Annotated in this window: 104 protein-coding genes and 3 tRNA genes (2 of these 107 only partly in view); 50 read left to right on the top strand and 57 right to left on the bottom strand. The window is 44.5% G+C overall.

What is annotated here, in order from left to right:
• The 9 genes from AM279_RS19860 to AM279_RS19820 all read right to left on the bottom strand — a co-directional run.
• Positions 1–4,897 carry the 5' portion of an Ig-like domain-containing protein gene (locus tag AM279_RS19860; RefSeq protein WP_054409835.1) on the bottom strand. The gene continues 380 nt to the left of window position 1, outside the view, so 4,897 of the gene's 5,277 nt are visible here — the first part of the coding sequence; its start codon is at positions 4,895–4,897; its stop codon lies off the left edge, out of view.
• Between the two features lie 268 nt (positions 4,898–5,165).
• A complete protein-coding gene (gene fabV / locus AM279_RS19855) occupies positions 5,166–6,362 on the bottom strand; it encodes an enoyl-ACP reductase FabV (RefSeq protein WP_054409834.1) in 1,197 nt (398 codons plus the stop codon).
• Between the two features lie 47 nt (positions 6,363–6,409).
• Positions 6,410–8,062 (bottom strand): DNA repair protein RecN, encoded by a 1,653-nt coding sequence (gene recN / locus AM279_RS19850; protein ID WP_054409832.1) that lies wholly within the window; start codon positions 8,060–8,062, stop codon positions 6,410–6,412.
• A gap of 110 nt (positions 8,063–8,172) precedes the next feature.
• Positions 8,173–9,054, bottom strand: a complete 882-nt coding sequence (gene porD / locus AM279_RS19845; RefSeq protein WP_054409830.1) for a type IX secretion system protein PorD — start codon at positions 9,052–9,054, stop codon at positions 8,173–8,175.
• Entirely contained in the window at positions 9,047–10,258 is a 1,212-nt protein-coding gene (gene coaBC, locus AM279_RS19840; RefSeq protein WP_054409829.1) for a bifunctional phosphopantothenoylcysteine decarboxylase/phosphopantothenate--cysteine ligase CoaBC, read from the bottom strand. The genes porD and coaBC overlap by 8 nt, the downstream gene beginning before the upstream one ends.
• A gap of 7 nt (positions 10,259–10,265) precedes the next feature.
• Entirely contained in the window at positions 10,266–10,583 is a 318-nt protein-coding gene (locus AM279_RS19835; protein ID WP_054409827.1) for a DNA-directed RNA polymerase subunit omega, read from the bottom strand.
• Between the two features lie 3 nt (positions 10,584–10,586).
• Complete coding sequence (locus AM279_RS19830; RefSeq protein WP_054409825.1) at positions 10,587–11,396, bottom strand: outer membrane protein assembly factor BamD; 810 nt, start codon at positions 11,394–11,396, stop codon at positions 10,587–10,589.
• A gap of 180 nt (positions 11,397–11,576) precedes the next feature.
• Positions 11,577–12,470, bottom strand: coding sequence for a 4-hydroxy-tetrahydrodipicolinate synthase (dapA, locus tag AM279_RS19825; RefSeq protein WP_054409823.1), 894 nt, complete (start codon positions 12,468–12,470; stop codon positions 11,577–11,579).
• A gap of 1 nt (position 12,471) precedes the next feature.
• Positions 12,472–12,990 (bottom strand): DUF6913 domain-containing protein, encoded by a 519-nt coding sequence (locus AM279_RS19820; RefSeq protein WP_054409821.1) that lies wholly within the window; start codon positions 12,988–12,990, stop codon positions 12,472–12,474.
• Between the two features lie 49 nt (positions 12,991–13,039).
• On the opposite strand from AM279_RS19820, the gene AM279_RS19815 reads away from it, so the two are divergent.
• From AM279_RS19815 to AM279_RS19805, 3 genes are all read left to right on the top strand, one after another.
• Positions 13,040–13,831: a 5'-nucleotidase C-terminal domain-containing protein gene (locus AM279_RS19815; protein ID WP_054409818.1), complete on the top strand. Its 792-nt coding sequence runs from the start codon at positions 13,040–13,042 to the stop codon at positions 13,829–13,831.
• On the top strand, positions 13,831–14,748 hold the full coding sequence (locus AM279_RS19810; protein WP_054409816.1) for a bifunctional metallophosphatase/5'-nucleotidase: 918 nt from the start codon (positions 13,831–13,833) through the stop codon (positions 14,746–14,748). Before AM279_RS19815 ends, AM279_RS19810 begins: the two co-directional genes overlap by 1 nt.
• Positions 14,749–14,923: 175 nt before the next feature.
• A complete protein-coding gene (locus tag AM279_RS19805) occupies positions 14,924–15,643 on the top strand; it encodes a hypothetical protein (protein WP_054409814.1) in 720 nt (239 codons plus the stop codon).
• On the opposite strand, the gene AM279_RS19800 is transcribed toward AM279_RS19805, so the two are convergent.
• The 6 genes from AM279_RS19800 to AM279_RS19770 form a co-directional block, all read right to left on the bottom strand.
• Positions 15,644–16,519, bottom strand: coding sequence for a toxin-antitoxin system YwqK family antitoxin (locus AM279_RS19800; protein ID WP_054409812.1), 876 nt, complete (start codon positions 16,517–16,519; stop codon positions 15,644–15,646).
• 1 nt (position 16,520) lies between these two features.
• A complete protein-coding gene (locus tag AM279_RS19795; protein ID WP_054409809.1) occupies positions 16,521–16,877 on the bottom strand; it encodes a hypothetical protein in 357 nt (118 codons plus the stop codon).
• 397 nt (positions 16,878–17,274) lie between these two features.
• The gene (locus tag AM279_RS19785) at positions 17,275–17,775 is read right to left on the bottom strand and encodes a hypothetical protein (RefSeq protein ID WP_054409805.1); all 501 of its coding nucleotides are present in this window, start codon (positions 17,773–17,775) and stop codon (positions 17,275–17,277) included.
• 35 nt (positions 17,776–17,810) lie between these two features.
• Positions 17,811–18,704, bottom strand: a complete 894-nt coding sequence (locus AM279_RS19780; RefSeq protein WP_082344269.1) for a DUF4421 family protein — start codon at positions 18,702–18,704, stop codon at positions 17,811–17,813.
• 71 nt (positions 18,705–18,775) lie between these two features.
• Positions 18,776–20,527 (bottom strand): TonB-dependent receptor, encoded by a 1,752-nt coding sequence (locus AM279_RS19775; RefSeq protein ID WP_054409800.1) that lies wholly within the window; start codon positions 20,525–20,527, stop codon positions 18,776–18,778.
• A gap of 16 nt (positions 20,528–20,543) precedes the next feature.
• Positions 20,544–23,567, bottom strand: coding sequence for a tetratricopeptide repeat protein (locus tag AM279_RS19770; protein WP_054409798.1), 3,024 nt, complete (start codon positions 23,565–23,567; stop codon positions 20,544–20,546).
• Between the two features lie 326 nt (positions 23,568–23,893).
• On the opposite strand from AM279_RS19770, the gene AM279_RS19765 reads away from it, so the two are divergent.
• From AM279_RS19765 to AM279_RS19755, 3 genes are read left to right on the top strand one after another with little or no spacing between them, the layout of a single operon-like run.
• The gene (locus AM279_RS19765) at positions 23,894–24,577 is read left to right on the top strand and encodes a cell division ATP-binding protein FtsE (protein ID WP_054409796.1); all 684 of its coding nucleotides are present in this window, start codon (positions 23,894–23,896) and stop codon (positions 24,575–24,577) included.
• Positions 24,578–25,465: a glycosyltransferase family 2 protein gene (locus AM279_RS19760; protein ID WP_054409793.1), complete on the top strand. Its 888-nt coding sequence runs from the start codon at positions 24,578–24,580 to the stop codon at positions 25,463–25,465.
• A gap of 4 nt (positions 25,466–25,469) precedes the next feature.
• Positions 25,470–26,390: a glycosyltransferase family 2 protein gene (locus tag AM279_RS19755; protein WP_054409790.1), complete on the top strand. Its 921-nt coding sequence runs from the start codon at positions 25,470–25,472 to the stop codon at positions 26,388–26,390.
• On the opposite strand, the gene AM279_RS19750 is transcribed toward AM279_RS19755, so the two are convergent.
• Together AM279_RS19750 and AM279_RS19745 are read right to left on the bottom strand one after the other, a co-directional pair.
• Positions 26,380–26,784 carry a sugar 3,4-ketoisomerase gene (locus tag AM279_RS19750; RefSeq protein WP_054409789.1) on the bottom strand — a complete coding sequence of 135 codons (405 nt, stop codon included), beginning with the start codon at positions 26,782–26,784 and terminating at the stop codon, positions 26,380–26,382. The two genes, AM279_RS19755 and AM279_RS19750, sit on opposite strands and share 11 nt — an antisense overlap.
• Positions 26,785–26,788: 4 nt before the next feature.
• The gene (locus tag AM279_RS19745) at positions 26,789–27,892 is read right to left on the bottom strand and encodes a glycosyltransferase (protein WP_160316466.1); all 1,104 of its coding nucleotides are present in this window, start codon (positions 27,890–27,892) and stop codon (positions 26,789–26,791) included.
• A 38-nt stretch (positions 27,893–27,930) separates the two neighbouring features.
• On the opposite strand from AM279_RS19745, the gene AM279_RS19740 reads away from it, so the two are divergent.
• The gene (locus tag AM279_RS19740) at positions 27,931–29,073 is read left to right on the top strand and encodes a glycosyltransferase (protein WP_054409785.1); all 1,143 of its coding nucleotides are present in this window, start codon (positions 27,931–27,933) and stop codon (positions 29,071–29,073) included.
• On the opposite strand, the gene AM279_RS19735 is transcribed toward AM279_RS19740, so the two are convergent.
• On the bottom strand, positions 29,074–30,348 hold the full coding sequence (locus AM279_RS19735) for an O-antigen translocase (RefSeq protein WP_082344268.1): 1,275 nt from the start codon (positions 30,346–30,348) through the stop codon (positions 29,074–29,076).
• Positions 30,349–30,372: 24 nt separating this feature from the next.
• Positions 30,373–31,344, bottom strand: coding sequence for a hypothetical protein (locus AM279_RS19730; protein ID WP_054410432.1), 972 nt, complete (start codon positions 31,342–31,344; stop codon positions 30,373–30,375).
• Positions 31,345–31,470: 126 nt separating this feature from the next.
• Here AM279_RS19730 and AM279_RS19725 point away from each other — a divergent pair, with 126 nt between their 5' ends.
• From AM279_RS19725 to AM279_RS20995, 8 genes are all read left to right on the top strand, one after another.
• On the top strand, positions 31,471–33,933 hold the full coding sequence (locus AM279_RS19725; protein ID WP_074961601.1) for a T9SS type B sorting domain-containing protein: 2,463 nt from the start codon (positions 31,471–31,473) through the stop codon (positions 33,931–33,933).
• 135 nt (positions 33,934–34,068) lie between these two features.
• The gene (locus AM279_RS19720) at positions 34,069–34,503 is read left to right on the top strand and encodes a hypothetical protein (RefSeq protein ID WP_054409779.1); all 435 of its coding nucleotides are present in this window, start codon (positions 34,069–34,071) and stop codon (positions 34,501–34,503) included.
• A gap of 126 nt (positions 34,504–34,629) precedes the next feature.
• Entirely contained in the window at positions 34,630–35,760 is a 1,131-nt protein-coding gene (tgt, locus tag AM279_RS19715; RefSeq protein WP_054409777.1) for a tRNA guanosine(34) transglycosylase Tgt, read from the top strand.
• Positions 35,761–35,839: 79 nt separating this feature from the next.
• Positions 35,840–36,934 carry an LptF/LptG family permease gene (locus AM279_RS19710; RefSeq protein WP_054409775.1) on the top strand — a complete coding sequence of 365 codons (1,095 nt, stop codon included), beginning with the start codon at positions 35,840–35,842 and terminating at the stop codon, positions 36,932–36,934.
• On the top strand, positions 36,921–37,805 hold the full coding sequence (locus AM279_RS19705; protein WP_054409772.1) for a DMT family transporter: 885 nt from the start codon (positions 36,921–36,923) through the stop codon (positions 37,803–37,805). Before AM279_RS19710 ends, AM279_RS19705 begins: the two co-directional genes overlap by 14 nt.
• A gap of 75 nt (positions 37,806–37,880) precedes the next feature.
• Positions 37,881–38,834, top strand: coding sequence for an acetyl-CoA carboxylase carboxyltransferase subunit alpha (locus tag AM279_RS19700; protein ID WP_054409770.1), 954 nt, complete (start codon positions 37,881–37,883; stop codon positions 38,832–38,834).
• 152 nt (positions 38,835–38,986) lie between these two features.
• Positions 38,987–40,531 (top strand): replicative DNA helicase, encoded by a 1,545-nt coding sequence (gene dnaB, locus AM279_RS19695; RefSeq protein WP_054409768.1) that lies wholly within the window; start codon positions 38,987–38,989, stop codon positions 40,529–40,531.
• A gap of 151 nt (positions 40,532–40,682) precedes the next feature.
• Positions 40,683–40,817, top strand: coding sequence for a hypothetical protein (locus AM279_RS20995; RefSeq protein ID WP_262494143.1), 135 nt, complete (start codon positions 40,683–40,685; stop codon positions 40,815–40,817).
• Positions 40,818–40,984: 167 nt separating this feature from the next.
• On the opposite strand, the gene bshC is transcribed toward AM279_RS20995, so the two are convergent.
• Complete coding sequence (gene bshC, locus AM279_RS19690; protein WP_054409766.1) at positions 40,985–42,574, bottom strand: bacillithiol biosynthesis cysteine-adding enzyme BshC; 1,590 nt, start codon at positions 42,572–42,574, stop codon at positions 40,985–40,987.
• Positions 42,575–42,630: 56 nt separating this feature from the next.
• Positions 42,631–43,308, bottom strand: coding sequence for a hypothetical protein (locus AM279_RS19685; RefSeq protein WP_054409764.1), 678 nt, complete (start codon positions 43,306–43,308; stop codon positions 42,631–42,633).
• Positions 43,309–43,434: 126 nt separating this feature from the next.
• On the opposite strand from AM279_RS19685, the gene AM279_RS19680 reads away from it, so the two are divergent.
• The gene (locus AM279_RS19680) at positions 43,435–45,636 is read left to right on the top strand and encodes a B12-binding domain-containing radical SAM protein (RefSeq protein WP_054409762.1); all 2,202 of its coding nucleotides are present in this window, start codon (positions 43,435–43,437) and stop codon (positions 45,634–45,636) included.
• Here AM279_RS19680 and AM279_RS19675 read toward each other — a convergent pair.
• From AM279_RS19675 to AM279_RS19660, 4 genes are all read right to left on the bottom strand, one after another.
• A complete protein-coding gene (locus AM279_RS19675) occupies positions 45,625–46,038 on the bottom strand; it encodes a hypothetical protein (RefSeq protein WP_054409760.1) in 414 nt (137 codons plus the stop codon). The two genes, AM279_RS19680 and AM279_RS19675, sit on opposite strands and share 12 nt — an antisense overlap.
• Positions 46,039–46,104: 66 nt before the next feature.
• On the bottom strand, positions 46,105–47,433 hold the full coding sequence (rimO, locus tag AM279_RS19670; protein WP_054409758.1) for a 30S ribosomal protein S12 methylthiotransferase RimO: 1,329 nt from the start codon (positions 47,431–47,433) through the stop codon (positions 46,105–46,107).
• Between the two features lie 203 nt (positions 47,434–47,636).
• Positions 47,637–49,154, bottom strand: coding sequence for a hypothetical protein (locus AM279_RS19665; RefSeq protein ID WP_054409757.1), 1,518 nt, complete (start codon positions 49,152–49,154; stop codon positions 47,637–47,639).
• Between the two features lie 88 nt (positions 49,155–49,242).
• Positions 49,243–50,412 (bottom strand): hypothetical protein, encoded by a 1,170-nt coding sequence (locus tag AM279_RS19660; protein WP_054409755.1) that lies wholly within the window; start codon positions 50,410–50,412, stop codon positions 49,243–49,245.
• A gap of 109 nt (positions 50,413–50,521) precedes the next feature.
• Between AM279_RS19660 and proS the strand changes: the two genes are divergently transcribed.
• The 4 genes from proS to rpsT all read left to right on the top strand — a co-directional run bounded on the left by proS (position 50,522) and on the right by rpsT (position 52,538).
• Positions 50,522–51,997, top strand: a complete 1,476-nt coding sequence (proS, locus tag AM279_RS19655; protein WP_054409753.1) for a proline--tRNA ligase — start codon at positions 50,522–50,524, stop codon at positions 51,995–51,997.
• An 83-nt stretch (positions 51,998–52,080) separates the two neighbouring features.
• Positions 52,081–52,152: transfer RNA gene (locus AM279_RS19650), tRNA-Glu, on the top strand.
• A 20-nt stretch (positions 52,153–52,172) separates the two neighbouring features.
• A tRNA-Glu gene (locus AM279_RS19645) sits at positions 52,173–52,244 on the top strand.
• 39 nt (positions 52,245–52,283) lie between these two features.
• Positions 52,284–52,538 (top strand): 30S ribosomal protein S20, encoded by a 255-nt coding sequence (gene rpsT, locus AM279_RS19640; RefSeq protein ID WP_054409751.1) that lies wholly within the window; start codon positions 52,284–52,286, stop codon positions 52,536–52,538.
• 435 nt (positions 52,539–52,973) lie between these two features.
• Here rpsT and AM279_RS19635 read toward each other — a convergent pair whose 3' ends face one another.
• From AM279_RS19635 to AM279_RS19590, 10 genes are all read right to left on the bottom strand, one after another.
• Positions 52,974–53,276, bottom strand: coding sequence for a hypothetical protein (locus tag AM279_RS19635; RefSeq protein WP_054409749.1), 303 nt, complete (start codon positions 53,274–53,276; stop codon positions 52,974–52,976).
• Positions 53,277–53,319: 43 nt separating this feature from the next.
• The gene (gene ftsY / locus AM279_RS19630) at positions 53,320–54,273 is read right to left on the bottom strand and encodes a signal recognition particle-docking protein FtsY (protein WP_054409747.1); all 954 of its coding nucleotides are present in this window, start codon (positions 54,271–54,273) and stop codon (positions 53,320–53,322) included.
• A 99-nt stretch (positions 54,274–54,372) separates the two neighbouring features.
• Positions 54,373–54,525 (bottom strand): DUF4295 domain-containing protein, encoded by a 153-nt coding sequence (locus AM279_RS19625; protein WP_074961599.1) that lies wholly within the window; start codon positions 54,523–54,525, stop codon positions 54,373–54,375.
• A gap of 7 nt (positions 54,526–54,532) precedes the next feature.
• Entirely contained in the window at positions 54,533–54,715 is a 183-nt protein-coding gene (rpmG, locus tag AM279_RS19620) for a 50S ribosomal protein L33 (protein WP_035640032.1), read from the bottom strand.
• A 32-nt stretch (positions 54,716–54,747) separates the two neighbouring features.
• On the bottom strand, positions 54,748–54,984 hold the full coding sequence (rpmB, locus tag AM279_RS19615; protein ID WP_054409746.1) for a 50S ribosomal protein L28: 237 nt from the start codon (positions 54,982–54,984) through the stop codon (positions 54,748–54,750).
• 91 nt (positions 54,985–55,075) lie between these two features.
• The gene (locus tag AM279_RS19610) at positions 55,076–56,323 is read right to left on the bottom strand and encodes a CinA family nicotinamide mononucleotide deamidase-related protein (protein WP_054409744.1); all 1,248 of its coding nucleotides are present in this window, start codon (positions 56,321–56,323) and stop codon (positions 55,076–55,078) included.
• 2 nt (positions 56,324–56,325) lie between these two features.
• Entirely contained in the window at positions 56,326–56,670 is a 345-nt protein-coding gene (locus AM279_RS19605; RefSeq protein WP_054409742.1) for an Hpt domain-containing protein, read from the bottom strand.
• A 1-nt stretch (position 56,671) separates the two neighbouring features.
• On the bottom strand, positions 56,672–57,283 hold the full coding sequence (locus AM279_RS19600; protein WP_054409741.1) for a fumarylacetoacetate hydrolase family protein: 612 nt from the start codon (positions 57,281–57,283) through the stop codon (positions 56,672–56,674).
• 10 nt (positions 57,284–57,293) lie between these two features.
• A complete protein-coding gene (locus AM279_RS19595) occupies positions 57,294–58,070 on the bottom strand; it encodes a 3'-5' exonuclease (protein WP_054409738.1) in 777 nt (258 codons plus the stop codon).
• A gap of 95 nt (positions 58,071–58,165) precedes the next feature.
• A complete protein-coding gene (locus AM279_RS19590; RefSeq protein ID WP_054409736.1) occupies positions 58,166–58,810 on the bottom strand; it encodes a M15 family metallopeptidase in 645 nt (214 codons plus the stop codon).
• A gap of 161 nt (positions 58,811–58,971) precedes the next feature.
• Between AM279_RS19590 and AM279_RS19585 the strand changes: the two genes are divergently transcribed.
• Positions 58,972–59,045, top strand: a tRNA-Pro gene (locus AM279_RS19585).
• A gap of 196 nt (positions 59,046–59,241) precedes the next feature.
• On the opposite strand, the gene AM279_RS19580 is transcribed toward AM279_RS19585, so the two are convergent.
• Entirely contained in the window at positions 59,242–61,692 is a 2,451-nt protein-coding gene (locus AM279_RS19580; RefSeq protein ID WP_236688533.1) for a DUF4982 domain-containing protein, read from the bottom strand.
• 279 nt (positions 61,693–61,971) lie between these two features.
• Here AM279_RS19580 and AM279_RS19575 point away from each other — a divergent pair, with 279 nt between their 5' ends.
• The 7 genes from AM279_RS19575 to trpA all read left to right on the top strand — a co-directional run bounded on the left by AM279_RS19575 (position 61,972) and on the right by trpA (position 68,341).
• Complete coding sequence (locus AM279_RS19575; protein WP_054409732.1) at positions 61,972–63,351, top strand: anthranilate synthase component I family protein; 1,380 nt, start codon at positions 61,972–61,974, stop codon at positions 63,349–63,351.
• A gap of 42 nt (positions 63,352–63,393) precedes the next feature.
• Entirely contained in the window at positions 63,394–63,996 is a 603-nt protein-coding gene (locus tag AM279_RS19570) for an anthranilate synthase component II (protein WP_054409730.1), read from the top strand.
• A 68-nt stretch (positions 63,997–64,064) separates the two neighbouring features.
• Entirely contained in the window at positions 64,065–65,048 is a 984-nt protein-coding gene (trpD, locus tag AM279_RS19565) for an anthranilate phosphoribosyltransferase (protein WP_054409728.1), read from the top strand.
• Positions 65,045–65,815 (top strand): indole-3-glycerol phosphate synthase TrpC, encoded by a 771-nt coding sequence (gene trpC / locus AM279_RS19560; RefSeq protein ID WP_054409726.1) that lies wholly within the window; start codon positions 65,045–65,047, stop codon positions 65,813–65,815. The genes trpD and trpC overlap by 4 nt, the downstream gene beginning before the upstream one ends.
• Positions 65,812–66,411, top strand: coding sequence for a phosphoribosylanthranilate isomerase (locus AM279_RS19555; RefSeq protein WP_054409724.1), 600 nt, complete (start codon positions 65,812–65,814; stop codon positions 66,409–66,411). Before trpC ends, AM279_RS19555 begins: the two co-directional genes overlap by 4 nt.
• Positions 66,408–67,598 carry a tryptophan synthase subunit beta gene (gene trpB, locus AM279_RS19550; protein WP_054409722.1) on the top strand — a complete coding sequence of 397 codons (1,191 nt, stop codon included), beginning with the start codon at positions 66,408–66,410 and terminating at the stop codon, positions 67,596–67,598. Before AM279_RS19555 ends, trpB begins: the two co-directional genes overlap by 4 nt.
• The gene (gene trpA, locus AM279_RS19545; RefSeq protein WP_054409720.1) at positions 67,595–68,341 is read left to right on the top strand and encodes a tryptophan synthase subunit alpha; all 747 of its coding nucleotides are present in this window, start codon (positions 67,595–67,597) and stop codon (positions 68,339–68,341) included. Before trpB ends, trpA begins: the two co-directional genes overlap by 4 nt.
• A 15-nt stretch (positions 68,342–68,356) precedes the next feature.
• Here the strand turns inward: trpA and ppk1 are convergent, their stop codons facing one another.
• Complete coding sequence (ppk1, locus tag AM279_RS19540) at positions 68,357–70,318, bottom strand: polyphosphate kinase 1 (RefSeq protein ID WP_054409719.1); 1,962 nt, start codon at positions 70,316–70,318, stop codon at positions 68,357–68,359.
• A gap of 260 nt (positions 70,319–70,578) precedes the next feature.
• Here ppk1 and AM279_RS19535 point away from each other — a divergent pair, with 260 nt between their 5' ends.
• From AM279_RS19535 to AM279_RS19520, 4 genes are all read left to right on the top strand, one after another.
• Positions 70,579–71,019: a hypothetical protein gene (locus AM279_RS19535; protein ID WP_054409717.1), complete on the top strand. Its 441-nt coding sequence runs from the start codon at positions 70,579–70,581 to the stop codon at positions 71,017–71,019.
• 162 nt (positions 71,020–71,181) lie between these two features.
• Positions 71,182–72,267: an efflux RND transporter periplasmic adaptor subunit gene (locus AM279_RS19530; protein WP_054409716.1), complete on the top strand. Its 1,086-nt coding sequence runs from the start codon at positions 71,182–71,184 to the stop codon at positions 72,265–72,267.
• 26 nt (positions 72,268–72,293) lie between these two features.
• On the top strand, positions 72,294–75,491 hold the full coding sequence (locus AM279_RS19525; protein ID WP_054409715.1) for an efflux RND transporter permease subunit: 3,198 nt from the start codon (positions 72,294–72,296) through the stop codon (positions 75,489–75,491).
• Position 75,492: 1 nt separating this feature from the next.
• The gene (locus AM279_RS19520) at positions 75,493–76,926 is read left to right on the top strand and encodes a TolC family protein (protein ID WP_054410429.1); all 1,434 of its coding nucleotides are present in this window, start codon (positions 75,493–75,495) and stop codon (positions 76,924–76,926) included.
• 127 nt (positions 76,927–77,053) lie between these two features.
• On the opposite strand, the gene ribH is transcribed toward AM279_RS19520, so the two are convergent.
• Positions 77,054–77,542, bottom strand: coding sequence for a 6,7-dimethyl-8-ribityllumazine synthase (ribH, locus tag AM279_RS19515; RefSeq protein WP_054409714.1), 489 nt, complete (start codon positions 77,540–77,542; stop codon positions 77,054–77,056).
• 1 nt (position 77,543) lies between these two features.
• Positions 77,544–78,344: a tetratricopeptide repeat protein gene (locus AM279_RS19510; protein WP_054409713.1), complete on the bottom strand. Its 801-nt coding sequence runs from the start codon at positions 78,342–78,344 to the stop codon at positions 77,544–77,546.
• Between the two features lie 141 nt (positions 78,345–78,485).
• On the opposite strand from AM279_RS19510, the gene recF reads away from it, so the two are divergent.
• The 8 genes from recF (at position 78,486) to AM279_RS19470 (ending at position 84,659) form a co-directional block, all read left to right on the top strand.
• Positions 78,486–79,565, top strand: a complete 1,080-nt coding sequence (gene recF / locus AM279_RS19505) for a DNA replication/repair protein RecF (protein WP_054409712.1) — start codon at positions 78,486–78,488, stop codon at positions 79,563–79,565.
• Between the two features lie 33 nt (positions 79,566–79,598).
• Complete coding sequence (locus tag AM279_RS19500) at positions 79,599–79,832, top strand: addiction module protein (RefSeq protein ID WP_054409711.1); 234 nt, start codon at positions 79,599–79,601, stop codon at positions 79,830–79,832.
• The gene (locus AM279_RS19495; RefSeq protein WP_054409710.1) at positions 79,829–80,116 is read left to right on the top strand and encodes a type II toxin-antitoxin system RelE/ParE family toxin; all 288 of its coding nucleotides are present in this window, start codon (positions 79,829–79,831) and stop codon (positions 80,114–80,116) included. The genes AM279_RS19500 and AM279_RS19495 overlap by 4 nt, the downstream gene beginning before the upstream one ends.
• A 3-nt stretch (positions 80,117–80,119) precedes the next feature.
• Positions 80,120–80,791: a DUF2461 domain-containing protein gene (locus tag AM279_RS19490; RefSeq protein WP_054409709.1), complete on the top strand. Its 672-nt coding sequence runs from the start codon at positions 80,120–80,122 to the stop codon at positions 80,789–80,791.
• 44 nt (positions 80,792–80,835) lie between these two features.
• Positions 80,836–81,849 (top strand): UDP-N-acetylmuramate dehydrogenase, encoded by a 1,014-nt coding sequence (murB, locus tag AM279_RS19485; protein ID WP_054409708.1) that lies wholly within the window; start codon positions 80,836–80,838, stop codon positions 81,847–81,849.
• A 91-nt stretch (positions 81,850–81,940) separates the two neighbouring features.
• Positions 81,941–83,047 (top strand): glycosyltransferase, encoded by a 1,107-nt coding sequence (locus AM279_RS19480; protein WP_054409707.1) that lies wholly within the window; start codon positions 81,941–81,943, stop codon positions 83,045–83,047.
• A complete protein-coding gene (locus AM279_RS19475; RefSeq protein ID WP_054409706.1) occupies positions 83,038–83,607 on the top strand; it encodes an RNA polymerase sigma factor in 570 nt (189 codons plus the stop codon). Before AM279_RS19480 ends, AM279_RS19475 begins: the two co-directional genes overlap by 10 nt.
• A 194-nt stretch (positions 83,608–83,801) precedes the next feature.
• On the top strand, positions 83,802–84,659 hold the full coding sequence (locus tag AM279_RS19470; RefSeq protein ID WP_054409705.1) for an energy transducer TonB: 858 nt from the start codon (positions 83,802–83,804) through the stop codon (positions 84,657–84,659).
• A gap of 33 nt (positions 84,660–84,692) precedes the next feature.
• Here the strand turns inward: AM279_RS19470 and AM279_RS19465 are convergent, their stop codons facing one another.
• Positions 84,693–85,157 (bottom strand): hypothetical protein, encoded by a 465-nt coding sequence (locus AM279_RS19465; RefSeq protein WP_054409704.1) that lies wholly within the window; start codon positions 85,155–85,157, stop codon positions 84,693–84,695.
• 65 nt (positions 85,158–85,222) lie between these two features.
• On the opposite strand from AM279_RS19465, the gene AM279_RS19460 reads away from it, so the two are divergent.
• Positions 85,223–86,215, top strand: coding sequence for an SMP-30/gluconolactonase/LRE family protein (locus tag AM279_RS19460; RefSeq protein WP_054409703.1), 993 nt, complete (start codon positions 85,223–85,225; stop codon positions 86,213–86,215).
• A 112-nt stretch (positions 86,216–86,327) separates the two neighbouring features.
• Here the strand turns inward: AM279_RS19460 and AM279_RS19455 are convergent, their stop codons facing one another.
• The 3 genes from AM279_RS19455 to AM279_RS19445 form a co-directional block, all read right to left on the bottom strand.
• On the bottom strand, positions 86,328–87,161 hold the full coding sequence (locus AM279_RS19455; RefSeq protein WP_054409702.1) for an SDR family oxidoreductase: 834 nt from the start codon (positions 87,159–87,161) through the stop codon (positions 86,328–86,330).
• A 24-nt stretch (positions 87,162–87,185) separates the two neighbouring features.
• Positions 87,186–88,022, bottom strand: coding sequence for an SDR family NAD(P)-dependent oxidoreductase (locus AM279_RS19450; protein ID WP_054409701.1), 837 nt, complete (start codon positions 88,020–88,022; stop codon positions 87,186–87,188).
• A gap of 82 nt (positions 88,023–88,104) precedes the next feature.
• Complete coding sequence (locus AM279_RS19445) at positions 88,105–88,998, bottom strand: helix-turn-helix domain-containing protein (RefSeq protein ID WP_054409700.1); 894 nt, start codon at positions 88,996–88,998, stop codon at positions 88,105–88,107.
• Between the two features lie 635 nt (positions 88,999–89,633).
• Here AM279_RS19445 and AM279_RS19440 point away from each other — a divergent pair.
• From AM279_RS19440 to AM279_RS19425, 4 genes are all read left to right on the top strand, one after another.
• Positions 89,634–90,704, top strand: a complete 1,071-nt coding sequence (locus tag AM279_RS19440; RefSeq protein ID WP_054409699.1) for a sensor histidine kinase — start codon at positions 89,634–89,636, stop codon at positions 90,702–90,704.
• Positions 90,701–91,450, top strand: coding sequence for a LytR/AlgR family response regulator transcription factor (locus AM279_RS19435; RefSeq protein WP_054409698.1), 750 nt, complete (start codon positions 90,701–90,703; stop codon positions 91,448–91,450). The genes AM279_RS19440 and AM279_RS19435 overlap by 4 nt, the downstream gene beginning before the upstream one ends.
• 69 nt (positions 91,451–91,519) lie before the next feature.
• On the top strand, positions 91,520–91,765 hold the full coding sequence (locus AM279_RS19430; RefSeq protein WP_054409697.1) for a hypothetical protein: 246 nt from the start codon (positions 91,520–91,522) through the stop codon (positions 91,763–91,765).
• Positions 91,766–92,167: a type II toxin-antitoxin system VapC family toxin gene (locus AM279_RS19425; RefSeq protein WP_054409696.1), complete on the top strand. Its 402-nt coding sequence runs from the start codon at positions 91,766–91,768 to the stop codon at positions 92,165–92,167.
• Here AM279_RS19425 and rluF read toward each other — a convergent pair.
• The 6 genes from rluF to rpsA all read right to left on the bottom strand — a co-directional run bounded on the left by rluF (position 92,164) and on the right by rpsA (position 98,509).
• On the bottom strand, positions 92,164–92,985 hold the full coding sequence (gene rluF, locus AM279_RS19420) for a 23S rRNA pseudouridine(2604) synthase RluF (protein WP_054409695.1): 822 nt from the start codon (positions 92,983–92,985) through the stop codon (positions 92,164–92,166). The two genes, AM279_RS19425 and rluF, sit on opposite strands and share 4 nt — an antisense overlap.
• A gap of 60 nt (positions 92,986–93,045) precedes the next feature.
• Positions 93,046–93,942, bottom strand: coding sequence for an alpha/beta hydrolase (locus AM279_RS19415; protein ID WP_054409694.1), 897 nt, complete (start codon positions 93,940–93,942; stop codon positions 93,046–93,048).
• Positions 93,943–93,984: 42 nt separating this feature from the next.
• Positions 93,985–94,761 carry a zinc ribbon domain-containing protein gene (locus AM279_RS19410; RefSeq protein WP_054409693.1) on the bottom strand — a complete coding sequence of 259 codons (777 nt, stop codon included), beginning with the start codon at positions 94,759–94,761 and terminating at the stop codon, positions 93,985–93,987.
• 109 nt (positions 94,762–94,870) lie between these two features.
• Entirely contained in the window at positions 94,871–95,965 is a 1,095-nt protein-coding gene (locus AM279_RS19405; RefSeq protein WP_054409692.1) for a Nif3-like dinuclear metal center hexameric protein, read from the bottom strand.
• A gap of 85 nt (positions 95,966–96,050) precedes the next feature.
• On the bottom strand, positions 96,051–96,512 hold the full coding sequence (locus AM279_RS19400) for a hypothetical protein (protein WP_054409691.1): 462 nt from the start codon (positions 96,510–96,512) through the stop codon (positions 96,051–96,053).
• Between the two features lie 215 nt (positions 96,513–96,727).
• Complete coding sequence (gene rpsA / locus AM279_RS19395) at positions 96,728–98,509, bottom strand: 30S ribosomal protein S1 (RefSeq protein WP_054409690.1); 1,782 nt, start codon at positions 98,507–98,509, stop codon at positions 96,728–96,730.
• Between the two features lie 327 nt (positions 98,510–98,836).
• Here rpsA and AM279_RS19390 point away from each other — a divergent pair, with 327 nt between their 5' ends.
• The 3 genes from AM279_RS19390 to AM279_RS19380 all read left to right on the top strand — a co-directional run bounded on the left by AM279_RS19390 (position 98,837) and on the right by AM279_RS19380 (position 103,789).
• Positions 98,837–102,118, top strand: coding sequence for a T9SS type B sorting domain-containing protein (locus AM279_RS19390; protein ID WP_054409689.1), 3,282 nt, complete (start codon positions 98,837–98,839; stop codon positions 102,116–102,118).
• A gap of 190 nt (positions 102,119–102,308) precedes the next feature.
• On the top strand, positions 102,309–103,562 hold the full coding sequence (locus tag AM279_RS19385; protein WP_054409688.1) for a peptidase U32 family protein: 1,254 nt from the start codon (positions 102,309–102,311) through the stop codon (positions 103,560–103,562).
• Positions 103,559–103,789, top strand: coding sequence for a ferredoxin (locus AM279_RS19380; protein WP_054409687.1), 231 nt, complete (start codon positions 103,559–103,561; stop codon positions 103,787–103,789). Before AM279_RS19385 ends, AM279_RS19380 begins: the two co-directional genes overlap by 4 nt.
• 78 nt (positions 103,790–103,867) lie before the next feature.
• Here the strand turns inward: AM279_RS19380 and AM279_RS19375 are convergent, their stop codons facing one another.
• The 8 genes from AM279_RS19375 to AM279_RS19340 form a co-directional block, all read right to left on the bottom strand.
• Complete coding sequence (locus AM279_RS19375; RefSeq protein WP_054409686.1) at positions 103,868–105,241, bottom strand: nucleoside permease; 1,374 nt, start codon at positions 105,239–105,241, stop codon at positions 103,868–103,870.
• 90 nt (positions 105,242–105,331) lie between these two features.
• The gene (cmk, locus tag AM279_RS19370) at positions 105,332–106,018 is read right to left on the bottom strand and encodes a (d)CMP kinase (RefSeq protein WP_054409685.1); all 687 of its coding nucleotides are present in this window, start codon (positions 106,016–106,018) and stop codon (positions 105,332–105,334) included.
• Between the two features lie 2 nt (positions 106,019–106,020).
• Entirely contained in the window at positions 106,021–107,040 is a 1,020-nt protein-coding gene (gene porQ / locus AM279_RS19365) for a type IX secretion system protein PorQ (RefSeq protein ID WP_054409684.1), read from the bottom strand.
• 113 nt (positions 107,041–107,153) lie between these two features.
• Positions 107,154–109,604, bottom strand: coding sequence for an endopeptidase La (gene lon, locus AM279_RS19360; RefSeq protein ID WP_054409683.1), 2,451 nt, complete (start codon positions 109,602–109,604; stop codon positions 107,154–107,156).
• Positions 109,605–109,795: 191 nt separating this feature from the next.
• Entirely contained in the window at positions 109,796–110,698 is a 903-nt protein-coding gene (locus tag AM279_RS19355) for a DUF6252 family protein (RefSeq protein WP_143090403.1), read from the bottom strand.
• A gap of 115 nt (positions 110,699–110,813) precedes the next feature.
• Positions 110,814–111,629 (bottom strand): hypothetical protein, encoded by an 816-nt coding sequence (locus tag AM279_RS19350; RefSeq protein WP_054409681.1) that lies wholly within the window; start codon positions 111,627–111,629, stop codon positions 110,814–110,816.
• Positions 111,630–111,684: 55 nt separating this feature from the next.
• Positions 111,685–112,977, bottom strand: coding sequence for an MFS transporter (locus AM279_RS19345; RefSeq protein WP_054409680.1), 1,293 nt, complete (start codon positions 112,975–112,977; stop codon positions 111,685–111,687).
• Between the two features lie 121 nt (positions 112,978–113,098).
• A complete protein-coding gene (locus AM279_RS19340) occupies positions 113,099–113,914 on the bottom strand; it encodes a M48 family metallopeptidase (RefSeq protein WP_054409679.1) in 816 nt (271 codons plus the stop codon).
• A 181-nt stretch (positions 113,915–114,095) separates the two neighbouring features.
• Here AM279_RS19340 and AM279_RS19335 point away from each other — a divergent pair, with 181 nt between their 5' ends.
• Entirely contained in the window at positions 114,096–114,953 is an 858-nt protein-coding gene (locus AM279_RS19335; protein ID WP_054409678.1) for an alpha/beta hydrolase, read from the top strand.
• Positions 114,950–115,343 carry the 5' portion of a peptide-methionine (R)-S-oxide reductase MsrB gene (msrB, locus tag AM279_RS19330; protein ID WP_082344267.1) on the top strand. It continues 131 nt past the right edge of the window, so only the first 394 of its 525 coding nucleotides appear in the window; the start codon lies at positions 114,950–114,952; its stop codon lies beyond the right edge, outside the window. Before AM279_RS19335 ends, msrB begins: the two co-directional genes overlap by 4 nt.

Below are 115,343 nucleotides of genomic sequence, written 5' to 3'. Positions count from 1 at the left end.
TAGCGTCGGCCTCAGTAGCATACCAGGTTACAGTGCCTGTAGCAGTAACCTCAATATCTTCAATGGTAGCAGTTTCACCCTGCTCAATAGTTACTTCCTGAGTTACCTCGCCTTCAACAGCCGGTGTTACATTAACCGTTACCGCTACCTCTACCCTTGCAGCACTTTCACAGCCGTCAACGGTTTGAGATGCATAGTAGTTACCGGTAGCAAGGGCAGCATCAGCAGCAAGGGCTGTACCGCCTGTAGCAGCAGCATACCACTTAATACCTGTACCTGTAGCATCAAGGTCAGCCACGGCAGCAGCATTACAGAATGTTTGTGCATCAGCCGTAGGAGCAGCTGTTACATTAATCACAACAGCAACCTCTGTCCTTGCAGTGCTTTCGCAGCCATCTACAGTTTGAGATGCATAGTAATTACCAGATGCAAGGGCAGCATCGGCAGCAAGGGCTGTACCGCCTGTAGCAGCAGCATACCATTGTATACCTGCACCTGTAGCATCAAGGTCAGCCACGGTAGCAGCATTACAGAATGTTTGTGCATCAGCCGTAGGAGCAGCCGTTACATTAACTACAACAGCAACTTCTGTCCTTACGCTTTCACAACCATCAATAGTTTGAGATGCATAGTAGTTGCCAGATGCAAGGGCAGCATCAGCAGCAAGGGCTGCACCACCTGTAGCAGCAGCATACCATTGTATACCTGCACCCGTAGCATCAAGGTCAGCCACAGTGGCAGCATTACAGAATGATTGTGCATCAGCCGTAGGAGCAGCCGTTATATTAACCACAACAGCAACAGGAGTCCTGGTAAAGCTTTGGCAACCGTTAAGGGTTTGCGTAGCATAATAGTTACCTGTAGCAAGAGTAGTAGTAGCCGTAAGCGCTGTACCACCTGTAGCAGCAGTATACCATTGTATAGTTGTACCTGTAGCATCAAGGTCGGCCACGGTAGCGCTACCGCAGAATGTTTGGGTAGCATCGGCAGTTGGGGCCGGAGTTACAGTAACGGCTACATTTACGGTAGCCGATACGTTACAGCCGGTTACACTGTTAGTAGCACTTGCAGTATAAGTTGCAGCAGCAGTTGGCGCAGCATAAACCGTTGGCGATACAGTACCGGCAACATAAGCCTGTGTACCGGCAGCATCTGTAAACAGGTTAGCAGCAGGAGACCATACTATTTGAGAAGACTGAGCTGTTACTTTAACATCGTCAATCATCCAGCCATAGTACCATACAGAACCATCTGTAGTATACCTGAACCTCACCCTGAACTGCGACGTTAATGCAGCAGCTGGTATGTTTATGGTTTCTGTTTTCCAAAGAGAAGCAGCAGGTGCTGTACCCGGGGTTGATGCCGCATCTGTAAACTGGGCATTCCAGTCAGTATAACTTTTGCTTGAGAAAGCAACACCTTCTACAGGAGAAGAAGTACCCGTGCCTATATATGAAACAAGTGTACCATTACCTGCATAAGCAGATGTAGGGAATGATGACCATGTAGTACCACCATTGGTAGAATATTCTACATAACCAAGATCATAAGAATACGTAACACCCTCCATTGCTGCAATGTGTGTAAAGGTTAACTGTGCAGATGTGTATCCTGAAAGGTTAATGTTTGAATTAACATTATAGTTCACATTAGCACCTGCGCTGGCAGTATTAAACCTTACAGAACCTGTACCTTCAGCAAAATAAGTAGTATTCAGGTCTGCAGTTGCAGTACCAGTAGTTGCAGCAACACTAAATTGTGTTGAAGCAGCATTAAAATTCTCAGCAAATACGGTAGATGTAACTACACCACCTGTAGCTGTAATCTGGCCAAGGCCGCCTTCACACACAGCAACGGTAGCAGGAGCCACAATTGGAGTAGGTAGTGGGTTAACCGTAATGGTTACAGATTGTGACGCATTTACACATCCAGAAACAGCATCAGTAGCTGTAACTGTATACACTGTAGTAGCTGTAGGCGACACCGTTTGGGTAGCACCGGTAAGGTTACCCGGCATCCATACATACGTATAATCATCATTATCACTGGTAACCGATATTTGCGTGCTCTCACCAGGACATAACTGTGCATCTGTAGCAGATACCGTTACAGCCGGCGCAGCAGTTACTGTAGCAACTACCTGCTGGCGGGCAGACATACAAAGACCGGCACCGTTAAATATAAACTGTGGCCTTACACTATATGAGGCAAGGTTTGTACCCGTAGTTGCACCGCACGCTACGTTAGCAGCAGTTGCATCACTGGTATGAAATTTAACCGTTGATACATAAGGTGTAGCATCTGTCTTAACCATCCTGTTCATAGTACTGCTTGAAGCACTGTTACCATGACAAAACTCAACAACTATATTACTGGTACCATCCCAGTTATACGGAGTGGTAAACACAAATGTGTTAACACCGGTAGTTGGCATATAAGATGCACCGGTATACACAGTCTGAAAAGCATCGTTTGCCACAAACGCCGTCATAGCCGTAGCATTACTGGTACCTATTTTTATTGTAAGGTCTATCATTGGCAAAGAACCCGCAGCAGTTACATCAAGCGCAACTGAGTTGATATTACCAGCCGTAAGACCTGCAGCCTGTAGTTCGGCAGCTGTAATAAGGTGCTGTGTATGGTTGTTACTCCAAAGTGAATAGAACGGATTGCTATAAGTATCTGAAGTTGATACACCTGCACCTACTGTACTATCTACACCTGTTGAAGCATTTCCTGCCGACACATAGTAGTTTGTAGTAGCTGTTATTACAGGTGTTGTAAATGATGCTCCTGTAGCAAGGGCAGTACCGCCTGCAGCAGCAGCATACCACTTAATAGTAGCACCGGTATTAGCCGTAGCCTCAAGTGTAGCAGCACCCTGGCCACAAACAGAATCAGGTGTAGTTGTAAGTACTTCTCCACTATCGCAAAGTGTACCAAACATTACAGGACCCACCCATTCGCTGGTAAGTGTAGCAGTACATTTACTCCTTACCCATACATAATAGGTAGTTATTGGAGTAAGGTTAGACAGGTTAGCAGTTGTAACACCCGCTCCTACGTTTCCTGTAGCTGTAGCCGTAGCCGCCGGTGCAGTATTTGTAGTACCCACATAATATTCATACCCCTGGGCAGGTGCAGTTGCAGGCGCTGTCCATGATATTACAGCGGCGTTATCTGTTGCCGAAACAAACACAGGGCTTACAGGCAAAGAACATTGAGGTATTGGGCTTACTTTAAAGTTATCTATATAAAACCTTAAGTCTTGCGCCGTAGTTGTACTGTAAGCATAAAAACCTATTTTAACAGTACCTGTATAGTTAGCAAGCGAAATAATTTCGTTTATACTTGTAGAAGGAATATTGCTATTATCATATGTTTTTATCACATTAGCTTCACTCCATGTAGCACCACCATCTGTAGATACTACAACTTTCACAAATTTTTCACCCATATTAGTTACAGGAGTTGTAGCACTCCACGGCACTACAGATGCCGAATATTCTAACTGGTAATCTACAGTAGTACCAAGATCTAATGGCGGAGAAACAAACCACTCATTATCGGCACCATACAGGTTTATTGTAACGGCAGTTCCGTTAGCATGGCCTGTTGTATTATTGTAAGTTCCGTTAGTCCATGTACTTGAAGACCCGGTAAGGGTAATTGGCGTAGCACCAAGTATACCTGTACCTTCCCTCCAGCATGAAGGGCCTGGCATTGCACCGGTATAGCTTGCAAATGTTTCCACAGTATCTACCGGCATACTTGCGGTACAGTCTGTCCTAAAGCTTATGCTCGATGTCCATACGCTGGTATCGCCGCCACCGCAATTACTCCTTACCCAAATATAATACTGGGTATCCGGCGTAAGGTTGTTAAGGGCTAATGTAGCACCTGATTCCTGGGTACCAGTTACTGTAACAGTAGCCGTGGGCGCAGTTGACGATGTAGAAAGATAATAATCATAGCCAGAACCCGGGTTAGCCACCGCAGGTGTCCAGCCAAATGAAGCCGTTGCAGAACCTAATCCAGTTAACGTAAACGCAGTTGGAGGAAGGCAGCTTGCAGGGGTTGAAAAAGTAGTAGCTGCACTCCACGCGCTTACGCTGTCAGCACCACAGATTGACCTTACAAACACATAATATGTAGTTAGCGGAGTTAAACCACTTATAGTAGCACCCGAAGTTATAGTGCCTGTAGCCGTTACTGATGCAGCAGGCACCGTAGCTGTAGTTGACCTATAATATTCATAACCACCGGAAGGTGCAGAGGCAGATGCCGTAAAGCTGATAACAGCAGAGTTAGCCGCAACCGAAGAAGAAGCTAATGCAGTAGGAGCCAAACAGCTTGGAACCGCACCCTGCGACACAGCAATATCATCTAAATAGTAATGGATATCGCTCTCCTCACCTACTGCCGTAAATATAAAGCGAACATACAAATCTCCTGTTGCAGGTGTAAATGTAACGCTTTGCGCAGAGCAGCTTGCTGATTCATTGTGGTTAGCACTGTTAATAACCTGTACTGTTGTCCATGGGCCGGTAGTAGAACTGGCGTACTGAACCTGAAGGCTAACTTCTGCAGCCGGTACAGCTTGCGTAGTAGAACCATACAGAAGCGCCTTATAGGCATAACCCAAAGTAACCGGACCTCCGTTTGAAGTACCAAGATTTGGCGAACGTAAGGTGCTGGTACCATTGTAATAGGTATTAGCCCTTACAGCTCCCGTACCCGTACAAGGCGCAGCTGTGTTCCTGGAAAACCAACCGGAACTTCCACCCTCAACCCAGCTGCCAAGCCCTGTAGGCTCCCAACCGTAGTTGTAGGATACTTGCCCAAAACCGGTCAGGCTGACCAATAATAAGGCAATAAGAAAAGTAAATTTTTTCATAAATAGTGATGATTAATTAAAAGTTAATAAATCTATAAAAAAGGTGGACTAATATCACCAGTTAGTGATTTTTTACATCAAAACCATTTTTTTTGTTAATTAATAACACATATTCAGTAATTAACAAAACATATTAAACATATTAGAAATATTTTTTGTTAAAACAATTAAAAATCACTTGTTATATTTTTCTTACTTTAGCACTATAACGTTATAAAAAAAGCCCCAAACGGGGCTTTAGTGTTAAAATTTTGTATTTAAAAAATGTTTATTCCTTAATACTGTCTATGTTAACTAATTCATTAGCATCTGCTTTATAGTCAACATCGGCAACATCAAAACCAAACAGGTTATAAAAGTCAAGGCGGTATCCTTCAAGGTCGCCTATTTCAGCAAGATTTTCAGTTGTGGCATCACCCCAAAGTTTTGCAACCTCTGCCTGAACGTCTTCACGCATTTCCCAGTCATCTATACGTATACGCCCTTTTTCATCAACAGGCACTTCGCCACCGGTGTAAAGCCTTTGGCGATACAGGCGGTCAATCTGCTCTATAGTACCTTCATGCAGGCCTTTAGCCTTCATTATTTTATACAGTAACGATATATATAAAGGTATAACCGGTATAGCAGAACTTGCCTGTGTAACCAGCGCTTTATTTACAGATACATACGCATGGCCGTTTATATCTTTAAGCTTATCAGCAATTTCAAATGCAGTAGCCTCAAGGTGGTCTTTTGCACGGCCTATAGTACCTTTACGGTACACCGCTTCAGTAACAGCAGGGCCAATATATGAATAAGCCACAGTAGTAGCGCCTTCTGCAAGAACACCCGCATCTTTAAGGGCATCAATCCACATAGCCCAGTCTTCGCCACCCATTACCACTACGGTATTTTCGATATCTTCTTCAACAGCCGGCTGAATGGTAACTTCAGAAACCTTACCTGTATGGAAATCTACTGTTTTATTACTAAACACGCCACCTATAGGCTTAAGCGTACTGCGGTGCAGCACACCTGTAACCGGATGCTGGCGCACCGGCGATGCAAGGCTGTACACCACAAGGTCCACCTGGCCAAGGTCGGCTTTAATAAGGTCTATGGTTTGTTGTTTTATCTCATTACTAAAGGCATCGCCATTAATGCTCTTGGCATAAAGGCCGGCAGCATGGGCTTCGGTTTCAAACGCTGCTGAATTGTACCAGCCCGGAGAAGCCGTTTTACCTTCGGCAGGACCTTTTTCAAAGAAAACACCTATAGTAGCGGCATCACTACCAAAAGCAGCGCTAATGCGCGAAGCAAGTCCAAAACCCGTTGAAGCGCCTATTACAAGCACTTTTTTAGGGCCATTGGCTATAGCGCCATTCGATTTTACATACTCAATCTGGTTCTTAACGTTTTGCGCAGCACCTACCGGGTGGGCCGTAAGGCATATAAAGCCACGCATCCTTGGTTCTATAATCATTGATGTGTATTTTCTGTTTGTTTATTCTGAAGCAAATATACTATTTTCTAATTAAGCAGCGCTTTAGCGTGTGTAAGTGCCGTTTCGCTTACATCTTTACCACTAATCATCTCGGCAATTTCGCGGATGCGTTCGTCTGTGGTAAGTAATTTTACCTCACTTACTGTATTGTTATCTGCCGTGGTTTTAAATACTTTGTACTGCCTGTCTCCTTTAGCTGCAATTTGCGGAAGGTGCGTTATGGCAAATACCTGCATTTCGGCACTCATGTCTTTCATAATAGTGGCCATCTTAACCGCTACTTCACCCGAAACACCGGTATCAATCTCATCAAATATAATCGACGGTAGTTTTGAGTAATTAGCCAGCACCGCCTTAACCGCAAGCATAATGCGCGACATCTCCCCGCCTGACGCTACTTTTTTCATCAGCCCAAAATCAGTCCCTTTATTAGCACTGAATTGCAGGTTTATAGCGTCTTTTCCGTTACCATAATAGGTGTCTCCCTGCGTAAGCAGAAACTTAAAGCGGGCGTTAGGCATGCCGAGCTGCGCCAGTATGGCTGTAATTTTATCGGTAAGTACCGGGATTGCCTTTTGGCGGGCTTCATGAAGTTTTACAGCAACAGCATCGGTTGCCGCTTTGGCTTTTTCAGCCTCGGCTTCTTTTTGGGCAATAGCATCATCAAGGCCTTCTACCAGTATTACCTTACTTTCCAGGTCTGCCTGAATAGCAAGCAACTCCTCTACTGTAGCCACCTGGTGTTTTTTTTGTAGCGAATAAATTAGCTGTAACTTCTGGTTAATACGTTCCAGTTCCTCCGGATCATCGCTAAGGCCTTCATAACTTTGCGAAAGGCTTTCAGCCACATCATCAAGTTCTATGAGCAGGCTTGAAACACGCTCATAAAACACACCATATTCTTCAGATATGCTGCTTATTTTTTGCAGTGCCGCCTTTATTTCCTTAAGGCTTTGCACAGTACCCAACTGCTCTTCATTAGCTACAGCCAATGCTTTACCTATACTCTCTTTTATAAACTCAACATTACTCAGTTTTTCAAGGCTGCCTTCAAGCTCAGCTTGCTCCCCTACCTGTAGCTTTGCATTAGTCAGTTCATTAAGCAGGTAGGTATTGTAGTCCTGTTCTTTATGCAGCGTGCCTTTTTGTTCGGTTAGCTTTTTAAGTTCGGCCTGTATGGTTTTGTAGGCAGATAGCTGTTTTTTATATTCTTCAAGCAGTTTTGAATTACCTGCAACAGCATCCAGTATTTGCAGTTGGTATTGTTCATCGCTAAGCTCACGGGTTTGCTGCTGGCTGTGAATATCAATCAGGTAAGTACCCAGTTCCTGAAGCTCGGCCAGGTTAACGGGGCTGTCATTTACAAATGCACGGCTTTTACCAGATGGAAGAATTTCCCTGCGGATGATGGTCACTTCCTCATAATCCAAATCATTATCCGTAAAAAAATCGCGGAGGTGGTAATTACCTATTTTAAAATAGGCTTCAATCACACATTTTTGCTCCTTATCTTTAAGCGAAGTAAGGTCGGCACGGTTGCCCAGCACCAGGCCAAGCGCCCCCAGCAATATGGATTTACCCGCCCCGGTTTCGCCGGTTATGGTGCTAAAATTGCCTGTAAAATCAATATTCAGGTGCTCTATAAGGGCAAAATTCTTGATGTGGAGTGTTTGCAGCATGGTTATAATATGTGCCTATGGCAATACAAATATAAGGTTTTGGCAAAAGCCTGAAAAACAAAATGCACTACCCTTTTACGATAGTGCATTTTTATATGATGATATTTTTATTACTTAATCTTAGCCCACTTTGTGGCATTTAGCGGCGAAATACGGTTTAGTGTGTCTACCAGTTTGCTTATATCTACCTGTGGGCCGCCACTAAAAATAGTAGCTATTTCATCGCTCTTGGCATCAAAAAATATACGGGTTATAAAGGCATTAGGTCGCACCTTGTAGAGTTCTGCCAATGTATTTATGGCAACAATGGTTTTCTCCTTACCTGTTTTTTGGTTTTCAGCCATTTTATCAAGCGCGCCTATATGGTATTCATACATAGCTTTACGGAAAGGTGCAAACGTATTACTCATTATGTCATTAACCAAAAAGTAACGGCTCTGGTTGCCGTCCTGCTGGCTCCACCCTATGTTACCCTGACCCTGAGCCACGTTTACAATACCCTGTGCTGCCTCATAATATGGCGTACCACCTTCAAGCGCAAAAGTATCGGCATCAAGGCCTATAATCATATTGGCATAAAACCCTACAAGCGACATAAGGTTAGAATCAAACGTATTGGGATTGTAGGTAAGGTTTTCACCCTCAATGTAGCGGAAGCTGACATCTTTATCATTAAAGTTAAAAATGGGCGAAAAATAAGTAGACCCATATACCGGCCTCCTGGCCTGAACCTGCAATGAAGCACTAAAATTATTGCTGTTATATGCCGAAAGGTTTATAAACATAGAGCACTCTATACGTTCATTACGGGCAAAATTACGGGTTGTAAACTTGGTATTGTTTACAAAATCCTGTAACGACTTTTCAAGTGTTTTAAATATCTGCGGGTTAGCATCTGTAATACGGTCATAGCTAACCTTAACGTTACAGTTAAGTTCCTGCGCGCTGGCAGTAAACCCCACAAACAACAGTAATAGTATATATTTATACATTATAATGCTTTTTAATCTTGTCTATAATATCAGCCGCTACATCTTCCTTGCTTTTCAGTTCCATGGGCTGCAGGTTAAACTCCCTATCAATAAAGGTTACCTTATTAGTAGCTTTACCAAAGCCCGCCCCTTCATCATTAAGCGAATTGAGTACTATCAAATCTAAGTTTTTTTTGGTAATCTTAGCCTTTGCATTCTCAATTTCGTTCTCGGTTTCAAGTGCAAAGCCTATCAGGTACTGACCATTTTTCTTTTCACCCAGCGATGCCAGTATGTCTTTCGTCTTTTCAAGTTCCAGCACCAGGGTACTTTCGCTTTTCTTAATTTTTTGCTCAGCAACCACTTTAGGCCTGTAATCGGCCACAGCAGCAGCTGCTACAGCAGCGTCTACCCCATCAAAATACTCATGACAGGCAGTATACATTTCCTGCGAAGACGTTACATGCACCACATTTACCCTGTTATGCAACAGCTTTAAATGCGTAGGCCCGCTTACCAAAACCACTTCGGCACCTTCATCTGCGGCAGCACGGGCTATATCATAACCCATTTTTCCAGTGCTGTGGTTACCTATAAAACGCACAGGGTCTATAGGTTCGTATGTGGGTCCGGCTGTAACCAGTATTTTTTTTCCAAGAAGCGGCAGTTTACCCGCAATATCCTGCTCTAAAAAAGCCAGGATATTCTCAGGTTCGGCCATACGGCCTTCGCCATACAGTCCACTGGCAAGCTCTCCGCTTTCGGCAGGGATTATAGTATTGCCAAACGACTCCAGCAGCCTGAATGTTTCTGTTGTAGAAGGGTGTTTGTACATATCCAGGTCCATAGCCGGGGCAACATACACCGGGCATTTGGCCGAAAGATAGGTAGCAATAAGAATGTTGTCTGAATTGCCCGAAACCATCTTAGCCATAGTATTGGCAGTGGCAGGTGCAATTATAAAGTAATCGGCCCAAAGGCCCAGTTCTACGTGGTTATTCCACACGGCATTCTCGTCTTCTTCATGATAAAACGAAGAATACACCGGGTTTTTACTTAATGTAGAGAGTGTTAGAGGGGTAACAAAATCTTTAGAGGCAGGCGTCATGACTACTTTTACATGCGCGCCTGCCTTTATAAAAAGCCTTACCAGCCCTGCTGTTTTATATGCGGCTATGCCCCCGGATATACCGAGTAATATATTCTTTCCGCTTAAAACAGACATGGTTATATTATTGTTGTGGGTTTCTGTAAGATACTTTGTCTTCAAGCCACTCCTGTACAGCAAGTGCGTGTGGCTTAGGCAGTTTTTCATAAAATTTAGAAACTTCTATCTGCTCCTTGTTTTCAAAGATTTCCTCAAGGCTGTCGTTATAAGTAGCAAACTCCTCAAGTTTTTCTATAAGCTCTTTCTTTATTTCAGTATTAATCTGGCTAGCCCTCTTAGCAATAATAGTAATTGCCTCATACACATTGCCTGTTGGCTCCTCAATCTTGCTCTTGTTGTAAGTAATAGTGTTTACGGGAGCAGTGGTCTTCTTTAAATCCATGATTTACTTTTTTGAAAAATTTTGTAATTCGGTATCAATTTTTGCAAGCATTTTATCGGCCTGCCCTCTGTATTTTGTTTCTGAGCTGAATTTAATCAGGTCATAATAATCTTCTTTGGCATTTTTAAGCCTTTCTTCCATACGGTAAGAAACACTGTTTACAGCAAGCTGATAGGCCGCATCAAACTTAAGCCAAAGCGCTTCTTCGCGGTATATAGAACCCGGAAAATCAATAAGGAAGTTATCAAATGATTTTATAGCCGCATTATAATCACCAAAATATTCGGCTGTCATGCGGTACTGTTTGGCAATTTCAAACGCTTTCTTTTCAAGCTTTTCCCTCAATTCCTTTACAAGCTGGTTAGCCTCAGTCATGTATTGCGAGTTAGGGTAACGGTCTATAAACGACTGTAATTTTTCAAGCCCCTTGTAAGTATCTACCTGGTCAAGCGAATAACGCGGCGCAAGGAAGTAATATGATTTAGCCCCTAAAAACGCAGCCTCTTCTGCCTTTGTACTGGTAGGATATTGCGCTGTAAAGCTTTCAAACTGATAGCTTGCCGTGTGGTAGGTTTTTGTTTTATATAACGCCATAGAGTACATATAAAACAGCTTTTCAGCCTGTGGCTTACCCCTGTAAGAGTTAGATATCTGTTCAAAAAGGCGTATTGCCTTATTGTATTTCTCTTTTTCGTAAAGCTGTGTGGCTACTTCATACTTGGTCTTTACATCGGTAGTTTTAAGCGCTTTTTGAAACTCGCTGCACGATACCAGCAGTAAAGCCGAAAGAAGTATGTAAAAAAATCTTGCCATATATATGTGTTAGGCTTTTGCAGCCACTGTTTTTTAAGCAACTGCAAATTTAGTTAATAATTACAGAATACAAAATCTTTTTTCTGCAAGCGCAAGCCTACAAAAAAAGATGCCAAAAAGGCACCTTTTCTAAACTGTAAGCTACCGTATTTATTGTACAGCAGCCTTATATTTTACGGGTTAAGCAACAACTTTACCGTTTATTTTCTTTACAAAAGCGCTAAGGCGTGATACAAGGTCGGCATTGATATTAACCAACGGCAGTCTTACCGTGTCTTCACAAAGGCCAAGTTCTTTAAATATATGCTTGATGCCTGCCGGGTTACCCTGCTCAAAAATCATGTCAATACTGTCGGCAATTTCATAATGCAGCTTGTAAGCCTCGTCTACCCTGCGCTCAAGGCCCAGGCGCACCATTTGCGAGAACTGGTGCGGGAAACCTTCGGCAATAACCGATATTACCCCTGCCCCACCGGCAAGCACCATAGGCAGCGTTACCATATCATCGCCGCTTATTACAAGGAAACCTTCAGGCGCATTTTGTATAAGCCTCATAGCCTGCACAATATCTCCGGCAGCTTCTTTTATTGCTACAATATTATCAAAGTCTTTTGCCAGGCGAATAACCGTTTCCGGAAGCATGTTACTCGCAGTACGTCCCGGAACATTATACAAGATTATAGGTAGCACAGAAGCCTGTGCCACCATCTTAAAATGCTGGTATATACCTTCCTGCGTGGGTTTATTGTAATATGGCGATACCGAAAGTATAGCCACAAACTCGCTCAGGTCTGCCGATTTAATTTCCTCAACAACCTCTTTGGTGTTATTACCGCCAATGCCCAGCACAAGCGGAAGCCTGCCTGCATTTGCCTTAACAATGGTATCAATTACAAGCTTCTTCTCTTCCTTATCAAGCGTGGCCGATTCTGCCGTAGTGCCCAGCACCACAAGATAATCTATACCACCCTCAACCTGGTAGTTTACAATACGTGTAAGGGCTTCGGTATCAACCGAAAGGTCTTTTTTAAACGGCGTTATAAGTGCAACACCGGTACCTGTTAACGACTCCATTTTATAGTTTGTTGAGTATTTTTAAATATTTAATAAGTTCTTCCGTAAATTCTTCATACCGCTCTGCCTGCGATGCTATAATAAAGCTGTTCAGGCGGTTATCAACAGTTGCAAAACCTACTTTAAATTTTGCACCGCTTTTAAGGGTGGCCAGCACAAGAGGTGGCTTGGCTACATCATAATAGCTTATAAGCAGATCAAAAGACTTGTTTATAAAAGCTTTTACATCATCTTTACTAAAATCGCCGTCAGATGTAATGTCTTTCCGTGTAAAATGGCAGCAATCAGGCTGTTCCCCTTTTTTAAGTTTATCAAGGTAGCTCAGCGTTTCAATATTGCTGCGCTTTACGCCTGCCTGCACCAGTTTACCTATAAGTGCCTCTTTATCTTTAAAGTATGTCTCGTCGAGCACTATGCCCACCGTGGCAATTTCTCCGTTAGATGCTACAGCCTTGTAATTAGATAATGTTTTCTTTACAATCTTTTTCAGGCTGAAATCTTTAATAAAATTCAAAAACATAGTACTTTTATTGCCGAATACAAAAGTATTGAAATAAAGGTCAACAACAATGCCAATACCCAAAAAGTATAAAACAACCGCAAGTAGGTTTGTTTCATTTTTAACAATTTCGTTACTTATAGCCTGCGGAAGCACCAAAAAGTGGAACAATACCGTAATAGACGGCAAAAAAATTGCCATTACAGACCACTACACCCCTGTACCTGAGATTGAAAGCTTTATAAAGCCCTACCGCGAACATATAAATAAAGACCTTGACAGCGTTTTAGCCTATTGCCCTGAAACACTGGACAAAAGCAACAGCATTAACGGCTGGCAAACCACAATAGGCAACCTTATGGCCGATGTAACGTTTCAATATGCCGATAAAGCCCTGATGGCCAGGGAAAACCGTCATGTAAATGTATGCCTGCTCAACCACGGCGGTATTCGCGCTATAATAAGCAAGGGCAATGTAACCACCCGTACTGCCTTCGAAATCATGCCGTTTGAAAACTCAACCGTAGTGATAGCCCTTAAGGGTGAGCAACTTATGGAAATTGCCCGTTACCTGGCCAAAGAAAAGAAACCCCACCCCCTTAGTGGCATGGAAGTACACCTGAGCAGAGATGGTGCTGTGACCTCGGTAAGCGTTCAGGGTGAGCCGGTTGAGCCCGAAAAAATATACAACGTAGCCACCAGCGACTACCTTGCTAACGGTGGCGACGAAATGACCTTTTTTGCAAAGGGTGTAGCAACGTACGACCTTGACTACAAGCTGCGCAACCTGATGATTGACTACTTTAAAGATATTGATACTCTGCCGGTTACACGCACCGAACGCATAATACAGGACAAATAATGAAAAGAAGGGATTTTATAACCAAATCAGCAGCGGGAAGTGCCCTTATTATGGGCGGAATGAGCCTTCAGAGCTTTAAAGCACCTGAAAAACAAACCATTACCATACTGCATACTAACGATGTACACAGCCATATAGACCCCTTTCCGGCAGATGATGCCCGCAACCCCAATATGGGCGGCGCTGCCCGCAGGGCAACCCTGATTGAGCAAATCAGGCATGAACAGGGCGAAGACGGTGTACTCCTGCTCGATGCCGGCGACGTTTTTCAGGGTACCCCCTACTTCAATTATTATGGTGGAGAGCTGGAATTCAGGCTGATGAGCATGATGAAGTACGACATTGCCACCATGGGCAACCACGACTTCGATAACGGCATAGATGGCTTCCTGGCACAGCTGCCCCACGCCTCATTCCCTTTTGTATCAGCTAATTACGATTTTAAAAACACCGTGCTTAACGGCATTGTAGAGCCCTATAAGATCTTTACCAAACGTGGCCTTAAAATAGGCGTGTTCGGACTGGGAATAGAACTTAACGGATTGGTTGACAAAAAGTTATACAAAGAAACCATTTACCACAACCCCATTGAGGTAGCTCAGGACATGAGCCGTACCCTGAAAGAAGACAAAAAATGCGACCTGGTCATCTGCCTTTCGCACATAGGATTCGATTACAAGAATGATAATCAAAGGGTTAGCGATATACTTTTAGCCAAAAACACTAAAAACATCGACCTCATCATTGGTGGGCATACACACACCTTTTTACCCAAGCCACACATAGAAAAAAACCTTGACGGACAGGAAGTTATGATCAACCAGGTAGGTTGCTACGGGCTAAATTTGGGCCGTATTGACTTCACATTTGAATATGGCAAAAAATCGTCTGAGAGCAGGTTATTGAGAGTAGAGTAATTTCTTACATTTTAACTTGAATTTAACGTTAATTTTTCACTTTTGGAGTTCAATATTCAGTTTGAAAGTCGAAAGTTTAAAAGTCATAAAGTTTAGCTTCCCGAATTTAAAATTCATCATTTAAAATTTAAAATATTTTTTTTGATGAGAGATGAGATTTGTGTAATTTACCTTTATGAAAATCCTCCTCCTCTGCTTTCTTATTTTTGCCAAAATGCAGGCACAAGATGCAGCTCAATTTACCTTTGGTTTTGGGTCTGACCACAAACTTTATGAATGGAACAGGTCTCAAGCAGACATATTTGGGTTCGAGCCTGTTGAACTCAGCCTTGCCGACTACACATTTCGCCTGACATGGTGCTTCAACTCGGTTGTACTGTACAAAAACCAGGGCAAATATTATGGATGGGCCAAAACCTACATCATAAACAGTAATAAACCTGAAGAAACCTTCGGTATGACATATACTGTAGATTCTGTAACGGTTAAAAGCCTCATAGCGCTTGTTGACAGCACTAACATACGCCAAATACCTACAGATAATCTTATTAAAGGCTGGCCTGATGGTTTTGACGGCACTGGCTATACCATCGAAGAAAAACACAACGGCAGTTATACTTATAAAAATTACTGGTCGCCAGCAAGCCATAACTTTACCGAAGCGCAAACCATTGCCCTGTTTGTAGAGCGTTTTGAAGAAATTGGCAACTTCTACAACCTTACCAAACCCGTGTATGAGTTAAGGCCTTTTCGCTATTATAGGGTGGGCTGCGGCGTTGCCGGTATAAAGATACTCACCAAAACTGAGTCTAAAAAAGAAGACCGGCGCTATGCCCTGCGCAGGCAAAACTATGAGGCAATACAACAGCGCGAGGCCGCTTTAAAACCCAAATAACTATTGCCCGCCAAGCCGCCTGTATTCATCTAAATGGCCGTTTTTATAGGTTTCTTCAGATACGGGTATCCCCTTTTCATACCGCAGCACAACAACCTTATCTTCAAAATACTCAAGGGTATAATAATAAAGCAGTTTATCACTGCTGTAAAACTCACACAATACCTGTTTGTCACCTTTGTAATAGCACCACAGGTTGGTTTTCTTACCATAATGGTAACTGCCCTCTACAAGGCTATATTTTGTTGTTCGGTCTAACCACGGGCCGTGTTTTGCACCATAATAATACCAGCCTTCCAGCTTTAACTCTCCACTGCGGCTGTACAGTTCATAACGCCCGTGCCTGCCAAAGTCAGACAGCTCTGTATACTCCTTTACCTGTGTCTTATCCCAAAAGGTTTTAACATACTTAAGCGTACCGTTATCATAAAAATACAGGCTGTCTTTACCCGTAGAAAAACCGGTATAGGGTTTACGGGCCAACGTATAATTTACCTGTGTTACAAATCCTGTATCGCAATTTTCACATTCCCGGCCTATGGGTTCTTTAGTAACTTCTTTAACCAGGGCACTGTTCTTTACCGTGGGCGATGTAATGTGCCTGTAGGTGGCAGTGTGGGGTTTTAACTCCCATATTTCTGGCTTATAATAAACATTTTTAGTACACTCTTTACCCGTAATTGCCCCTTGTGCAACGGTTTCAATACAATTAAGGCTATCAGCCTGCCACGCCAGCCAGCCGGTAAACTTTTTTCCGTTGTGCAAAATGGTTTTCACATTTCCCGACATTTCAACGGCCACTTCGTCATAAGAAAGCGTGTCCTGCGCAGCGCTGCCTATACTTATAAGGGTAAGGAGTAAAAAGATGTATTTCATATCAGTCTTCGCTATACGGATAAACAGGGTCGCAAATAAGCAGCACATATTCTGATGATAGCAGCCATTCTGCCTGGTACACCATGTCCGGTTTTACTTCTTCATCATCCATTAAAAAATCAAAATTTTCAATCCTCCCTATGCGTTTTAGTGCAAAGCCTTTTTCGGCAAGCCCGGCATTAAGCACCGCCAGTGCCACCTCAATATCAGCAGCCTCCACAAGAATATTGGCCCATGCCCCAATGTAGCGATCGCCGTCCTGCGGGGTTTCTACCAGCTCATTAAAGTCCAGCCCGTCCTGTGCATGTATATCAGCGGTAATAAGCCACAGCGGCAGGTATTGCGAAGTATTTTCCATTTCATAGTTAGTTTAAAGATTACTTGGTTAAAGCCCATCATTTTTTTAACACAAAGACACAAAGGCCACAAAGCAAGCTACATAATTATGCTTTATAGCCCATAAAAGCTTTGTAAAAGCTTATGCTTTTTTCTTTGTGGCCTTTGTGTCTTTGTGTTTAAAAATTTATGAGTACGTGTCATGACAAAATCTTTGTGCCCTTTGTGAAAAACTTTGTGTTCGTTGTGGTTAAAAATCCACTCCAACTTTGAGAACAAATAGTATTTATTTTTTTGACACCAAGGCCACAAAGGTTTTACACTAAGAACACAAAGCCTGGTGAACTTTAAAGTAGCTACATCTTGTGCCCTTTGTGAAAAATCGTTGTGTTCGTTGTGGTTAAAAAAACACCTCCCTATCACTCTTTCAAATCTGTTACAAACAACCCATGCTTCCTGAAAATATCCAGCAGCTCCCCCACCCTTTCGTTATAAGCCGTATACCCAAACACCGCCACAATCAGGTCAAAATTGCAATCTATAACCAGGCCCAGGCTATTAACAACAAAAGCGTAGCTATGGTCTTCACGCAAAGCCTTTAGCAAATCGGCCTCAAAAGCAGCATAGCCGTTGTAAAGCACCTCTTTGGCATCTTTTACCCCAATAATATCAAACGTACCGAACACCTCAGCAAAGGCCGTAACGTAAAGCTGTTCATATTTATGATATGCCTCAAAATCCATACCCCCCCGCTGCACAAAAGAGTAAGACGCAACAAAGCTTTCGGCAGCCGGAATATAATAATGATCCTGCGAATACGGGTTTAGCGAATAGCAGTATTGTGCATGCGCACTATCAAACCCGTTTTCTTCATATTCAGAAAAAGGGTATTGCTTAAAAATGGATAATTGGCTGAGCATAGGAGATTGTTTAACGCTAATATAGCGAATATCTTTTACTTAAAAAGCCTGTCAAAATGCCTTACATAGCTCAGCTGAAACCCTATTGAGGTAATGGTATAATCTTCATCTCCAGATGCGTACAGCAGCCTGTTGTTTATGATTGTGGTAAAGGCCACCGCCCAGTTGTTTTTACTGTAAGAAGCCGCACCCCTGGCCAGTGCTGTGGGGTATACTTTTAAGGATGCGCCATCGCCCGAACCCAGGTCGTGCCCCAGGCTAAGCCCTGCCGTGGCAATGCCCGAAAGCTGCCAGTGCTCATTTACCACCCACGAATAGGCATAGCCGCCGTTAGCGCCAAACTGCAAATTGTCTATACGCCCGCCTTCAATAAACGGTTCGGCGGCACCTGATTCCAGCCGCAACAGGTACACGCCACCGCCCAACACCCAGCTGCCGGCCGAGAGCAACTGGCGTTCGCGCTGTTCAAATGCGGCCTTCGCCGAAAACTGCCCGCCGTTAAACAGGTAGCTACCCTCGGCACCTATTTGGCGTATGCGCAAATCAGGGTACAGTGTTATAGCCGAACCCTCGTTATAAAAACCCCGGTAATTTTGTATAAACACATCGGTTATAAACTTTCGCCCGTAGTTGTGCAGCTGAAAATCGGTTATACGGGTTTTGCCATATTCACTCCCTTGCAGGTTGGCCACGCCCTGGCTGAACCGCACACTTACAATAGTATTTTTAATTGAAAAGCCTGCCCCCACAATAAGCGGGCTGTTTGGGCTGTATTCCTTTTCGCCGTGCGTTAGCATCAGCAGGTTATTGGCCACGAAGCCGGTTGCCATAAACTTTTGAGGGTATGGCGCCACATAAGCGCTGTCGGCCTGCGAAAAGCAAAACAACGGCATTAGCAGTAAAACGGGGTATACTATAAATCTGTACATATATAAAAAACCGGCAGTTGCCCGCCGGTTATATCTTTTGAGTGTAGCTCCTCCCCTTGGGGGTTGGGGCTTTAGAAGTTAAACTTGTAAGAAGCGCCCAGCATAAACTGGAAACCCTGTACCGGGAAGTTGTACCACTTCTCATAGTTCTGGCCCGTAATGTTATTCAGCTTAAGGAAGCCCGTAAGGCGCTCGTTATACTTGTAACCCACATTGGCATTCAGGTCAAAATAGCTGTCAAGTTTTACGCTGTACGGAGGCGTACCGTCAAGAGTGGTAACAAAGTTATCCCTCTCGCCCACAAAAAAGAGGTTGGCACCGGCAAACCATTTCTCTGTAATATCTACATCTATATTAGCCCCTGCGGTAATTTGCGGCAGGTTCCAGGCTTTATCAAAGTTGGTGGTGTAGCTGTTGTAGGTAGCATTAATGCCAAAACGCACCGTTTTGCTAAAATCGGCCTTAAGGTCTCCGCTAAAGCTAAAGGTTTTAAGGTCGCCATACACAAGGTAAAATGAGTTACCAAACAAATACGGGTCTACGCCCGAAAAATCAGGCAGGGTATAGTTTTCCAGCCATGAGGTGCCAAAGAAAGCATGGTCGCCCTCGTTCTTATAGCCCGCACGCAGGTTAAACGAAACCGGGTTGGCAATTTTGCCCTTAAGGCCCACATAAATGTCATACTTATTATCGGTAGGCAATATGTAAAGCGCCGGCATAACAAACGGGTTATCGTCTACAAAATCAGCATACGAGTTTTGCTTAAGCCCACCCTCGGCACCGGCATAGGCACCCAGCAGGTCGCCCACAATTTTATAAGACACCTTAATTTGCGGGTAAATGTAAAAGTTATTATCACTAACACCGCTCATTTTACCCATATTATAAAACAGGCCTGCGCCAAACTGCGCGCTCAGGTCGCCATCCTGGTACAGGAAAGACGGCTGCACGCCCAGGTTAAAGTGGCTGTATTCGTTAATAGCGTCACGGCCAAACTCACCGCCCACATAATCGGCAATAAAGTCAAACTTAATTTTCATATCGCTAATAGGTATATCTACCGATGGCGTTATAAAAAAGCGGTTCTCGGCGCTGTCATACCCATCCCAAAAACGCTTGTACTTAATTTCCATATCGTGAAAAAAGCCGTCGCGTGTGGTAATGCGCCCACCCACATAAGCCGTGCTGTAGGTTTGTTTCGGGTCCTGAATATTTGGTATCTGCCCTGCCGGATAGTCTATAACGCCTTCGCCCAGCGCATCGCCCGGGTAAAAAATACCATACCAGTTGTTAACCTGGCGCTGGTAGCCCAGGTCGGCATTCCAGGTAAACTCCTTATCGCGCACACCGTAGGTAAGGTCAATGCCGGTAACGCTGTAGTTATCGTCAAGCACCACACCGTCTATACCGCCCTGGCTTGATAGGTGACGCAAAAGGCCGCCTACATACTGGTTGTCTTCTAAGGGCTGGGTAACAAAAAGTTCGGCATTTATGGTACCGTAGTTGCCAATGCCCAGTGTGGCATAGTTGTTAAACAGCTTTTCGCGGGCTTCTTTATCTACCGCGGCGGCCTTGCCCTTGGCGGGGCTAAAGGTACTCGCCACGGGGAACGAGAATATGTTGTATTCAATAGGTTTCTTTTCCTGCTGCTTGTCTTCTTCAATAACAGGGGTTTCCTTAATCTTGTAAGCATCGCTTACAGAAGGCGTGTAGGGCTGTACAATATTTACTACCTCACTGCCCAGGTCTTCGTCTTTCTTTTGGGCAAAAACACCGCTAATGCCCGCAAAAAAAGTAACTATAGCTATCTTGTGTATCTTCATGGCTTTCTTTCAGGTATTAGTTTTTGTTGATTGATGAATTGCGCTTGGCTTCCTCGCCTTTAATAAGGTCAAGTTCTTTTTGGGCCTCGGCCACCACATCTGGGTATGCCGTAAAGTTTTTAATAACGCTTTCCAGGATGTAAGTAGCCTGGTAGCTGTCTTTAAGCCCGTAGAAGTTTTTAGCCATTACAACAAGCCCCATCGACCCGAAGTATTTATATCCGCTGTAGTCTTTGCTCAGTTTTTGCACGGCGGCATTACTGGCTTCAAACTTACCGTCTTTGTTTTTAAACAATGCATCATAATACAATGCCTCTGCCGCCAGCTCGCCTTTGGCTGTAGCCAGCAGCTTGCCGTAAGACTCGCGAGCCTTAGCCTCGTTACCGGTTTTTATAGCGCTGCGTGCCACAATAATCATGGCATCGCTCTTAACGCGGTCTTCTGTCTTGGCATTAGCCAACACCTTATCGGCATATACTACCGCATTGGCAAAATCCTGACTCTCATAATACAGCTTCATCAGGTTGCTTTGCGCGAAGGTTTTATTCTGCGGATAGTCAGCCTCCGTTTCAAGGCGTTTCAGCACGGCAATAGATTTGGCGCTGTCTTTCTTCTTAAGGTATATTTCGCTAAGCCTTGAAAGCGCCTGCTCTGTATACTCGCTTTTTGATTTAGAGATAACATACTCATAGTGCGGTGTGGCATTTTCTTCAAGGCCATCGGCATAATAGCTCTGTGCCAGGTAAAAATGCGCTTTAAGGGCCGATATCCCGTTAGGGAACTGTGCCAAATACTGGTTAAGCGTGCTTATGGCCTGCTTGGTGTTGTTTTGCAGGTACTGTTTCTCTGCCGCCTCAAACGAGTCGTTATCAAGGTCGGCATCGCTCACGTCAACAAACGTAAGGGTTTTAACCCATGCAGCATATTCGGCAGTACGGCCGCTGTCTATGTAAATAGTACGGGCCGTTTCCACCGCAGCAACTGCCTCCGGCGTACCCGGGAATTCTGCCACTACTTTCTTAAACTTGGCAAGCGCCTTTTCGTCCTGGCTGGCGTTATAGTATACAAGCCCCTGGCGCAGTATGGCACGGCTAACGTAAGTACTGGTTTTGTATTCGTTTATAAGCCTGTCATAAGCAGCAAGGCCCTTGTCGTTCTGCTTTTCGGCAACGTAGGTATTACCCAGTTCAAACAGCGCATCATCAGCATATTGCGATTTAGGGTAAGCCGAAACAAACTTGGTAAGGTCTTCAATTTTCTTTTCAGGGCGCTGCACAAAGCCGTAGCTTATGGCCTTTTGAAATAACGCATAATCGGCATCGGTACCTTTTTGCTCTATGGCTTTGTTATAAGCCTCCATAGCAGGCCAGTACTTACCGCCGGCAAAATTACTGTCGCCTTCGCGAAGCAGGGCATCGTTATAGCGCACCTTATCGCCTTTTGCTGCGGCCGACTTGTTATAATCGGCAAAATACTGCGCAGCCTGTGCATACTCCTTTTGGTTAAAGTACGCATAGCCTATGTTGTAGTTTATGTTTTTAAACTCCGGCGTGTTCTTTGCCTCGGCCATACCGGCAAACTGCTTGTAGCTTATAAGCGCTTCGTTATACGCCCCAAGGTTATACTCTTCCTCGCCTTTCCAAAATGTGGCACGGGCAGTATAATATGGGTCGCGCGGTTCGCCAAGCGATTTTTTAAACATGGCAAGCGCCTCCTGGTACTGGCTGTCGTGATGCAGCTCTGTACCGCGATAAAACGTTACCTTTTGGTAAGCCGCCCTGTTAGCCGGGTTCTTGTCTTTCTCCAGCAGGGTTAATGCCTCCTTATAGTTTTTAGAGGTAATGTAAGAGTCTATCAGCAGCCCCTGTATCTCCTGCTTGTAAGGCGATGCCGGGTATTTTTCCATGTAGGCATTAAGCACCTCGGGCGTACTTTGGTACGGGTTGCCTATCTCATAGCTCAGCTTGGCATAGTTAAGCCATGCATCTTCCTGAATTTTGGCTTCAAACTCCATTTCGCTGGCGTTTTTAAACGCGTTGAGCGCCTGCTGTTTCTTGCCGGTTTTCAGGTAGCTTTCGCCCAGGTGGTAGTACGCATTTTGTGCAATGGCATCTTTACCGCCTATAATTTTGTTAAACTCGGTAATGGCGTTTTCATAATCGCCGCCTTTGTAGTAGGCATACCCCAGCTGATAAAAGTCGGTGTTGCTCCACTTGCCTTTATCGCCACGATAGGCTTTAAGGTAGGGTATAGCCTTGGCATACTGACCCAGGTTAAAGTAGCTTTCGCCGATGATTTTGCTCAGCTCACTCTTTTCATTCGCATCGCTTTTTGGCAGCTGCGGCACACCCAGGTCTATCGCTTTCTGAAACTGCCCTTCCTTAAAAGCCATATCTGCCTGAAAGTAAGACATCTTTTCGCTGTACTTTTCTTTATCTTCAACCTGCTCAAAATACTGGGTGGCTTTTTTATAATCATCGCCCTCATAGGCCATAAAGCCCAGGTAGTACTTGGCCTGGCTGCCATATTTTTCTGAATCCTTAACCTGCTCCAGGTATTTATCGGCCTGCTTTTTATCGCCCGCGTTAAAGTAGCTATACCCCTTTTGGAAGTTATAGCGCTCGCGGTCAGCACCGCTTAGGCCGTTTTCATCTACCTTGTCATACCATTCCAACGCCTGCTTGTAGCGGCCCTGGCTAAAATGGTAGCCCGCCACTTCTATATAAGCCTGGTTGCTCTTGGTGCTTGTAGGATAGTCTTCTACAAAGTCTTCCATAAGCACATCGGCATTCTTCTGGTTCAGGTGAATGGCACAATCGGCAATATAATAAGCGCAGTCTGCCTGCACATCCATATCCTGGTTTTCAGCCTTTGTTTTTTCAAACAGTATTTGCGCGGCCTGGTACTGCTTATCGTTATAAAGCGTTATGGCCCTGTCAAAATCCTTAAGCTGGTGGGTGTAAATGGTAGATTGCTGTGCCTGTAGGCTTAATCCGTACAAGGGTATGGATAGCAGCAGTGCCCTGTTAAGTTTACGCATGTGTTTTTATTGTTTATTAGGTAGCCAAATATACCAATTCTTATTAGTCTAACGGATGTTTTTGGGGTTTTAGTATAGTGCCCGCAGCCACAGCCGGTTGTATATTTTAACATTCAAACATACAAATTACAGCTGCTTGCCCGTTATACCTTTAACCAAAAATTAACCCGAATTAGTCTAAAGTCTAAAGTCATAAAGTCAAAAGTTTTTGTACGAAACAGTAATGATATGATTATATTTTCTACTGAGTTCTTTCGACTTTATGACTTTATGACTTTAGACTTTAGACTTTTTCCGTACTTTTACACTTTACAAACACTTAATCGATGTCTCAACCCATATTGTCGCTAAAAAACGTTACCGTTTACCAGGATAACAACGCCATATTAACCAATATAGACCTTGAAGTTAACCACGGGGAGTTCCTGTATATTATAGGAAAAACAGGCTCGGGCAAGAGCTCGCTTATGAAAACCCTGTATGCCGACCTTAAGCTTAAGGAAGGCGAAGGCCATTTTGTGGAATATGACCTTGCCAAGCTGCGCGAGCGCGATATACCTTACCTGCGCCGCAAAATAGGCATTGTGTTCCAGGATTTTAAGCTACTGCCGGACCGCAACGTGCACGACAACCTGTTGTTTGTGCTTAAGGCTACAGGCTGGAGCGAAAAGCGCGAAATGGACGTGAAGATAAACGAAGTGCTTGATAAAGTGGGCATGAAGCATGCCGCTACCAAAATGCCACACCAGATAAGCGGTGGCGAGCAACAGCGTGTGGCCGTGGCCCGCGCCCTGCTAAACGACCCCGAAGTTATACTGGCCGATGAGCCTACCGGTAACCTTGACCCGCAAACCAGCGTAGAGGTTATGAACCTGCTGCGTGAAATTAACCAGAACGGCAAAACCATTGTTATGGCCACGCACGACTATGCCCTGATTATGAAATTCCCTGCAAAAACACTTAAGTGCGATGCCGGAACCTTGTTTGAAGTGGTGCAAAGAACGGTGTAGATGCTCTCTATTTTAATTCCTACATACAATTATAATGTATTGCCACTGGTGCAGGAAATCCAGTTTCAGGCAAAGCGCGAGCATATAGAATTTGAGGTTATAGTGCTTGACGATGCCAGTACAGATGATGCCACCATTAGCAAAAACCAGCAAATAGCGCTTATAGACAATTGCTACTACAAGCTGCTGCAGCAAAACGTGGGCCGCAGCAAAATGCGCAACCTGCTGGCCAAAAAGGCAAAATACCACTGGCTCCTTTTTTTGGACGCCGATACCATGCCCACCACGCAAGACCTTATTTGCCAGTACCTGCAATACCTCAACACCGAAGAAAAAGTGGTGTATGGCGGTATTGAGTACCAGCAGAAAAAACCACCGCAGGACCAGCTGCTGCGCTGGGTATACGGCCGCCAGCGCGAAGCCCTTATGGCCAACGCCCGCGAAGACGAGCCTTACCGCTCATTTCTTACCCTTAACTTTGCCATTGCCAAAAGTGTTTTTGACAAGGTGCGGTTTAACGAAGAAATACCCAACCTGCGCTATGAAGATACCCTTTTTGCTTACAACCTCAGCCAGGCTAACATAAGGGTACAGCACATACAAAACCCCGTGTGCCACAACGGGCTGGAAAGCAGCGCCATATTTTTACGCAAAAGCGAAGAGGCCACGCAGGGGTTTAAATACCTTATAGACCACAACCTGCTGCCTGCCGGCCATATAAGGCTGGGCGCCATGTGGCTCAGGCTTAAAAAGCTGGGTTTAGACGGCCTTGCCGCAAAAGCCTTTTGTACCTTTAATAAAAAAATGCGCCGCAACCTGCTGGGTCCGCACCCACGCATGACTGTTTTTGATGTATACCGCCTGGGTTATTTGTGTACCTTAAAATAATGCTATGCCCCTTTTCTCGGTAGTCATTCCATTATACAACAAGCAAGAATTTATAGCTGCAACGCTGCAAAGTGTGCTGGCACAAACGGTTACTGACTTTGAAGTTATAGTGGTAAATGATGTAAGTACAGATGGCAGCATGGCTGTAGCATGCTCATTTACAGACCCCCGCATAAAAATATTTTCACACCCACAAAACAAGGGGCTTTCTGCAACGCGCAATACCGGGATAAAACACGCTGCGGGCACTTACATAGCCTTTTTAGATGCCGATGACCTGCTGGATGCTTCGTATCTCGAAAAAATCAACCTGCTTATAAAACGGTTTCCCGAAGCCGGTATTTTTGGTGTAAATTATGTAGAATCATGGCCGGGCAGCATACAAATACAGCACCCGTTTAACCTTTCTACAGGCATAGTAGCTAATTTTTATGAAAGCAGCCTCAGGCAGCCCATTTATGCCCCATCCGGACTTTGTGTAAAAAAAGAAGTTTTTGAAAAAGCGGGTTATTATGACGAAACCATAACCTTTGGCGAAGATGTTGACTTTAACATAAGGGCCAACTATTATTTTAAACTGGCCTACTGGCACGAGCCCCTTATGACTTTTGTTCATAACACCGGCCAGATGACCCGCCAGGGCCTGAAAGGAAAAGTTGTTCCTGACTTTGACAAATATGAGCCCCTTGCCCATAACCGCCCTGATATAAAGCGCTACCTTGATTTTTACCGGTATGTTTTTGCGCGCTGGTACAAGCTTGAAGGCAACACACAAGGCTACAATAAAATGCTGGTAAACCTTAACCCCGCCAGCCTTAACTACAAGCAGCGCGCCTTACTGGCCGCTCCCGGTTTTGTGCACAGGCTGGTTAAGAAAATAAAAAATATACTGGCTAAAAAGGGGGTTAACCCCACTACTTATTAAGCTCCTTTACATAAGCCCTGAAGTCTTTATAATTGCGTATGTAGTCAGACTCATCATAAATATCAGATGCTATAACCATACACACCGCACCCGATGAAAAGTTTTCGAGTTCGCTCCATATATTATTGTGCACCAGCATGGCTACATCGGGCTTGTTAAGTGTAACTTTCTTAACGCTTTTGCCGTCTTTAAGCACCACATCAAAACTACCCGAAAGTGCTATCATGGTTTGTTTCAGGTTTTTGTGGGCGTGCCCTCCCCTTCGCGCCGAGCTGGGAACATCAAAAAGGTAAAACACCCTTTTTATATCATAAGGCAGGGTATCAAGCTCTATTACGCCTATGTTGCCTTTTACATTTTTTATCTTAGGGATATCTATAAACTCTATATTCATTTCTTTAGTTGATGTTTAAATAATCCAGCCATTGCCTGCCTATAGCGTTTATATCAAACTTTTGTACACTTGGGCGGGCATTAGCCTTGCAGTGGCTGTACAGTTCAGGCTCAACATACATATGGCCCATTGCTTCGCACAAGTCCATATAGTCCTGCCCTTCTACCAGCAGGCCGTTTTCTTCATGCTCCACAATTTCAGATGGCCCGGTCAGGCAATTAAAAGACACAACCGGAGTGCCACAGGCCAAGGCCTCAATAAGCACCATGGGCAGGCCTTCGTTCCTGCTCGAAAGTACAAAAAATAAGGCATCGCGCATATATGGGTAAGGGTTTTCTTTAAAACCGGCAAACACCACCTTGTCTGCCACACGCTGCTGTTTTGCCTGTTCCTGTAGTTTTTCTTTCAGTTCGCCATCACCCAGTAATACAAGCTTCACATCGCTCATGGGTAATATAGATTCGGCATAAGCCGCTATAAGTTTGTCAAACTGCTTTACATTGTCTACATCCATACGGCCTGCACCCATAATATATTTATAGGGCAAAGGTGTATGTGGTTCGGCCAGTTTTGCATCTATGTATTTCAGGTCAACCGGGTTGTATATGGTAGTACTGTTGGTTAGGCCATGGCGTTTTTTAATGGTTTCTTCAATTTTATTACAAATTGCCACCACGCCATAAGTAGTATTGTAAGTTAGCCTTGCCAGCCATTTTTTTTCAGGCAGGTACCAGTGTGTTACATAAGAATGTACGGTATAAACCGTGGGTACTGTAAACACAAAACGCGCCATTATAAGCTCCTGCCACGGGCGGTAGTGCATCCTGAAGTCTATAATATAATCAAACCTGTGTTTTTTTATATAACTGCGCAATTGCGCAACACGCTTAATTTTAAGCATCAGGCCGTTATGTTTTTTTTTAAGCAGCCCCAGGTTAAGCAAAGCGCCGCTATAGTTGTAGGCTACCATGTCTTCAATAACAGCGTTGTGCACTTCTATGCCCTGTGCTGCAAAATAGCCCGATAAGACCGCATGGACCTTTTCTGCACCACCAATGGCAAGGCTGTCGCCTACCAGGAGCAATTTGGTTTGTTTAGCTTGTAGCATTAAGGTATATTTGTTGTAGTAAGCAAATATAAACATTTATGAACATTTTGCTTGTGGGCGAATACAGCCGCCTGCACAATTCGCTAAAAGAAGGCCTAACCGCACTGGGGCATACTGTTGTACTTGTGGGCGACGGAGATGGCTTTAAGCAATATCCCTCTGATTATTCTTATGAAGCAAAATGGGTATCTAAAGGGCTGCAAAACAAGTTGAGGCAGGCCGTGTACCGGCTTACAAAATTTGACCTTGCCACCATAGAACGGGGCATACGCTTTAACCGCCTGCTTAAAAACCTTAAGGGTTTTGATGTGGTGCAACTTATAAACGAAGCCCCTGTAAAAACCACTCCCGGCTTTGAACTTAAAATTCTTAAAAAGCTCTTAGCCCAAAATAACAAATCCTTTATGCTGTGCTGCGGCATAGACTATTTTACATTACAGTTTATGTTAAATGGCGGCTTTAGGTATAGTATATTAGACCCATTGCTGCAAAACCCTTCCTTAAAAAAGTACTATAGCTACGTTAACACATACAACACAGCCGGGCATAAAAAGCTATATGGTTTTTTGGTAAAAAACATTAAGGGGGTTATAGCCTCAGATATGGATTATTACCTGCCTTACCTGGGCAGGCCGGAGTTTTTAGGGTTAATAGCAAACCCTATAAACCTTACGCCCCTGCCTTATATTCCTTTAAGCACATCCGGAAAAATAATTATTTTTCTTGGCATAAACCGCTGGACCTACTACCCAAAGGGCATAGTTTTTTTTGAGGAAGCACTACAAATAATTAAAGAGAAGTATGCCGAAAGGGTCGAAATTATTATAGCCGAAAACGTGCCTTATGCTACCTACATAAACCTATACAACACTGCCCACATAGTACTCGACCAGGTATATGCTTATGACCAGGGCTATAATGCCCTCGAAGCTATGGCCAAAGGCAAAGTGGTGTTTACCGGTGCCGAAAAAGAATTTAATGAATACTATAACCTTACCCGGCCTGTAGCTATAAACGCGCTGCCCAATGCACAGGCTATTGCCGGTGAACTAAGCCACCTGATAGAAAACCCTGCCGAAATAACCGCAATTAGCCTGCGTGCACGTGCTTTTATAGAAAAAGAGCATAATTATATAAATATTGCGGGTAAGTATATAGATGCCTGGTCGAAGGATCTGTAATTACAATAATTTCTTCCTAAAGTAAACAGCAAGCGTAATAAAATAAACAAAATATGTAAATGCATGGGCCATTACGCCTCCCTCTGCACCATAGGCCGAAATAAAAATACTGCCGGAAATGTAAAGTATTGCAAACGAAACTATTTCGGTAACAATAAAGGCGCGGGTCATTTTTTGGGCAAAAAACAACTGTCCCAGTATAAGTGAGCAGGCTTTAAAAAAATCGCCTGCAAGCTGCCACACAAACAAATTTTCCATGGGCATAAAAGATTTGGCAAGTGTAAACCTTATTATAAAACCACGCAACACATACACCAGTACAAGCCCAAATGCAAAGAGAGGCAATACATATTTATAATATTCAACAAAAATGCTTTTTATACCCGCATTATCTTTAGCCTGAGAAAGTTTCGGCAAAAAATAAACATTTAAAAATGTGGTTATAAACATTAAATAAAAAGTAGACAAGCGGTTTATACCCTCCCAATAACCTGCATGGGCTGCACCGCTGCGCAATATAATCATGTTTCGTAAGGCTATGTATATAACAGAACCTAACACTGCCGTAACCACAGCCATAAGGCTATAATTTAGTAATGGTGCAATAAGGCCGGGATTAAAATAACTGCGTTTTAAAAATGCAAAACCCCCGGTTGATTTGTATACGGGCGCTGCACAAAAAAAACAGGTAGTACAAGCGGTAAACAACAGGCCCATAAATGCTCCTACAACTCCAAGCTGCCATACCATTAATGCTGTTACAACAACACCTACAGCATTAGTAACAATGGTTATTTTAATTACCTGCTTAAAGCAGCTATAACCGTTTAATACAGCCATAAACAACAGGCTGGCAGCATAAAATGGCAATAAAAACCCGGTAAGCCTAAAAACCCAGGCATACGTTGTGTTGCCGTTAAAAATACTATAACTCCACATTTGGGCAGGCACTACAAGCAATGCCGCAATAATTAAAACTGCAATAGCTATCAGGGTAAAGGCGGTGCAAAGCGATTCATATTGTTTTTGCCTGTCTTCTTCATACTGGGCAGTATATTTAATAACACCGTTTTGAAGCCCAAGTGTACTAAAGGCATCAAGCGAAGTAAGAAAATTGCGAAAACTTCCTGTAAGCGCAAGCCCCGAAGGCCCTATAAAAACAGCTATAACCTTACTGGCAATAAGCCCGCCAAATATGCGGGTAAGCACACTGGCCGTATTGAGTGACGAGAGCCTGAGTAATGGGTTTTTAAATATTTTTTTTATCAACTTCAAAAAAAGTGGTTTTGTTGAATAAGGTTATATAAAAACATTGTTTAGAAAAATATGGTTTGCAACCTGCACTTCATAAAAGTCCTGTGCTACGGCACGCGCGCCATAAGTTTCTTTCCAGTGCGATAACGTTGCGTTAAGCTTTAACCCCTGTTGCTCGTTAGACGGGCCAAAATCAAAATACCTATAATTGGTAAAGCGTTCGTTTATCAAATAATTATACAAAAAATCAAGGCTGCCCAGCCTGTTTTTATCGGCATTGCCCGATATATATTGCGGGCGTATAACATGGCCCATATCAAAAAGGGTAGCCCCACCCACAATGGTATCGCCGTCAAATACATTAAACTGCAGTATAAGGCCCTGAAAGCGAGAGTGCAACAATTCCATTTCTTCAACGGTATGCACCGGCATGGCCTGGTGTTTGTGCTGTAGGTTAGGTATTAATATTTCTTCCCAAAAAGGCCTGAAGCCGGCACCTTCTTTTATAACCAAGTTGTTGGCTATGCCTTTGTTAATACTCCTCTTACGCTCCCTGTTTATAAGCGGTTTTGCCTGCGGCTCCAGTACTGAGTAGCTATCCCTGCGCACAAGGGTAGCCTTTGCCACAAAAAGGGCATACTCTGTTTCCTGTGCCGGTATTTTGTGGTATATATAAGGAATACATTTTATAAACAACCTGTTTATACCGGCGGCTTCATAGTATTTTAATATCTCCCTTAAAATAATAATCACGGCCTCTGTACCGGTTTTAAACCCTAAAATAAGGCCACCATAGGTTAACCCCTCATGAGAGTAAACAACATCGCCCACCCTGTTGGCCGGCAGCAATGCCACAACCTTTTGCCCCTCAAGCACCATGAGCGAAAAATCAGTAAACCGGCTGGCATGGTATTCCATAAAATTGCGGTTAAACAAAAATGTGCCGTTTTTACTCTGGGCTACAAAACTGTTCCAGGCCTCAAAATCATCGGGGGTATAGTGCTTAACGGTATACAAAAGGTATAATTTTAGGGTAAAAATAAACAAATTAATCGGCCTTGCACGGGTAGCGGCGCAAATGTTGTTTTAGCCAAAAAATTGGGCTTTGGTAAAATATGATTATTTTTAGGGAAAAATTTTGCTGTGAATAAAAAATTACGCCTAATTGCCTTGCTGTTTTTTTATACTTTATTAGCCCACAGCCAGGTACCTGTTACCCTTTATGAACAGTTTAACGGAAGGTACAATTTTACCTTTGTTGGCAATACACTCAATACCGAAACCAACAAATATTTAAACAACGTTTACCCGCCGTGCACCATACTAACATCGTCATCGGCTAACCTCAGCCTTAACAGTACAGATGTGGTTAAGGCCGCCTACCTGTACTGGGCAGGCTCCGGCACGGGCGACCTTGAAGTTACCCTTAACGGTACAGAAATAGTAGCCGAACGCAGCTTTGATGTTATTTTTAACGGTGGCGGAGACGGCCTTTCACGTCCGTTTTTCGGGGCATTTGCAAACATTACCACCCAGGTGCAAACAACAGGCAATGGTACCTATACCCTGGCCGACCTTGACCTTACCGATGTTATAAACCAAAACACACCGGCAATGCAAAACCTGTACTGCCGAAACGGTACAAACTTTGGCGGATGGGTTATTGTTATAGTATATGAAAACGAAAACATAGAGTTTAACCAGGTTAATATTTATGACGGCATGCAGTTTGTGCCAAATGAGGTAAACATTACCCTGGGCGGCCTTAATATAATAGACAACCTGGGTGCCCGCACCGGCTTTGTAGCCTGGGAGGGCGATATTGCACTTAACGATAACGAAAGCCTCTCCATAAACGGAAACACATTGAGCAACACGCTTAACCCTTCTACAAATGCCTTTAACAGCACCAATACCGTTACCGGGGCCACCAACCTCTGGAATATGGACCTTGATATTTATGACATATCTTCTTATGTAAATATTGGAGATACATCGGCACAGATAAAGCTTACATCCGGGGCCGATTTTGTAATGATTAACACCATTGTTACCCGCCTGTTTAGCATAGCGCCCGATGCCGTTGTGGCCATTAACAGTATTGAACAGGCATGCGACAGCCGTGCCATAACCCTAAATTACACCGTTCAGAATACTGATGAGGCTACCGATGCCCTTGCTGCCGGCACACCCGTAGCCGTTTACCTTAACGGCACCCTCTATGGCACTTTTAATACCCAGAACGAGCTGCCTATTGGCGGCAGCGAATCAGGCACCTATACCATTACCATACCCGCCGGGCAGCCGCTTGATTTTGAAGTAGAGTTTGTGGTAGATGACAACGGTACGGGAACAGGCACCGTAGACGAAATTGAAGAAGATAACAATACTGCAACTTTTAACGGTACACTGTGGATATCTCCTACTCCTGCTACGCCAGATGATGTTGAAGCCTGCAGCCTGTATGAAGACCACGGCACGTTTAACTTTTCGGCCTATGCCGAATCGCTGAAAATAAACCCAACCGATGAAGTTACCTTTTACACAAGTCCTGAAGCCGCCGCAGAAGGAATAGGTAACATAACCAATATTACGGCATTTGAATCTACATCAAACCCGCAAACCATTTATGTGCGCCTTACCGATGAGCACGGCTGCTATGGCATCACGCAGTTTGACCTTATTGCCATTCCCTGTGCTGATGCCGTTTCTGCAATAGACGATATTTACCGCCAGTGCAACTCGCGCGAGCTGCACGTGCACTACACCATAAGCAACATAGGCACCCTAACCATGCCTGCGGGAAACCCCGTAAGTTTTTACGTAAACGGCGAATTTATAGAATATACCGAAACCGTGGGCGAGCTTATTCCCGGGGCAAGCGAACAGGGCTTTATTACCCTTACCGTTCCGCTGGGTACACCTGTTGATTTTGACCTGACCATAGTGGCCGATGATATAGGCGACGGCACAGGAATAATTATGGAAATAAGCGAAGTAAACAATGGTTTTACACAACCTACAAACCTATTGCTTAGCCCTGAACTGGTACAGCCCGAAGATGTGGTAGTGTGCGATAAAGGGCTGGGGCTGGCTACGTTTGATTTTTCGGCCTACGCCGAAAGCCTTAAAAATTATGACAATGAAACGGTTAGCTTTCACCACTCGCAGGCAGAGGCAGACCAGGGGCTTAACCCCATAACCAACACCTTGGCATTTTTAACAACCCAAAACCCGCAGCGCATTTATGTGCGGCTTGATAACGGCACCTGCTATACTGTGGCATCATTCCTGCTGAATACAAAAAAATGCGCCCCGGTTACCTACAACTATGTTACGCCAAACGGCGATGGCTATAACGACACCTTTTTTGTAGAAGGCCTGCGCAACGTGTTCCTTAATTTTAAAATGAGCATCTACAACCGCTACGGCAACCTGGTGTGGACGGGAGACCACAGCAAGGAAGACTGGGATGCTGTTGCCGGTGTTACCAAAGTGGGCAGCGAAGACACCACCGTACCAAACGCCACCTATTATTTTGTACTGGAACTTAACGACCCTGATTTCCCCGAACCTATTGTGGGCTGGGTGTATGTAACACGATAAATTGTTTTTAGGTTGGGAGTTGCAGGTTGTTTACAAGTTGTTACCCTCATAAATAGTTATAATATAAATTTCATGTAATTTTATCCCTTGCGAGATAAACTTTAAAATCAACTCCCAACACATAACCCTCAACAAATGAAGATCAATTTAAAATCCGGTATAGGCCAGCTGCTTTTCGGCATGAAAGAAAAAGACGTTGTGGCACTTTTGGGCGAACCCACCAGGCGCTTTAAAGACGACGAAAAAAACACCGTATACCAGTATAATGATACCAAGCTGCGCCTTACGTTTTATGCCGATGAAGATTTTAAGCTGGGCTACATAATTGGCGGTGCACAAAATTTAGAACTCTTGGGCAGCACGGCTATTGGCCAGCCGTGGGATGCCGTTTACAAAACCCTCTCGGGGGCAGGCATTAAAGATTTTGAAAAAGAAGCCAGCGATATTACCGAAGCTTATTTTAATGAAGCCAACTGGCTGTTGGTTCAGGTGGAATTTGGTGAAGTAACCCGTATTGAGGTAGGCGCCATTATTAACCAGAAAGATGAATTTGAGTGGAAGTTTAAATAGCGGTTTTAAGATTATCAGAATATTGAAATTTGAGATACAATCAGCACATTAGTTGTTGCACACATCAGCACAAGTACTCATTCTAATTTCTAAAATTCTGAATTCTGAATTTCCTATCTTTGCCGCATGAAATTCGACTTAGTTACAAAAGACCCCGCGTCTAAAGCCCGTGCCGGTGTAGTTACTACCGATCATGGCGCTATACAAACCCCTATATTTATGCCTGTGGGCACTGTGGGCACCGTTAAAGGCGTGCACCAGCGCGAACTAAAACAGGAAATTAACCCCGACATCATTCTTGGCAATACCTACCACCTGTACCTGCGCCCACAGCTTGATGTGCTGGAACAGGCAGGCGGGCTTCATAAATTCATGAACTGGGACAGGCCCATCCTTACCGATAGCGGCGGTTACCAGGTGTACTCACTTTCGGCAAACCGAAAAATTAAGGAAGAGGGTGTAAAGTTTAAAAGCCATATAGACGGCTCTTACCACTTCTTCAGCCCGGAGAGCGTTATGGAAATTCAGCGCACCATTGGCGCCGATATTATCATGGCGTTTGACGAATGTACCCCTTACCCGTGCGACTACCGTTATGCTAAGCGCTCTATGCACATGACACACCGCTGGTTAGACCGTTGTATTTCGCACCTTGACAAACTGCCGTATAAGTATGGCTACAGCCAGGCATTTTTCCCTATCGTACAGGGCAGTACCTATACGGATTTACGTAAAGAAAGCGCCGAATATATTGCCAATGCAGGTGCAGTGGGCAACGCCATTGGCGGATTATCTGTAGGCGAACCGGCCGAGGAAATGTATGCAATGACTGATGTGGTGTGCAGCATACTACCCGAAGACAAGCCACGCTACCTTATGGGTGTGGGCACGCCTATAAACATTCTTGAAAACATTGCCCTTGGGGTAGATATGTTTGACTGTGTTATGCCTACGCGCAACGCCCGTAACGGTATGCTTTTTACTGCAAACGGTACCATAAACATTAAAAACAAGAAATGGGAGGCCGATTTTAGCCCTATTGACGAAATGGGCATAACATTTGTTGATACCGAGTACAGCAAGGCTTACCTGCGCCACCTGTTTGCCGCCAACGAGTTTTTGGGCAAGCAGATAGCCACCATTCACAACCTTGGTTTTTATATGTGGCTGGTACGCCAGGCGCGCGAGCATATTATTGCAGGCGATTTTTATGCCTGGAAAGAAAAGATGGTAAAACAAATGAGCCAAAGGCTATAGTTATTTTGTTGGGAGTTGAGGGTTGCGAGTTTCAAAAGAACTAACTATTCTCAACCCCCAACTCTCAACCCGCAACCTAATGAAAATAATAGACTGGTACATTCTTAAGCGCTACCTGGCCACTTTTTTTGTAATGCTGCTTATGTTTATCCCCATAGGGATAGTGATTGACGTAGCCGAAAAAATCAATAAGATACTCGACAAAAAAGTACCTTTTGTAAAAGTAGCGGCCTATTATGGCGACTTTACCATCTATTTTGCCAACCTACTCTTCCCCATATTCCTGTTCCTGAGCATTATATGGTTTACCAGCAAGCTGGCCAGTAATACCGAGATTGTAGCTATACTGAGCTCGGGCATATCGTTTACGCGGTTTTTACGCCCCTACATTATTGGTGCATCTATAATATCAGTGCTGGCGCTGCTTATGGGTATGTTTTTTTACCCTGCGGCCAGTAAAGGTTTTAACGATTTCAGGTATACCTACCTCTCCAGTAAAGAAGTCCGGAAGACTACCGAGGTGTACAAGAAAATCAGCGAGACTGAAACCGTATATGTAAGCAGCTTTAGCTATACAACTAACAGTGGCTACAACTTTAAGCTCGAAAAATCAAAGGTTAATAAAGACAAGAAAGAAGATAAGGAGCTGGACTACATTATAAATGCCAACTCTATAAAGTGGAACCCTAAAGACAGCACCTATACCCTTTCGGGATATAAAAAGCGCACTATAGGCAAAATGGAAGACAAGCTGGAAAGCGAATCGAGCAAAACGTTTAAATTCAACTTTAAGCCCGATGACCTTACCCCTACCATTTATGCCGCCGAAACCATGACCCCACAGGAGCTTAATGAGTTTATTGACGGCGAAACCAAACGCGGCAGCGGCAACCTTAACGCCTACCTTGTGGTAAAATACAAAAAGTGGAGCATACCTGTTTCAGCATTTATACTTACCACTATTGCCGTGGCGGTTAGTAGTATGAAGCGCCGTGGCGGTATGGGTGTAAACCTGGCTATAGGCATTGCCCTTGCGTTTATCTACATTTTCTTCGACAAAATATTTGGCACCCTTGCCGAAAAATCGAGCATGCCGCCCCTGCTTGCGGTATGGATACCCAACATAGCATTCGGCATACTGGCCATATACCTGCTGCGCAATGCAAGGAGATAGGCTTAAAAACTACCTGCACCTGCACCTAATAGTTTTTGTGTGGGGCTTTACCGCAGTTATTGGCAAAAAAATTAGCCTGCCCGCCATGCCCCTTGTGTGGTACCGCATGAGTATTGCAGTAGCTATAATGTTTATATATGCCTTTATTGTAAAAACACCTTTAAAAGTATCGGGCAAAACACTCTTTCAGTTTGTTATTGCCGGGCTTATTATAGCGCTGCACTGGCTCACGTTTTACCACGCTATAAAAATCAGCAACATATCCATTACCCTGGCATGCCTTAGCACGGGGGCGTTTTTTGCATCATTATTAGAGCCCCTGCTCTACGGCCGCAAAATTATACTGTATGAGGTATTCTTTGGCCTTTTGGTTATAGCGGGTTTGTGTATAATATTCAATTCACACGGCAGTTATATGTGGGGCATGCTCACGGCATTGCTTTCGGCACTGCTGTCTACAATTTTTGCCATCATAAACGGCAAGTTTGCCAAAGAGCACAACCCGGTTGCCATATCTATATATGAGTTGCTGGGCGGTATCTTTTTCTTTTCGCTCTACCTGCTGTTTACAGGGCAGTTTAACGGTAGCTTCTTTACCATTTCGGGTTCAGACTGGCTGTGGCTGTTTATACTGGCATCTATATGCACGGCCTATGCCCAGATAGCCGCCGTAAAGGTCATGAAAACCGTAACCCCTTACACCATGATGCTCACCATAAATCTTGAACCTGTTTATGGGATTATTCTTGCACTGTGGGCCTTTAAAGACTCCGAAAAAATGGGCTGGACGTTCTACCTGGGCGCAGCAATAATCCTCAGCACCGTGATACTCAACGGCGTACTGAAAAACCGCACCCAAAACGGCAACTAATTGACGGGTGCGTGTGGTATGTTCACACAGAAATCTTTATCTTTGCCCCTTTAACCAAAAATAAAAGCCTTTACTATGGAGTACTTAGATTTTGAGCTTCCCATCAAGGAACTTGAAGAGCAGCTGGACAAATGCACCATCATAGGCCAGGAGAGCAACGTAGACGTTACCGAAACCTGCAAGCAAATAGAGAAAAAGCTTATCGATACTAAGAAAAGTATATATAAAAACCTTACCGCATGGCAAAGGGTGCAGCTGTCGCGCCACCCAAGCCGCCCATACACCATGGATCACATCCGTGCGCTAACGGGCAATACCTTCCTTGAACTTTTTGGCGACCGCGCCTTTAAAGACGACAAGGCAATGGTGGGCGGGCTTGCCAAAATAGGCGGCCAGAGTTTTATGATTATTGGCCAGCAAAAAGGCTTTAATACTAAAACAAGGCAGTACCGCAACTTTGGTATGGCTAACCCTGAAGGGTACCGCAAAGCGCTTAGGCTTATGAAAATGGCAGAGAAATTTGGCATTCCTGTAGTAACCCTTGTAGATACCCCGGGCGCTTACCCAGGCCTTGAGGCTGAGGAGCGTGGGCAGGGCGAAGCTATTGCACGCAATATTTTTGAAATGTGCCGCCTTAAAACCCCTATCATTACCGTTATTGTAGGCGAAGGAGCATCGGGTGGTGCACTGGGCATAGGCGTTGGAGACAGGGTATACATGCTGGAAAACACATGGTACTCGGTTATATCGCCGGAATCATGTTCTTCTATATTATGGAGGAGCTGGGAATATAAAGAGCAGGCCGCAGAGGCACTTAAGCTTACCAGCTTTGACATGAAAAAACAAAAACTGATAGACGATATTATACCTGAACCGCTTGGAGGCGCCCACTATGACAGGGAAACCACTTTTAAAAGCGTTGAAGAGTATATTATGAAAGCATATAATGAGCTGAAAGACTTATCAACAGCCGAACTTGTGGCGCAAAGGATGGATAAGTACAGTAAAATGGGCGAGTTTAAGGAATAATTAACACCTGCTCATATAAAAGCTAAAATCATCCGGAGCCCTTGCTGCTTCGGATTTTTTTTGGGTTTTCAACAATAAACCAAAAGTTTTCAACAGCCTTATATTAACAAAACGTTAAGCCAAAAAAAGCCAAATTAAAGTACATTAGCGATATGGAAAATATCAGGAACATAAACCCCGTTCGCGTAGATAAAGCGACCATAATCAACCTTGAGAAAGGTAAGCTGCCCCCGCAGGCGCTCGACCTGGAAGAGGCAGTACTGGGCGCCATGATGATAGATAAGAAGGGTGTGGATGAAGTGATAGACATCCTGCAGCCCGATGCCTTTTATAAAGACGGGCACAAACACATTTATGAGGCCATTGTACAGCTTTTTAACGATACCCAGCCCATTGACCTTTTAACGGTTTCAGCGCAGCTTAAAAAGAATGCCAAGCTGGAGTTGGCCGGTGGCGATTTCTACCTGATACAGCTTACGCAAAAAATATCGTCTTCGGCACACATTGAGTTCCACTCACGTATTATCCTGCAAAAGTATATACAGCGCAGCCTTATACGCATCTCTTCTGAAATTGCAGAAGAGGCCTATGATGAAACTACTGATGTATTTGACCTGCTCGATAAAGCTGAATCGAAATTATACGAAGTAACCCAAGGCAACATTAAACGTAGTTCTGAAACCGCACAGAGCCTTGTTATACAAGCCAAGAAGCGCATTGAGGAAATTGCCGGTAAAGAAGGCCTAAGTGGTGTTGCAACCGGGTTTCATGACCTTGACAAGCTTACATCCGGCTGGCAGCCAAGCGACCTTATCATTATAGCGGCGAGGCCAGGTATGGGTAAAACAGCGTTTGTACTTTCAATGGCGCGTAATATTGCCATTACCTACGGGCATGGCGTAGCGGTATTCTCTCTAGAGATGTCATCCGTACAGCTTATTACCCGTTTGATATCAAGCGAAACCGGGCTGTCATCAGAAAAGCTGCGTACCGGTAAACTTGAAAAACACGAATGGGAACAGCTGAGCATCAAGGTAAAAGACCTTGAAAAAGCCCCGCTTTATATAGACGACACACCATCGCTTTCTATATTTGACCTTCGTGCCAAGGCAAGGCGTTTGTCTTCGCAATACGGCATCAGGATGATTATAATTGACTACCTTCAGCTTATGACAGCCGGTGGCAGTGGCAAAAACGGCGGTAACCGCGAACAGGAAATCTCTACCATTTCGCGAAACCTTAAGGCACTTGCAAAGGAACTTAACGTGCCGGTTATTGCACTATCACAGCTATCGCGTGCGGTAGAAACCCGTGGCAGCAGCAAGCGCCCGCTACTGTCTGACCTTAGGGAATCAGGTGCGATTGAACAGGATGCGGATATCGTATCGTTCATTTACCGACCTGAATACTACAAGATTGAAGAGTGGGATGATGAAGAGCAAAGCCCAACAGCTGGCCAGGCCGAATTTATTGTGGCCAAGCACCGTAACGGTGGCTTGGACAACATCAGGCTGAAATTCATAGGCTCACTGGGTAAATTTGACAACCTTGACGACTTTGGGTCGCCGTTTGACGAACTGCCTTCGAGCATGAACAGTGCCAACGACTTTTTAACCAAAAACCTGCCAAGTGCTAACGATGCCTTTGGCAGCAACATGAACGGCCCCGGACCGGGCGATGATGATGTACCGTTCTAAAAAACAATTTTGAAACTGATTTATAACTTAATATACCCACACCACTATGAGCATTGTAACCAACGACCTAATTGAACTGACTGAAGACATTAAGCAACTTTTTGTGCACGACGTTGAGCACGTGGGCTTTGAGGAATAATTTATTTACAGCGTGAAATTTTCAGACCAATATCAAAAGGATAAAGCTGAGCTTGAAGAAATCTTGAGGCTTAGTGATTCAGGTTTGTTGAAATATTACACTATTGATGAAGCTGAAAGAATGGCTGATGAAGTTCTGAAAAAATAAACGCAAGTATATCAATAAAAAAGCGCATCAATCGATGCGCTTTTTTATTGAGTGCCGTTTGTCATTTCGACCGAAGCGCAGCGGAGTGGAGGAATCTCAATAAATTCTCATAATATCACGAGATTTTTCGACTCCGCTGCCCTCAAAACGACAGAACGTCTGTTACACTACAAAACCACCACATTAAATTCCTGCTCCAGTGGTTTTTGATTTGCAAACAATGCGTCAATTAACTTACCATCATATTCAAGATATAACGCCGAAAAATTATCCCTGCGCTCCTGCAGGCTGTGGTTAGGGAAAAGCTCGTTTTGCAATGCAGCAATACGGGCAAGGGAATCGGTATGGTGGCGTTTTTCGGCCTTCAGCAGGCGTTTTTCAAGGTTACCCAATCCTTTCAGCTGTTTCAGTTCTTGGGCCTTTACAGCGCCTGTAAATGTGCTGTCGGTCTTCTCTGCCATAGCAGCCAACTTTTCAAACTGCGCGGTAAGGAACTGCTTCTGTTCGGTAAAATCCAGCTTAAATTCCGATAACTCCTGTACTTTATTATTCAGCAGGTCGGGTTGTTTTTTAAACACATCCGCCCACGACAAGCCCAGCTTATCCAGCTTATCGGCCTGTTTTTGGGTAGCTACAAGCACCGAATTACGTAGCAGCAATATGGGGAACGTTACGCCTGAATAGGCAAAAAACGCCTTCAGTTCCAGCCAGTAAGCCAGTTCCCCTCCCCCGCCTATATAGCACAGGTTGGGCAGTATTACCTCCTGGTATAACGGACGCATAATCACATTTGGGCTGAATTTCTCAGGGTTGGCCTTAACTTCAGCTATAATTTCGTCTTTAGTGAAGGTAATACCGGTATTGTTAACACGGTACACACCGCCTTCAAAAACAATACGCTCGCGAAGCGTGTCTTCTATGTAGAACAGGTTAATTTCGCGGGGGTTTACCTGAATGTTGTAGTCTTTTAAAAGTTCAGTAGCCTGGGCTACCTTTTGGTGAGACGACTGGCTTAACAACTCTTCCTGCACATAAGGCGCAAACAGGGTTTTCAGGGCTATATCATCGCCATCTACAATTACAAGGCCGTGCTTACCAAAGAGTTTGTTCGCCAGGTAGCGCGTGGCATCAGCCAGGTTGCTGTGCTTTAAGTAGGCATTTTCAAACAGTTCGGTAAGCCATTTGGCATTGTTGCCGGGGCCAAGCTCGGTAGCAAAGGCATTTAGCACTGCATCAAGTCCGTCGTTATTAAGTCTTCCTACAGGGCCGTTGCTTTCGCGGTTCCATTTTATCTTCTTATCGCGGAAGTTAAAGTAGTTTATCTCCTCAAAATCATGGTCTTCGGTAGCCATCCAGTACACGGGTACAAAATTATATTCCGGGTAAGCCATCTTAAGCTGTTTGGCAAGGTTTATTGTCGAAACAATTTTATACAAAAAATACAGCGGCCCGGTAAACAGGTTCAGCTGGTGGCCGGTTACTACAGTAAACGTATTATCCTTACGCAGCAGCTCAATATTTTGCTGTGTAATAATGTACGGCTCAAGGCTGGTGTATTGTTGGGTTAGGGCATCAGCCAAAACGGCGCGGTGGTGTGCCGGGTAGTTTTGCTGCTTTTCCTGTGCCTGTAGCTTAAAATTTTGGAGGGTGGGAAACCGGTGGTACAGGTCTTTCAGGTTAGGGTGTTGATTAAGGTAATCTACAATGAGCGGGCTAAAATATCCCGAATCCTGAAAGCTGATACAGTCGGTTGGCATTTGAATATTATTTTGCCGTAAAGGTACGCAAAAATAAATACATTGATGGTTTTAGATTAGTTGGGTTTGGTTGTAATAAAAATCATTGCACGTGGCTGGGTTGTAATAATCTTAACTTCGTCTATAGGCTGTACATCAATAGTTGCCATTTCAATTAACCGCAGTTTATTTATCAATCTTTGCATATGTTCTAAACTCACTGCTATATAAGTTACACCATCAATAATATAACCGCAATAAGAGTAATCGGTTATTGTCCGGCATCTAAAGAAAGTAATAGCTGATTTTTTATTTTTTGGATAATCACCACAAAACGGAACATGATATTTAATATTATTCTCTTTATTGTAATCATAATCTGAAAGTATGCGCTCAATAAGAAGGTTCTTTTTATCTGTATTACTTATGCTATCGTTTTTCAGTAGGCTGATTAATTCCAACTCATATCCTTTTTCAATCAATTTACTCCTACCACTAAACTTATTATTGATAGCATCCTGCACCACTTGACTGCTAAAGGCCGCTGCATAGATTGAATCTTTATCAGCCTGGGAGAGCATATAGGTATTGAGATATTCACCACTTACAATATTATGGTTGGGCATTGAGTTTTGAATAGTCTGCAAAAAAGTAGCGTTAGGCCGTACCTCAATATTACGCACTGTAACCTGAACGCTATCCTGCTGTGCAAACGCTTTTCCCGATAAAAACAATATGTAAATTAAATACCTCATAGTATTGTAGATACCTAAAAAAGCAAAAAGGTTGGATTTAGTAAATATACTCAATCTCCCCCTCACAACATTAACACCTTTTGAACCATAATAATCACTACTTTTGCACCCTAAAAATCTATAGTTTTGAGTACCAAAGCCCTGCTGATAACCCCGCCCTTTACACAGCTCAACACGCCCTACCCGGCCACGGCTTATATAAAGGGTTTCCTTAATACCAAAGGCATTGCCGCCGTGCAGGCCGATTTAGGTATTGAGGTAATACTCAGGCTGTTCTCTAAATCAGGATTACAGGATTTGTTTGCACGCATACAACTTTCAAACAACCTCCAACCCCCAACCCCCAACTCTCAGCGCATACTCGCCCTTAAAAACGAGTACCTAAAGACGATTGACAGCGTTATGCTGTTTCTTCAGGGCAAAAACCCCACGCTGGCGCACCTTATTTGTAGCGAAGATTTTTTGCCCGAAGCCTCGCGTTTTGCTCAACTTGAAGAGCTGGACTGGGCTTTTGGCAGTATGGGCGTTCAGGATAAGGCCAAGCACCTTGCCACGCTGTACCTTGAAGACATTTCCGACCTGATTGTAGAGTGCATAGACCCGCACTTTGGCTTTAGCCGCTACGCCGAAAGGCTGGGGCGTTCGGCCAATAGTTTTGATGAGCTGTACGAAGCCCTGCAACAGCCGTTTACGTATATTGATGAGATTTTAATTGGCATACTACACAGCCGCCTGACAGACGTCAACCCTGATTTAGTATGCTTTTCAGTGCCCTTCCCGGGGAATTTATATGCAGCATTCCGTAGTGCGCAATACATAAAGCAGCACTTCCCTAACGCTAAAACAGCTATGGGCGGTGGCTTTCCCAATACCGAACTGCGTTCATTAAGCGACACCCGTGTAATGGAGTTTTTCGACTTTATTACGCTCGATGATGGCGAAAGCCCCCTTGAATGTTTAATAGAACATATTGAAGGCAGGCGCGACATCAGCCAGCTGAAACGCACCTTTGCGCTTCAGGACGGAGAAGTAAAATATATTGATAACTCCGGCTGCCGCGATTACAAACAGAGCGATGTGGGCACGCCCGATTACAGCGACCTGCTTTTAGACCACTACATTTCGGTTATAGAAATTGTAAACCCCATGCACCGTATGTGGAGCGATGGCCGCTGGAACAAACTTACCATGGCACATGGCTGCTATTGGGGTAAATGCACGTTTTGCGATATTTCGTTAGACTACATTCGCGTATACGAACCTGTGGCTGCCAAACTTTTGGTAGACCGCATGGAACAGCTCATGGCGCAAACCGGGCAAAACGGCTTCCATTTTGTAGATGAGGCCGCACCACCCGCGCTAATGCGCGAAGTGGCCCTGGAAATACTACGCCGCAACCTGGCCGTAACCTGGTGGACAAACATTCGCTTCGAGAAAAGCTTTACAGCTGATTTGTGCCGCCTGCTAAAAGCCAGCGGGTGTATTGCGGTTTCAGGTGGACTTGAAGTGGCCAGCGACCGCCTGCTCGACCTGATTCAGAAAGGCGTTACCGTAGCACAGGTGGCCCGCGTTACCCGAAATTTTACCCAGGCGGGCATTATGGTACATGCGTATTTAATGTATGGTTTCCCAACACAAACGGCGCAGGAAACCATAGATTCGCTGGAAATGGTGCGCCAGATGTTTGAAACCGGCATACTGCAAAGCGGTTTCTGGCACCAGTTTGCCATGACAGCTCACAGCCCCGTAGGTATTGAACCCGAAAAATTCAGCGTGGTAAAAGACAGCGATATTGTAGGCAGCTTTGCCAATAACGATATTATGTTTACCGACAGTACCGGCACCAACCACGATAAATTTAGCTATGGTTTAAAGAAATCGCTGTTTAACTATATGCACGGCATTTGCTTTGACTATCCGTTGCAGGACTGGTTTGAGTTTAAAGTGCCCCGCACAAAGGTGCCGCACGATTATATTTACAACGTACTTCAGGAAGATGACGGCTTTGGCATAAAACCCACTGCTAAACTGGTATGGACAGGCAGTAGCCCTGCTATTTCATACTTTACAAAAAACAAAAAAGGCCGCCAGTTTGAAATGGCAGCCCTTGTATTTCACGATAAAAAAGAAAGTTTCACAATTCAAACCCCTGCACCTGAAGGCCAGTGGCTTACATCATTTATTGAAAAGCTTGCCCTTGCCGAAAAGCCCACAACTTTTGCACAGGCAAAACAAAGCTTTGAAGCCGCAGGTTTAGACGATTTTGAACCTTTTTGGTACAGCAAGCCTGTTACTACCCTGCGCGATTACGGCCTCTTACTTGTCTGACTCCAGGTCAACAGCCTGCTCGTCTTCTATTTTACGAAGCTCTTTATATTTTTTCTTCTGGTCTTCGCTTAACAGCGGAAGTATCTTGCCATCTATACGGTCGTATATTGCTTTTGCCTTGTCCTTTCTTTCAGCTACAGTAGTTTCCTGGTCAGTACTCAGGCTGGTTATTTGGTCGCGTTCGGCTTCCATAATTTCCCTAACGGCTGCTGCCTGAAAGTCATCAAGCTTCAGTTCTTTTTTGTAGTAATCAGCTGCCTGTTGTATAAAATCTTTTTGCTTGTCTTTACTTTTTTGCCTCTTATACTGGTTAGGGGCAATACGGCGGTCTACCTGGGCAAAGCCATCAGCAGCAAATAAAAGTGCTAATGCAAAAAACAGGTATGATAGCTTTAATTTCATAATCAATTTATTAGTTGTCCAAACTTAAATAAAAAAAGCTAAAGTTTGCACTTCAGCTTTAGTATATTAGTTATGTGGCCTGTCTGTAGGAAGGCCATACAGGTCAAACTCGGTAGCATCGGTAATCGTAATATTTACAAACTCGCCGGTTTTTAAGTACATTACAGAAGCATCTATAAGCACCTCATTATCAACATCAGGGCTATCAAATTCGGTACGGCCCACAAAATGGTTCCCTTCTTTCCTGTCTATAATACAACGGAAGGTTTTACCTATCTTTTCCTGGTTCAGCTCCCACGAAATTTGCGACTGTATCTCCATAATTTCGTTGGCGCGCTGTTGCTTAACATCAGCAGGAACATCGTCTTCAAGCAGGTAGGCATGGGTATTTTCTTCATGGCTGTAAGTAAAGCAGCCCAGGCGCTCAAAACGCATCTCCTCTACCCAGTTTTTCAGGATCTGGAAATCTTCTTCGGTTTCGCCCGGATAGCCCACAATAAGCGTGGTGCGTATAGCCATACCCGGAACCCGTTCGCGGAATTCCTTTAACAGCTTTGTGGTTTTCTCGTATGTTGTTCCGCGGCGCATGCTTTTCAGTACATTGTCTGATATATGTTGTAGCGGAATATCTATGTAGTTACAGATTTTCGGCTCGCGGTTCATAAGGTCAAGCACATCCATAGGGAAACCGCTTGGAAAAGCATAATGCAGCCTTATCCATTCAATACCTTCTACTTTTACAAGGTTTTCAAGCAGTTGGGCAAGGTTACGTTTTTTATACAGGTCAAGGCCATAGTAGGTTAAGTCCTGCGCTATAAGAATTAGCTCCTTAACACCGTTTTTAGCAAGTCCCTCGGCTTCCTTAACCAGTTTTTCAATAGGCTGGCTAACGTGTTTGCCCCTCATAAGCGGAATTGCGCAAAAACTGCAAGGGCGGTCGCACCCTTCGGCTATTTTAAGATAGGCATAGTTTTTAGGTGTGGTGGTAAGGCGTTCGCCAAGGAGCTCATGCTTGTAGTCGGCTCCAAGTGCCTTAAGCAATAGTGGCAACTCGGTAGTACCAAAATACTGATCTACATCAGGAATTTCCTTTTGTAAATCGGGCTTGTAGCGCTCGCTAAGACACCCGGTAACAAAAACCTTGTCAACCAGGCCTTGGTCTTTTTTGTCTACATATTCCAGAATCATGTTAACCGACTCTTCCTTTGCGTTGTCTATAAATCCGCAGGTGTTAATCACAATAATGTTGCCTTCTTCGTGCGCGGGAGCCTCATGGGTAACATCTTTGCCGCTTGCACGCAGCTGTCCCATAAGCACTTCGCTGTCATACACGTTTTTGCTACATCCCAGCGTAATTACATTTATCTTGTTCTTTTTTAACGACTTGGTTCTCATGAAATTCTGAAAAATTGGAGTGCAAAAGTACGCTTTTTATTGGTTCTCAAAGAAATAAAGCAGTTAAAAGTCAAAAAAACAAATTTCAAATTTCAAATCACAAACAACAAATTCAAGAAAACATAAATTGAGCATATAAAAATTTTCAGGGCTATACTAAAAAGATCTTTCAATCTTTAAATCTTTAAATCTTTGAATCTAAATTACAAATCTATAGTATAAGACAGTACAATATTGTTATTAGTGCTTTGCACACGGGCGGCATCAACAGTACCCTGTTGCAGCAAAGACACATCGGCATCACGGCGGTACCAGCTGTAAGCCAGGTCAAGCTTTGAATCGCCAAAACTAATACCTACACCACCCGAATATCCCTGAAGGTCGCCCACGGTAGTGCCGTTTTTATAAGGGCTTTGCGCAAAGCGGTATCCCCCACGGAAACTGAAGTTTTTAACCCTCCACTCAGTACCCACACGCAGTTCTCCGGCCATATCAAGTGTTTGGCTCAGTTCATCGTTTATATAGCCATAACGGCTGCTGCTAAAACGCGTATTGCTAAAATCCTGCAGTGCATAATCTACGCTAACAAGGCCGCTTTTACCAAAAATGTATGCAAGGCTACCCGTCCATTTTCCGGGAGAGCGCACGGTATAATCATCAAGAATATAAGTCATGCCCGGGTCAAGGATAATATTGCCATTACTTGTGCTTGCATCACATTCCGGGCAATAAGCATACAGCGATTGGGTTATTTCATCCTGAAGTCTTAGCCATGTAGGCGATTTCCAGGCAAGGCCTGCCCTAAGCTGTTCGGTTATTTTTACAATACCACCTAAATCAAGCGAAAAGCCGCCACCATAAGTATAACGCCTGTTATCAAACTGTAGCTCCTGCATACCGCCCGAAGAAAGGTTATTGGTATCTTCGTAAAAGCTTATGTTATTTACATAATTGGTAACGTGTATATTAAGGTTTATACCTAAATACACACTCTGCTTAAATTGTGTGGCAAAGTTTAAGGCAATCTTACCGTTATAACCTGTATTTTGTATCCGGCTTTGCTGTGCATAATTGCCCGTTTGGGGCATATTAGTTACATAAGGAGTATTGCTGCCATCTGTAGTGGGGTTAAAAACATAGGCATTGTAACCAAGGTAAGCCTGCTGCTCGGCAAATGTCATATAATTATAATTGCCGGTATTAAGGGTGTTGAGCGACACCGCAGGCCTGCCTCCCCTGCCGTTAGCATAGCCCAAAAAGTATTGGTCTATAGAGTTGGGGCTTGTACCGGCCATATACAGGCTGTTTTCAAAACTATTGCTGTTTTCATAATTAAAGCCAAGGGTAAACTTTTGCAGGAATGCGTTTTCATTAGCATTATTAAATACAAACACCCCGCCCACCTGGGCCATGTCTACCGAAGAATCTTTATCGGTAGTATGGGTACCGTAGTAGTTGGCTTTATTTTTTACATTATAAACAGCACCGGTAGCCGTGCCGGTATTGTAATTAAAAATAGCCGAACCTGCCGGGTTAACACTCATAGCAGAAAGATCGCCACCCACAGCCCCCATAGCACCGCCAAGCCCCCTAAAACGTGCAGTACCGGTAGTATTATCAAGAGAATAGCGCACTGCGTCGGCAGCGGTATTAAGGTCGCCCTGGGCATATAGCGCAACATTAGCCACCAGCAGTGCTGCGGCATATATATATTGTTTCATGTAAAATCTTAATTGAGGGTAAAAAATAAGCCCCGTGTACTTTTCTTTTTCAGGAAAATAACACAGGGCCGTAAATATTTTTAATGTCTTATCCGCGTCGGCCACCGCCTCCGCCGCCACGGCCGCCACTAAAGCCGCCACCGCCGCTGCGTCCGCCGCCCATACTGCCTCCGCTACTGCGTGAAGGCGAGCTCATGCTTGGGCTGCTGCTACGTGATGGTGCATTATTACTTGGCGTGTAGCTTCTTGTAGGTGTTGTATTGCGCGATGAGTTATTAAACCCTCTTGCAGGAGTAGCATTAGTAGCTCTTGTAGGCGTAGTACTCCTTACTGTTGTAGCATTTCTTCCGCTTCCGCTATTTACTGTTCTTCCTTCTGTAATTACAGTCCTTCCTCCGTTTGTTATAGTCCTTCCTCCGTTTGTTATAGCAGTTCTGCCTCCATTACTTACAGCCCTGCCTCCGTTAGAGGTAAGCCTACCGCTATTAGAAGTAGCCCTGCTGTTTAAACGTGTGGTACCTGCCATACTTGTACGCCTGCTGCTGTAAATATTAGCCGGCCTGCGTCCGTTGCCAGTAGCACCACGTCCTCCCTGGTGGTAAGACACGTTTCTGCCGGCATAGCCATAACCGTTACCATAGTGCACACCACCATAATATGGATAGCCCCAGCCGCCGCCCCAACCGTAGTAAGGGTAACCACCCCAACCCCAGTTGTTCCAGCCCCAGCCGCCATACCAGCCGCCGCCCCAGCCATAGCCAAGGCCCCAGCCGCCACCCCAACCGTAGCCTCCCCAGCCCCAGTTGTTCCAGCCCCAGCCGCCATAGTATGGGTAGCCCCAGTTGTTCCAGCCGCCATAACCACCGTATACATTTACGGTTACATTATCGCTGCTTTCGCCCCAGCCGCCATAAGCGGTTGTATAAGCCTGGATGCTGCCTGTGGCAGCACTATCGTTATAAGAACTATAATTATCTACATCAGTCATTACAGGGTACTCATCTTGCAGAGACTGAAAATAAGCACTGTAGCCATTTACATTCTGGCCGGTATTTTGCCCGTCGTTATATTGTGCAACGGTTCCGTCATTGTATGTATATACAGGGTTGCCTTCGCTGTCGCGTGGCACAGAGCCATAAACGCCATCATTGTCATAAGCGGCATTTTGGTAAGAGCTGCACGATGCTGCAGCAAGGCCCACAAGCCCCATTAGCGAAAAAAGGGACAGGCGGCGCCATATGTAATTATCTGTTTTCATAGTCTCTGCATTTTTTTTTATTGTCTTTGAAACGGGCTAAAAATAGGTTAGTTTTGCCTAACTATTTTCAAAGTATAAAAATAACAATATTTGTGCCAAATAAATTACGATGAGTAAGAATTTAACTAAAAGGGGCGAAGATTATTCCAAATGGTATAATGAGCTCGTGGTAAAAGCAGACCTCGCCGAAAATTCGGGCGTTAGGGGCTGTATGGTTATAAAACCATACGGATATGCTATATGGGAAAAAATGCAGGCCGAACTGGACAAGAAATTTAAGGAAACCGGCCACCAAAACGCTTACTTCCCGCTGTTTATACCTAAATCTTATTTCAGCAAAGAAGCCAGCCACGTAGACGGCTTTGCAAAAGAATGTGCCGTGGTAACCCACTACCGCCTTAAAACCGGCGAAGACGGAAAAACCATTGAAGTAGACCCCGATGCCAAGCTTGAAGAAGAGCTTATTGTAAGGCCAACATCTGAAACCATTATATGGGACACCTACCGCGGCTGGATACAAAGCTACCGCGACCTGCCCCTGCTTATAAACCAATGGGCTAACGTAGTGCGCTGGGAAATGCGCACACGCCTGTTTTTACGTACTGCCGAGTTTCTTTGGCAGGAAGGCCACACCGCACACGCCACGCAAACAGAGGCTATTGCAGAGGCTGAACAAATGATGAACGTATATGCTGATTTTGCCCAGGACTTTATGGCAATACCGGTGGTTAAAGGCGTTAAAACAGCCAACGAGCGTTTTGCAGGTGCTGTTGAAACCTATTGTATTGAAGCCCTTATGCAGGATGGCAAGGCGCTACAGGCAGGTACATCGCATTTCCTGGGGCAAAACTTTGCCAAGGCGTTTGATGTAAAATTTGCCAACCAGGAAGGCAAGCAGGAGCACGTATGGGCCACCTCATGGGGTGTATCTACCCGCCTTATGGGCGCGCTTATCATGACCCACAGTGATGATAACGGCCTTGTACTACCACCAAACCTGGCGCCTATACAGGTGGTTATTGTACCTATTTACAAAGGCGACGAACAGCTTGCCCAGATAAGCGAAGAAGCCAACCAACTGGTAGCCCGCCTGCGCAAAGTGGGCATTAGCGTTAAGTATGACAACCGCACCACCCAGAAACCGGGCTGGAAGTTTAACGAATATGAGCTTAAAGGCGTGCCGCTACGTGTTGCCATTGGGCCAAACGACCTTGCTAACGGTACTTTTGAAGTAGCCAGGCGCGACACGCTTACCAAAGAAACGGTTATTAGCATAGACATTGTGCACTACATACAGGACACACTTGAAAAAATGCAGCAAAACCTGTTTGACAAGGCATTTGCGTTCCGCGAAGAGCACATAACAGAGGTTAATACTTTTGACGAGTTTAAAGACGTGCTTGAAAACAAGACCGGTTTTGTATCGGCCCATTGGGATGGTACCCCTGAAACCGAAGAAAAAATTAAAGACCTTACAAAGGCCACCATACGCTGTATTCCTTTAGACAGGAAAGAAGAAGCAGGCACGTGTGTACTTACCGGAAAACCAAGCGCCGGTAGAGTGCTGTTTGCCAGGGCTTATTAAAATTTTTTGCATTTTTTTTCACTCAACTCTTGCAGAAGTGGAAATTAGTTGTACTTTTGCATCCGCATTAGAGAACAACTACTGGCCCGTTCGTCTATCGGTTAGGACGCCAGATTTTCATTCTGGTAAGGGGGGTTCGATTCCCCCACGGGCTACAACAATTTACTGAGAGTACGGTCCATTCGTCTAGGGGTTAGGACGCCAGATTTTCATTCTGGTAACACGGGTTCGATTCCCGTATGGACTACAATTAAAATATTATTGATTTTTTTAAGACAATATTACAATGGCAAATCATAAGTCAGCTTTAAAAAGGATAAGGAGCAACGAAAAGAAAAGGGTACTTAACAGGTATCAGCACAAAACTACACGTAACGCTATCAAAGCTATACGTTTAGCTACTGTAAAAAGCGAAGCTGCCGATAAACTTGCAGGTGTTATCTCTATGATAGACAAACTTGCTAAGAAAAACATCATCCACGCTAACAAAGCATCTAACCTTAAGTCTAAGCTTACAAGGCACGTAGCTGCCCTTAACTAAGACGCAACCGGTTTAAAATCACTTAAAGCCGCTCTATTTTATAGAGCGGCTTTTTTAGCATATAATACATTGAGCAATATAAAGATACTGACTTTGTATCCGAAATAAGAAACCTGGTTGTTGATAAACAAACAACATCTACCAGACTGTTTTAAATCAACCTACAGATACTCAAGACCCCATACGGAATAAATATCAAACCACACAGAAAACTCAACAGAATCAAATAGGAATTATTCTTAGCCTACACAAGAATGATTCAGGTAAGTGCAACACAACACCTATTCAGAATACTTGACAGCTCTTCATTTTTAACCAACAACCCAGAACATTTTACCCTAAAAACCGAAAGTTCAGCAACACCCCTCAATGGAGATTTACAGGATTTATTTTTAGCGTTAGAAGAAGACAGCTAAAACACAATACCATTTAGGCCTATTCTAAAAACCACCCTATCACAAGCGGATAAAAGACAACGGCAGCAGCAATTACAATAATACCAAAAACAGCAGCAACAAGCCGCCCTTTCCTAAAATAAACAGCCAACAACTGAAGCATTGCTACAACCAAAAATAAAGCCGTAAAAAGCACCATTCGCTTAAAATGAATTGCCATCAAACCTTGTGGTATAAGCGGGTTACTTAAAAGCCGTTTTGCTTCCAGATATTGCACCCAACAAAATAACACACCAAGCACGGCAAGGCACACCACTATATAATTCACTACCCTTAAAGACATATACACATAAGCATAAAAAAGGCCGCAAATGCGGCCTTTGATTTTATTTAAAGAAAGAATCTACAAACTCAAACTTGTTAAACACCTGGAGGTCTTCTATACCTTCGCCAACACCAATGTATTTAACCGGAATCTGGAACTGATCTGATATACCAATCACTACACCACCTTTAGCCGTACCATCAAGCTTTGTAACCGCCAGGCAACTTACCTCTGTAGCAGCCGTAAACTGCTTAGCCTGCTCAAAGGCATTCTGGCCCGTAGAGCCATCTAAAACAAGTAAAACATCGTGCGGAGCATCCTCCTGCACTTTTTGCATTACACGCTTTACCTTACCCAGTTCATTCATAAGGTTTACCTTATTATGAAGACGCCCTGCAGTATCTATAATAACCACATCGGCATTTTGGCTCACGGCACTTTGCAGGGTATCAAACGCTACAGAAGCCGGGTCACTACCCATTTGCTGGCGCACAATAGGCACCCCTACCCTGTCTGCCCACACCTGGAGCTGGTCTATAGCTGCCGCACGGAAAGTATCTGCCGCACCAAGCACTACATTGTGACCTGCTTTTTTAAACTGGTAAGCCAGTTTACCTATAGTAGTGGTTTTACCCACACCGTTAACACCCACCACCATTATTACATATGGCTTTTTATTGGCCGGGATTTCAAAATCAGTAGCTTCTCCGGTATTGGTCTCACTCAGCAAGCTTGCTATTTCTTCGCGCAATATGCCGTTAAGCTCATCCGTACCCAGGTATTTATCGCGCGATACACGGGCCTCAATACGCTCAATAATTTTAAGGGTTGTATTTACACCCACATCACTGGCCACAAGTATCTCCTCAAGGTTATCCAGCACCTCATCATCTACCTTGCTTTTACCGGCAACCGCTTTAGAGAGTTTAGAAAAGAATGAAGTTTTAGATTTCTCAAGCCCCTTATCAAGAGTCTCTTTCTTTTCAGAAGAAAATATTTTTTTAAAGAAGTTCATGCTTTAGTATAGTCTTTGTTTTTCCAACGGTAAAGATAGAAAATAAAAAAGCTACTTTCTCTTATGGGAAAGTAGCTTTTCTATATATTGTTTGGGATATTATTTCTTTTTAAGAAATGCATCCACTTCTTCAGGAGACATAACGCTTTCAACAAAAGTATAAGCACCAGATTTAGGCGACTTAACCATTTTGATAGCTTTGGTTAGCCTCTTTGAAGCTGTTTGAAGGGTTGCTACGGTTTTCTTTGCCATGACCTAATTATTTAATTTCTTTATGAACTGTTACCCTCTTAAGGATTGGGTTGAATTTTTTGATTTCAAGCCTGTCCGGAGTATTTTTTTTGTTTTTTGTTGTAATGTACCTTGAAGTACCGGCCACACCAGAAGCTTTATGCTCGGTGCACTCTAAAATCACCTGGATTCTGTTACCTTTCTTTGCCATCGTGCTTAATATTTAATGAGGTGTAAACAGGATTATTTAATAAACCCGTTAGCTTTGGCCTCTTTTAAAACCGCGGCTATACCATTTTTGTTAATAGTTTTGATAGTAGAAGCTGCTACCCTTAGAGTGATCCACCTGTCTTCTTCAGGAAGATAAAAACGCTTCTTTACTAAGTTTACGCTAAACTTGCGTTTAGTTTTGTTCATCGCGTGGGAAACGTTATTTCCAACCATCGCTTTTTTACCGGTAAGGGCACAAACTCTAGACATTATTTTTCGCTTTTATTATCGTTATTCAAAATCAGGGTGCAAAGAAACAAAAAATAAAAGTATTACGCAAATACAAATAACTAGTTTTTTATCAGTTTTTTAAAATTTCCTGATAGATGAGTTCAAGCGCCTTTTCAGCCGCCCGTGCAACCACCTTTTCGCGTGGTTGGCCAAGCTCAAATTTATGGCTCGTAACACCGTTTGGAGTAGCTATACCGATGTAGACCGTACCCACCTCTGCCGCTGCATCGCCTTTTGCCGGACCTGCATTGCCCGTAGTAGATACCGCATAATCAGACTTATACAACTTTTTAGCATTAACCGCCATACTTTCGGCCACTTTAGCGCTTACCACGCTAAATACATCTATAAGCTGCTGCTCTACTTTCAGGATGTTGACTTTACTATCGGTAGCATACGTAACGGCGCTACCCATAAAATAAGCCGACGAACCCGGCACACTGGTAATCATTTGTGCAATTTTACCACCTGTGCAGCTTTCGGCAGCGGCAAGGGTCTTGCCTTTTTGGGCTAAAAGCCTGCCCAAAACCACTTCCATGGTTTCATCTTCGTCAAAACCTACAATAATATCACCTATTATATCATTAAGCTTTGCAGCCTCTACCTCAATACCGTTTCGCAGAAAAGCCTCATCGGTACCGCGGGTACTAAGCCGCAGGCGCACTTTGCCCGGGCTTGGCAGGTAAGCCAGTTTTATATGCTCCGGAAGGTTATTTTCCCATTCGGCAATACGTTCAGCAACAATGCTCTCGCCCTGCCCATAGGTCATTATAGTTTTATGAATGATATACGGACGCTCAAACTCGGCCACCAGCCTTGGCACCACCTCATTATCTATAAGCCCTTTCATTTCATAAGGCACACCCGGTAGCGATATAAATATGGTATCGCCCCGCTTTAGCCACATGCCCGGTGCTGTGCCAAAAGCATTATGCAATACTTTAGCTTTACTGGGCACAAGCGCCTGGTCTTTATTTATCTGGCTGGCGGTGCGTTTCAGGGCTTTTTCTATAAGTTCTACCACATGGGCTTCAACAGCTTCGTTGCGCACCAGGTGGTCGTCAAAATATTCGCAAAGGGTGGTTTTGGTTACGTCGTCTTTTGTAGGGCCCAGGCCACCGGTAATTACCACAACGTCTACCCTGTTTTGTAAAAAAGCAAGGGTTTGCAGTATGTGCTGGCGCTCATCGCTTATAGACAGCATTTCATAAACACCTATACCTATCTTATCAAAAGCTTTGGCAATATAAGCCGAATTGGTATCTACAATCTGGCCTATAAGTATTTCATCGCCTACGGTTACTACAGCTGCCTTCATAATTACAGGTTATAGTCTTTTTTTATTTCCTTAACTGCCAGCTTTACCAGCTCTTTAAGGCTGTCTACCACATCTTTAATCTCTTTCTTCTTGCCTTCGGCCTTGGTCCATTTTTCAATATTAAGCACATCATCATACGCCAGGTCCATGCCCAACAGGTCGAGCGTGGGCTTTATTTTATGGGCGGCATGATATACCTTATTATGGTCTTTATCTTTAAGACCTTCTTTAACGTTCTTAACCTCAGCAGGAACTTCCTCGAGGAAAAGCGAAAGAATCTGTTTTACAAATTCAGGGTCATCGTCTGAAATTGCATATACCTTAGAGAGGTTGTAATGAAGTGCCATACTACTTTACCTGTACCTTAAATAGTTTTTTTCCTTCTAAAAATCCTTCCAGCACATCGCCGGCTTTTACAGCCGCCACACCCTGCGGCGTACCTGTAAAGATAACATCGCCGGTTTTAAGCGTAAAATATTTTGAGGCCTCGGCCACAAGCTCATCTATGTTCCACAGCATGAGCGATGTGTTGCCTTTTTGCACCGTTTGGCCGTTATTCTGCATTTCAAAATTAATATCGGTAAGCGAGGCAAATTCTGCTTTACTCACAAAATCGCCTATTACTGCCGAACCGTCAAACGCCTTTGCCTTTTCCCACGGCAGGCCTTTTTCCTTAAGCTTAGACTGAAGGTCGCGCGCAGTGAAATCTATACCCAGCGTTACCTCATCATAGTATTTATGGGCAAACTTAGGGTCTATATACTTGCCCACCTTGCTTATTTTAACCACCACTTCAACCTCGTGGTGCACATCATTACTAAACTCCGGTATTACAAACGGAAACTGCTTTTGCAACAGCGCCGTATCGGGTTTCATAAAGATAACCGGTTCTGCCGGGCGTTCGTTATTCAGTTCGCTAATGTGGTCGGCATAATTCCTGCCAATGCAAATTATTTTCATCTGCTAAACCTTATGCCAATTTATTATTTAATTTCCTGAGTTTTATGGCCGTAAGCACTTTTTTGGTATACAGCGGAAAATCAGCGCTCTGGAACCAGCCATAATAGCCGGGCTCCTGCTCAAACACCTTTTCTACCTTTACATTTTTGAACTTACCAAAGGTAAACACCTCATCTCCATTATCATCAAGCACTATAAAGCCTGCAAAATCTACCGCTTTTTTGCGGGTTGTAAATTCTGATAATAGCTTAATATCATTCTCAAGGTCTTCATAACGGTCAAGCTGCGACTTCAGTATTTCATACGTAGCATTGGTATCTGCCGCTGCACTGTGCGCATTTTCAAGTATTTGCCCACAGTAAAATTTATAGGCTGCGCTCAGCGTGCGTTCTTCCTTTTTATGGAAGATGGTCTGCACGTCTACCGAAACACGGTTTTTCATGTCAAAGTCTACCCCTGCCCTAAGCAGTTCTTCTGCAAGCAGCGGAATATCAAACCTGTCTGAGTTATACCCCCCCAGATCTGAGTCTTTAATCATGTTATATATAGTGTGCGACAGCTCTTTAAAGGTAGGCTCGTTAACCACTTTATCATCAGTTATGCCATGAAAAGCAGTGGTTACGGGTGGTATGGGCCTCTCGGGGTTTACCAGCCATGTCCTGCTTTCTTTATTGCCGTTAGGATATACTTTTAAGATGGAAATCTCTACAATACGGTCTCTGGTTATATCAGTACCGGTGGTTTCCAGGTCAAAAAAGCATATGGGGCGATGCAGTTTAAGTTCCATAGTAAAATTTCTTAAAACAAAGATAGCAGAGTTTTACCCATTAGGGAAAGCCTATACCCGTTTAATTTACAAACTAACATTTAACTTATTAAAAATCAATCATTACAACTCCACACAAGGCCGCTTGCAGGATAGCGTTTCTGCTTAAAATCAAAATGCCACCACTCGCTTTCATAAGGGATAAACCCCGCGCGTACCATAATGTTACGCAGCAGTTTACGGTTGGCCTTTGCCTCCTTATTTAAGTTAGAATAGCTGTAATGCGATACCTCAGAGAAATCATCAAACGCCCCACCCATATCCAGCAGGTTACCGTTTTCATCTGATAATGAAACATCTACAGCAGCGCCGCGGTTATGGTTAGAGCCTTTGGTGGGGCGGGCTACCCACTCCGGGTTGCCCACTATCTCAAACATTTTATACTGTATGGTTATGGGCCTGTAGCAGTCATACACCACCATCCTGTAGCCTTTATCCTGGGCTATTTCATTGGCTTTTTCCAGTGCCTGTGCGGCTTCCGGGCGCAAAAAGCACCGGGCACAGGGGTATACCTTTTGGTGCATAAAGTTGGCGGTATCAGCATAGGCCATACGGTTAAGCATATTGAGCGAATCCATATTAACCTCCTTAAAACCAACCAATAACGAATCTCCCGGTTGATTGTTGACTATTTTTAACTGCCTGTCCTGACTGCTAAAAAGCAGACCCATCATGAACAATATAGCGGTGATTTCTTTCATTTAATACTTCAGTATTAGCAGCAAATCATTGCATAATGTGCTGTTTATCCAAATATAACGAAAAGATATTGCAAATACCTCATTATTTCTACCCAAAGTAATTTTTTAATTACTTTAAATATTACACCAAAAACAATATATTTGCACACCTTTTTAACAATCGGGATGTAGCGCAGCCTGGTAGCGTACTTGCATGGGGTGCAAGGGGTCGCTGGTTCGAATCCAGTCATCCCGACATCAAAAAAACCTGCTCAATTTTGTTGGGCAGGTTTTTTATTTTTGAGAGAAAATTCCCTCACTCACCCATCAAAAAGTGCTTAATATTTCACTTTCGGAATTCATTTTCACGGTGTGAAATATCAAATCCCAAAACCGGGCATAAAAAAACCGGCTACCGTTTCCCGCAGCCGGTTTTTTCATCTATTTATTTTTTACAGCGACTGTAATTTCAGTTCGGCATCTTTAAGTCCGCTGCCGGTTACTTTTAAAGTAATGTCGCCCTTATCTTTTCCGGATTGTACCAACACCACCAGCTTACCGCTAAACAATTCCATGCTCGGGCTGTGGAATACCTCCAGCGAAGTAGCATCGCCATTACAGGCGGCCCTGTAGCTGCCAGCACCGTTTACCGCAAAATTAAGCCTGTTGGTGGCCGTAGGGCACGGCAGGCCGTTTTCGTCTACCACACTAACCGTTACAAAGCTCATGTCGTTGCCATCGGCAGTCAGCTTGGTGCGGTCGGCTTCCAGTACAATTTTGTAAGGTGCGCCTGCCGTTTGTATCTTTTCTTCGGCTACAGGCTTGCCGTTTTTGTCAAACGCCACCACTTTAACCTCGCCCGGCTCATATTTTACATCGTTCCACATAAGGCGGTAGCGGTGCTGAGGGGTGCTGTTGTTCTTTTTCTGTATGCCCTGGCTCTTGCCGTTTATAAACAGCTCGGCGCTGTCATAGCTGGTATACACAAACACCGGGGTAACCTGCCCCTCGCGCCCCTGCCAGTTCCAGTGCGGCAGTATGTGCAGGGTTGCCTCATCAGTATTCCAGCGGCTGCGGTACAGGTAGTAGCGGTCTTTAGGCAGGCCTGCCATATCGCAAATACCAAAGTAAGAACTGCGCGACGGCCAAAAGTTGTCATACGGCGTAGGCTCGCCCAGGTAGTCAAAGCCTGTCCATACAAACTCACCTATTACCCACGGCTTATCATCCTGAAGCACAAAATCCTCATCGGGCACGTTGCTCCAGCTGCACGCCTCAAGGTCGTATGACGAGCATTGCAAATCGTCATACTGCTTTTCTTTTTCCTGCACTACCGGGAATTTATAAATACCCCTTGAGCTAACGGTCGAAGCCGTTTCAGAACCCAATATAAACCCTTGCGGGAATGCCTTGTGGGCATCTTCATACAGGTGTACGCGGTAGTTAAGCCCTGGTATATCCAGCAGGGCACCAAAGCCGCTTTGCATGGTTTGCTTTACCTGGTCCATACCCACCGTTACAGGGCGGGTTGGGTCTTCCCTATGGAAAACATCCTGAAGGAACTTAGCCCTTACAAGCCCCTCTGCACCATACTGGTCGGGCACTTCATTGCCGGAACTCCACATTACAATGCTTGGGTGGTTACGGGTGGCGCGCACCAGGTTTACCACATCCTTCTCGGCATATTCATCAAAAAAGCGGTGGTAGCCGTTCTCTACCTTTGGCTTAGCCCACTCATCAAAGCTTTCGGCAAGAAACAAAAAGCCCATTTCATCGGCCAGCTCCAGCTGCTCGAAAGACGGCATATTGTGCGAACTCCTAATGGCGTTACAGCCCAGGTCTTTCAGTATTTCCATCTGCCTGCGCATGGCCGCTACGTTTACGGCAGCACCCAGTGGCCCCAGGTCGTGATGCAGGCAAACACCTTTAAATTTGGTTACTTTCCCGTTAAGGGTAAAACCGTTCTCTGCCGTATATTTTATTTCGCGAATACCAAAACGGGTGGTTACCTCATCTATACCTATCTTACCGTCAAATAATTTGGTTACGGCTTTGTACAGGTAGGGCGTCTCCGGGCTCCACAGCTTTGGCAAAGGCACTGTTATGTTATCTTCAAAAGCGCCGTTTGCACCTACAGCCTGCCAGCTGCTTGCCACAATTTTTCCGTCGGCATCCAGTATCTCGGTCAGCATATTAATGCCTCCCTTTGCAGATGAAGCCGCCTTAATGTTAACCGTTGCCTTTTCGGCTGTTATAGTGGGGGTAGTTACAAAAATACCCCACTGGTCAAAACTCTGCTTATTCTTAACCACCACATTTACATTGCGGTAAAGCCCCGCCCCGGGATACCACCTTGAGGCAAACTCCTTATTGCTCAGGTGCACCGCCAGCGTGTTTTCTTTATCCTTCAGCAGCTTGTCTGAAATATCAAAATAAAAGTAGGCATAGCCGTATGCCCACTCCCCTATTTTTTCGCCGTTAAGGTATACTTCGGGCTCGCTCATGGCACCTTCAAATACCAGCAGCGCTGTTTTATTTTCATCAAAATCAGCTACGGTAAAGGTTTTACGGTACCAGCCGTCGCCTATGTGGGGCAATGCGCCCGTGCGGCCTGTTTTTTCGGTAGGCACGGTTTCGCCGTTTTGCTCAATGGCCACATTTTGTATGTCCCATTTTTTGTCAAAAGGCCCATATATGGCCCAGTCGTGTGGCACGGTTACTTCCTGCCATCCATTATCATTAAAAGTAGTGGCCTGTGCACCTCCGGGGTTGCCTTTGGTAAACTTCCATCCTTCGGTTAGCACCTGGTTACTGCGTATATTGTTGTCTTTTTGTGGTGCACATGCCCCGGCAATCATCAGCAAAAGCGCTGCTATGCAGGGGTTCATTAAAAATTTCTTCATGCTGTGTAAATAAAAACTGTTTACAAATATAGCCCTATATAAAGGTTTAGAAAACCCAACCGGGATTAACTTATGTAAAAGTTTTGTTTTTTAGTTTGGAAAATAAAACCAAACTCCATAATTTAGCCTTCATGATTTCGCATCAGAAAAATATAATCAACAACACTTGGTGGTGGCACTTTCACAACATTGTGACAGTAGCCTAAACACGCATATACCTAAAGCATATATAAGCGGCTTGTCACATTTGGCAAGCCGCTTTTTTTATACCTGATAATCATGAAAATATATACCCAGACATATAACTTTAATGCCGATCTCTACACCCCCGTAGGGCTGTACCTGGGCCTGCGCAACCACTACCGCAAGCCCTGCCTGCTGGAAAGTAACGACTACCATTCGCGTACTGACAGCACCTCTTTTATAGGGCTAAACCCGCTTGTGGAAATAACGGTTAACCCCAATGCCATTACTACCGTTGCAGGCAATTCGGTTGCAAACGAGGCCCTTACAAACCCCACGCAGGTTACCGCACAGGTAAAGGCAATTTTAGAGGGTTTTGATTTTGAAAACCCATCGGCACACAACGCATTCCTGAGCTATTTTGGCTTTGAATATGCCCATTTTGAAGAGCCTGTAACTGATGAAAGGCAGGCATTTGGCAACCTGCCCCTGGCGCAGTTTATACTGTTTGAATACCTTATAGTGCTCGACCATTTTCATAACACGGGCATTATCTATAAAAACTCGTTTTCAGCTGAACAGCAGCCGGATAGTGTGTTTGAATCGCTTTTAAAGAAACAGAACTTTACCCTGCTGCCCTTTGAGGTAACAGCCGAAGAAACAAGCCCCGATACCGATGCTGATTTTCTGGAATTGGTTGAAAAGGCCAAAACCCACATTTACCGTGGCGATGTATTTCAGCTGGTGGTATCGCGCCCGTTTGAACAGGCGTTTTTTGGCGATGATTTTCAGGTGTACCGCCACCTGCGCAGGCTAAACCCCTCGCCCTATTTATTTTATGCCGATATGGAAAGCTACCGCGTTATGGGCAGCAGCCCCGAAACACAGGTAAGCCTCAATACCGGCACCGCAGCCATACACCCCATTGCAGGCACCGTGCGCAAAACCGGTAATGCTGCGGCCGACCTGCTAAGTACCGAAGCCCTGATGAACGACGAAAAGGAAAACGCCGAACACACCATGCTGGTAGACCTTGCCCGTAACGACCTGAGCCGTTTTTGCAACGATGTGCACATAGCATCTTATAAAGAAGTACAACACTTTTCGCACGTTATACACCTGGTGAGCAAGGTAGCAGGCCAGTTGCAGGAAGGTAAAGAAGCCCTGGGGCTGTTTGCAGGCACGTTCCCCGCCGGTACGCTATCGGGCACACCAAAGCCCAAAGCCCTGCAACTGATAAGCCGTTATGAAAGCACCCCACGCGGCTATTATGGCGGTGCTATAGGCTTTATAAACCCAAACGGCAACATGAACCTGGCCATTGTTATCCGCAGCATTTTTAGCCAAAACAACACCCTGCATTACCGTGCCGGTGCCGGTGTGGTGGTAGACAGCACCCCGCAAAACGAACTCAACGAAGTGCACAACAAGCTTGGTGCCGTACGCCGTGCCATAGCCGCTGCTTCTAACACATAACAGACTTTACGACTTTAGACCTTTGACTTTAAGACTTAAAAAATGAAAATAGGCATAATAGATAATTTCGACTCCTTTGTATACAACCTGGTGCGCTATGTGCGCGAAACCGATGGTGTAGAGGTAATTGTGCAGCGCAATAATGCCGTAGACTATAACGAGCTCGACACCTGCGATGCCCTGCTGCTTTCGCCCGGCCCCGGTATACCATCTGAAGCTGGCGAACTGCTTGAGGTTATAAAACGCTACTCCGGCAAAAAGAAAATACTGGGCGTGTGCCTGGGGCACCAGGCCATAGCCGAGGTTTTTGGCGGCAGGCTGGAGCAATGCCCTGCTCCCGTACACGGCAAGGCTACCGATATGACGGTTATTACCGCCGACCCACTATTTGCCGGGTTGCCGCAAACCCTGCCCGTGGGCCGCTACCACAGCTGGAAGATTACCCCGCAGGGCAGTCCGCACCTTATCATTACCGCCCAAACGGAAGACGGTACCGTTATGGCACTGCGCCACGCCACGCACCCCACCTGCGGCGTGCAGTTTCACCCGGAATCGGTACTAACGCCACAGGGCAGGCAAATTATTGAAAACTGGGTAAGGGAGCCGTTTTATATTTTAAATGAAGAAGATTCTTTCACAAAGTAACACAAAGATTATCCAAGTTTTCTTTGTGTGACTTTGTGCCTCCTTTGCGAACCTTAGCGTAACAAAAAATGAAACCACTACTCGAAAAAATAATACACCACAGCCACCTTACTAAAAATGAGGCCTACAGCTGTATGCTGGCCATAGGCAACGGCGAAGTAAACGATGCCCAAACGGTGGCGCTTATAACCGGCATACAAATGCGTGGCCTTCAGTTGGCAGAGCTTATGGGCTTCCGCGAGGCATTGCTTGAACTTGCCCTGCCCATGCATTTTGATGTGGATGATTGCATAGATGTATGCGGCACCGGCGGCGATGGCAAAAACACCTTTAACATCTCAACCGCTACGGCTTTTGTGCTGGCATCGCTGGGCTACAAAGTGGTAAAGCACGGCAACTATGGCGTTAGCTCGCTGTGCGGGTCAAGCAATGTGCTGGAGGCCCTGGGCTACACCTTTACTAATGATGGCGATTCCCTGCAACGCCAGCTTGAAGAGACTAACATTTGCTTTATGCACGCACCGTTGTTTCACCCGGCATTAAAGGCCGTGGCACCGCTGCGCAAGGCATTGGGCGTTGCCACATTCTTTAACAGCATGGGGCCGTTGGTTAATCCCGCCCACCCTACACACCAGCTTACCGGCACCTACAATTTAGAGCTCGCCCGCCAGTACCAGCACGTGCTGCGCACCGAACGAAAGGACTTTACCGTACTGCACGGCATGGAGGGCTTTGATGAGCTTACCTTCATCGGGGTAACCCGCATTTTAGGCAAGGAGCGCGACATTATAGTAGGCAGCAACCCGCCAAACCTGCAATATACCATGGCCGACATCAACGGTGGTGAAACCGTGCAACAGGCCGCTGACTTACTGGTTAACCTGCTTAGCGGCAAAGGCACCGAACCTCAAAACGTTGTACTGGCAGGCAATGTAGCGCTTGCCCTGCAAACCTTTCACCCGGAGATGGATTTTGAAACGGCGTTTGCCAAAGGCTACGAAGCCGTAAAAAGCGGCAGCGCCATTAAATCCCTTAAAATACTGGCCGTATGAATGTATTAGACCAAATAATAGCCAACAAGCGCCTTGAAGTAGCACAACTCAGGCAATCGCAGTCATTAGAAAGCTTCAGCAAAAGCGTGTATTTTGACCGTGTGGCGCTTTCGCTGAAAGAATCACTACTGTCAGCCGGATTTGGCATTATAGCCGAAATAAAACGCAAATCACCCAGCGGCGGCAACATCAAAACGGAATTGGATGTAACGGAACAGGCTCAGTTTTACGAGCAAAATGGTGCTGCGGGCATTTCAATATTAACCGACAGCACATATTTTGGCGGTAGCATAGATGACATCCTTAAAGCCCGTGAAGCTGTTAACATCCCGCTACTGCGTAAAGAATTTATTATTGATGAAATTCAGCTGTATGAAGCCAAAGCCATAGGTGCCGATGCCATATTACTCATTGGCGCAGTACTACAACCCAAAGAAGCACAACAGCTTACCAACAAAGCACACGAACTTGGCCTTGAGGTTTTGTATGAAGTCCACACCCCTGAAGAAATAGCCCACATTCCACCTAACGCTGACCTGATTGCTGTTAACAACCGCGACCTCAAGGCACAAAAAACCAGCCTGGAGCACTCGTTTAAACTGGCGCCGCTACTGCCAGCGGGTATACCGCTTATCTCGGCATCGGGCATTAAAACGGCTGAGGAAATCGCCGCGCTTAAGGCAGCAAGCTACAGCGGGGCACTCATTGGCGAAAGCATCCTGCGCGATGGGCACCTGGCACAGCTAACCCAAAACCTAACGCCATGATTATTAAAGTATGCGGCCTTACCGATAACCCGGAAAGTAAAGCCATAGCCGATTTACAGGATGTTGATTTTCTTGGGTTTATATTTTATGAAGGTTCGCCGCGGTATACAGAAAGTACAGTAATTACCAACAAGAAAAAAACAGGCGTGTTTGTAGATGCACCGTTGGAAGATGTAATACATCAAATTGAAAAACACAACTTAAACGTCGTACAGCTACACGGCAATGAGTCTCCGGAATACATAACACAACTACCCCAAAACATTGAAGTTATAAAAGCCTTTGGTATTGCGACAGAAGCCGACCTTCAAAAAACAACTGATTATGAAGGGCTTGTAACTTACTTTCTGTTTGATACTAAAAGCAACAGCCACGGCGGCACGGGAAAAACCTTTAACTGGAGCGTATTAGGGGCTTACAAAGGCAACACGCCGTTTTTGCTGAGTGGCGGTATAGGGCCTGATTCGGTTGAAGCGCTGAAAGGGTTTAAACACCCACAACTTGCGGGTTATGACCTTAACAGCCGTTTTGAAACCGCACCAAAAGTAAAAGATGCCGCGCTTGTGGCTCAATTTATAAAAGACATAAAACCATGAGTACATCATATTTAGATACAGATGATTTAGGCTTTTACGGCGCGTTTGGCGGGGCTTATGTACCCGAACTGCTGCGCCCTAATGTGGAAGAGCTTGAAGCCGCATTTAACAGCTATTGCTTTACCGAAACTTTTGAAAACGAGTACGCCTCGTTACTAAAAGACTTCGTAGGCCGCCCTACCCCATTGTATTATGCCGCCCGACTAAGCGAAAAATACGGCATGCACATTTACTTAAAACGCGAAGACCTGTGCCACACCGGCGCACACAAAGTAAACAATACCGTGGGCCAGATACTGCTGGCAAAGCACATGGGTAAAACCGACATTATTGCCGAAACCGGTGCAGGTCAGCACGGCGTGGCAACCGCTACCGTTTGCGCGCTTATGGGGCTCAACTGTATTGTATATATGGGCGAGAAAGACATAGAGCGCCAGGCCCCTAACGTGCAACGCATGAAGATGCTGGGTGCCGAAGTACGCCCCGCAACATCGGGCAGTAAAACGCTAAAAGATGCTACAAACGAGGCCATACGCCACTGGATTAACCACCCTGACTCGTATTACCTTATCGGCAGCGTGGTTGGGCCGCACCCCTACCCTAAAATTGTGGCCTATTTTCAGTCGGTTATCTCAAAAGAAATAGAGAAACAGTTGACAGAAAAAACCGGAAAAGGGTATCCTGATAAGGTAGTGGCCTGTGTGGGCGGGGGCAGCAATGCGGCCGGTGCTTTTTACCATTTTTTTGATACTAAAAGTGTTGAACTCATAGCCGTGGAGGCCGCAGGACTGGGTATTGATTCCGGCAAGTCGGCCGCTACAAGTGTGCTGGGTACGCCCGGTGTACTGCACGGCAGCCTTACCCTTTTAATGCAGGATGCCGACGGCCAGGTGGTTGAACCCCACTCCATATCGGCGGGTCTTGATTATCCGGGCATTGGGCCGCTGCATGCCCACACCATTGCCACAGGCCGCACTACAGCCATTGCAATAACCGATGATGAAGCCCTACAGGCAGCGCTGCAACTTTCTAAACTCGAAGGCATTATACCTGCTTTGGAAAGCGCCCATGCCCTGGCGGCATTAGATAAACTGGCACTCAGAAAAGACGAAGTAATAGTCGTAAACCTTAGCGGCAGGGGCGATAAGGACATGAATACCTATATGGAAAAATTTAGCAGCCTATGAATCCGTTTATAAAAAATAAAAAGCAGGTAAGTATTTTTACAACCGCCGGTTACCCCCAAGTAAACAGCCTTAAAAACCAACTGCTACAGCTACAGGCGCAGGGTGTAGACTTTGCAGAAGTTGGCATACCTTTTAGTGACCCCATGGCCGATGGCCCCGTAATACAGGAAACGAGCACCATAGCCCTGCAAAACGGCATGAGGCTCGAACTGCTGCTGCAACAGCTTGAGGAGTCTAAAAACGAGATACATATACCGCTGGTACTCATGGGCTACCTCAACCCCGTGCTACAGTTTGGCCTTGAAAACTTTTTAGCACGCTGCCAAAAGCTGGGCATTGCATCTCTCATACTGCCTGATTTATCGTTAGAATTATATGAAAAGCGCTATAAAGCCGCCTTTAGCAGGTATAACATTCCGGTTACGTTTTTAATAACACCCCTTACACCCAATGTACGCGTGCAGCAAATTGCACATGCCTGCAAAAACAGTTTTGTATACCTGGTAGGGCAAAACAGCATTACAGGGCAATCCTACAACATTAATAACCAGCTGACGGAACGCTATCACGAGCTTAAACAACTGTGCGGCGATACCCCGTTGTTCCTGGGGTTTGGTATTGATTCGGCAGCCAAAAAACAACAGGCTTTTGAAAGTGTAGACGGCGTTATTGTGGGTACGGCCTATCTTAAGGCCGTAAAAAACGGAACGGAAAAAGATTTTGTTAACGCGCTTTTAAGCTGATTAAAAAGACAACTTTTACAAATATTCATAAATTTCCTGCTGCGAATGTTTGATGCTTGTTTTATCCAGTTGTAGCCTGATAAGCTGCAGCAGCTCATTTTTAATATGTGGCTCATACACCGGGAAACACACCTCAATGCGGCGGTATATGTTGCGGTTCATCCAGTCGGCAGAGCCCATATATACTTCAGGATGGCCACCGTTATTAAATATAAAAATGCGGCCGTGCTCCAGGTAGCGGCCCACAATGCGGGTAACGGTTATGTTTTCGCTAAGACCTGCAACACCGGGCACCAGGCAGCAAATACCGCGCACAATAAGCTGTACCTTAACCCCTGCCTGCGAGGCTTCATACAGCTTATCTATAAGCGATAGCTCTTCCAGGTTATTGAGTTTTATGGTAATGGCCGCTTCAGCCCCTGATTGTGCAAGGGCAATTTCCCTGTCAATCAGTTCTATAAACCGGGCTTTCAGGTTAAATTTGGCTACAAGCAGGTGGTTAAACGTAATGGTATCGGCTTCGGTTGGCTGGCGTTTCTTCTTTAAAAACCTGAACACCCTGCCCAGCTCTTTAGTAATGCCGCTGTGGGCGGTAAGCAAAATATGGTCGGTATAAAAACGGGCGGTGCTTTCGTTAAGGTTGCCCGTAGCCAGTAACCCCAGCGGCTTCTTGTAGCTGTTTTTTGCAAATGTAACCAGTGCAATCTTGGCATGCACCTTGAGCGATGGTACACTGTATAGTATCTTTATACCGGCCTGCTTAAAGCGTTTGGTCCATTTCAGGTTGTTGGCCTCGTCAAAACGGGCTTTAAGCTCTACCACCACCGTAACTTTTTTACCGTTTGCTGCCGCACTTATCAGGGCATTTGCAATGCGCGAGTCTGATGCCACACGGTATAGGGTTATGAATATTTCGGCAACATCGGGCCTTGTGGCCGCTTCGTTAAAAAACCGCAGCACCGTGTTGTAAGACTGGTAGGGCGTATTAATCAAAACATCATTATGCAGCACCTCCTCCAGAATCCCTTCGGGTGCTACGGGACGGGCTTTAGCAGGCCACGGCGCATATTCTATGCCAGGCTGCTTTAGGGATATCTGGCTAAGGTCTTTCAGGTTGTGGTAGCTGCCGCCCTCCACAATCAGGGCATCTTTAAGGTTAAAGGCATCAATAAGCTTATCCAGCAGTTTTTGGGGCAGGTGTGCATCATACAGCAGGCGCGATGCAAGCCCAAAATCGCGTTTTGCGAGTTTCTTTTCCATCAGGCGTGCCAGGTCGCCGTTGTATTCGTCCTGCAATTCCAGCTCGGCATCTCGGGTTATTTTAAAGGCATAGGCATCATCTGCGGTTATCCCCGGAAATATAAAGCCCAGAAATGTTTTTACAATATCATCGGTAAACACTACATACTGCCTGCCCTGTACTGTAAAAGTCACAAACCGGGGCAGCTCATCGGGTATATTTATTATATAAGGGCCTGTTGGGGCGTTGGCCAGCAGGTACAGTTTGTTGTTTTCGGGGAAAAATGCGCAATCCGGCACCAGTTCCACATGCTTCAGGTAAGCCAGCACCACATTATAAAAATAGGCCGAAGCCTCTTCTAATATCTCCTCGGGCAGTGCCTGGCGGTACACCAGTGTTACGGCTATGGCATCAAGTTCCGGGATTATCTGTTCCCTTAGTAGGGTGCCAAAAAACTCTTGTTGTTCTTTTACTGCCGCCACAACAGCAGCAAGGTTTTCGGCGGCGCGGGCATCGCCTTCCTTTTTATGTACCTTTTTAAGCAGCGTGAGCGAGGGTATGCGCACGCGGTAAAACTCATCAAGGTTAGAAGACCATATAGACAAAAACCGTATGCGCTCCAGCAGCGGCACGTGCGCGTCGGCTGCTTCCTGCAACACCCTGCGGTTAAAGGTTAGCCAGCTCAGGTCGCGGTCGTGGTATTTTGTTTCGGGGTTTGCCTGTGTAATGGTGTCCATACTATTGGTTTTTATAAAAGTATAAAAACAAAAAACACCAATTGTTAACTAAATATTACCTGTAACCTGATTTTTTTTCAGAAACCAGACAGCTGCCGTTTGCCGTATTTTGTAATTATTTTCGGCTTACTATTTCGTTTTCTTACAAAAATTATGTTATTATCGGGCTTTAGGCACGGTGTTTGTAAAAGCCAATTGCAGTACAAACCTGTTTAATAGTATTTGTACAATAACCTAAGTTTGTTTAATTTTGCGCCCTGATGAAGAAGTTGTTAACGCGCATAGTGTTCTTAATCTCTGTTCTGCTCCTTGGCGGACAGGGCACTGCATTTGCCACCGCTGGCAAAACCGCAGCAAGCGAACTTGCCGTTAACGCACTATCTCTTCACCACACCAATGTGCTTGATAATGCACAGGATATTGACTCTGCAAATTACAAAACCACGTTGGCCCCCCACCAAAAACAGGTGGAAAAGGTAGACCCTACCGACAGCGAGGAAGAAGAAGAAAGCCAGACCGCTTCTAAAAAATTATCTGTAAAAAAACAAACAGTTGCTGCTGCCCATTACTTTGAGGCGGCTTTTTCTGTTACTGCACCTGAATACTTCAGCACAATAAAAAAACGTACCGATAACTTTGCACGTTTTTCTTATTCTATATCAAACAGGTGGTACATCTTATTCCGCGTAATAAGAATTTGATTTAACCTCCGGGGGTAAATTACACATTTCCCCTGCCCTTCTGTACTAATTAATGCCAATGTTTCCCGGGGCCTTTAAGGTTCAGGCTAAACGCATTGCTATTAATTAATTTTTCCACATAAATAATCAATTAATTATCAAACTGCTCTAATAAGCAATATCATGAAGAAAATCATAATGTTCATGGGCTTGTGCGCTTTGGCGTGCACCACTGCCTGCAAACACGAAGAAGAAGGAAAAAAAGAGGAAACCAAATTCCTGGTAACCAGCCCCATCCAGAAAGATACCCTTGTTACAAAAGATTATGTAAGCCAGATTAAGTCCATACAGCACATTGAGCTGCGTGCACAGGAAAAGGGTTACCTTGAAAAAATATATGTAGATGAAGGCCAGGCCGTTAAAAAAGGCCAGCTGCTGTTCCAGATTATGCCTAAGCTATATGAGGCAGAAATGCAACGCGCCAAGGCTGAGGCTGATTTTGCCGAAATTGAATACCAAAACACCAAAAGGCTGGCCGACAGCAAAGTAGTAGCCCCTAACGAACTGGCTATGGCCAAGGCTAAGCTTGACAAGGCTAAAGCCGAACTGCAATTAACAAAAGTACACCTTCAGTTTACAGAGATAAGGGCGCCTTTTGACGGCATAATAGACCGTTTCCACGTAAGGCTGGGCAGCCTTGTAGACGAAGGCGAACTACTTACCGAACTTAGCGACAACAGCAAAATGTGGGTATACTACAACGTGCCCGAAAGCGAATACCTTGACTATAAAGAAAGGCTGTACAACGCAAAAGATAAAATACAGGTTAACCTGCTAATGGCTAACAACAAGCTGTTTGAATACCCGGGTGTGGTAGAAACCATTGAAGCCGACTTTAACAACGAAACCGGTAACATTGCCTTCCGTGCTACGTTCCCTAACCCTAAAAGCCTGCTAAGGCATGGCGAAACGGGCAACATCCGTATGACTGAACCGGTTAAAAACGCGCTTATCATACCTCAAAAAGCTACGTTTGAAGTACTTGACAAAAAATATGTGTATGTAATTACCAAAGATAACAAAGTAGAATCGAGGGAAATTAAAATAGCTGCCGAGCTTCCGCACATATTCATTATAAGCAAGGGCCTTAACACCGGCGATAAAATACTGCTTGAAGGCCTTCGCCTTGTAAAAGAAAACGAGAAGATTGAATTTGAATATGAGAAACCGCAACAAGTGCTTTCTCACCTTGAGCTTTACGCAGAATAATTAAATCATTAAACTGATAACAGATTATGTTTACCAAATTTATACATAGGCCTGTATTTGCAATAGTGATTTCGATTATTATTGTGTTTATGGGCTCGCTGGCAATCATTCAGTTGCCAACATCGCAGTTTCCGGATATTGCACCTACCACGGTGAATATCTTTATAGCCTACCCCGGTGCAAGTGCCGACGTGTTGGTTAAATCTACACTTATTACCCTTGAAAACTCCATAAACGGTGTGCAGGATATGCGCTACATGGCTACCGATGCCACCAGCGCCGGTGAGGCTACACTCAGGATAATCTTTGAGCCGGGCACCGACCCTAACCAGGCGGTTATACGTGTAAAAACAAGGGTAGACCAGGTTATGCCGCTATTGCCTGAGCTGGTGCAGCGCGAGGGCGTGGTTATTACCCCCATACAGCCCAGTATGCTTATGTATGTTAACCTGTATGCAGATGGCAAGAATAAAGACATGGACGAAAAGTTCCTGTACAACTATGCCAACGTAAAAATGCTGCCCGAAATCAACAGGATTAAGGGTGTGGCAAGGTCGCAGATATTAGGTAGCCGTACCTATGCCATGCGTGTATGGCTAAACCCTGACCGTATGAGGGCCTACAACGTATCTACAGACGAGGTTATGAAAGCCCTTGGCGAGCAGAGCATTATTGGCCGCCCCGGCCGTATAGGGCAAAGCTCTGGTATTGAGGCCCAGTCGCTGGAATATGTGCTTACCTACAAAGGCCAGTATAATGAGCCTGCACAATATGAAAATGTAATAGTACGTGCCAATTCAAGCGGTGAAAGCATCCGCCTTAAAGATATAGGCAAGGTAGAGCTGGGTAGTGAGTTTTTTGATATTTACTCTAACCTTGACGGCCACCCATCTGCCTCTATTGTACTGAAACAAAACTACGGCAGTAATGCCAATGAGGTTATTGAGCGCGTTAAAAACAAGCTTGAAGAAATGAAAGAGTCGTTCCCTCCGGGGCTTGACTACAAAATAAGCTATGACGTATCTAAATTCCTTGACGCCTCTATAGAACAGGTAATCGATACACTAAGGGATGCCTTTATACTGGTGGCGCTTGTAGTGTTTATTTTCCTTGGAGACTGGCGTTCAACGCTTATCCCTATCCTTGCGGTACCGGTATCGCTTATAGGTGCATTCTTTGTAATACAGTTCTTTGGCATTACCATTAACCTGGTTACGCTGTTTGCACTTGTACTGGCCATTGGTATTGTGGTAGATGACGCCATAGTCGTCGTCGAGGCGGTGCACGCCAAGTTTGAAGAGCACCCGCACATAACACCTTATGCTGCCGTTAAAATGGTATTGGGCGAAATCAGCGGCGCTATCATCGCTATTACAGCGGTAATGGTTTCGGTATTCATCCCTATCTCGTTCATGTCGGGTCCTGTGGGTACTTTCTATCGCCAGTTCTCTATAACCATGGCCAGCTCTATTGTAATCTCGGCCATTATAGCACTAACGCTTACCCCGGTATTATGTGCCATGCTGCTTAAAAACCACCACGGCCACGAAAAGAAAAAGAACATACTTACCAAGGCATTAGACGGCTTTAACCGTGGTTTTGACAAGCTAACCGGCCGCTATGTAGCTGTACTTAAACGAATTGTAAGCCGCAGGTGGTTAACGTTCTTTATCCTTATCGCTTTCTGTGCGGGTACATACCTAGTAAACCAGGCGCTGCCATCGGGCTTTATACCAAGCGAAGACCAGGGTACTATATACGCCATAATCCAGACACCTCCGGGCTCAACTTTAGAGACTACCAATGAGGTATCGCACAGGCTACAAAAAATTTGTGAAGAGGTAGATGGTGTAGAATCGGTATCATCACTTGCAGGTTATGAAATCATGACCGAAGGCCGTGGTAGTAACGCCGGTACGTGTCTTATAGACCTTAAGCCTTGGCACGACAGGAAACACAAGGTTACCGAAATTATGGAAGAGCTTGAAGAAAAATCAAAAGGCCTGGGTGCTAAAATTGAGTTCTTTGAGCCGCCTGCAATACCGGGCTTTGGTTCATCAGGTGGTTTCTCTATGCGTTTGCTTGACAAAAACACCACTACTGATTATCATGACTTTGACAGGATTCAGCAAAACTTTATGGCAAACCTGGGCAAGCGTAAAGAGCTTACCGGCCTGTTCTCGTTCTTTGCAGCTAACTACCCTCAGTATGAGCTTGAGGTAGACAACAACCTGGCCATGCAAAAAGGTGTGTCTATAGGCAAAGCCATGGAAAACCTTGATATTTTGATAGGTAGTACCTACGAGCAGGGCTTTATTAAGTTTAACCGCTTCTTTAAGGTATACGTTCAGTCTGACCCTAAATACAGGAGGCTGCCAAGCGACATTCTTAACCTGTACATTAAAAACGACCAAGGCGAAATGGTGCCGTACAGCGCCTTTATGAAACTGGTTAAAACACAGGGGCCAAACGAAATTACCCGCTACAATATGTACAACTCTGCCGCCATACAGGGTCTTCCTGCCAAAGGCTATACCACCGCAGATGCCATACAGGCCGTGCGCGAGGTGGCTAAGCAAAGCCTGCCTAAAGGGTATGATGTTGCATGGGAAGGTCTATCTTTTGACGAATCAAGCCGTGGTAATGAGTCCATCTACATCTTTGGTATCGTGCTGGCATTTGTATACTTTGTGCTTGCCGCGCAGTATGAAAGCTTTATCATTCCGCTTGCAGTGGTAACATCGCTACCGGTGGGTATCTTCGGTTCGTTCTTCCTGTTGCAGGTAATGGGCCTTGAAAACAACATCTATGCACAAATAGGCCTCATAATGCTTGTGGGACTTTTAGGTAAGAACGCGGTGCTTATAGTAGAATTTGCCGTCCAGAAGCGGCACGAAGGGCTCACGATATTCGAGGCGGCTATTGAAGGTGCCAAGGTGCGTTTCCGCCCTATCCTTATGACCTCGTTTGCATTTATTGCCGGCCTTATACCGCTTATTGTGGCTTCGGGTGCAGGTGCTATTGGTAACCGCACACTGGGTGCTGCAGCACTGGGTGGTATGTTCTTCGGTACTGTGTTTGGGGTAATTATTGTTCCCGGCCTGTACTACATCTTTGCCCACCTATCGGGCGGCAGGAAGCTTATTAAGTTTGAAGAAGACACATCGCTATCTGAAGGTTTAGTACACCAGATAGATAATTTCCACGTAGATGAAAACGAATAATATGGTTAAGAAGATAATATACAGCAGCTTAGTTGCCACCATGGTGGCACTAAGCTTTACAGCCTGCAAAACGCCGCAGCTGGCCGAAAGGACTGAAAACACCACTGTGCCCGCCGCTTATGCAAACGGCAGCCAGGACAGCCTGAACAGCGCTAACGTAAAGTGGAAACAGTTTTTTACTGACCAGTACCTTACCCAGCTGATTGATACCGCCCTGCAAAACAACCAGGAGCTAAACATCACCATGCAGGAAATTGAAATAAGCCGCAACGAAATCAGGGCGCGCAAAGGTGAATACCTGCCGTTTATTGGCCTTAAGGCCGGTGGCGGTGTAGACAAGGTATCCCGCAATACGCCTGCCGGTGCGCTTGAGCACAATATTGATATTGTTCCCGGTAAAGAAAACCCTGAGCCGCTTGGCGATTTTACCATAGGCGCTTATGCCACCTGGGAGATAGACATCTGGAACAAGCTGCACAATGCCAAAAAGGCTGCCGTAAGCCGCTACCTGAGCACTGTAGAAGGCCGTAACTTTATGGTTACCAACCTTATTTCAGAAATTGCAGGGTCTTATTATGAGCTGCTTGCGCTGGACAGCCAGCTGCAGATTGTAAAGCAAAACATCGACATTCAAAACAATGCGCTACAAATAGTTAAGCTGCAAAAAGAGTCAGCCCGTGTAACAGAGCTTGCCGTTAAGCGTTTTGAGGCACAGGTGTTAAACACCAAGAGCCTGCAATACAACATAGAACAGCAAATTGTAGAAACAGAGAACAGGATAAACTTCCTGGTGGGCCGTTTCCCGCAGCATGTGGAAAGAAGTGCACAGCCGTTTACAGAGCTGGTACCACAGGCCGTTAATGCCGGTTTACCGTCTCAGCTACTGGCTAACCGCCCTGATATTAAACAGGCCGAGCTTGACCTTGCTGCCTCTAAGCTTGATGTAAAAGTGGCACGTGCCCGTTTTTACCCGCAACTGGGTATCTCGGCAGGCATAGGCTACCAGGCCTTTGATGCCTCTTACCTTGTTAAGCCGCATTCGCTGCTGTACTCACTTGCGGGCGACCTTATGGCACCGCTTATTAACCGTAATGCAATCAAGGCTACATATTACAGTGCCAATGCCAAACAAATACAGGCGGTATATAACTATGAGCGCAGCATTTTGAACGGATATATTGAAGTGGCCAACCAGCTGTCTAACATAAGCAACCTGCAAAAAAGTTTTGAGTTTAAAGCCCAGGAGGTTGATGCACTAACGCAGTCGGTTAACATATCTAACGACCTCTTTACCTCAGCCCGCGCCGACTATATGGAGGTGCTGATGACCCAGCGCGATGCCCTGGAAAGCAGGTTTGACCTTATAGAAACTAAAATGCAGCAAATGCACGCACTGGTTAACGTATACCGTGCACTGGGCGGCGGCTGGAATTAAAACCTAAGCACCTAACTACACCTTGAAGGCCCCTGTACTTTTGTGCAGGGGTTTTCTTTTACCCGGCAAACAGGTACAAAAAAGTCCCGCCTTTCAGCGGGACTTATATATTTCGGTAATCTGTAAATTAAGCTTTACTGCGCAAATCGGCCATGCGTATGGCTACAATAGCGGCCTCAGTACCTTTATTGCCGTGTTTGCCACCGCTGCGGTCTATAGCCTGCTGCATGTTGTTATCGGTCAGTACGCAAAAAATAACCGGCACATCGGTTTGCACGTTCAGGTCTTTTATGCCCTGCGATACGGCTTCGCATACAAAGTCAAAGTGCTTGGTTTCGCCCTGTATTACACTGCCTATTACAATAACAGTATCTACGTTTTGGGTTTCAATCATTTTCTTGGCGCCATATATCAGCTCAAAGCTGCCGGGCACATTCCAGGTAACAATGTTTTCCTGTGGCACCTCATTATCAATAAGTGCCTCCACAGCGCCGTTATACAGGCCTGTGGTTATGTTCTCGTTCCACTCAGAAACAACAATCCCAAACCGAAAATCTTTCGCGTTTGGGATTGTGTTTTTATCGTAAGCAGATAAATTTTTATTTTCTGTTGCCATCTTATTTTTCAAGCCTTGCTATGTAAGCATCTGCAAGAGATGCCTCCGGCGAAGCGCTGTATTTTTCTTTAATTTCTTTAAAGTACTTAAGGGCATCTTCATTCTTGTTAAGATAAAGTGCAAGCTTGGCAGCCTTGTTTAGCCAGTATGGTGCAATAGCATCATTAGTAGTGGCTTTGGCTGCATCAGCATAAAGCGAAAGGCCTTTTTCCTGGTAGTCTTTAGTGTTTAGCTGCACATAAGCATCGCCTGTAAGGCCGGTAGCCTGTGCTTTAAGTACCTCATCATTCGTTTTAAATTGCTCAAGGTGCTCTACAGCCTCTTTATACTTACCGGTGTTAAGAAAAGCCACACCGGCATCATAATGGGCAAGGTTAGCGGCATTAGTACCACCATGCTGCTCAATTATGCCAAGAAGGCCCAGTTTACCCTCGCCACCATTAAGGGCAAGCTTAAACAGAGAGTCGTTAGCAGCCGGGGCGCTAAGTGCATCCTGGAAATATTTTTCAGCCTGGAACATATCGTTAGCAGCCTCTTCTTCTTTAGGGCTTTCTACAAGCTTGTCATATGCAAGATAACCTACAGCCACAAGTGCAATGGCAATCACTACACCAAAAATGGCTTTCTGGTTTTTGGCTACCCATTCTTCGGTTTTGTTAGCACCTTCGTCAAGCTTGTTAAATACTTCAGCGGTTGTACTGTTGCTGTCGTCAATTATTGCATCTTCAACAGGCTGTTCTACAACTACTTTTTCTTCTTCAGGCTTTGGCGCCTTAAAACCTCTTTTATTATACGTTGCCATTTATTTTATTTTAGTGAGCGCAAAAATATAATTTTTATTGAATATTAAAACAGCTTTTCCCGATATTTTTTGATAATTTGCGGGTTCTTTATAAAACCCCTGCCCTTTACGGAGGGTTTTCATACTCAGAGCTTTTAGCAAATGCACCTAAAGAATTTATCACTCATTAACTACAAAAACATTGCAGAAGCCTCATACGATTTCGACGAGAAGATAAACTGCTTTGTGGGCCGCAACGGTGTGGGCAAGACTAATGTGCTCGATGCCATATACCACCTGGCTTATGGCCGCAGCTATTTTAACCCCCTGGCGGTGCAAAACATTCGTCACGGCGAGGAGTTTTTTGTTATTGAGGGCAATTTTGAAAAACAAGGCCGTAACGAGCTGGTTGTGTGCAGCCTTAAGAAAGGCCAGAAAAAAGCCCTTAAACGCAACGGCAAGGTGTACGACCGCTTTAGCGAGCACATTGGCCTCATTCCGCTGGTTATCATTTCCCCCAGCGATGCCGACCTGATTACCGAGGGCAGCGAAACCCGACGCAAGTTCCTCGATGCAGTTATATCGCAGCTGGACACCGCCTATCTGCAACAGCTTATTGATTACCAAAAGGTGCTTAGCCAGCGCAATGCCCTGCTAAAGTATTTTGCGCTCAACCATACGTTTGACCGCGACACCTTATATATATACAACGAGCAGCTCGATGCACTGGGGCAGCGCATTTTTGAAAAGCGCAAAGCCTTTCTTGATGATTTTGTGCCCATCTTCAACAAGCACCACCAGGCCATTACTGATTCGGCCGAGGAAGTAACGTTGGCCTATGACAGCCACCTGCACACCAAACCCCTTACCCAGCTTTTAGAAGAACACCTGCAGCGCGACCGTGTGCTACAATATACCAGCGTGGGCATCCATAAAGACGACCTGCTGTTTGAAATAAGCGGCCACCCCATAAAGAAATTCGGCAGCCAGGGCCAGCAAAAGAGTTACCTTATTGCCCTGAAGCTCGCCCAGTTCGAGTTCATGAAAAAACAGGGCGGAGTACTCCCGATCCTTTTATTTGACGATGTGTTTGACAAACTCGACGAAACCCGCGTGCAAAAAATTGTACAAATGATAGATGGCGAGGTCTTCGGGCAGATATTCATTAGCGATACCCACCCCGACCGTACCGAGGCCATTGTGAAGGAAACCCACCAGAGCTACAGGATGTTTGGTATGTAATAATTTTGTAACTTCGTAAAAACACTTTTCAAGATGAATTTGCAATATATATTAGATGGTAAGGGAGAAACAACAGGTGTTTTTATCCCCATTCAGGAATGGCTTTCTTTAAAAAAGAAGCTTAAAAATATTGATACAGATACTGATATTCCTGAATGGCATAAAGAAGAATTGGACAGGAGGCTTGAGGCTATAAAAAATGGAGATGAAGAGTTCCAGGATTATAATGAAGCACTCGACGATTTACTTAAAGAACTGGAGGAGTGAAATTAACTGTATCCCTAAGAGCCAAAAAAGATATTCGCCAAGCCTTAAAATGGTATGAAGACAAACAAAAAGGTTTAGGCCGTCGTTTTGTTGATACCATACGTCAGGAATTTGATTTCATAAAAAATAATCCTGATTCTTATCAAATAAGATATAAAAATGTTCATACCGCCGTGGTATCTGTTTTTCCTTATCTGATTCACTACGCCCTTGACCTTAATAAAAATCAAATAACAATACTTGCTGTAATACACACATCACTTAATCCCCAAAAGTGGAAGTAACACATGATAACAAAAGACACCCTTCAGTTTCTCGAAGACCTTAAGAATAACAACTACCGCGACTGGTTCCAGGCTAACCAGGACCGCTATGAAGACTATAAAAAAGACTACCGCGATACCGTTGATGCGTTTCTTGATGTAATGAAGCCGCTAGACGAAACCCTTGAACCGCTTGAGTTTAAAGACTGTTCCTATCGCATAAACCGCGACATCCGTTTTAGTAAAGACAAAACGCCTTACAAAACCCACATGGGCATCTGGATGTGCGAGGGTAAAAAGAACACCAACCTTGCCGGATATTACGTGCACATAGAGCCCGATAGCGGTTTTGCCGGCGGTGGCCTTTACATGCCCGAAGCAAGCGAACTTAAAAAAGTACGCCGCGAGATTGACGGTTTTTATGATGAGCTGGAAGACATACTTAATGCGCCTGACTTTAAAAAAGTATACGGCAGACTTGATACTGATGAGGGCATGGTGCTTAAATCTGCCCCAAAGGATTTTGATAAAAACCACCCGGCTATTGAGCTGCTCAAATTCAAGACCTTCCTGGCTACAGCCAAACTAAGCAAGAAAGACCTGCTTAGCAAAACTTTTGTTCAGGACACAGCCGAAAAGCTTATTGTGCTAAAACCGCTTGTAGAGTTTTTAAACCGTGCCTTAGCTACAGAATAACAGTAAAGCTGTACTTTTGCACCTAACCCAACGTAACTATCCTGATGGAAATTCATAAAAACCAACAACTTAAAGCATACAATACCTTTGGCATTAGTGCCCTTGCAAAAGAATACATATCTGTTACCACAATTGAAGAGCTTGCCGAAGCACTTCGTGAAAACGCCGGTAAAAAACTATTTATACTGGGCGGCGGCAGCAATATGCTGCTTACGCAGGATGTAGACGCACTGGTTATACACGTTAACCTTACAGGGATTGAAGTGGTGTGGCAGGACGATGCCAAAGTGCACGTTAAGGCTATGGCCGGTGAAGTATGGCACAACTTTGTGCAACACTGCATTGGCCAAAACTACGGCGGTATAGAAAACCTGTCGCTTATTCCCGGCAAGGTAGGCACTGCACCCATACAAAACATTGGCGCTTATGGCACCGAGATTAAAGATGTTATGGTAAGCTGCGAAGCCATGGAAATTGCCACCCAAACCGTGCGCACCTTTACCAATGCTGAGTGTGAGTTTGGCTACCGCGAAAGCGTCTTTAAAAATGAGCTAAAGGGCCGGTACATTATAACTTCGGTAACATTTGGGCTTACCAAAACCAACCATAAAATAAACACCTCTTATGGCGATATTGCCGCCGAACTCACCAAAAACGGCATCAGCGTACCTACCATTAAAGATGTAGGCCTGGCCATAAGCACCATTCGCGAAAGCAAGCTTCCAAATCCTCAAGAGCTGGGCAACAGCGGCAGCTTCTTTAAAAACCCGGTTATTACCATAGAGCAGTTTGAAAAGCTGTACTTGTTGCACCCGCAAATGCCGCACTACACGCTCGATGACACCTACATAAAAGTACCCGCCGGATGGCTTATTGAACAATGCGGCTTTAAAGGCAAACGTTTTGGCGATGCTGGCGTACACGAAAAACAGGCACTGGTATTGGTAAACTACGGTAATGCCACAGGCCAGGATATACTTGACCTTGCCAAAAATGTACAAAAGGCTGTTTTAGAAAACTTTGGCATTGCCATAGAAGCCGAAGTAAACGTAGTGTAAAAACTGCTGACTGTAGTTGTAAACTGCCTCCTGCTATCTGCCCACTGCGTACTTTTTTTAATTACTTTTGCAAAAAATTTGAAACGCCTATATGCTGAACATTATTTTTTATGTTTTTGCCGCAATTACCGCACTACACCTGGCCTGGTACCTGGGCATATTGGGCAAATTTGCCTTCATAAAGCCGCAGGCCATAACGGCTAAAAAAATACCCGTATCGGTTATTGTAAGCGTTAAGAATAATATAGACGAGGTAAACAGGCTTATACCTGCGCTTGTAGCACAGGAGTATCCCGACTTTGAAATAGTATTGGTAGACAACGCATCTCAGGATGAAACCATAGATGTTTTAGAGGCTTTTGAAAAGCAGTACCACAACGTTAAGCTGGTTAAGGTAGAAAATAACGAAGCCTTTTGGGCCAATAAAAAGTATGCCCTGACATTGGGCATTAAGGCCGCCAGCAAAGACTACCTTTTGTTTATAGACGTGCACTGTATGCCTGCATCTAACCAATGGATCGCCAGCATGGTTAGCCAGTTTACCCTGAGTAAAACCATAGTATTGGGCTACAGCGCACTGCAAAAAAAGAAAAACTCGCTGCTTAACAAACTTATCCGTTTTGATGGTATGCTGGCCGCCACAAGCTATTTTGCATGGGCTAAGGCAGGCAGCCCCTACACGGGTAACGGCCGTAACCTTGCCTATAAAAAAGACGAATGGTTTAAGCACAACGGCTACATTAAGCACATTAAAATACGCCTGGGCGAAGATGCCCTGTTTATTAACGAGGCAGCCCACAAAAAGAATACTGCCATTTGCTACACGCCCGAAAGCATTACCACCCGCGAAAGCAATAAAACCTACAAAGAGTTTATTCGCGATAAGCGCAAAAGGCTGTATACCACACGTTATTTTAAATCGTTTGACAGGCTACAGCTTAAAGCATTCTTTATACTGCAACTGCTGTTCTTTGGCTTTGCCATAGCGCTTGCCATATTACAATATAACTGGATGTTTTTAGTACCGGTAGTAGTATTACGTTATATTATTACCTGGACAACGCTTGCGCAGAGTGCCAGGCGCCTTAACGAAAAAGATACCGTATACTGGTACCCTTTTATAGAAATAATGCTTATCTTCACACAACTGTATGCCTTTACGGCAAACCTGTTTAAGAAACCCGTGCATTGGAGATAAATTCCACCATAATACAGCAGAATATTGAAAAGGCAAAAACAGGCGACCAGGTAGCCTTTACGTTTTTGCTGGATTTCTTTTGGAATGAGGTTTACGGCTTTATGCTGAAACGCACCCAAAATGAAACCGATGCCGAAGATATAGCCATTGAAACCTTCTCTAAGGCCTTTGACCGCATTAGCACTTACAATCCGGAATATGCCTTTAATACATGGCTTATAGCCATTGCCAAGAACGTGCATATAGACCTGTTGCGCAAAAAACGTACATCGTTGTTTCTGGATATTGATATTTCTGATGAAGAAGAGCGTAGGGCCTACAATGTGGCTGATTCCTCGCCTTCTGCAGAGGATAAGCTTATCCGCGAACAAAACCTGTCGAGCCTTTTAACGTGTATCAAGCAGCTTAAACCGCAATATCAGGAAGTATTGCAGCTGCGTTATTTTCAGGAGTTGAGCTACCAGGAAATAGCCAATCAGCTTGAAGAACCCCTTAACAACATCAAGGTTAAAATATTGCGTGCAAAAAAACTTTTACTTGAAGTTTTAAAGAAAAAGTAGTTTTCAAGTCTCCCCTGCCCTTTTCATTACTTTTTTAGAAGTGTTTACTCAAAATTACTTCAAAATATCCACAAACATAACCAACTGACTGTAAAGGCATCAGGAGAAATATTTTAGATTTTGGCATACTATGTGCATATACTATATCGTTATAGATATATAAGTAATTTACTAACTCTAAAAAATCTCCAATTATGTCAAAAAACAGTGTTTTCAATTCAGAATGGATTGACCTTGTATTTGAAGGCCGTAACAAAGAATACGGTGCTTACAAACTTAGAAAAGACGATTCTAAAACCACTATGATTGCCCTGTTTTCGGGTATTGTGCTGCTGGGTGCCGCTGTAGGGATACCGTATACGGTAAACCTTTTTAGTGATACAGCCGGCCTGCCCAAAGAAGAGCCTAAAGTGCTTATTACTCCGGTAGATATTGACGAAATTTACAAAATGCCGGAAGAAACCAAGCCTGAGCCTAAGCCCGAACCTGAAACACCAAAGCCACAGCCTGAAGCAGCTGCCCCTGCGCCTTCTGCAGTACCTACAGTTGCACTACAGCCCCTTGTGGCTACGTCAAATCCGGTTACGGTAGACATTCCGGATATGGATGCGCTTAAAAATGCCATACCTGCCGCTACCACCAATCCCGGTACCGAAGGCGGCAATATAATGGGCACCACAGCGGGTGTACCCGGCGGCACAGGCGATGAACCTACTACAACCGACGGAACAGGTACTTCTAACATAGTATACGCGCCGGATGAAAAGCCTGATTTTCCGGGTGGTATAGGCAAATTCCGCCAGCAGATTGCCGACCGCTTTAAAGCGCCTGAAATGCAGAGCGAAAGCATGATTAAGGTAACTGTAAGTTTTGTGGTAGAAAAAGACGGCTCTATAAGCAATATTAAACTGCTTAAAGATCCGGGACACGGTGCAGGTAAAGAAGCCTTAAGGGTGCTTAACAGCATAAAAACCAAGTGGAAACCCGGCAAAGTAAAAGGCCAGCCGGTTCGCACGGTATATCAGTTACCCATAGTAATCAAGGTAAACTAAATAGCAAAAGCCCCTTTCGGGGCTTTTTTATTGTTATTCAAAAACCACAGGCAGAGTGGTTTTGGGTATTTTAATTACATGAAACGGCTGGCAGTGTACCGATGTTACATTGCCTTCTTCTACCGATGCATGGTCTATGCCAACATTTATCTCGCCACCATTATCAATAACCGAAGTAATCTGGACACTATAGCCTCCGTTACCCCACCACTGGTCTATAACAGCTAATGCAGTATACTGCTCAAAATCAACAGCAACACCTTCAAACACGTCATAACCGGCAATACCGTAGGCACTATTGGCAACTGATTTAAAGGCGTTCCATTCCTGGGAAGTATTAATAACAAAATTGGCGGCATCTAATGGTTCGCCGGATAAGGCTCCCTGCTGTACCGCAGTAAATTCAACAGTTACGGGTTCGGTTAAAACCGTTCCTTCATCATCCTGGCAACTTGTAAGAGCTGCAAAAAACAGGGCAAACATTGTAATTTTTTTCATAGCTTTAAATTTTTACACTAATGTAATCAAAAATCTTACAAATTTCATAACACCCTCAATTTCAAATGAAAATAAGTATAAAATATGTCGGCATGCTGGTTCTTATTTCTATTTTTGGACAGGCACAGCAGGTATATCCTACCATTGGGAAAACCGATATTTATAATACGAAATTTAACGATATCATTCCCCATGATGCCAAAATAGAAGTAATAGCTACAGGCCTTAAATGGGCTGAGGGCCCGGTGTGGGTTAAAAACGGCAACTACCTGCTGTTTAGCGATGCACCCCAAAACACTATTTTCAGGTGGGATGAAAAAGGCGGCCTGCAACCGTTCCTTAAACCATCGGGCTATACAGGACTGGGGCAATATAGCGATGAACCCGGCAGTAACGGGGTGATAATAAACAACAAAGGCAACCTTGTAGCCTGCGAGCACGGCGACCGCCGCATTAGTGAGTTACCCCTTAACGGGAAAAGCGGCAAAATTACCCTGGCCGATACCTGGCAGGGAAAGCGGTTCAGTTCGCCCAATGATATTTGCCAAAGCACTAACGGTACCTATTATTTTACCGACCCACCCTATGGGCTGCCCGGACGCGAAACCGATACCGAAAACCGTGAGATTAAAGAAAATGGGGTGTATAGTATTGACCCACAAGGCAATGTGAAACAAATAATAGCCAACCTCAACCGCCCTAACGGTATTGCCCTTTCGGCAGATGAGAAGGTATTATATGTGGCACAGAGTGACGGGCAAAACCCGCAGATTATGCAATATCCTATAAAAGAAGATGGTACAGTGGGTGCAGGCAGCGTGTTTTTTGATTTCTCCAAATACGAAAAACAACTGGGCAAAACCGGGGCAGATGGTATTAAAGTCGATGCGCATGGCAATATGTATGCCGCTGCCGCACAAGGCATTGTGGTGATTTCATCTACAGGCGAGTTGCTGGGCAGGCTACATACAGGCGTACCCACGGCCAACTGTAATTTTGGCGACGGCTACCTCTACATTACCGCCCACCACTACATTTGCCGGGTAAAACTAAAATAAAAACAGGCTGCCTGTCATTCCGAACGAAGCGCAGCGAAGTTGAGGAATCTCAAGAGATTTCTCCTGCGTCGAAATGACAAACAGCCTGTAAATCAATTAAAATGCTTACAAATTAAAAATTTGTAGACGTGCTTGAAGCCCTGAATGCTTCAATTTCCGCCTGTACCGAAGCTATTTTCTGCTCGGCCATACCTACTGCATCAGGCCCAAGGAAGTAGTAAACCGGCGGGTTTTGTACCTCAGCAAGCTTAATCATTTCCGCCACGCCTTTTACAGGGTCGCCCGGCTGGTTGTTGTTAATCTGCTGTTTATGAAGCGCCTGCGACTCACGTGCAGAAGCATAGGCTTCAATCTGGTTTTTAGGCAGCGCAAGCGATTCATCGGTAAGGAATGAAGTCCTGAAATAGCCCGGAAGCACCAGCGTTACATTGATATTGAACGGTTTAGCCTCAACAGCAAGGGCTTCAGTAAGGCCCGATACTGCAAATTTTGTGGCGCAGTAAATACCAAAACCTGCAAAACCACCTGTATATCCGCCAATTGACGAGATATTAAAGATGTGGCCGCTTTTCTGCTCGCGAAGGTGCGGCATTACGGCACGGATAACATTTAGCGAACCAAATACATTCACATCAAAGTTGTTACGGGCCTCAGCATCAGTAAGTTCTTCCACAGCGCCAAACAAACCGAAACCGGCATTGTTTACTACTACATCTATCCTGCCAAAACGGCTTATAGTTTGGGCAACTGCTGCGCCAACACTCTGTTCATCAGTAAGGTTAACTTCAAGCGGAAGCAGGTTTTCATGCGCTCCTGCGGCATCGGTAAGGCCTTTAAGCGTGCGCGATGTAGCTGCAACATTGTGGCCCTGAGCCAATAATTGGGTAATAAATTCCAGTCCGAAGCCTTTAGAGGCACCGGTAATAAACCATGTTTTAGTGTCCATAATTAAATAATAAGTGATTGATAATTAATAATCTGTAGAAATAGTAAGGTCTTCTAGTGACGTGATTTCAGCGCTAATGGCTTCAATCTTGGCGGTAGCACGGCGATAAGCATCGCTACCCAAAAACAGGTGCAGCGGCGGGTTATCGCTAAGGCCGGCATCTATCATAATGGCAGCAGCCTTTTCAGGGTCGCCGGCCTGCTTGCCGTCAAGGGCTATAGTCTTTGAATTTGAAGCCCTTACGTCTTCATATTCGGATATAGGCGTGGCAGGCAGCACAATAGATTCATCGGTAAGGAAACTGGTACGGAAAGCCCCCGGCGCCACCACTGTAGCCTTGATTCCGAACGACTTAACGTCATCTGCCAGCACCTCGGTAAGCCCAAATAAGGCAAATTTAGTACCTGCATAAGCACTCCAGCCTGTTCCGGCGGCATAACCGGCAATAGATGAAATGTTGATAATGTGTCCGTTACGTTGCTGCCTCATGTGTGGGAGTGTATGCCTTATGGTATTTATTGTGCCAAACACATTTACGTCAAACGCTGCACGCACCTCATTATCAGTCAGTTCCTCAAGGCTGCCGCCAATACCGTAGCCTGCATTGTTAATCAGTACATCTATACTGCCAAAAGTGGTAACGGTTTGGTTTACAGCTGCTTTAACCGAAGTATCATCGGCCAGGTTTACGGCAAGCGGCAGGAAGTTATTGCTACTATACCCCACATTGTCAATAAGTTGCTGAAGGTTTCGCGAAGTTGCGGCCACCTTCTGGCCTTTTTCAAGAAGTTGTTTTACCAGCGAAAGCCCAAGGCCTTTTGAAGCGCCTGTAACAAACCATGTTTTAACCTGATTGTCCATAACTTTGTTTAATTTGATAGCACAAAGTTAACTCACTGATAATCAGGTTAAAATACAAAATTCAAACCAATAATTGCAAAAATCAAACAACCCTGTATTTACCGGGTGTTACGGTCGTTTGCTTTTTAAAGAAGTTGGTAAAATGCGCAGCTTCCTCAAAACCAAGGCTATCGCTAATTTCGGCAATATTCCAGTCGGTATGCTTAAGGAGTGCTTTAGCCTCAGCCACAAGGCGTTCGCTAATGTGAGCCGTGGTGGTCTTACCGGTACTGGCCTTAACAGCGCGGTTAAGGTGGTTTACGTGTACCGAAAGGTTATCGGCAAAATCAGCCGCCGAACGCAACGCCAGCTTCTGCACCGGTGTTTCTATGGGGAATTGCCTGTCCAGCAGCTCTTTAAACACCGCTGTAATGCGAGAATTGGCATCAGGGTGGCTGTACAGGTTAGCCTGTGGTTCGGTTTTTAACGCTAAGTGAATCAGCTCATTAAGATAGCTATGTAGCAGGTCGTACTTAAAAGCATAATCGCTGTTTATCTCGCCCAGCATCTTTTCAAACACGGTGGCAATGGCAGCCTCCTGCTCATTATCAAGCACATAAGACGGCTTACCGCCAATAGAAAACATGGGCAGCTCAGTAAGTATGGTACGCGACTTCTCTGAGTAGAATGCCGGTGTAAAAATACAGAAGTACCCGGTAGTGTCATCATCCAGGTTTTCCCACGTGTAGGGCACCTGCGGGTTAAAGAACACCAGCGCAGTACCGTTCACTTCCAGGCTTTTATCGGCATAATGGTAACGGTTGCGGCCACGTATAAACGTAATCTTGTAGTAATCACGGCGTGCATAGCGCACCGGGCGGTCGTGCAGGCAGTCTTCCAGGCGAAACACATTAAAGTGCCCCACGGCGCTGTTTATGTTATCAGGCACCTTTTGGGCTTTCAACTCGTAAAATGATTCCAGGCTCTCGGTTTCCATAGTTACCATAAAATTGCAAATTTCAAACAAAGGTACGCAATTATTTTTTACGGTTCAAATACCGTATTTTCTTACAATCACACCCCGAAAAGTGCTTAATTTTTCACTTTTGGAGTTCAATATTCAGTCGAAAGTCAAAGGTCATAAAGCCATAAAAAGGGAAGTCAAAAACATAAATGAGTTTCCCGGTTTTATTAATTTTGATCTTCGACATTCAATCACCCTCTTCGAAAAAAAATTCACGATATATCGTGAATTTTGTCGTAAACCAAAAATAAGAGACATTAATCCCTATTATTAGTTTTTCGACCTTCAACTTTCGACTTTCGACCTTCGACTAAATCGCCGTTCATCATTTCAAATCCACCGTTCGTCATATTTTTATATTTCCATACATAAAGAACAGGTACTTTTGGACTACTAATTAACCACTAAAAATCCTTAAGCCATGATTTCAATCTTTGTACACATCATCAAAGCATTTATAGATACCGTTATCAGCCTGTTTGCATAACCGGTAGCACCCCATAACCCCGTTCAGTCATCAGTCAAACCGAAACAGTTACTGCAAAAAGGTTATATTTGAGTTAGTTTGCCGGGCTGCTTCATCAACTGCCCGGCTTTTTTTATAGATTATGAAGCTACTATCAAGCCCAAAATACCACATAATTAGCCTAATAGGCTTTAACCTGTATGTGCTGTGCACCCTCTCTTTAGAAAAACTGAGCTACTACCTCCGTTTTTTAGACGAAGTACACAGGGGGCCGGCACAGGCCTACTACCTTTTTGAAGGGCTTATTTGCGGCACACTGGCCTATGTGCTTTCTAACCTTTTACTGCTATATGTAGAAAACTATGTAAACTTTGGCACCATCCGCAAAAAAAGCACCCTGTGGCTTGGCCTTGTGTTTTTTAATGTGGTTATTATTTACTTTATAGCCCTGTGGCCCATGCTTGAGGTGGTATACCTGCACTACATGGGCAAAGAAGTTGCCATACCTTTTGATACACGTTTAACCAACCTGCCTTATTTTGCCACCATTTTTGCTATATGGCTGTTTATTATCATTGCTATTAAGGTGTACCAATACATCAACCAGGTAAAGCTAAACCAGCTTCAAATGGAAACCACCCTGCGCGAAAGCCAGCTCAACACCCTTAAAGGGCAAATAAACCCGCACTTTATGTTCAACAGCCTCAACAACATACGGGGGCTGATACTGGAAGACCCTGCCCGATCGCGCGATATGATTACCCGCCTTAGCGAAATGCTGCGCTACAGCCTGACAAAAAACGGCGTAAACACCATTCCGCTTAAGGAAGAGTTGCAAACGGTAGACAACTACATAGAAATAAGCAAAATACAGTTTGAAGGCCGCCTGCAGTTTAACATAAGCGTAGCGCCCGAAACGCTTAACATAGCCATACCGCCCATGATTGTGCAAATGCTGGTAGAAAACGCCTCTAAGCACGGTATAGGCAAGCTTAAGGAAGGCGGCAGCATAAACCTGTCATCGCAAATAGAAGACGGCAAACTGATTATAATAGTAGCCAACAGCGGCCACCTTAATTTTGAAGAAGGCAGCACCCGCTTGGGGCTTGAGAACATAAAAAAACGCCTGTACCTTATATTTGGCGACAGCGCCACCTTTAGCCTTACTGAAAACGGTAACTTTGTTGAAGCCAAAATCTGCATACCGCTATGACCATCAAGACCATAATAGTAGAAGACTCGCGCCTGGCCCGCAATGAGCTTAAGGAGCTGATAAAGCACCACCCCGAGCTGGAAGTTATAGGCGAGGCAGAGAACGTAGATGATGCCTACGAGCTCATTACAAGCCTTCAGCCGCATTTAATTTTCCTGGACATAAACATGCCCGGCAAAGATGGTTTTGACCTGCTGGAGATGCTGGATGACGTTCCCATAACAGTCTTTACTACCGCGTTTGATGAGTATGCCATAAAATCGTTTGAATATAATGCACTTGATTACCTGCTAAAGCCTATTAGCGATAAGCGTTTTGCCGATGCCGTAGAAAAGGTAAAGGCTAAACTGGCCGCCCCTGCCGCAACAGGGCTGCAGGATCCGGACGCGTCACCACAGGCATCAGGCCTGCTTACCGAAAACAGCCAGATTTTTATTAAGGATGGCGAAAAGTGCTGGCTGGTAAAGCTAAGCGAGGTACAGCTGTTTGAAATTGTAGGCAACTATACCCGCGTGTATTTTGCCGATAACAAACCCCTTATTTACAAATCGCTCAACCAGGTTGAAGAGCGCCTGCCGCAGCACCTTTTTTTCCGTGCCAACCGCCAGCAGGTTATCAACCTGCAATTCATAAAAAACGTAGACAACTGGTTTAACGGCAAGCTGCGCGCCATTATGAATAACGGCACCGAGGTAGAAATAAGCCGCAGGCAATCGGCCCTGTTCAAAGAAATGCTGAGCTTGTAGCGCAGAGTAGCTAAGTGGCAGAGTTGAAAGTCTGAATAAATTCATTATCTTTGGCTTAAATGCAATATTATGGCTACCATATCATTAAATAACTCTTCACTAAAAAAATACCTGGATTTACTGCGTAGTTTCGACCTTAAATCGAGGAAGAAGATACTGGAAGGCCTTAACGAATCTGTAGCGCAGGATAAAGCACCTAAGCCAAATGATATTGAATCAATGTTTGGTGCTTGGGAAGACAACAGGGATTCTGACGAAATTATCAGCGATATAAAAAATACCCGTGTTAACAGCCGTGATATTGATAACTTCTAAATGAAATACCTTTTAGACACCAATATTTGTGTGCATTTTTTCAGGGGTAAATTTACCCTCGATAAAAAGTTTACGGAAGTAGGATTTCACAACTGCGCTATATCTGAAATAACGTTGGCCGAGCTTATTTACGGTGCCGAACACAGCAATAATCCTGAGAAAAACCTACAACTTATAGAAGCTTTCACTCAAAGGCTTACCATCATCCCGATAATAGACTGTATTTATCTTTATGCCAAAGAAAAATCGAGACTGAGAAAATCAGGACAGCTTATTAGCGATTTTGACCTGCTGATTGGAGCTACTGCCATATCTTCAAACCTGATAATGGTAACTGAAAACATTGCTGAATTCGAAAGGCTTCAGGATATAATAATCGAAAACTGGGTTGTGAGAACCTAACCCCTCCTCCTAAACCCCGGCCTCTTATCATCGCGCGGCGCAGGCCTGTTCCCCCTTGGAGGGTTAGATGGCTTTTGCTCAGGCTTTGGCAAACTCGCCTCTTCCGTTTTGCTGCTGGGTTCAATCAGTGTATTCAGTTTCTTAATCTCGGTAGCGGTAAGCTCGCGGTAGCGGCCTACGGGCACATCAAGCGATATATTAATGATACGGATGCGCTTTAGTCCCGTAACCTCATAGCCCAGGTATTCGCACATACGGCGAATCTGGCGGTTAAGCCCCTGCGTAAGTATAATCCTGAAGATGTACTTGCTTACCTGCTCTACCTTACATTTGCGGGTAATGGTATCCAAGATAGGCACACCGTTGCCCATACGCTGTATAAAACGGTCGGTAATGGGTTTGTTTACCGTTACAATATATTCTTTTTCGTGGTTGTTGCGCGCGCGGAGTATCTTATTTACAATATCGCCGTCATCGGTCATAAAAATAAGCCCTTCACTGGCCTTGTCCAGCCTGCCAATAGGGAAAATGCGCTTGGGGTAATTAATAAAGTCAACAATATTATGCTTAACATCCTGGTTGGTAGTACACTCTATGCCCACCGGCTTGTTAAACGCCAGGTAGGTGTGTTTACCGCGCTTTTCGGTAATCAATTTGCCGTCTACACGCACCTCATCATCAGGGCTTACCTTGGTCCCCATTTCGGGTACAATGCCGTTAAGGGTTACCCTGCCTTCTTCAATCAGCTTGTCGGCCTCACGGCGCGAACAATACCCGGTTTCTGCAATAAACTTGTTGAGGCGCTTCAATTCTTCCATGGGGCAAAGGTAAACAAATCATGCCATATAACATTGATATCATACGGAGTTGCCGTGATGTTACCCCGCCATTGTCCCCGCCTCTCCGCCGGCGTTTAACGCCATGGGGTCATGCCCAAACAAAAAGTCATATATCTCTTCATACATAGCAGCATTGTGCATACTGTGCCCCAGGCCTTTTGTGGTAATAAAGCGCGCCGACGGCCATGATTTGGCAATCTTAACCCCTTCTTTATACGCCACTGTAGGGTCTTTTTTATCGTGTATAAGCAAGCCCGGCGTACAGATTTTAGTGGCAAACATATCGCCGCAAAAATCATCGGGGTTTACCTTGTAGCTGTCGGTAAGCAATTGCTTCATGCTCTGCACCACCCACGGCGCCAGCCACAATGTATTGCGGAAGTTGTTTATAACGGTACGCAAATCGCACGGGGCGCCCAGCACCACCATTTTTTTTATGGTTGTGGTAGTTGGGTAGTGCGACTGGTAGTAAAGCGCCGTAGCACCGCCTATAGAGTGCCCCACCATAAACTGCGGCTTGTAGCGCTGCACCATATAATCTATAAACACGGCATAATGCGGAATATTAAATTCCTCTCCGGCAGTAAGCCCGTGTGCAGGCGCATCGAGCGCAATAATGGTGCAACCCGCTTTTTTAAGGTAGCTTATAAGCAGTTTCCACCTGCCGGCATTGCTTTCCCACCCGTGTACCAGCAATACCGTAGTTGCATTGCCCGGCCATACATAGGTTTGAAAAGCAGTATCGTCTATAGTAACGGTTTCGGTTTGGGCTTCACGCAAAATACCCGGCAGGTTATTGTGCATTAACTTGCCCGACCGTGGCTGTGTAAAAAAACGGTAGGCAAGCCGGGCGGCCTTTTTAGGCGCAAACAGGCTGAGGATGTTTACGTATAGCCCCACCAGTTTGGCAAGGATAAATTTTAAGATTACAGGCATGGTTTTAAAACAAAAAAGCCCCTGCTGGGCAGGGGCTCAATATTATAGGCTGGCAAAAAGCTGTTCCATTTTTTCTCTTTCTTCTTCAGCAAGCGAGCTGTCTACCAGTATCCTTCCGCTGTGCTCATCGGTAATGATTTTTTTGCGTGAAGCAATTTCCATTTGCGTTTGCGGTGGTATGGTAAAGAACGAACCTGCGCTTGCACCCCTTTCAATACTTACTACAGCAAGGCCGTTGCGCACGCTGCCGCGAATGCGGTTGTAAGCAGCAAGAAGCCTGTCTTCAATCTGCGCCTGGTATTCGGCAGATTTTTCTTTAAGGAAGTTCTCTTCCTTTTCAGTCTCGGCCATAATGGCATCAAGCTCAGATTTTTTGTGGCCAAGGTGTGTGCTCTTAGCCTCAAGTTTTTCCTGGCTGCCGCTTATGGTTTCTTTTTTATGCTCTATAGAAGCCTTCATTTCTTTAATGTGCTTTTCAGCAAGCTGAATTTCAAGCTCCTGGAACTCAATCTCTTTTGTAAGCGAGTTGAATTCGCGGTTGTTGCGCACATTTTTTTGCTGCTCACCATATTTTTTAATGGCAGTTTTGTGGTCGTCTATAGCGTTTTTCTTTTCTTTTATCTGGTCTTCAATGGAGTCAAGGTCGGTTTTTAGCTTTTCAAGCCTTGTAGTAAGACCGGCCACTTCATCTTCAAGGTCTTCAACCTCAAGGGGAAGCTCACCCCTTACATTCCTGATTTCGTCAATTCTTGAGTCAATTAACTGTAAATCATAAAGTGCCCTTAGTTTTTCTTCAACACTTAGTTCCTTGTTCGCCATAATTTATAAAGTACTTAACTGGATTTGTATTTCTTCCGAATAAAATGATTGCAAAATTAGAAATTTTTTTCGTACTATAAAGCACTAATTTTTATTTTTGGCCGCAGCCTTAAAAATACTTAACCGGGTTGGTATCGGTTTCGGCCACCAGCACGGTAATTGCAGTGGTTTTACCGGCAATAAACTGCGCCATATAATCGGCTGTGTAGCGTTCGCTTTCATAGTGGCCAATGTCTGCCAGGAGCAGTTTGCCCTCGGCTTCATAAAACTGGTGGTATTTCAGGTCGGCAGTCAGGTAAGCATCGGCCCCGGCAGCTATAGCATTTTTAATGGCAAAACTACCCGAACCGCCCAATACAGCTACCTTTTGTATTTTTTTACCGATAAACCCGCTGTGGCGAATGCCCCCGGCCTGCATTTTATCTTTAACCAGCTGCAGGAAATCAGCTTCATTAAGGGCTTCCGGCAGGCTGCCCACCATACCCAGGCCTATATTCTGGTGACTGTTGGTAAGGGTATACACCTCATAAGCCACTTCCTCATAAATATGGTTTTCAAAAAGCGCTTTAAGTATTTTGTTCTCAAGGTGTTTTTCAAACGTAACCTCAACCTTAATTTCCTCGCTTTCCATAAACTCGCCCTGCTGCCCTATTTGCGGGTCGCTGAATTCATTGCCCTGATAGGTGCCTGTACCGCGGCTGTTAAAGCTGCAGTTTTCATAATTGCCTATGCTGCCTGCCCCGGCATCAAACAGGGCATTGCGCAGCTTAAGGTGGTTTTCGGGCACGGTATAGGTAACCAGCTTGCGGATAAACCCTTCTTTTGGCACCAGTATTTTAGTATTGTCAAGCCCCAGCGCATCGGCAAAAATTTTGTTTACCCCCTGGCGGTGGTTATCCAGCGCAGTATGCACGGCATAAAGGGCAACATCATTTTTTATGGCTTTTATAACGGCGCGTTCTACATAGTTTTTACCCGTTATTTTCTTTAGCCCACTAAACAGTATGGGGTGAAAACACACCACAAGGTTGCAGCCTTTGGCAATGGCTTCGCTTATAACGTCTTCAAGTGCATCATGGCATACTAAAATGCCTGTAACTTCGGTATCGGCACTGCCCGTAAGCAGGCCCACGTTATCAAAATCTTCGGCATAAGCCAGCGGGGCCATTTGCTCAAGTATAGCTGTAATATCTTTAATTTTCATGCAGGTTGTGGTTTCTACCAAAGGTAGCAATAAAAAAACTGCCCCTAAAACAAGGGGCAGTTTATAGATTTTATTTTGGCAAATATTACTGGCAGGTTGTAAACATTTCCTGCAGGTCTATATACTGGTCAAAAGGCACGCCCATATCTTCACCATCTACATAAGCATTACCGTTAGTACCTTTACATACTACTTCTTCAGGCAGCATTTCGCCCATCCATTCGGCAGCAGCACAGGTTACGCAATCTGTTGTAGGGGTACCCGGCCCGGCACCGGGGCCTGTAGGCTCTTCGTATGCATTAGCACAGTTAAGTTCAAAATAGTAGCTTGCCTCAACACCTGTATAAGCATTATCTACATAAGCAATGCCTGCTGTATCAATACACACCTCATAAGGCTGTTCTTCTACTTCAGAAGGTGCAGTATCTGGTATTTCGCAAGTAAGGCAGCCTACATATACCGGCACCGGAACGCTGTCTTCGTCATCAGAGCAGGCCGCAAATGTAATACCGGCAATTATTGCTGCATATAATATAAGGTTCTTCATGTTTTGGGCAAGTTTTATTTATTAGTCCGACAAAAAAATGAAAAAGCGTTATCAAATCCAAATATTTCAGTTAAAAGTTTGCAATGGCTTGTGCTAATTAACTATTGCCCGCCATGCCACAAAAAAATCATAACAACAGGTGTGATTTGTGTTATAAACAAAAAGCCCCTGTATTGCTACAGGGGCTTTGGTATTTAAAATGGTTCAGCAAACAATTAGTTGTTTTCGCCGCGCTCCATTCTTTCTTTTAGCTGAGACAAAGCGTCGATATCACCAAGGGTGGTTTTCTCTGCATTGTTGTTAGAAGAAACAGTATTGTTGTTATCAGACTGGTTGCTCCTGTAGTTTTTCTCTTCCTCATCTTTAAATGTGGCAGTGTGAGAAGCAACAACCCTTTTGAATTCTTTGTTGAATTCAATTACCTTAAATTCGGCAGCTTCGCCTTTTTTAAGTTTTTTACCATCTTCTTTCTCAAGGTGGCGTGTAGGTATAAAGGCAACAATATCATCACCAAATTCTACAGTAGCACCTTTGTCAACAATTTCAGCAATAGTACCGTTGTGTACAGTACCTACGCCAAAGCTGTCTTCATACTTATCCCAAGGGTTAGCCTGGGTTTGTTTGTGGCCAAGAGATAGTTTACGTCCGTCAACATCAAGTTCAAGAACAACAACCTCAAGTTTGTCACCTACGTTTACAAACTCACTTGGGTGCTTAATTTTCTTAGTCCAAGAAAGGTCTGAGATATAGATAAGTCCGTCGATACCTTCTTCAAGTTCAACAAATACACCAAAGTTTGTAAAGTTACGAACAGTACCTGTGTGTTTAGAACCTACAGGGTATTTAGATGTAATGTCTGTCCATGGGTCTTGAGAAAGCTGCTTAATGCCAAGAGACATTTTGCGGTCTTCCCTGTCAAGGGTAAGGATTACAGCTTCAACCTCATCACCTACTTTTACGAAATCCTGGGCAGAACGCAGGTGCGTAGACCAAGACATTTCGCTAACGTGGATAAGGCCTTCTACACCTTCAGCAACTTCAATAAACGCACCGTAGTCTGCAATAACAACTACTTTACCTTTAACTTTATCGCCTACTTTCAGGTTTGCGTCAAGCGCATCCCACGGGTGAGCGTGTAGTTGCTTAAGGCCAAGCTGTATACGTGTTTTCTCGTCATCAAAGTCAAGAATAACAACGTTAAGTTTCTGGTCAAGCTCAAGCACTTCGCTTGGGTGGTTAATACGGCTCCAAGAAAGGTCTGTAATGTGGATAAGTCCATCAACACCACCAAGGTCAATAAATACACCGTATGATGTAATGTTCTTAACAACACCTTCAAGAACCTGGCCTTTTTCAAGCTGGCCAATGATTTCTTTCTTCTGAACCTCGATATCAGCCTCAATAAGGGCTTTGTGAGATACAACTACGTTTTTAAACTCGTGGTTGATTTTTACAACCTTGAATTCCATAGTCTTGTTTACATACTGGTCGTAATCCCTGATAGGTTTTACGTCTATCTGAGAACCAGGAAGGAATGCCTCGATGCCAAAAACATCTACAATCATACCACCTTTAGTCCTGCATTTAACGAAACCATTAACGATCTCGCCAGTTTCATTAGCATTGATAACCCTGTCCCAAGCCTTAATAGTACGTGCTTTCTTGTGAGAAAGAACAAGCTGGCCTGATTTGTCTTCGCGAACGTCTATAAGTACTTCTACTTTATCGCCCACTTTAAGGTTAGGGTTGTAACGGAATTCGTTAAGAGAAATAACACCTTCCGATTTAGCGTTGATATCAACAATTGCATCCCTGTCAGTGATTCTTACTACTGTACCTTCTACTACTTCGTCACTGTCAGTTGAGATGAAAGTCTTCTCAACAAGGTTTTCAAATTCCCTAAGGTTTTGCTCATCTACTGCATCAATACCTTCTTCAAAGTTGTGCCAGTTAAACTCGTTTAGGAATTCGTCTTTTGTTTTAGTTTGTTCAGACATGTCTGATCCTTTATTACTTGTATCCCGTGCCGCACCGGTTTCCCTTAAAGCAGCCGTGCAGGGGAGTGTTTTACATTAAATTAGTTTTCAACCTTTTGCGGGAAACGCGCTATGCCTTTTAAAAGGTTCGCAAAATTACTATATTTTTTTGATTTACAAACATTTATTATGCCAAATTATGCTTTACATAACATACACATTCAATTATGTTAAAAACCTTTATTCAGGATAATAAAAAAATTAACAATGTTTTAAAATAAAAATTTTTAATTATCTTGTCAACCGGAAAAAAACTTGAAATTAAGTAAGTAAAACTTAATTTTAGCTATGAAAATTGTAAATGTTAATTATGGCATAACACTACTAAAGCGTGTATTATTTCTTTTGGCATTGCTAACAGGCCCCACCCTGCTGGCACAGAATTTTACACTCTCTGTAGCAACAACACACGAAACCTGTCCGGGCAATGGCTCGCTGCAGTTTAGTGTGCAAAATGCGGGCACATCGGTAAACTATAAAGTATACCTGCTGCCCAATAGCACCACACCTGTATCTAACAACAGTAACACCTCTGTATCCGGCCTTCAGGACGGCACCTACCTTGTTGTAGCCACTACCATAATTGACGGAAACACCGTTACATCTCAACAGGAGGCCATTATTAACGACAACACAACACCCCTTATTTTTAGCGAAGAATGGCAGCTAACCCCCTCTTTTTGTAACGATGGTGTAATAACCGTGGTTATGCAATCCGGCAGCCCTTTACTTTATGAAATTACTGCCGGCCCGTCAACCGCCCCGGCACAGGCATCAGACACTTTTACAGGGCTACCGCCGGGTTTATATACTATAAAAGCCACTGATTCCTGCGGTACAGCCATTGTAACATCGCAACAGCTGGGCACTACAGCACCAACCATTTTAGCAATGGATGCAGGTTTAGTAGGGCTACTACCCGCCTGCGACCAGATAACCGTACTAAACGCAATTACAAACCTTGACCCCGTAAATACTGATATTACATATCCTTTTACCGCACAGGTAACCATGTACCCGCCGGGTGGGGGCGCCCCGCAGGTTTTTACATCAGATGTATACGGCCTGTCAGACTCTGCCCTGTTTGGCCAAACCATACCCTTTTATTACGGGCAAGATTATAGCTATGACCTGCTGCTAACCGATACCTGCGGCACACAATTTATGGTTAATGATGTAGATGTATACGGCGTTTTTGGTGTTGCAGCTACCACGGTAGATTTACCCTGCGGATTTAAGCAGCTTAAGCTTGTACCCGGCATATATGTACCACCTGTAAATATTACCTTTACCAGCGTACCCGAAGATTTTGACCCTACCCTTAACCCCTCTTACCCCAACTTTGGCGGCGAGGCAATTTTTGGCGATGAAGACCACCCGCTTTTAGAGGGCACTTATAATTATACCGCTACCGATGCCTGTGGCAATACCGTAAACGGGGTGTATGTACACATAGCCCCACCACCCGTTGTACCCGGCATTGTAGGCACTAATACTGATTGCGACGAAAACCTGGGCAAACTGGTAGGTACTATAACATCAAGAGATATTGCCGAGGTAATAATTACTGAGGCCCCCGAAGGTTTTGAAGACCTGTTTGGCCCGCTGCCCTATGATGGCTCTTCTTTCATCCAGCCAATTGAAGGCGATGACGACAGGCTTTATATGACAGGATTGCCACCGGGCGATTATGTAATAATTTTTACAGATACCTGCGATGAAGTATACGAGCCTTATGAAGTTACGGTACCTCCTTATGATGTAAACCAAAGAACGCCACGCCCAAGGCCTGACTGCCAGGAAGGGTTTGCTACAGTGGCTATAGGCAGCGGTGTATCAGCTGTTACAATAACTGTTGCCCCTCCGGGCTCTGTAACCACACCGTTTGACGGTTCACAATATATTGATGACGAAGGTAATTTTACCCTCGATGGCTTACTGCCGGGCACTTATACCTTTGAAATATCAGACGGGTGCCAGTCTTACACCAAAACCACTAACCTTGTGGGGTATGCCATAACATCAAGCGATATAAGCATGACGCCACACTGCGGCGCTTTTGATATAAGCCTGTATCATGTTTCAAATGCGCTTGCAGGGCTTAATTTTTGGCTGCAAAGGGAAATAACACCCGGCAACTGGGGCCATCCCGCCACTGGTGAGCTTTTTACCGGCAGCTATGGCCCGCTTAATTCAGTTGGGCTTACCAATAACAGTATAAACTATACGCTTATCTACCCACCGGGCAACTACCGCATTGTTAAAGTATACAGGGCGTTTGAAAGCGGCGATATTGCCATGGACAAAACCTGCGAAGAAATACTGTATGATTTTCAATATATTGACGGTGTAAGCATACTTGGTGTGCAAAGCCTTACCTGCACGGGTGTATCGGGCGATGTACAAATTAATGCTATAGGCGTAGAACCGCTGATTTATACCATTACCCACAAAAACGGCGACCCGTTTACCATTGCAAACGGTAATAACAACGCCTTTACAGGGCTTGAGTCTGCCGCATATACCGTAACTGTAGACGACCCATGCGGCAATACCGGTGTATTAACCTTTAACATGGCCGAAGTACCTTCTCTTGTTAATGCCTACAACGCGCCTAACCTTATTACCTGCGATTTAGATGGAGACGGTACAGAAACCTTTAACCTCTCGAGCCAGGATGCATACATCCTTAACGGGCAGGACACCACTAACATTACCCTTACCTACCATGCATCTTATGCCGATGCCGATTCCGGTGTAAGCCCACTGCCTTTATCATACACAACAGGACCAACAACCATATATGCCCGCACCGAATATAATGGCACCATGACCTGCCACGACATATCGTTATTTGACATTATACTCAACCAGTCCGGCGAAATGAACATGGAAGATTTTTACTATACCTGCGATGGCACTGAGCTGGAACTTATTGCCGACCCAAGTTATGTAAGCTACCTGTGGTCTACCGGGGCAACAACACAGTCTATATTTGTTACAGAAGCCGGCGAATACAAGGTAACAGCAATAAACTCTCAAAACTGTATTTCAGAAAAAACCGTGCAGGTATTTACCACGGCACTGCCTTCTATAAGCCAGATAACAATACAAGACTGGTCTGAAACCGAGAATGTAATAAATGTGGCTGTAGAGGCATCTGATGCTTCGGTACAAAACTTTGAATATTCTATAGACGGCATACACTGGCAGGACGAAAATATTTTTACCGGCCTTGAACCCGGCAGCTACAACGTGTTTGTGCGCGATGTATATGGCTGCGACTGGGTATCTGAAAAAGTGTTCCTGCTTACCTACCCTAAATTTTTTACCCCTAACGGAGACGGCATAAACGAAACCTGGAGGATTAAGTTTGCATCAGTCGCAGAACCAGACCTTATGGTTTATATTTATGACCGTTACGGCAAGCTTATAACCGGTTTTGATGCCCGTAGCATTGGGTGGGATGGTACTTTAAACGACACTAACCTGCCTGCTACAGACTACTGGTTTGTTGTGCGCCGCCAAAACGGTAAAGAATACCGCGGGCACTTTAGTTTATTAAGATAGCCTTGAGGTTTTTTCTATTGTTAGATAATTCAACTTTATAAATAAAACCGTGCTGCATACAAAACACAGCACGATTTTTTATTGGCTGAAAGTATCCCGTCGAAAACCCCAACATTCTAAAATACGAACCTGACAATAATCATGTTTTAGCCCGCCCGGCACCTTTAATTTTGCGCGCAAAATTAAAGGCATGACAAACAACACTATCGAACTCATGGCCCCGGCAGGCGATTTTGAATCGTTACAGGCAGCTATAGATAACGGGGCAAATTCTATATATTTTGGGGTTGAGCAGCTTAACATGCGTGCAAGGGCTACAGTAAATTTTACGTTGGAGGACCTTGACGAAATCGTGGCGCGTTGCAACCCGAAAGGCATTCGCACCTATCTTACCCTAAACACCATTATTTACGACCACGACCTTTCTATAATAAAAACCCTGCTCAACAAAGCCAAACAGGCCGGTATAACGGCTGTAATTGCTATGGACCAGGCCGTGATTGCCTATGCCCGCCAAATAAATATGGAGGTACATATAAGCACCCAGATAAACATTACCAATATAGAAACCGTAAAGTTTTACGCCCTTTTTGCCGATACCATTGTACTGAGCCGTGAGCTGAGCCTGAACCAGGTAAAGAAAATAACGGCTCAAATTCACAAGGAAAACATCTGCGGGCCATCAGGCAAGTTAGTAGAGGTTGAAATCTTTGGGCACGGGGCGTTGTGCATGGCGGTTTCGGGTAAATGCTACCTTAGCCTGCATTCGCACAATTCATCGGCTAACCGCGGGGCTTGCAAACAAAACTGCCGTAAAAAATATACGGTTACCGACCAGGAAAGTGGTTTTGAAATTGAGATTGATAATGAGTATATGATGTCTCCAAAAGACCTGTGCACCATTGATTTTCTTGACCAGATTGCCAATAGCGGCATTAGCGTATTAAAGCTGGAAGGCCGTGGCCGCGCCCCGGAATATGTAGCTACCGTTACACGCTGCTACCGCCAGGCTATAGATGCTATTGCCAACGGTACTTACACACCCGGGAAAGCAGCCGTATGGATGGAAGAATTAAGCAAGGTATACAACCGCGGCTTTTGGAGTGGCTACTACCTGGGGCAAAAGCTTGGCGAATGGTCTGCCGCTAATGGCAGTATGACTACACAGCGCAAAATATACATAGGCAAAGGCAGGCATTATTATCCAAAATCAGGTATTGGCGAATTTATAATTGAAGCTTATGACATAAAGGTAGGCGACACCATACTTATAACAGGCCCCACCACCGGTGCACAACAAACAACAATTACATCGCTTATGAGTGAAGATGTTGAAGTAGAAACCGCCACACGCGGAAACCCTGTTACACTACCCCTGCCCTTTAAAATACGCCCCAGCGACAAGCTCTACAAACTGGTTAAATCAGAATATGCCACACAATGATAATTATTACCCTGCAACGCAACAAGTGCATAGGCTGTAATTATTGTGCAGAAGCAGCCCCGCAAAAATTTGTTATGAGCAAAAAAGACGGCAAATCGGTATTACTGCATGGTATTGAAAAGAAAGGCTTTTTTACCCTTAAAGAACCCGACAACTCCGTTTTGGAAGAAACCGAAAACGCAGCAGCAATATGCCCGGTAAAGATTATTACGGTAAAACAACTTTAAACAATAATGGCTGCCCGGGTAAGGCAGCCATTGTTATAAGTCTTATCGAAAATTCTAAAAATCTAACAATCCAAAAATCTAATGTTTAACATCAGCCACTTCTCCGGGGTTGTGCTTATGCTTAAATAATATGGCAAAGGCAATGGCAATTACAAGTGCATAGGCCGCAAATGCCAGCCATATGTTTTGCCAGTCCTTCATCATTACGGGGCTGTCAAAAATGCCATCGGTAATTGTTTTGCCCTGCTTTTTTATAAAGGCAAGCATATTCCCGTTGGCCGCATCGGTATCTAAAAAAGAGGCAAGTTCTGTTGTGGTGCCAAATGATTTGGTAAAAAAGCGGTCTATGGCCCATCCGGCAGTAAAACTACCCATAATAGCCCCAAAACCATTTGTCATCATCATAAACAAGCCCTGCGCCGAAGAACGTATACGGGCATTGGTGCTGGTTTCTATAAATAGTGAACCTGATATATTAAAAAAGTCGAATGCCATGCCATATACAATGCACGACAGGATTATCATCCACAGGCCGGTTACAGGGTCGCCATAGGCAAACAGCCCAAAGCGCAGCACCCACGCCAGCATACTAATAAGCATTACCTGCTTAATACCAAAACGCTTCAGGAAAAACGGAATGGCAAGTATAAACAGCGTTTCACTAACCTGAGATATAGACATGATTATGGTAGAGTACTCCACCACAAAAGAATCGGCATATTTAGGGAAATGCTTAAACTCATCCAAAAACACATCGCCATAAGCATTGGTAAGCTGTAACGCCCCACCTAAAAACATTGAAAAAATAAAGAACAGGGCTATTTTGTAATTCCCAAACAGCTTAAAGGCTTCAAGTCCCAGTTTTTGCATTAGCGTTGCTTTTTCTTCACTAAGCCTTTGCGGCGGGCATTTTGGCAATGTAAAGGCATACACACCCAGTAGTGCAGCACCAAGGCCGGCTATATAAAACTGGTATTCATTTGCCTTGCTTCCGGTAAGGTTTGTAATCCACATGGCAACTATAAAACCTATAGTCCCCCATACACGTATGGGCGGAAAATCTTTAACAACATCATTACCGTTGTTTTTAAGGGCAGTATAAGAAACCGAGTTACTTAACGAAATTGTAGGCATATAGCAACACATTGCTGCCAGCATTACCGTTATAAAAACCGATGGTTCCTGTACCTGGGGCAGGTAAAACAGCACACCCGCATAAAGCAGTTGCAGCACGCCATAAAGCTTTTCGGCATTAATCCACCTGTCGGCAATTATCCCGGTAAGGGTAGGCATAAATACCGATGCAATACCCATAGTGCTGAACACCAGGCCAAACTGGGTACCATCCCACTGTTTTGTTCCAAACCAATAATTTCCAATAGTAATAAGCCACGCCCCCCACACAAAAAATTGCAGGAAGCTCATAAATACCAGGCGGTTTTTAATACCCATGAAACGGTAACGTTTTTTGAATTAACATTTTATTAACGGCGGTAAAGCTATCAATAAAAATTGGTATTCTAAAAAACAATGCCGTTAAAGTTAAAGTGCTTTATTTACCAAATCAAGCACTTTATCAAACTGTTCCTTTATGCCAAGGTGGGAGTTGTCTATTTCAATAGCGTCTTCTGCCTTTACAAGGGGGGAGTCTTCCCTGTGTGTATCTATATAGTCACGTTCCTGTACATTGTGCAGCACTTCTTCATAAGTAACGGTATCACCCTTATCTGTAAGTTCTTTAAAACGGCGTTCGGCGCGCGTTTGCGGGCTTGCACTCATAAAAAGCTTCAGTTCAGCATTAGGGAATACAACCGTGCCTATATCGCGCCCGTCCATAACCACGCCTTTGTTTTCGCCCATGTGCTGCTGCTGTTTTACCAGCATGGCACGTACTGCACTTATTTCGGCTACGCGGCTTACGAGGCTACTTACCTCTATGGTGCGGATTTTGCGCTCTACGTTTTCTTCATTAAGATACATTTCGGCAAAGCCAAGCTCTGGGTTGTATAAAAACTGCAGTGTAATATCGCCCAGGGCATCTGTAAGCCCTTCTTTGTTTAAAAAGTCTTCAGCCACAAAGCCTTCCTGCATGGCATAAAGTGTAACGGCCCTGTACATGGCCCCGGTATCTACATAGGCATATCCTAAATGGTTGGCAAGCTGCTTTGCAAGAGTACTCTTGCCGGTTGAAGAGAAGCCATCTATGGCAATGGTAATTTTTTTGTCCAAAATTATTGAAGGTTTATGGTTAATCCGAAAAGGCTGGTATTTGCCGCTAAGGTATAACGCGAATAAGAATAATCAAAGCGTAATTTATTAAATCGGACAGACATACCTACAGATATGCCAGAAAAGCTGCGCTTATCTGTAATGCTAAGCTCCTGCCCCCTCCTGAAGTTGTAACCCGCCCTAAGGTTAAAGCCTTTACCCGGAAACAGCTCTGCCCCCACAATAACGTGGCGCAATGCGTTGTTAAAAAACGACACCTTTTCTTCGGTACTGCTGCCATCTATGCCCTGCTCAGCTCTGTTGGGATTGCTGAAAGATATATTCCATTGTTGCAGGTTTTCAAGGGTTAAATGCCAGCGTATGGGCACGTTTTCTACCTCCTGGCTTATGCCTGCTATAATTTCAAGCGGCAGGGGCTCATACTGCCCGGCATAGGTTGATATTTGTGTACCGGCATTACGTATTACCAGTGCTATATTAATATCGTTATAATCATCAATATAAATGGCCCCTATATCTGCTGCCACACCAAACGAGTTATAGCTCTCAAGCGTGCTCGATATCATCTTGAAGTTGGCACCCATATAAATATCAGTATACGGAATATTCCAGGCATAGCCCAGTGAAAGGGCAATTTCGCTACCGGTAAAATCGCCGGTTAGCATACCCATTTCATCGCGGCCTTCAAACGTGCCGTAGTCTACATAGTTTACCCCAACGTGAAAAGTTTGTGTGCGCCTGTCCCATGTATAGGCATAGGCGGCGGTACCATAGGTAACCTCGCCATAGTAGCTGCCATAGTTTGCCGTAAGGTGGTTATCCATCTCGGGGTTTATGGTAGCAGGGTTGTAAATGGCCTGATTTACGTCATAATCATAGAGTGTGACTATCTTTCCGCCCAGGGCTGCCTGGCGCGGCGATGTAACAAGGTTTAGGAACTGATAGGTATATTTACCGCCTATCTGGCTAAAGCACAGGGTTGTGAACAGCAAAAATAAAGGAATATACCGGTGTTTAAACATTGTTACTTCAGGCGATTTGTGCTTACTATAACGCAGTTGCGAAGATATTATTTTTTAAATAAAAAAACGGCTAAGAATTTTAGCCGTTTTTGAGTATAAAAAGAGTCTGAGATTTACAGTTTCCTTGCGTTTTTAGCGCTTTGGTTTGTTATGGCGTGCTTAATAACCTCGTCCATAAACTTAACATAGTGGAAGGTTACCCCTTCCAGATAGTCCTGGTTTATTTCGGCCACATCCTGGCGGTTTTCTTCACAAAGAATGATTTCTTTTATGTTAGCACGCTTGGCAGCAAGTATCTTTTCTTTAATACCCCCCACCGGAAGTACACGCCCGCGCAGCGTAATTTCGCCTGTCATGGCCAGGTTTTTCTTAACCCTCTTTTGGGTGAATGATGATACAAGCGACGTAAGCATGGCCACACCGGCACTTGGACCGTCTTTTGGCGTAGCGCCTTCGGGCACGTGTATGTGCACGTTGTAGTTGTTTATAACTTCCTGCTCTATGCCAAGTTGTTCGGCATTGGCTTTTATGTATTCAAGCGCTATGGTAGCACTTTCTTTCATTACCGTACCCAGGTTACCCGTCATGGTAAGATGGCCTTTGCCTTTGCTGAGTATCGATTCAATAAACAATATGTCGCCACCTACACTGGTCCAGGCAAGGCCCGTAACCACACCGGCAACATCGTTATTTTCATATTTATCGCGTTCCAGCCTGGCAGCGCCAAGGGCTTTTACAATATCTTCATCGGTTACCTTAACATTGTACTCCTCCTCCATAGCTATGGATTTGGCAATGCTGCGCACCATTTTGGCAATTTGTTTTTCAAGGCCGCGCACACCACTTTCGCGGGTGTAACCTGACACGATTTTTTCAATCTGCTTTTTGCCAATGGTTACATCTTTTGATGTAAGGCCGTGCTCTTTAATTTGTTTTGGTAACAGGTGTTTACGGGCAATTTCCACCTTTTCTTCAATGGTGTAGCCCGTCATGTTTATAATTTCCATCCTGTCGCGCAGTGCAGGCTGAATGGTAGCCAGATTGTTGCTTGTAGCTATAAACATTACCTTGCTAAGGTCATACCCCAGTTCAAGGAAGTTATCATAAAAATCAGAGTTTTGCTCAGGGTCAAGCACTTCAAGCAGGGCAGATGAAGGGTCGCCATAATTACTGCTGCTCAGCTTGTCTATTTCGTCAAGCACAAAAACAGGGTTGCTGGTACCGGCCTTTTTAAGGCTCTGGATAATACGGCCCGGCATAGCGCCAATATATGTTTTCCTGTGCCCGCGGATTTCAGCCTCATCGCGAAGGCCACCCAGCGAAATACGGATGTACTCCCTGCCAAGCGCCTCAGCCACCGATTTACCTATACTTGTTTTACCCACACCCGGAGGGCCGTACAAGCACAGTATAGGGCTTTTCATATCATTACGCAGCTTAAGCACAGCAAGGTACTCTATAATACGTTTTTTTACGTCTTCAAGGCCATAGTGGTCGCGGTGCAGTACTTTATCGGCACGTTTCAGGTCAAAATTGTCTTTACTGAACACGTTCCACGGCAGGTCGAGCAACAGCTCTATATAGTTACGCTGAATGCCATAATCAGCTGCCTGCGGGTTCATGCGCTGCAGCTTGGCCAGTTCTTTATCAAACTGGGTTTTGGTTTTCTCATTCCACTTTTTAGCCTTGGCCTTTTGGCGCATTTCTTCAATTTCCTGGTCGTGGCTTACACCACCCAGCTCTTCCTGAATGGTTTTCATTTGCTGGTGCAGGAAGTACTCGCGCTGCTGCTGGTCGAGGTCAAAACGCACCTTGCTCTGGATATCGTTTTTAAGCTCAAGCTTTTGAAGCTCAAGGTTCATGTAACGAAGGGTTTCCAGGGCACGTTCCTTAAGGTCGTTAGTAGCAAGGAGGCCCTGCTTTTCTTTAACCAGAAGGTTCATGTTGCTCGAAACGAAGTTTACCAGGAATGAGTTGCTCTCTATATTCTTTATGGCAAAAGTAGCCTCGCTTGGAATATTAGGGCTTTCCTTAATAATTTGTATGGCAAGCTCTTTAATAGACTCAATAATGGTATTGAACTCCACATCTTTCTTGGCAGGCCTTACCTCGTTAACCTCTTTAACGGTAGCAGTAAGGTAAGGTGTTTCGGCAATAACCTGGTCTATTTCAAAGCGTTTTTTACCCTGAATGATAACCGTAGTGTTGCCATCGGGCATTTTAAGCACACGAAGTATACGTGCCACAGTACCTACAGTATTGATATCTTCGGCACCGGGCTCTTCAACACTTTCATCTTTCTGGGCTACAACGCCAATGATTTTAGAACCGGCATTGGCATCGTTTATAAGCTTGATGGACTTATCGCGCCCTGCGGTAATGGGTATTACCACACCAGGAAACAGCACCATGTTGCGTAGCGGAAGTATGGGCAACTCTGCGGGGAGTACCTCATTATTCATTTCCTCCTCATCCTCAGGGGTCATCAGCGGAATTAATTCGGCATCAGTATCCAGCTCCTGGAATGACAAATTGTCAATATTTAAAATTTTTTCTTTCGGCATGTTTGTTTAACGTCATTATGTCATTTAACATAAAGCCTGCTTTGCCACCATATTTGCAACAAACGACTTAAATAACTAAAAATGAACCCGTAAGCAATAATAACTTAACAAGTGGTTAACTGTGTAGGACAAGTATTGTGCCATAAAAAAATCCGCCCCTGTGGGCGGATTGTATATTCTGTAGGCGAAGCTTAGTATTCTATGCTAAACTCGCCATTTGTAAGTATAAGCGTGTCTCCCGCGCCATTTACAACCGTAGCATTAAACTCTCCGGTTATAACACCATCTTCGTTGCTAAGTATGGTAAGGAGGCCTCCTGTTGAAGTATAATTTACATCATCAACCGTATAAATAATATGTGGAGGGTTTGAAATGCTGTTTGAAATATCATAAGTACCCGGCTGGGTTTCATTACCTATAACTATATTAAGGTTAATACCCTCGTTAAAGTCGCTGCCGGTTATGCTAAGGTTACCACCCGCTACTGCCGACCCAAAAATGCCATACTCCTGGGTTTCGCCGTTAACGTCTACGCTAAAGTATTCGTCATCGCCCGGCTGCACAATATCTCCTGTATAAGGCACATCGGTAAACTGGCCTTCGGTAAATACAATTGGCGGCATATTAGCCTCAGTATCGGAATAATAGCCTGTAAAGCTAAATGTACCCGAAATAGTATGGTTAACCGTATCAATCTCGGTAATTGTTATGCTGCCGTTAGACTCCCCTTCAAGGTTAAAATTGTTGTAGGTATTCTCTGCCGCATCAGATGTTTGGTATGAAAACAGTACATCATCTCCTGTAAAAGTACCTTCTCCCGAACCGGTAATGGCTATGCCCACCGTTTCGCCGGCAGTACCTTTAATACCACCTATAGCCATAAGTTCGCCATCTATAACAGCCTGTGTTTCATCAGCTACAAAAGAGGTGCCGTTAAGCTTAACTGTAAATGAAGCATCGCCTGCACCGGGCACTTCAGGTGTAACAGGGTTATTATCTAACACTGCCGGGTCTACCGGCTCTGTCTGGCAGCTTGTAAAGCCAATGGCTACAAATAATGTAAGCATGGCCGATAGTATACTCATTCTTTTCATAACATTCCGTATTTTTTAAGCACCAAATATAAATGTTTTGATGGAAGCAGCTAAAAACCTTAACAAAAAAAGTGCTGCAATGCAGCACTTTTTTAAATTTTTATATCTGTTTACACTAATTCAGTGTATAATCTGTAAGGGTAAGTATGTAAGTTTCCATAAGCTCTGATTGATTTTCAGACCTGATTGGGCCAACATCTTTAGCAAACCATACGTAGCTGGTAACACTTGTTTCGATAGTTTCACTTGAGCCCGGCACCTCCATTGATACCGTTTGTACTATTTTTTGTTTTATAACATCGTTATAAGTAGTGCCGTTTACAGTAACTGTAGCCCCTTTTTCCATAATAGTGCCATCCATAGTAATTTCGGTAGTAATATCAGGTATTGGCATTGGAAAATCAGGCATATCAATCATTTCATAGCTGGTAGTAAATGATACCGTATGTGTCCAAGTTTCGCCTACTTCAAGATAATCTTTAAGCATAACAAACTCATAAGGTGTAACAGTCATAGACATACCGTTTTCTTCGGGTATATATGTTACCACCCTCTGGTAGTAAGTACCGCCTTCTTTACGAAGGTAAACATCAGTTGTACCGGTTAGCTCTTCGTTACCCGAATCTGTAAAGGCATAATTCATTTTATAATACTGAACACCATCAATGGTTTCTGTACCTATAATTTTCATAGGAGACACCTCTTCGCCTGTACTGTCAAACACCCACTCGTTATTAAGTGCAAAAGGCCAGTAGTCTCCTTCAGATGTACCATTATCAGTATTGCCACCACCGGGGTTCTCTCCCGGGTTTTGCGGGTTTTCCGGCGGAACGTTATCTAATACGGCAGGGTCTACCGGTTCGCTCTCACAAGAGCCAAGCGTAACTAAGAAAAGTGCTAAAAACAGTTTTAGTAGTATTGGTTTATTCATATTGGTTAAGGATAAGTAAGTTTGTTGCCAAATATAGAATTTTTTAATTAAAAAGCTATTCTTTTTTAGGTACTCTTGCCAATAAAAATATACCTACTACAAAAAATAATGTGAGGAATATAACAGAATACCTCATACTGCCAAAATACTGGTCTATGGCGCCATAAAGCACCATACCTATTACTATGCCTATCTTCTCGGTAACATCATAAAAGCTGAAGTAAGAGGCCGTATCCTGTGTTTCGGGCAGGAATTTAGAATAGGTACTTCGCGATAACGATTGTATGCCCCCCATTACCAAACCAACAAACCCTGCGGTAACATAAAAATGGATGGGCTGCGTAACAAAAAATGCGCAAACACATATAACCGCCCAAATACTATTAATGATAATCAGTGCCTTAATATTGCCGATTGCCGTCGAAAGCCTTGAGGTTAATAACGCTCCACCCACGGCTACAAGCTGTATAAGCAATATACTTACAATAAGCCCCATGCTCTTTGCATCGGCATCTGCCCAGGCAATTTCTTCAGCACCAAAATAGGTAGCTACCAGCATAACGGTTTGTACCGCCATACTGTACACAAAAAATGCACCCAGGTAGCGCTTAAGCACAACATTTTGCTTTAGCTGCTGCCATATTTTTCGCAGTTCGCGAAAACCGTTAAGCACTACATCGCTGCTTACTTTATTGCTTCTATTCCCTTTCGGAAGGAAATAATACGTGTACTGGCTAAACAAAATCCACCACACACCTACTGATATAAACGATATGCGCATGGCCTGCATGGCTCCGTCTAAATGAAACAGGTCAGGCATCATAACCATAGCAAGATTAATTACAAGTAGTACTACACTGCCTATATAGCCCATTGAGTAGCCTTTTGCACTAACGGCATCCTGCTGCTCAGGATAGGCCACATCGGGCAAATAAGAGTTATAAAACACCAGGCTGCCCCAAAAGCCTATAAGCCCAAAGAGATAGCATACCAGGCTGAAGTACAGGTTTTCTACATCAAACCAATACAGCCCAATACAGGATAGTGAACCAAGGTAACAAAATGCCTTAAGGAAGTTTTTTTTATTGCCGGCATAATCTGCAATGCCCGATAGCAGCGGCGATATAAATGCCACTATTAAAAAGGCAAAAGCTGTGGTAAAGCTCATTAGCGCCGTGCTTTTCATGCTGGTACCAAAGGCGTTTACCATTGTGCCTTTAGGAAAAAGCTGGTCATAAAATATTGGAAAAACAGCCGAAGCTATTACAAGGCTGTATACAGAATTTGCCCAGTCATAAAACGCCCAGGCGTTTAGCAGCTTCTTGCTGCCTTTTTCAAGGTGTGCCATAGTTGCAGGTTTGTATGCCAAAACTAAGCTATTTTTTTATACAATAAACTACAGTGCATTATGGCTTTGTAAAATAAAAAGGGCCGCACAAAGTGCAGCCCTGAACAAACTTTTTATATGTTTAAAACTTAACGCCAAATTTTGCAGCGTTAGCCTTAGCTGTAGGTATTTCTTTTGTAATGTTGTTTATACGTGTAGTGCCGCTTGGGTGTGTACTCATAAACTCCATTGGTGCATTGCCCCCACTATTGGCATCCATCCTTTTCCAGAAATCAAGCGCCTTATCAGGGTTGTAGCCTGCAATAGCCATAAGGGTAAGCCCTATTTCATCGGCTTCGTTTTCATGGCTGCGGCTAAACGGCAATACAGCGCCATATTGTGCGCCAAGGCCATAAGCATGCTGTATAATTTGCTGCGTACTCAGGCTTGTGCCCGATGCTGCCGCACCTACACCCTGGCCTATAAGCTGCAGGTAAATATCATTACTCATGCGCTTGGCACCGTGGTTTAGCAACGCGTGGGCCACCTCATGCCCCATTACGGTAGCAAGGCCCGCTTCATCTTTAGTTATAGGTAAAATACCGCTGTATACTACAATTTTGCCACCCGGCATACACCACGCGTTTACCTCGTCATTCTGTACCAGGTTATATTCCCATGCATAATCCTTAAGGTAAGCAGACTGCCCTACAGATGTAAGGTATTTTTCGGCAGCGGCCTTTATTTTAGCACCTACTGACTTTACCATATTAGCCTGTGCAGTACCGGTTATAACTTTGTTTTCTTTCAAGAACTGGTCATATTGGGCAAAAGCCGTCGGGAAAATTTCGCTGTTAGATACCACAGTATATTCCGTTTTACCTGTAAAAGGGTTTGTGCTGCATGACGAAATAAGCACCGCCAAAAACACAGAAAGGGTTGCTATTGATTTTTTCATTTTGTCTTGGGTGATTGATTTACCCACCAAAATTAACAATTAAATTCTATAAAAAAGTGGTAAAAAAATTTGGCTAAAGTTAAAGTAGTGTAAATAATTGGCTACAAGCACCTCACGCATTACTATGCACGCATTGTAAAAGTAAAATTGTTACCTTTACTCTCCTTTTTTGCGAAATAATATGACAAAAGTTAAAAAATACACACCGCCTGTACGCATACCAAAATGGGTTAAAATAGTGGCCAAGGTACTGGAATGGGTATCTCCCGCTCTGGCCGTGCGTTTTGCCATACAGCTGTTTACAACACCTATACGCTTCAAGACTCCTAAACGCGAGCTAAAAATGGCAGCAGAAAGCAGGCAGGAGCGCGTTTATATTAACGCAATATTAAAAACAATAAACGTGTACCGGCTGGGCAACAGTAACAAAAAGGTGTTGTTAGTACACGGATGGAGCGGCCGCGGTACACAGCTGTCTGCAATAGCGCATAACTTTGTGGAACGTGGTTTTGAAACCATTAGCTTTGATGCCCCTGCCCACGGAAAATCATCGGGTAAAACCAGCGATATGACAGAGTTTATTGCGTCTATCATGCAACTGGAGCAGCAGTTTGGCCCTTTTGAATATGCTGTGGGGCACTCACTTGGGGCTATGGCTACCCTAAACAGTATTAAAAACGGACTGGACATTAAGAAAGCAGTAATAATAGGCAGCGGAGACATTATAGAAGATATTATGCTGGGCTTTACCACACAATTAGGCATGAAAATTGCCACAGGTAGGTTAATGATGGCGCAGTTTGAGAAGAAGTTTGGCCAAACTGTAAACAGTTATTCTGCGTATATAGCTGCACAGTCTGTATACATTCCGGTACTTGTTTTTCATGATGAAAACGACCGCGACGTGCACATTAGCGCTGCACACCATATACACATCCATTTGCCAAATGGCGAACTGGTAATTACACAGGGCCAGGGGCACCGCAAAATTTTAGGCAATAAAGAAGTGATAAGAAAAATAAATGACTTTTTAGTATGATACGTAAATCAATGATAATAATGGTACTGGCCACTTTTGCCTCATGCAATGGCCAGGATAAGAAGGCAGACCAGCCTGCAACAAAAGAGGCTACACAGGCGCAACCTAAACTGCCTTCAAAATTTAAGGTAGTAAAAACTGATGCCGAGTGGAAAAACCAGTTGACACCGGAGCAGTACAACGTATTGCGCCAAAAAGGCACCGAGCGCCCGCACACAGGCGAATATGCCGAACATTTTGAAAAAGGCACCTATGTATGCGCGGCCTGTGGCAATAAACTTTTTGATTCCGGCACCAAATTTCATTCAGACTGCGGATGGCCGTCTTTTGACCAGGCCATAAAGGGCTCGGTAATTTATGAACACGATGGTAGCTATGGTTGGGACAGGA

The organism is Flavobacterium akiainvivens (assembly GCF_001278115.1).
Classification (GTDB): Bacteria; Bacteroidota; Bacteroidia; order Flavobacteriales; family Flavobacteriaceae; genus Flavobacterium; species Flavobacterium akiainvivens.
Note: the sequence above shows the minus strand (reverse complement) of the source record. Positions and strands in the feature narration are given on the sequence as shown.

Bases quoted from the DNA above. Each gene is read 5' to 3' on its own strand.
- AM279_RS19595 (WP_054409738.1), bottom strand. From the start codon at position 58,070: ATGGAACTTAAACTGCATCGCCCCATATGCTTTTTTGACCTGGAAACC.
- rpmB (WP_054409746.1), bottom strand. From the start codon at position 54,984: ATGTCTAGAGTTTGTGCCCTTACCGGTAAAAAAGCGATGGTTGGAAAT.
- AM279_RS19780 (WP_082344269.1), bottom strand. From the start codon at position 18,704: ATGTACAGATTTATAGTATACCCCGTTTTACTGCTAATGCCGTTGTTT.
- proS (WP_054409753.1), top strand. From the start codon at position 50,522: ATGAGTAAGAATTTAACTAAAAGGGGCGAAGATTATTCCAAATGGTAT.
- ftsY (WP_054409747.1), bottom strand. From the start codon at position 54,273: ATGAACTTCTTTAAAAAAATATTTTCTTCTGAAAAGAAAGAGACTCTT.
- AM279_RS19810 (WP_054409816.1), top strand. From the start codon at position 13,831: ATGAAAAGAAGGGATTTTATAACCAAATCAGCAGCGGGAAGTGCCCTT.
- AM279_RS19575 (WP_054409732.1), top strand. From the start codon at position 61,972: ATGAAAATATATACCCAGACATATAACTTTAATGCCGATCTCTACACC.
- AM279_RS19760 (WP_054409793.1), top strand. From the start codon at position 24,578: ATGCTCTCTATTTTAATTCCTACATACAATTATAATGTATTGCCACTG.
- AM279_RS19625 (WP_074961599.1), bottom strand. From the start codon at position 54,525: ATGGCAAAGAAAACCGTAGCAACCCTTCAAACAGCTTCAAAGAGGCTA.
- fabV (WP_054409834.1), bottom strand. From the start codon at position 6,362: ATGATTATAGAACCAAGGATGCGTGGCTTTATATGCCTTACGGCCCAC.
- AM279_RS19500 (WP_054409711.1), top strand. From the start codon at position 79,599: ATGAATTTGCAATATATATTAGATGGTAAGGGAGAAACAACAGGTGTT.
- AM279_RS19555 (WP_054409724.1), top strand. From the start codon at position 65,812: ATGATTATTAAAGTATGCGGCCTTACCGATAACCCGGAAAGTAAAGCC.
- AM279_RS19610 (WP_054409744.1), bottom strand. From the start codon at position 56,323: ATGAAGGCAGCTGTAGTAACCGTAGGCGATGAAATACTTATAGGCCAG.
- AM279_RS19720 (WP_054409779.1), top strand. From the start codon at position 34,069: ATGAAGATCAATTTAAAATCCGGTATAGGCCAGCTGCTTTTCGGCATG.
- AM279_RS19405 (WP_054409692.1), bottom strand. From the start codon at position 95,965: ATGAAAATTAAAGATATTACAGCTATACTTGAGCAAATGGCCCCGCTG.
- ppk1 (WP_054409719.1), bottom strand. From the start codon at position 70,318: ATGGACACCATTACACAGGCAAACCCCGAAACAAAATACCACGACCGC.
- AM279_RS19765 (WP_054409796.1), top strand. From the start codon at position 23,894: ATGTCTCAACCCATATTGTCGCTAAAAAACGTTACCGTTTACCAGGAT.
- AM279_RS19635 (WP_054409749.1), bottom strand. From the start codon at position 53,276: ATGTCTTTAAGGGTAGTGAATTATATAGTGGTGTGCCTTGCCGTGCTT.
- AM279_RS19775 (WP_054409800.1), bottom strand. From the start codon at position 20,527: ATGAAGATACACAAGATAGCTATAGTTACTTTTTTTGCGGGCATTAGC.
- rpsA (WP_054409690.1), bottom strand. From the start codon at position 98,509: ATGTCTGAACAAACTAAAACAAAAGACGAATTCCTAAACGAGTTTAAC.
- AM279_RS19700 (WP_054409770.1), top strand. From the start codon at position 37,881: ATGGAGTACTTAGATTTTGAGCTTCCCATCAAGGAACTTGAAGAGCAG.
- AM279_RS19490 (WP_054409709.1), top strand. From the start codon at position 80,120: ATGATAACAAAAGACACCCTTCAGTTTCTCGAAGACCTTAAGAATAAC.
- AM279_RS19450 (WP_054409701.1), bottom strand. From the start codon at position 88,022: ATGGACAATCAGGTTAAAACATGGTTTGTTACAGGCGCTTCAAAAGGC.
- AM279_RS19350 (WP_054409681.1), bottom strand. From the start codon at position 111,629: ATGAATAAACCAATACTACTAAAACTGTTTTTAGCACTTTTCTTAGTT.
- AM279_RS19740 (WP_054409785.1), top strand. From the start codon at position 27,931: ATGAACATTTTGCTTGTGGGCGAATACAGCCGCCTGCACAATTCGCTA.
- AM279_RS19665 (WP_054409757.1), bottom strand. From the start codon at position 49,154: ATGAAACAATATATATATGCCGCAGCACTGCTGGTGGCTAATGTTGCG.
- AM279_RS19430 (WP_054409697.1), top strand. From the start codon at position 91,520: ATGGCTACCATATCATTAAATAACTCTTCACTAAAAAAATACCTGGAT.
- AM279_RS19340 (WP_054409679.1), bottom strand. From the start codon at position 113,914: ATGAAAAAATCAATAGCAACCCTTTCTGTGTTTTTGGCGGTGCTTATT.
- AM279_RS19835 (WP_054409827.1), bottom strand. From the start codon at position 10,583: ATGGATTTAAAGAAGACCACTGCTCCCGTAAACACTATTACTTACAAC.
- recF (WP_054409712.1), top strand. From the start codon at position 78,486: ATGCACCTAAAGAATTTATCACTCATTAACTACAAAAACATTGCAGAA.
- AM279_RS19530 (WP_054409716.1), top strand. From the start codon at position 71,182: ATGAAGAAAATCATAATGTTCATGGGCTTGTGCGCTTTGGCGTGCACC.
- trpC (WP_054409726.1), top strand. From the start codon at position 65,045: ATGAATGTATTAGACCAAATAATAGCCAACAAGCGCCTTGAAGTAGCA.
- AM279_RS19465 (WP_054409704.1), bottom strand. From the start codon at position 85,157: ATGAAAAAAATTACAATGTTTGCCCTGTTTTTTGCAGCTCTTACAAGT.
- recN (WP_054409832.1), bottom strand. From the start codon at position 8,062: ATGCTGCAAACACTCCACATCAAGAATTTTGCCCTTATAGAGCACCTG.
- AM279_RS19580 (WP_236688533.1), bottom strand. From the start codon at position 61,692: ATGAAGAAATTTTTAATGAACCCCTGCATAGCAGCGCTTTTGCTGATG.
- trpD (WP_054409728.1), top strand. From the start codon at position 64,065: ATGAAACCACTACTCGAAAAAATAATACACCACAGCCACCTTACTAAA.
- AM279_RS19750 (WP_054409789.1), bottom strand. From the start codon at position 26,784: ATGAATATAGAGTTTATAGATATCCCTAAGATAAAAAATGTAAAAGGC.
- AM279_RS19770 (WP_054409798.1), bottom strand. From the start codon at position 23,567: ATGCGTAAACTTAACAGGGCACTGCTGCTATCCATACCCTTGTACGGA.
- AM279_RS19400 (WP_054409691.1), bottom strand. From the start codon at position 96,512: ATGAAGAACCTTATATTATATGCAGCAATAATTGCCGGTATTACATTT.
- lon (WP_054409683.1), bottom strand. From the start codon at position 109,604: ATGCCGAAAGAAAAAATTTTAAATATTGACAATTTGTCATTCCAGGAG.
- AM279_RS19445 (WP_054409700.1), bottom strand. From the start codon at position 88,998: ATGGAAACCGAGAGCCTGGAATCATTTTACGAGTTGAAAGCCCAAAAG.
- trpB (WP_054409722.1), top strand. From the start codon at position 66,408: ATGAGTACATCATATTTAGATACAGATGATTTAGGCTTTTACGGCGCG.
- AM279_RS19390 (WP_054409689.1), top strand. From the start codon at position 98,837: ATGAAAATTGTAAATGTTAATTATGGCATAACACTACTAAAGCGTGTA.
- AM279_RS19805 (WP_054409814.1), top strand. From the start codon at position 14,924: ATGAAAATCCTCCTCCTCTGCTTTCTTATTTTTGCCAAAATGCAGGCA.
- AM279_RS19710 (WP_054409775.1), top strand. From the start codon at position 35,840: ATGAAAATAATAGACTGGTACATTCTTAAGCGCTACCTGGCCACTTTT.
- AM279_RS19460 (WP_054409703.1), top strand. From the start codon at position 85,223: ATGAAAATAAGTATAAAATATGTCGGCATGCTGGTTCTTATTTCTATT.
- rpsT (WP_054409751.1), top strand. From the start codon at position 52,284: ATGGCAAATCATAAGTCAGCTTTAAAAAGGATAAGGAGCAACGAAAAG.
- AM279_RS19455 (WP_054409702.1), bottom strand. From the start codon at position 87,161: ATGGACACTAAAACATGGTTTATTACCGGTGCCTCTAAAGGCTTCGGA.
- AM279_RS19440 (WP_054409699.1), top strand. From the start codon at position 89,634: ATGAAGCTACTATCAAGCCCAAAATACCACATAATTAGCCTAATAGGC.
- porQ (WP_054409684.1), bottom strand. From the start codon at position 107,040: ATGTTTAAACACCGGTATATTCCTTTATTTTTGCTGTTCACAACCCTG.
- AM279_RS19800 (WP_054409812.1), bottom strand. From the start codon at position 16,519: ATGAAATACATCTTTTTACTCCTTACCCTTATAAGTATAGGCAGCGCT.
- AM279_RS19510 (WP_054409713.1), bottom strand. From the start codon at position 78,344: ATGGCAACGTATAATAAAAGAGGTTTTAAGGCGCCAAAGCCTGAAGAA.
- AM279_RS19685 (WP_054409764.1), bottom strand. From the start codon at position 43,308: ATGAGGTATTTAATTTACATATTGTTTTTATCGGGAAAAGCGTTTGCA.
- AM279_RS19525 (WP_054409715.1), top strand. From the start codon at position 72,294: ATGTTTACCAAATTTATACATAGGCCTGTATTTGCAATAGTGATTTCG.
- AM279_RS19415 (WP_054409694.1), bottom strand. From the start codon at position 93,942: ATGCCTGTAATCTTAAAATTTATCCTTGCCAAACTGGTGGGGCTATAC.
- AM279_RS19755 (WP_054409790.1), top strand. From the start codon at position 25,470: ATGCCCCTTTTCTCGGTAGTCATTCCATTATACAACAAGCAAGAATTT.
- AM279_RS19590 (WP_054409736.1), bottom strand. From the start codon at position 58,810: ATGAAAGAAATCACCGCTATATTGTTCATGATGGGTCTGCTTTTTAGC.
- AM279_RS19815 (WP_054409818.1), top strand. From the start codon at position 13,040: ATGCCAATACCCAAAAAGTATAAAACAACCGCAAGTAGGTTTGTTTCA.
- dapA (WP_054409823.1), bottom strand. From the start codon at position 12,470: ATGGAGTCGTTAACAGGTACCGGTGTTGCACTTATAACGCCGTTTAAA.
- ribH (WP_054409714.1), bottom strand. From the start codon at position 77,542: ATGGCAACAGAAAATAAAAATTTATCTGCTTACGATAAAAACACAATC.
- dnaB (WP_054409768.1), top strand. From the start codon at position 38,987: ATGGAAAATATCAGGAACATAAACCCCGTTCGCGTAGATAAAGCGACC.
- AM279_RS19705 (WP_054409772.1), top strand. From the start codon at position 36,921: ATGCAAGGAGATAGGCTTAAAAACTACCTGCACCTGCACCTAATAGTT.
- AM279_RS19385 (WP_054409688.1), top strand. From the start codon at position 102,309: ATGACAAACAACACTATCGAACTCATGGCCCCGGCAGGCGATTTTGAA.
- AM279_RS19660 (WP_054409755.1), bottom strand. From the start codon at position 50,412: ATGAAAACAGATAATTACATATGGCGCCGCCTGTCCCTTTTTTCGCTA.
- AM279_RS19605 (WP_054409742.1), bottom strand. From the start codon at position 56,670: ATGGCACTTCATTACAACCTCTCTAAGGTATATGCAATTTCAGACGAT.
- rluF (WP_054409695.1), bottom strand. From the start codon at position 92,985: ATGGAAGAATTGAAGCGCCTCAACAAGTTTATTGCAGAAACCGGGTAT.
- AM279_RS19425 (WP_054409696.1), top strand. From the start codon at position 91,766: ATGAAATACCTTTTAGACACCAATATTTGTGTGCATTTTTTCAGGGGT.
- AM279_RS19380 (WP_054409687.1), top strand. From the start codon at position 103,559: ATGATAATTATTACCCTGCAACGCAACAAGTGCATAGGCTGTAATTAT.
- trpA (WP_054409720.1), top strand. From the start codon at position 67,595: ATGAATCCGTTTATAAAAAATAAAAAGCAGGTAAGTATTTTTACAACC.
- tgt (WP_054409777.1), top strand. From the start codon at position 34,630: ATGAAATTCGACTTAGTTACAAAAGACCCCGCGTCTAAAGCCCGTGCC.
- AM279_RS19355 (WP_143090403.1), bottom strand. From the start codon at position 110,698: ATGAAAAGAATGAGTATACTATCGGCCATGCTTACATTATTTGTAGCC.
- AM279_RS19820 (WP_054409821.1), bottom strand. From the start codon at position 12,990: ATGTTTTTGAATTTTATTAAAGATTTCAGCCTGAAAAAGATTGTAAAG.
- AM279_RS19520 (WP_054410429.1), top strand. From the start codon at position 75,493: ATGGTTAAGAAGATAATATACAGCAGCTTAGTTGCCACCATGGTGGCA.
- murB (WP_054409708.1), top strand. From the start codon at position 80,836: ATGGAAATTCATAAAAACCAACAACTTAAAGCATACAATACCTTTGGC.
- AM279_RS19795 (WP_054409809.1), bottom strand. From the start codon at position 16,877: ATGGAAAATACTTCGCAATACCTGCCGCTGTGGCTTATTACCGCTGAT.
- AM279_RS19410 (WP_054409693.1), bottom strand. From the start codon at position 94,761: ATGGCGAACAAGGAACTAAGTGTTGAAGAAAAACTAAGGGCACTTTAT.
- AM279_RS19535 (WP_054409717.1), top strand. From the start codon at position 70,579: ATGAAGAAGTTGTTAACGCGCATAGTGTTCTTAATCTCTGTTCTGCTC.
- AM279_RS19435 (WP_054409698.1), top strand. From the start codon at position 90,701: ATGACCATCAAGACCATAATAGTAGAAGACTCGCGCCTGGCCCGCAAT.
- AM279_RS19745 (WP_160316466.1), bottom strand. From the start codon at position 27,892: ATGCTACAAGCTAAACAAACCAAATTGCTCCTGGTAGGCGACAGCCTT.
- porD (WP_054409830.1), bottom strand. From the start codon at position 9,054: ATGTATAAATATATACTATTACTGTTGTTTGTGGGGTTTACTGCCAGC.
- rimO (WP_054409758.1), bottom strand. From the start codon at position 47,433: ATGAGAACCAAGTCGTTAAAAAAGAACAAGATAAATGTAATTACGCTG.
- AM279_RS19470 (WP_054409705.1), top strand. From the start codon at position 83,802: ATGTCAAAAAACAGTGTTTTCAATTCAGAATGGATTGACCTTGTATTT.
- AM279_RS19480 (WP_054409707.1), top strand. From the start codon at position 81,941: ATGCTGAACATTATTTTTTATGTTTTTGCCGCAATTACCGCACTACAC.
- AM279_RS19830 (WP_054409825.1), bottom strand. From the start codon at position 11,396: ATGGCAAGATTTTTTTACATACTTCTTTCGGCTTTACTGCTGGTATCG.
- bshC (WP_054409766.1), bottom strand. From the start codon at position 42,574: ATGCCAACCGACTGTATCAGCTTTCAGGATTCGGGATATTTTAGCCCG.
- coaBC (WP_054409829.1), bottom strand. From the start codon at position 10,258: ATGTCTGTTTTAAGCGGAAAGAATATATTACTCGGTATATCCGGGGGC.
- AM279_RS19335 (WP_054409678.1), top strand. From the start codon at position 114,096: ATGACAAAAGTTAAAAAATACACACCGCCTGTACGCATACCAAAATGG.
- AM279_RS19675 (WP_054409760.1), bottom strand. From the start codon at position 46,038: ATGAAATTAAAGCTATCATACCTGTTTTTTGCATTAGCACTTTTATTT.
- rpmG (WP_035640032.1), bottom strand. From the start codon at position 54,715: ATGGCAAAGAAAGGTAACAGAATCCAGGTGATTTTAGAGTGCACCGAG.
- AM279_RS19785 (WP_054409805.1), bottom strand. From the start codon at position 17,775: ATGCTCAGCCAATTATCCATTTTTAAGCAATACCCTTTTTCTGAATAT.
- AM279_RS19600 (WP_054409741.1), bottom strand. From the start codon at position 57,283: ATGAAAATAATTTGCATTGGCAGGAATTATGCCGACCACATTAGCGAA.
- AM279_RS19570 (WP_054409730.1), top strand. From the start codon at position 63,394: ATGAAAATAGGCATAATAGATAATTTCGACTCCTTTGTATACAACCTG.
- AM279_RS19345 (WP_054409680.1), bottom strand. From the start codon at position 112,977: ATGGCACACCTTGAAAAAGGCAGCAAGAAGCTGCTAAACGCCTGGGCG.
- AM279_RS19375 (WP_054409686.1), bottom strand. From the start codon at position 105,241: ATGGGTATTAAAAACCGCCTGGTATTTATGAGCTTCCTGCAATTTTTT.